Annotated in this window: 92 protein-coding genes and 2 pseudogenes (2 of these 94 cut by a window edge); 59 read left to right on the top strand and 35 right to left on the bottom strand. The window is 45.2% G+C overall.

The window, feature by feature from the left end; all coding sequences use genetic code 11:
* The 3 genes from F7Y48_RS10865 to moeA all read right to left on the bottom strand — a co-directional run.
* Nucleotides 1–91, bottom strand: the 5' portion of a protein-coding gene (locus tag F7Y48_RS10865) for an LruC domain-containing protein (protein ID WP_006741130.1). The gene continues 2,021 nt to the left of window position 1, outside the view; only the first 91 of its 2,112 coding nucleotides appear in the window; its start codon is at nucleotides 89–91; the stop codon falls past the left edge of the window.
* Between the two features lie 185 nt (nucleotides 92–276).
* Entirely contained in the window at nucleotides 277–1,026 is a 750-nt protein-coding gene (moeB, locus tag F7Y48_RS10860; RefSeq protein ID WP_316683963.1) for a molybdopterin-synthase adenylyltransferase MoeB, read from the bottom strand.
* 9 nt (nucleotides 1,027–1,035) lie between these two features.
* Nucleotides 1,036–2,271 carry a molybdopterin molybdotransferase MoeA gene (gene moeA / locus F7Y48_RS10855; RefSeq protein WP_316683962.1) on the bottom strand — a complete coding sequence of 412 codons (1,236 nt, stop codon included), beginning with the start codon at nucleotides 2,269–2,271 and terminating at the stop codon, nucleotides 1,036–1,038.
* A 287-nt stretch (nucleotides 2,272–2,558) separates the two neighbouring features.
* Between moeA and folE the strand changes: the two genes are divergently transcribed.
* The gene (gene folE / locus F7Y48_RS10850; protein ID WP_006741127.1) at nucleotides 2,559–3,212 is read left to right on the top strand and encodes a GTP cyclohydrolase I FolE; all 654 of its coding nucleotides are present in this window, start codon (nucleotides 2,559–2,561) and stop codon (nucleotides 3,210–3,212) included.
* A gap of 275 nt (nucleotides 3,213–3,487) precedes the next feature.
* Entirely contained in the window at nucleotides 3,488–4,726 is a 1,239-nt protein-coding gene (locus F7Y48_RS10845) for an NRAMP family divalent metal transporter (RefSeq protein ID WP_258508551.1), read from the top strand.
* Nucleotides 4,727–4,771: 45 nt separating this feature from the next.
* Here F7Y48_RS10845 and F7Y48_RS10840 read toward each other — a convergent pair whose 3' ends face one another.
* Nucleotides 4,772–5,719, bottom strand: coding sequence for a TDT family transporter (locus tag F7Y48_RS10840; protein WP_074190502.1), 948 nt, complete (start codon nucleotides 5,717–5,719; stop codon nucleotides 4,772–4,774).
* Between the two features lie 261 nt (nucleotides 5,720–5,980).
* Complete coding sequence (gene clcA, locus F7Y48_RS10835; protein WP_005396086.1) at nucleotides 5,981–7,384, bottom strand: H(+)/Cl(-) exchange transporter ClcA; 1,404 nt, start codon at nucleotides 7,382–7,384, stop codon at nucleotides 5,981–5,983.
* Nucleotides 7,385–7,875: 491 nt separating this feature from the next.
* Between clcA and F7Y48_RS10830 the strand changes: the two genes are divergently transcribed.
* Entirely contained in the window at nucleotides 7,876–8,454 is a 579-nt protein-coding gene (locus tag F7Y48_RS10830) for a hypothetical protein (protein ID WP_258508550.1), read from the top strand.
* On the opposite strand, the gene F7Y48_RS10825 is transcribed toward F7Y48_RS10830, so the two are convergent.
* The gene (locus F7Y48_RS10825; RefSeq protein ID WP_005396084.1) at nucleotides 8,435–8,848 is read right to left on the bottom strand and encodes a helix-turn-helix domain-containing protein; all 414 of its coding nucleotides are present in this window, start codon (nucleotides 8,846–8,848) and stop codon (nucleotides 8,435–8,437) included. The genes F7Y48_RS10830 and F7Y48_RS10825 overlap by 20 nt on opposite strands.
* 95 nt (nucleotides 8,849–8,943) lie before the next feature.
* Between F7Y48_RS10825 and F7Y48_RS10820 the strand changes: the two genes are divergently transcribed.
* The 5 genes from F7Y48_RS10820 (at nucleotide 8,944) to F7Y48_RS10800 (ending at nucleotide 14,767) form a co-directional block, all read left to right on the top strand.
* Nucleotides 8,944–9,852, top strand: coding sequence for an aldo/keto reductase family oxidoreductase (locus F7Y48_RS10820; protein WP_047008144.1), 909 nt, complete (start codon nucleotides 8,944–8,946; stop codon nucleotides 9,850–9,852).
* Nucleotides 9,853–10,218: 366 nt separating this feature from the next.
* Complete coding sequence (locus tag F7Y48_RS10815; protein ID WP_006741121.1) at nucleotides 10,219–11,223, top strand: response regulator; 1,005 nt, start codon at nucleotides 10,219–10,221, stop codon at nucleotides 11,221–11,223.
* The gene (locus F7Y48_RS10810; RefSeq protein ID WP_005396081.1) at nucleotides 11,223–11,660 is read left to right on the top strand and encodes a PAS domain-containing protein; all 438 of its coding nucleotides are present in this window, start codon (nucleotides 11,223–11,225) and stop codon (nucleotides 11,658–11,660) included. The genes F7Y48_RS10815 and F7Y48_RS10810 overlap by 1 nt, the downstream gene beginning before the upstream one ends.
* A gap of 86 nt (nucleotides 11,661–11,746) precedes the next feature.
* Nucleotides 11,747–13,288 (top strand): NAD(P)H-hydrate dehydratase, encoded by a 1,542-nt coding sequence (locus F7Y48_RS10805; protein ID WP_258508549.1) that lies wholly within the window; start codon nucleotides 11,747–11,749, stop codon nucleotides 13,286–13,288.
* A 435-nt stretch (nucleotides 13,289–13,723) separates the two neighbouring features.
* On the top strand, nucleotides 13,724–14,767 hold the full coding sequence (locus tag F7Y48_RS10800) for a GMP reductase (RefSeq protein ID WP_005396079.1): 1,044 nt from the start codon (nucleotides 13,724–13,726) through the stop codon (nucleotides 14,765–14,767).
* Nucleotides 14,768–14,914: 147 nt separating this feature from the next.
* On the opposite strand, the gene F7Y48_RS10795 is transcribed toward F7Y48_RS10800, so the two are convergent.
* From F7Y48_RS10795 to F7Y48_RS10785, 3 genes and pseudogenes are all read right to left on the bottom strand, one after another.
* Nucleotides 14,915–16,210 (bottom strand): linear amide C-N hydrolase, encoded by a 1,296-nt coding sequence (locus F7Y48_RS10795; RefSeq protein WP_316683955.1) that lies wholly within the window; start codon nucleotides 16,208–16,210, stop codon nucleotides 14,915–14,917.
* Between the two features lie 465 nt (nucleotides 16,211–16,675).
* Nucleotides 16,676–17,002, bottom strand: coding sequence for a hypothetical protein (locus tag F7Y48_RS10790; protein WP_047008149.1), 327 nt, complete (start codon nucleotides 17,000–17,002; stop codon nucleotides 16,676–16,678).
* Between the two features lie 87 nt (nucleotides 17,003–17,089).
* Nucleotides 17,090–18,504 (bottom strand): annotated as a pseudogene (locus tag F7Y48_RS10785) (FAD-binding oxidoreductase).
* A 559-nt stretch (nucleotides 18,505–19,063) separates the two neighbouring features.
* Between F7Y48_RS10785 and F7Y48_RS10780 the strand changes: the two are divergent.
* The gene (locus F7Y48_RS10780; protein ID WP_104970567.1) at nucleotides 19,064–19,537 is read left to right on the top strand and encodes a DUF1842 domain-containing protein; all 474 of its coding nucleotides are present in this window, start codon (nucleotides 19,064–19,066) and stop codon (nucleotides 19,535–19,537) included.
* Nucleotides 19,538–19,671: 134 nt separating this feature from the next.
* Here the strand turns inward: F7Y48_RS10780 and F7Y48_RS10775 are convergent, their stop codons facing one another.
* On the bottom strand, nucleotides 19,672–22,353 hold the full coding sequence (locus F7Y48_RS10775; protein WP_316683952.1) for an ATP-binding protein: 2,682 nt from the start codon (nucleotides 22,351–22,353) through the stop codon (nucleotides 19,672–19,674).
* A gap of 1,361 nt (nucleotides 22,354–23,714) precedes the next feature.
* Between F7Y48_RS10775 and F7Y48_RS10770 the strand changes: the two genes are divergently transcribed.
* The 4 genes from F7Y48_RS10770 (at nucleotide 23,715) to F7Y48_RS10755 (ending at nucleotide 35,270) form a co-directional block, all read left to right on the top strand.
* Nucleotides 23,715–25,013 (top strand): hypothetical protein, encoded by a 1,299-nt coding sequence (locus tag F7Y48_RS10770; RefSeq protein WP_316683951.1) that lies wholly within the window; start codon nucleotides 23,715–23,717, stop codon nucleotides 25,011–25,013.
* A 7-nt stretch (nucleotides 25,014–25,020) separates the two neighbouring features.
* Nucleotides 25,021–25,968, top strand: a complete 948-nt coding sequence (locus F7Y48_RS10765) for a formyltransferase family protein (protein ID WP_316683950.1) — start codon at nucleotides 25,021–25,023, stop codon at nucleotides 25,966–25,968.
* A gap of 146 nt (nucleotides 25,969–26,114) precedes the next feature.
* On the top strand, nucleotides 26,115–26,729 hold the full coding sequence (locus F7Y48_RS10760) for a phage tail protein (RefSeq protein ID WP_164665489.1): 615 nt from the start codon (nucleotides 26,115–26,117) through the stop codon (nucleotides 26,727–26,729).
* Between the two features lie 120 nt (nucleotides 26,730–26,849).
* Complete coding sequence (locus F7Y48_RS10755) at nucleotides 26,850–35,270, top strand: tandem-95 repeat protein (protein ID WP_316683947.1); 8,421 nt, start codon at nucleotides 26,850–26,852, stop codon at nucleotides 35,268–35,270.
* A 382-nt stretch (nucleotides 35,271–35,652) separates the two neighbouring features.
* Here the strand turns inward: F7Y48_RS10755 and F7Y48_RS10750 are convergent, their stop codons facing one another.
* Complete coding sequence (locus F7Y48_RS10750; RefSeq protein WP_316683946.1) at nucleotides 35,653–37,056, bottom strand: PLP-dependent aminotransferase family protein; 1,404 nt, start codon at nucleotides 37,054–37,056, stop codon at nucleotides 35,653–35,655.
* A 359-nt stretch (nucleotides 37,057–37,415) separates the two neighbouring features.
* On the opposite strand from F7Y48_RS10750, the gene ampC reads away from it, so the two are divergent.
* Nucleotides 37,416–38,567, top strand: a complete 1,152-nt coding sequence (gene ampC / locus F7Y48_RS10745; protein ID WP_316683945.1) for a class C beta-lactamase — start codon at nucleotides 37,416–37,418, stop codon at nucleotides 38,565–38,567.
* A gap of 94 nt (nucleotides 38,568–38,661) precedes the next feature.
* A complete protein-coding gene (locus tag F7Y48_RS10740) occupies nucleotides 38,662–39,306 on the top strand; it encodes a CatB-related O-acetyltransferase (RefSeq protein WP_258508534.1) in 645 nt (214 codons plus the stop codon).
* A gap of 183 nt (nucleotides 39,307–39,489) precedes the next feature.
* Here F7Y48_RS10740 and F7Y48_RS10735 read toward each other — a convergent pair whose 3' ends face one another.
* Both F7Y48_RS10735 and F7Y48_RS10730 read right to left on the bottom strand, forming a co-directional pair.
* Nucleotides 39,490–40,488, bottom strand: a complete 999-nt coding sequence (locus tag F7Y48_RS10735; protein ID WP_258508533.1) for a 2-oxoacid:ferredoxin oxidoreductase subunit beta — start codon at nucleotides 40,486–40,488, stop codon at nucleotides 39,490–39,492.
* On the bottom strand, nucleotides 40,478–42,319 hold the full coding sequence (locus tag F7Y48_RS10730; RefSeq protein WP_258508532.1) for a 2-oxoacid:acceptor oxidoreductase subunit alpha: 1,842 nt from the start codon (nucleotides 42,317–42,319) through the stop codon (nucleotides 40,478–40,480). Before F7Y48_RS10730 ends, F7Y48_RS10735 begins: the two co-directional genes overlap by 11 nt.
* A 266-nt stretch (nucleotides 42,320–42,585) precedes the next feature.
* On the opposite strand from F7Y48_RS10730, the gene F7Y48_RS10725 reads away from it, so the two are divergent.
* From F7Y48_RS10725 to F7Y48_RS10710, 4 genes are all read left to right on the top strand, one after another.
* A complete protein-coding gene (locus tag F7Y48_RS10725; RefSeq protein ID WP_258508531.1) occupies nucleotides 42,586–43,515 on the top strand; it encodes a LysR family transcriptional regulator in 930 nt (309 codons plus the stop codon).
* 285 nt (nucleotides 43,516–43,800) lie between these two features.
* On the top strand, nucleotides 43,801–44,373 hold the full coding sequence (locus F7Y48_RS10720; protein ID WP_264301655.1) for a hypothetical protein: 573 nt from the start codon (nucleotides 43,801–43,803) through the stop codon (nucleotides 44,371–44,373).
* 169 nt (nucleotides 44,374–44,542) lie between these two features.
* The gene (locus F7Y48_RS10715) at nucleotides 44,543–45,121 is read left to right on the top strand and encodes a hypothetical protein (RefSeq protein ID WP_308400518.1); all 579 of its coding nucleotides are present in this window, start codon (nucleotides 44,543–44,545) and stop codon (nucleotides 45,119–45,121) included.
* A gap of 613 nt (nucleotides 45,122–45,734) precedes the next feature.
* Nucleotides 45,735–46,838 carry an alpha/beta hydrolase gene (locus F7Y48_RS10710; RefSeq protein WP_258508530.1) on the top strand — a complete coding sequence of 368 codons (1,104 nt, stop codon included), beginning with the start codon at nucleotides 45,735–45,737 and terminating at the stop codon, nucleotides 46,836–46,838.
* Nucleotides 46,839–46,954: 116 nt separating this feature from the next.
* Here the strand turns inward: F7Y48_RS10710 and F7Y48_RS10705 are convergent, their stop codons facing one another.
* Nucleotides 46,955–48,091, bottom strand: coding sequence for a multidrug effflux MFS transporter (locus F7Y48_RS10705; protein WP_258508529.1), 1,137 nt, complete (start codon nucleotides 48,089–48,091; stop codon nucleotides 46,955–46,957).
* Nucleotides 48,092–48,190: 99 nt separating this feature from the next.
* Here F7Y48_RS10705 and F7Y48_RS10700 point away from each other — a divergent pair, with 99 nt between their 5' ends.
* Nucleotides 48,191–48,964 carry an AraC family transcriptional regulator gene (locus F7Y48_RS10700; RefSeq protein ID WP_170901826.1) on the top strand — a complete coding sequence of 258 codons (774 nt, stop codon included), beginning with the start codon at nucleotides 48,191–48,193 and terminating at the stop codon, nucleotides 48,962–48,964.
* A 93-nt stretch (nucleotides 48,965–49,057) separates the two neighbouring features.
* Here the strand turns inward: F7Y48_RS10700 and F7Y48_RS10695 are convergent, their stop codons facing one another.
* On the bottom strand, nucleotides 49,058–49,966 hold the full coding sequence (locus F7Y48_RS10695) for a LysR family transcriptional regulator (protein WP_316683937.1): 909 nt from the start codon (nucleotides 49,964–49,966) through the stop codon (nucleotides 49,058–49,060).
* Nucleotides 49,967–50,101: 135 nt separating this feature from the next.
* Here F7Y48_RS10695 and F7Y48_RS10690 point away from each other — a divergent pair, with 135 nt between their 5' ends.
* From F7Y48_RS10690 to mnhG, 9 genes are all read left to right on the top strand, one after another.
* On the top strand, nucleotides 50,102–50,821 hold the full coding sequence (locus tag F7Y48_RS10690) for an SDR family oxidoreductase (protein ID WP_316683935.1): 720 nt from the start codon (nucleotides 50,102–50,104) through the stop codon (nucleotides 50,819–50,821).
* A 396-nt stretch (nucleotides 50,822–51,217) separates the two neighbouring features.
* Nucleotides 51,218–52,153 (top strand): universal stress protein, encoded by a 936-nt coding sequence (locus F7Y48_RS10685; RefSeq protein ID WP_046875927.1) that lies wholly within the window; start codon nucleotides 51,218–51,220, stop codon nucleotides 52,151–52,153.
* A 110-nt stretch (nucleotides 52,154–52,263) separates the two neighbouring features.
* A complete protein-coding gene (locus F7Y48_RS10680; protein WP_005392611.1) occupies nucleotides 52,264–52,455 on the top strand; it encodes a hypothetical protein in 192 nt (63 codons plus the stop codon).
* Between the two features lie 166 nt (nucleotides 52,456–52,621).
* Nucleotides 52,622–55,291 carry a hydrogen gas-evolving membrane-bound hydrogenase subunit E gene (gene mbhE, locus F7Y48_RS10675; protein WP_258508526.1) on the top strand — a complete coding sequence of 890 codons (2,670 nt, stop codon included), beginning with the start codon at nucleotides 52,622–52,624 and terminating at the stop codon, nucleotides 55,289–55,291.
* Nucleotides 55,291–55,644 (top strand): Na+/H+ antiporter subunit C, encoded by a 354-nt coding sequence (locus tag F7Y48_RS10670; protein WP_167427378.1) that lies wholly within the window; start codon nucleotides 55,291–55,293, stop codon nucleotides 55,642–55,644. Before mbhE ends, F7Y48_RS10670 begins: the two co-directional genes overlap by 1 nt.
* Nucleotides 55,641–57,137: a Na+/H+ antiporter subunit D gene (locus F7Y48_RS10665; protein WP_258508525.1), complete on the top strand. Its 1,497-nt coding sequence runs from the start codon at nucleotides 55,641–55,643 to the stop codon at nucleotides 57,135–57,137. The genes F7Y48_RS10670 and F7Y48_RS10665 overlap by 4 nt, the downstream gene beginning before the upstream one ends.
* On the top strand, nucleotides 57,134–57,610 hold the full coding sequence (locus F7Y48_RS10660; RefSeq protein WP_046875929.1) for a Na+/H+ antiporter subunit E: 477 nt from the start codon (nucleotides 57,134–57,136) through the stop codon (nucleotides 57,608–57,610). The genes F7Y48_RS10665 and F7Y48_RS10660 overlap by 4 nt, the downstream gene beginning before the upstream one ends.
* Complete coding sequence (locus F7Y48_RS10655) at nucleotides 57,603–57,881, top strand: cation:proton antiporter (RefSeq protein ID WP_005392606.1); 279 nt, start codon at nucleotides 57,603–57,605, stop codon at nucleotides 57,879–57,881. Before F7Y48_RS10660 ends, F7Y48_RS10655 begins: the two co-directional genes overlap by 8 nt.
* Nucleotides 57,881–58,174, top strand: coding sequence for a monovalent cation/H(+) antiporter subunit G (mnhG, locus tag F7Y48_RS10650; RefSeq protein WP_054867462.1), 294 nt, complete (start codon nucleotides 57,881–57,883; stop codon nucleotides 58,172–58,174). Before F7Y48_RS10655 ends, mnhG begins: the two co-directional genes overlap by 1 nt.
* 26 nt (nucleotides 58,175–58,200) lie before the next feature.
* Here mnhG and F7Y48_RS10645 read toward each other — a convergent pair whose 3' ends face one another.
* From F7Y48_RS10645 to F7Y48_RS10635, 3 genes are all read right to left on the bottom strand, one after another.
* The gene (locus tag F7Y48_RS10645) at nucleotides 58,201–60,207 is read right to left on the bottom strand and encodes an acetoacetate--CoA ligase (protein WP_316683928.1); all 2,007 of its coding nucleotides are present in this window, start codon (nucleotides 60,205–60,207) and stop codon (nucleotides 58,201–58,203) included.
* A gap of 87 nt (nucleotides 60,208–60,294) precedes the next feature.
* Nucleotides 60,295–61,221, bottom strand: a complete 927-nt coding sequence (locus tag F7Y48_RS10640) for an electron transfer flavoprotein subunit alpha/FixB family protein (protein ID WP_176319299.1) — start codon at nucleotides 61,219–61,221, stop codon at nucleotides 60,295–60,297.
* Nucleotides 61,218–61,970: an electron transfer flavoprotein subunit beta/FixA family protein gene (locus F7Y48_RS10635; protein ID WP_258508523.1), complete on the bottom strand. Its 753-nt coding sequence runs from the start codon at nucleotides 61,968–61,970 to the stop codon at nucleotides 61,218–61,220. The genes F7Y48_RS10640 and F7Y48_RS10635 overlap by 4 nt, the downstream gene beginning before the upstream one ends.
* A gap of 156 nt (nucleotides 61,971–62,126) precedes the next feature.
* Here F7Y48_RS10635 and F7Y48_RS10630 point away from each other — a divergent pair, with 156 nt between their 5' ends.
* The 9 genes from F7Y48_RS10630 to F7Y48_RS10590 all read left to right on the top strand — a co-directional run bounded on the left by F7Y48_RS10630 (nucleotide 62,127) and on the right by F7Y48_RS10590 (nucleotide 72,852).
* On the top strand, nucleotides 62,127–63,764 hold the full coding sequence (locus tag F7Y48_RS10630; protein WP_258508522.1) for an electron transfer flavoprotein-ubiquinone oxidoreductase: 1,638 nt from the start codon (nucleotides 62,127–62,129) through the stop codon (nucleotides 63,762–63,764).
* 241 nt (nucleotides 63,765–64,005) lie between these two features.
* On the top strand, nucleotides 64,006–64,806 hold the full coding sequence (locus F7Y48_RS10625) for an ABC transporter ATP-binding protein (protein ID WP_005392600.1): 801 nt from the start codon (nucleotides 64,006–64,008) through the stop codon (nucleotides 64,804–64,806).
* A complete protein-coding gene (locus F7Y48_RS10620) occupies nucleotides 64,806–66,758 on the top strand; it encodes a long-chain fatty acid--CoA ligase (protein WP_258508521.1) in 1,953 nt (650 codons plus the stop codon). Before F7Y48_RS10625 ends, F7Y48_RS10620 begins: the two co-directional genes overlap by 1 nt.
* Nucleotides 66,758–67,651, top strand: a complete 894-nt coding sequence (locus F7Y48_RS10615; protein ID WP_005392598.1) for a branched-chain amino acid ABC transporter permease — start codon at nucleotides 66,758–66,760, stop codon at nucleotides 67,649–67,651. Before F7Y48_RS10620 ends, F7Y48_RS10615 begins: the two co-directional genes overlap by 1 nt.
* An 11-nt stretch (nucleotides 67,652–67,662) precedes the next feature.
* Nucleotides 67,663–68,730 carry a branched-chain amino acid ABC transporter permease gene (locus tag F7Y48_RS10610; protein ID WP_258508520.1) on the top strand — a complete coding sequence of 356 codons (1,068 nt, stop codon included), beginning with the start codon at nucleotides 67,663–67,665 and terminating at the stop codon, nucleotides 68,728–68,730.
* Between the two features lie 45 nt (nucleotides 68,731–68,775).
* Nucleotides 68,776–70,020, top strand: coding sequence for an ABC transporter substrate-binding protein (locus tag F7Y48_RS10605; protein ID WP_006741059.1), 1,245 nt, complete (start codon nucleotides 68,776–68,778; stop codon nucleotides 70,018–70,020).
* A gap of 68 nt (nucleotides 70,021–70,088) precedes the next feature.
* Nucleotides 70,089–70,910, top strand: a complete 822-nt coding sequence (locus F7Y48_RS10600) for an ABC transporter ATP-binding protein (protein ID WP_258508519.1) — start codon at nucleotides 70,089–70,091, stop codon at nucleotides 70,908–70,910.
* Between the two features lie 9 nt (nucleotides 70,911–70,919).
* Entirely contained in the window at nucleotides 70,920–72,122 is a 1,203-nt protein-coding gene (locus tag F7Y48_RS10595; protein WP_258508518.1) for a phenylacetate--CoA ligase family protein, read from the top strand.
* A 124-nt stretch (nucleotides 72,123–72,246) separates the two neighbouring features.
* On the top strand, nucleotides 72,247–72,852 hold the full coding sequence (locus tag F7Y48_RS10590; protein ID WP_258508517.1) for a TPMT family class I SAM-dependent methyltransferase: 606 nt from the start codon (nucleotides 72,247–72,249) through the stop codon (nucleotides 72,850–72,852).
* Here the strand turns inward: F7Y48_RS10590 and F7Y48_RS10585 are convergent.
* The 3 genes and pseudogenes from F7Y48_RS10585 to F7Y48_RS10575 all read right to left on the bottom strand — a co-directional run.
* A complete protein-coding gene (locus F7Y48_RS10585) occupies nucleotides 72,803–73,321 on the bottom strand; it encodes a hypothetical protein (RefSeq protein ID WP_258508516.1) in 519 nt (172 codons plus the stop codon). The two genes, F7Y48_RS10590 and F7Y48_RS10585, sit on opposite strands and share 50 nt — an antisense overlap.
* A 117-nt stretch (nucleotides 73,322–73,438) precedes the next feature.
* A complete protein-coding gene (locus F7Y48_RS10580) occupies nucleotides 73,439–74,113 on the bottom strand; it encodes a c-type cytochrome (protein WP_258508515.1) in 675 nt (224 codons plus the stop codon).
* Nucleotides 74,114–74,132: 19 nt separating this feature from the next.
* Nucleotides 74,133–74,357, bottom strand: a pseudogene (locus F7Y48_RS10575) (molybdopterin containing oxidoreductase); the annotation flags it as partial.
* On the opposite strand from F7Y48_RS10575, the gene F7Y48_RS10570 reads away from it, so the two are divergent.
* Together F7Y48_RS10570 and F7Y48_RS10565 are read left to right on the top strand one after the other, a co-directional pair.
* A complete protein-coding gene (locus F7Y48_RS10570) occupies nucleotides 74,342–74,632 on the top strand; it encodes a TPMT family class I SAM-dependent methyltransferase (protein WP_258508513.1) in 291 nt (96 codons plus the stop codon). The pseudogene F7Y48_RS10575 and the gene F7Y48_RS10570 overlap by 16 nt on opposite strands.
* A 150-nt stretch (nucleotides 74,633–74,782) precedes the next feature.
* Nucleotides 74,783–76,696, top strand: coding sequence for a BCCT family transporter (locus F7Y48_RS10565; RefSeq protein ID WP_065645851.1), 1,914 nt, complete (start codon nucleotides 74,783–74,785; stop codon nucleotides 76,694–76,696).
* Between the two features lie 90 nt (nucleotides 76,697–76,786).
* Here F7Y48_RS10565 and F7Y48_RS10560 read toward each other — a convergent pair whose 3' ends face one another.
* Genes F7Y48_RS10560 through budA form a run of 3 tightly spaced genes read right to left on the bottom strand, consistent with a single transcriptional unit; the run spans nucleotide 76,787 to nucleotide 80,060 of the window.
* Nucleotides 76,787–77,545: an SDR family NAD(P)-dependent oxidoreductase gene (locus F7Y48_RS10560; protein ID WP_069549253.1), complete on the bottom strand. Its 759-nt coding sequence runs from the start codon at nucleotides 77,543–77,545 to the stop codon at nucleotides 76,787–76,789.
* Entirely contained in the window at nucleotides 77,542–79,245 is a 1,704-nt protein-coding gene (gene alsS, locus F7Y48_RS10555) for an acetolactate synthase AlsS (protein ID WP_047008215.1), read from the bottom strand. Before alsS ends, F7Y48_RS10560 begins: the two co-directional genes overlap by 4 nt.
* A 29-nt stretch (nucleotides 79,246–79,274) precedes the next feature.
* Nucleotides 79,275–80,060 (bottom strand): acetolactate decarboxylase, encoded by a 786-nt coding sequence (gene budA / locus F7Y48_RS10550; protein ID WP_005373273.1) that lies wholly within the window; start codon nucleotides 80,058–80,060, stop codon nucleotides 79,275–79,277.
* 97 nt (nucleotides 80,061–80,157) lie between these two features.
* Between budA and F7Y48_RS10545 the strand changes: the two genes are divergently transcribed.
* From F7Y48_RS10545 to F7Y48_RS10535, 3 genes are all read left to right on the top strand, one after another.
* Nucleotides 80,158–81,039, top strand: coding sequence for a LysR family transcriptional regulator (locus tag F7Y48_RS10545; RefSeq protein WP_258508512.1), 882 nt, complete (start codon nucleotides 80,158–80,160; stop codon nucleotides 81,037–81,039).
* A 129-nt stretch (nucleotides 81,040–81,168) separates the two neighbouring features.
* On the top strand, nucleotides 81,169–81,870 hold the full coding sequence (gene hxpB, locus F7Y48_RS10540) for a hexitol phosphatase HxpB (RefSeq protein ID WP_316683906.1): 702 nt from the start codon (nucleotides 81,169–81,171) through the stop codon (nucleotides 81,868–81,870).
* Nucleotides 81,871–81,885: 15 nt separating this feature from the next.
* Nucleotides 81,886–82,392 carry a hypothetical protein gene (locus F7Y48_RS10535; protein WP_258508510.1) on the top strand — a complete coding sequence of 169 codons (507 nt, stop codon included), beginning with the start codon at nucleotides 81,886–81,888 and terminating at the stop codon, nucleotides 82,390–82,392.
* A 122-nt stretch (nucleotides 82,393–82,514) separates the two neighbouring features.
* Here F7Y48_RS10535 and F7Y48_RS10530 read toward each other — a convergent pair whose 3' ends face one another.
* The 3 genes from F7Y48_RS10530 to F7Y48_RS10520 are packed head-to-tail and all read right to left on the bottom strand — an operon-like array spanning nucleotide 82,515 to nucleotide 85,064.
* Nucleotides 82,515–82,643: a DUF2474 domain-containing protein gene (locus tag F7Y48_RS10530; RefSeq protein WP_124007763.1), complete on the bottom strand. Its 129-nt coding sequence runs from the start codon at nucleotides 82,641–82,643 to the stop codon at nucleotides 82,515–82,517.
* Nucleotides 82,644–82,663: 20 nt separating this feature from the next.
* Entirely contained in the window at nucleotides 82,664–83,671 is a 1,008-nt protein-coding gene (cydB, locus tag F7Y48_RS10525) for a cytochrome d ubiquinol oxidase subunit II (protein ID WP_104973568.1), read from the bottom strand.
* Between the two features lie 28 nt (nucleotides 83,672–83,699).
* On the bottom strand, nucleotides 83,700–85,064 hold the full coding sequence (locus F7Y48_RS10520; protein WP_005392580.1) for a cytochrome ubiquinol oxidase subunit I: 1,365 nt from the start codon (nucleotides 85,062–85,064) through the stop codon (nucleotides 83,700–83,702).
* A 136-nt stretch (nucleotides 85,065–85,200) separates the two neighbouring features.
* Between F7Y48_RS10520 and F7Y48_RS10515 the strand changes: the two genes are divergently transcribed.
* A complete protein-coding gene (locus F7Y48_RS10515; RefSeq protein ID WP_309303520.1) occupies nucleotides 85,201–86,634 on the top strand; it encodes a PLP-dependent aminotransferase family protein in 1,434 nt (477 codons plus the stop codon).
* Nucleotides 86,635–86,643: 9 nt separating this feature from the next.
* Here the strand turns inward: F7Y48_RS10515 and F7Y48_RS10510 are convergent, their stop codons facing one another.
* Complete coding sequence (locus F7Y48_RS10510; RefSeq protein WP_316683903.1) at nucleotides 86,644–87,192, bottom strand: sugar O-acetyltransferase; 549 nt, start codon at nucleotides 87,190–87,192, stop codon at nucleotides 86,644–86,646.
* A 249-nt stretch (nucleotides 87,193–87,441) separates the two neighbouring features.
* Nucleotides 87,442–87,762 carry a DUF1840 domain-containing protein gene (locus F7Y48_RS10505; RefSeq protein ID WP_005392576.1) on the bottom strand — a complete coding sequence of 107 codons (321 nt, stop codon included), beginning with the start codon at nucleotides 87,760–87,762 and terminating at the stop codon, nucleotides 87,442–87,444.
* 132 nt (nucleotides 87,763–87,894) lie between these two features.
* On the opposite strand from F7Y48_RS10505, the gene F7Y48_RS10500 reads away from it, so the two are divergent.
* Nucleotides 87,895–88,731: a phosphate/phosphite/phosphonate ABC transporter substrate-binding protein gene (locus F7Y48_RS10500; protein WP_308322569.1), complete on the top strand. Its 837-nt coding sequence runs from the start codon at nucleotides 87,895–87,897 to the stop codon at nucleotides 88,729–88,731.
* A gap of 11 nt (nucleotides 88,732–88,742) precedes the next feature.
* A complete protein-coding gene (locus F7Y48_RS10495) occupies nucleotides 88,743–91,364 on the top strand; it encodes an ATP-binding protein (RefSeq protein ID WP_316683896.1) in 2,622 nt (873 codons plus the stop codon).
* Nucleotides 91,365–91,458: 94 nt separating this feature from the next.
* On the opposite strand, the gene F7Y48_RS10490 is transcribed toward F7Y48_RS10495, so the two are convergent.
* The 6 genes from F7Y48_RS10490 to F7Y48_RS10465 all read right to left on the bottom strand — a co-directional run bounded on the left by F7Y48_RS10490 (nucleotide 91,459) and on the right by F7Y48_RS10465 (nucleotide 98,593).
* Nucleotides 91,459–92,361, bottom strand: a complete 903-nt coding sequence (locus F7Y48_RS10490; protein WP_316683894.1) for a hydroxymethylglutaryl-CoA lyase — start codon at nucleotides 92,359–92,361, stop codon at nucleotides 91,459–91,461.
* Nucleotides 92,342–94,390 (bottom strand): acetyl/propionyl/methylcrotonyl-CoA carboxylase subunit alpha, encoded by a 2,049-nt coding sequence (locus tag F7Y48_RS10485; RefSeq protein ID WP_316683893.1) that lies wholly within the window; start codon nucleotides 94,388–94,390, stop codon nucleotides 92,342–92,344. Before F7Y48_RS10485 ends, F7Y48_RS10490 begins: the two co-directional genes overlap by 20 nt.
* On the bottom strand, nucleotides 94,383–95,165 hold the full coding sequence (locus F7Y48_RS10480; RefSeq protein WP_316683891.1) for an enoyl-CoA hydratase-related protein: 783 nt from the start codon (nucleotides 95,163–95,165) through the stop codon (nucleotides 94,383–94,385). Before F7Y48_RS10480 ends, F7Y48_RS10485 begins: the two co-directional genes overlap by 8 nt.
* 104 nt (nucleotides 95,166–95,269) lie before the next feature.
* On the bottom strand, nucleotides 95,270–96,877 hold the full coding sequence (locus tag F7Y48_RS10475; RefSeq protein WP_316683889.1) for a carboxyl transferase domain-containing protein: 1,608 nt from the start codon (nucleotides 96,875–96,877) through the stop codon (nucleotides 95,270–95,272).
* 114 nt (nucleotides 96,878–96,991) lie between these two features.
* Nucleotides 96,992–98,161: an isovaleryl-CoA dehydrogenase gene (locus F7Y48_RS10470; protein ID WP_316683887.1), complete on the bottom strand. Its 1,170-nt coding sequence runs from the start codon at nucleotides 98,159–98,161 to the stop codon at nucleotides 96,992–96,994.
* A gap of 45 nt (nucleotides 98,162–98,206) precedes the next feature.
* On the bottom strand, nucleotides 98,207–98,593 hold the full coding sequence (locus tag F7Y48_RS10465) for a MerR family transcriptional regulator (protein ID WP_014233972.1): 387 nt from the start codon (nucleotides 98,591–98,593) through the stop codon (nucleotides 98,207–98,209).
* A 209-nt stretch (nucleotides 98,594–98,802) separates the two neighbouring features.
* Here F7Y48_RS10465 and F7Y48_RS10460 point away from each other — a divergent pair, with 209 nt between their 5' ends.
* From F7Y48_RS10460 to choW, 13 genes are all read left to right on the top strand, one after another.
* Nucleotides 98,803–99,981: a thiolase family protein gene (locus tag F7Y48_RS10460; protein ID WP_316683883.1), complete on the top strand. Its 1,179-nt coding sequence runs from the start codon at nucleotides 98,803–98,805 to the stop codon at nucleotides 99,979–99,981.
* A gap of 70 nt (nucleotides 99,982–100,051) precedes the next feature.
* Nucleotides 100,052–101,545, top strand: a complete 1,494-nt coding sequence (locus tag F7Y48_RS10455; protein ID WP_316683881.1) for a CoA-acylating methylmalonate-semialdehyde dehydrogenase — start codon at nucleotides 100,052–100,054, stop codon at nucleotides 101,543–101,545.
* Nucleotides 101,546–101,640: 95 nt separating this feature from the next.
* A complete protein-coding gene (locus tag F7Y48_RS10450) occupies nucleotides 101,641–102,795 on the top strand; it encodes an acyl-CoA dehydrogenase family protein (RefSeq protein WP_316683879.1) in 1,155 nt (384 codons plus the stop codon).
* Between the two features lie 49 nt (nucleotides 102,796–102,844).
* Nucleotides 102,845–103,621, top strand: coding sequence for an enoyl-CoA hydratase (locus F7Y48_RS10445; RefSeq protein ID WP_258508498.1), 777 nt, complete (start codon nucleotides 102,845–102,847; stop codon nucleotides 103,619–103,621).
* 10 nt (nucleotides 103,622–103,631) lie between these two features.
* A complete protein-coding gene (locus F7Y48_RS10440; RefSeq protein ID WP_316683878.1) occupies nucleotides 103,632–104,762 on the top strand; it encodes an enoyl-CoA hydratase/isomerase family protein in 1,131 nt (376 codons plus the stop codon).
* Nucleotides 104,763–104,780: 18 nt separating this feature from the next.
* Nucleotides 104,781–105,677, top strand: coding sequence for a 3-hydroxyisobutyrate dehydrogenase (mmsB, locus tag F7Y48_RS10435; protein WP_316683876.1), 897 nt, complete (start codon nucleotides 104,781–104,783; stop codon nucleotides 105,675–105,677).
* Nucleotides 105,678–105,686: 9 nt separating this feature from the next.
* Nucleotides 105,687–106,445, top strand: coding sequence for an SDR family oxidoreductase (locus F7Y48_RS10430; protein WP_005392559.1), 759 nt, complete (start codon nucleotides 105,687–105,689; stop codon nucleotides 106,443–106,445).
* A gap of 456 nt (nucleotides 106,446–106,901) precedes the next feature.
* Nucleotides 106,902–108,923, top strand: a complete 2,022-nt coding sequence (locus F7Y48_RS10425) for a diguanylate cyclase (protein WP_395205795.1) — start codon at nucleotides 106,902–106,904, stop codon at nucleotides 108,921–108,923.
* A 607-nt stretch (nucleotides 108,924–109,530) separates the two neighbouring features.
* Nucleotides 109,531–110,130 (top strand): transcriptional regulator BetI, encoded by a 600-nt coding sequence (gene betI / locus F7Y48_RS10420; RefSeq protein ID WP_005392557.1) that lies wholly within the window; start codon nucleotides 109,531–109,533, stop codon nucleotides 110,128–110,130.
* A gap of 18 nt (nucleotides 110,131–110,148) precedes the next feature.
* Nucleotides 110,149–111,609, top strand: coding sequence for a betaine-aldehyde dehydrogenase (betB, locus tag F7Y48_RS10415; protein WP_316683872.1), 1,461 nt, complete (start codon nucleotides 110,149–110,151; stop codon nucleotides 111,607–111,609).
* Between the two features lie 181 nt (nucleotides 111,610–111,790).
* On the top strand, nucleotides 111,791–113,506 hold the full coding sequence (betA, locus tag F7Y48_RS10410; protein ID WP_316683870.1) for a choline dehydrogenase: 1,716 nt from the start codon (nucleotides 111,791–111,793) through the stop codon (nucleotides 113,504–113,506).
* A gap of 38 nt (nucleotides 113,507–113,544) precedes the next feature.
* Nucleotides 113,545–114,483, top strand: a complete 939-nt coding sequence (locus tag F7Y48_RS10405; protein ID WP_005392553.1) for a choline ABC transporter substrate-binding protein — start codon at nucleotides 113,545–113,547, stop codon at nucleotides 114,481–114,483.
* A 78-nt stretch (nucleotides 114,484–114,561) separates the two neighbouring features.
* Nucleotides 114,562–115,343 carry the 5' portion of a choline ABC transporter permease subunit gene (gene choW, locus F7Y48_RS10400; protein ID WP_005392552.1) on the top strand. It continues 61 nt past the right edge of the window, so only the first 782 of its 843 coding nucleotides appear in the window; its start codon is at nucleotides 114,562–114,564; its stop codon lies off the right edge, out of view.

The raw sequence follows: 115,343 nt of genomic DNA, 5'->3' as shown, positions 1-115,343 counted from the left end.
AATATGCTTTGCTCGGACAAGTGTCGAATGGCGCTGCGCTTACGTATGCGCTTGCAAACAGAGATCCAAGTAATAGTGATGTCCTTTTCATGATTCGCCCTCTCATTGGTTTGTATGATATGCAATGAAAGGAATGTGCCAGTTTTTAACTTACTGTTTATAATGAATTTTATATCGGTAAGTTATTTGGTTCGAAATATGAATCTCAGAATAAGAAAAAGCTCAACGTTACGTTGAGCTTTTTGAGAATCTTCATTGATAAGCTGACAGCATTACTTAGCCACAAACAGGGCAGGTCGGCATTTTCATCAAATTCATTTCCCGCCAGGACATGCTAAACGCATCGAGAGTGAGGATCTTCCCTTTTTTGGGTTGGCCGTAATTTGCAATCACCTTGATGGTTTCCATCGCTTGTACAGCGCCTACAATACCCACAACAGGCGCCATGACGCCAGCTTCAACGCAACTTAATGCACTGCTGCCGAATAGCGCGCTCAAACACTGATAGCACGGTTGAGTTGGGTCGTCGTACGTAAACACACTCACTTGGCCTTCCATACGAATGGCTGCACCAGAAATAAGCGGTGTTTTTGTTGCAAAGCAGAGTCGGTTGAGTTGATTGCGAGTGTCGACGTTATCTGAAGCATCGACCACCACAGTGTGTTGTTCAATCAAAGCTTGAAGCTGAGTGTCGTCAAGGCGTTTAGCGACGGTGTTTACTTCGATATGAGGATTAAGTTCCCGCAATGCATCCGCCGCGGAGTCAACCTTTTTACTGCCAATATCGGCGTCGTGGTGCAATACTTGGCGTTGTAAATTGGAGAGCTCAACAATATCGTCATCGATAAAAGTAATATTGCCAACACCAGCCGTGGCAAGGTATTGGCTAGAAGCGCAACCTAAACCGCCAGCACCCAAAATAAGCACTGAGCTTTGTTTGAGCGCTTCTTGCCCTTCGAAATCGAACTGGCGAAGAATGATCTGGCGGTTATAGCGCAGCATCTCCTGATCGGAAAGAATATCCACGGTATGTTCCTAGTATAACGTTGAGTTAAACAGTTGGATTTGAACCGTTTCGCCAACTTCCACACGGCCACGTTCACGTTCCAACACAACAAAGCAGTTTGCCAAACTCATTGAGCGAAAGGCTCCTGAACTTTGGTTGCCAGTGGTTTCAACGACAAATTTACCGTTTTCTAGAGTATAGATACCGCGTTGGTAGTCTGTACGTCCCGGCGCTTTCTTAAATGCGGTTTTAGTCGTAGCAGGGATAGACTCAGGTGCTTTCCATTCAGTGTGGCCAGCCAATTTAGCCAACATTGGTTGAACAAGTACGTACATGGTTAGCACCGCAGATACAGGGTTACCTGGTAGCCCACAGAACCAAGCAGTACTTAACTTGCCAAATGCGAAAGGTTTACCCGGCTTGATTGCCAGTTTCCAGAAACCGATTTCTCCAAGTTCTTCAAGAATGTCTTTGGTGTAATCTGCTTCACCAACGCTGACGCCGCCAGACGTTACAACTACATCCGCGAGAGTTTGTGCTTTTTCGAATGTTGCTTTTAGTGTTTCTGGGCAGTCAGGGATAATGCCAAGATCAATCGCTTCACAGCCAAAGTTTTCGATTAGCGGCTTAATACCGTAACGATTACTGTCGTAGATTTGACCCGCCTTGAGTGGCTCACCCAATGGTTTAAGTTCATCACCTGTGGAGAAAAATGCCACCTTTGGCTTACGCACGACGGTGACATGGCTGACACCAAGAGAGGCAATCATTGGAATATCGCGCGGTGTCAGGCGCGCGCCTTTTGCCAATACAATATCCCCTTGCTTGATGTCGTCACCCGTAGGGCGGATGTTATTTTGCGGCTTCACATCCGTTTGGTTGAACTGAATACCAGAGTCGGTCACTTCCGTATTTTCTTGCATGATAATGGCATCACAGCCTTCCGGAATTTTCGCGCCAGTCATGATTCGAACACAAGTGCCTGCCGGCCATTCACCCTCAAAAGGCTGACCTGCGAAGGATTTTCCTGCCAGAGGCAACACTGTAGACACTTCTAGGTCTTGAATACGAATGGCATAACCGTCCATTGCTGAATTGTCGAAAGGGGGTACGTGAATTGGCGATAAAATATCTTCAGCCAGCACAAAACCCAGAGCGTCAGCAAGAGGAAGAGAAAGTGTCGTTTGGATAGGTTTGATTCGCGATAGCATCTTATCCATCGCTTCTTCAATTGGCATCAAGCCAGGTGCGTCGCAGCAGCCCATTGAGATAATCCTATGTTCTTTTGTTTTGTGGCAACTCTACCATAAAAGGGGACCGAGTAAGAATGTCCACCTATAAAATATGGGTGTAATTATTCAAAAATCCGAGTATCCTTGTCACCCATCCGAAAGGGGTAAAGTTCCTACGGAGCATGAGAAAATAGCTCAGTGTATTCTTGTTATGTGCCTTGGCGTTATAAACATCGGACTGAGCGACTTTAACGCTACGGGATGAAAACACGGCAATTGTATTTCACACCGAGAGTGGTAGTTACAAAAGAGGAAGTGAAATGTCAGGTCTTAGCGAGTCAGCAAAGTTAGTGAAAGAAGCGCTAGAGCAACGCGGGTTAGAAACACCAATGCGCCCTAATGCCGTTAGCCGTGAAGAGAAGAAGGAAAAGATTGAATACCACATGCGTGAGATTCTTGGTCTGCTTCAGCTCGACCTTACGGATGATAGCTTAGAGGAAACGCCACACCGCATTGCAAAAATGTACGTGGACGAGATTTTCTCTGGTTTGGATTACTCCAACTTCCCCAAGATCACAGTTATCGAAAACAAGATGAACGTGAGCGAAATGGTTCGCGTGAAAGACATTACTGTGACCAGTACGTGCGAACACCACCTTGTGACAATCGACGGTAAAGCCGCTGTTGCTTATATTCCTCGCGGTAAGATCATTGGCCTGTCTAAGATCAACCGTATTGTTCGTTTCTTTGCGCAACGCCCTCAAGTCCAAGAGCGTATGACCCAGCAAATCCTTGTTGCTTTGCAAACATTGCTTGAGTCTGATGATGTAGCGGTGACTATCGACGCGACGCATTACTGTGTGAAATCACGCGGTGTGATGGATGCCACCAGTGAAACCACGACTACAGCGTTAGGTGGTATTTTTAAGAGCAACCCAGCGACCCGGGCTGAATTTCTGCATGGCCTGCGTTAATCAAATCGACAAATAAAATTGAGAGAGGATGGCGAGTTGCCATCCTTTTTTATATCTTTTATATCCAAATCATCGTCAAGTGAGTCGCAATAAATAGTAATTATGCAATTGTGTATTGACAGTCACATTCGTTGCTCTTAATATATGCGCCCAATGAACGGCTACAACTTGTAATCGTTTGTTTTAAAAAGAAATATTTCTCTAAGTTCAGCTGATCTCGGTCAGTTGTCTTTCTATTTTCTAATAATAGAAAGACAACAAATTTGGGACTCGGCATGACTACACAAAGCACTATCAGCACCTCCTCTATTTCAGCTCCAGTTACAGAAAGCAGTTGGCAAAAGAAAGCCATGCTCAGTGTCGCTTTTTTGATGGCGACAACCTCTGTGGGTCCCGGCTTTTTAACTCAAACCGCAGTCTTCACAAATATCTACAAAGTCGACATGGCATTTCCAGTTTTGGCTTCCATTTTTATCACGTTTGGTATTGTGATGAACTTGTGGCGTATTGTCGGCGTTTCTGGCATGCGAATCCAAGACATTGCGAACAAAGTGGCACCCGGCATGGGTTATGGTGTTGGTATTCTCCTTGCGCTTGGTGCAGTGGCGTTTAACTTTGGCAACGTGAGTGGCGCAGCGTTAGGCATCAATGTGCTAACGGGCGTGGACACAACATGGGGCGCACTGTTTACCGGTGTCGTTGGCTGTTTGCTGTTTGTGGTTCATAACGCCTCCAAACGAATGGACCAAATGGCTCGCTACCTTGGCTTGTTCATGATTGTTCTGATCGCATACGTGGCAATGACGAGCTTACCTCCGATGGGAGAGACACTAAGTGCAGCGGTGATGCCTATGGATGTTGGAAGCTTGCTTCTGCCTACATTGACTATCGTTGGCGGCGCAGTTGGCGGTTACTACACGGGTGCACAACGTCTAGTGGACATTGGCTTGAAAGGTAAAGAGAACGTACCTTCCATCACTTCAACGGCGTGGGCTGGTATCTCTATTGCGGTGGTTATTCGCGTCCTACTGTTTTTAGCTGTATTTGGTGTTATCGCGACAGGCGCAACGTTGGATTCAGCTAACCCGGCAGCCGACGCTTTCCGTCAAGGTGCTGGCCAGCTTGGTTACTTCATCTTTGGCTTAGTACTGTTTGTGGCTTCCATCACGTCTGTGGTGGGTAACTCTTACATGGCTATCTCATTAATTAAGACGCTTTTCCCAGTTGTGGCGCGAAACGAGAAAGCGTGGTGTGTTGGTTTCATTATCCTAACCTCGCTAGGCACGGTAACCATGGACATGCCAATTCTTCTTTTGATGCTAGCGGGCCTAGTGAACAGCATTATTCTTCCTATCGTTTTGGGCACTGTATTGGTTGCGACAAAGCGCAAAGATATTGTCGGTGACTACCAACACCCAATGTACTTAACGCTAACTGGAGCAGCGATTGTTATCGTAATGGCGGCATCGAGTTTGACTAACATTGGGAACTTCATGGCGAAGTTTGTGGGTTGATGTCTTATTGATGAGATGAACAGCGGCCTCAGATGAGGCCGTTTTTTATGCTTGTTTAGAGGGCGACTTAACGATTTCTGGCCAATACATTTTGACGTAACCTGCCGATACCCAAACCACCAACACAGTCGCAATGCTGAGCTCTAAAAAGCCAAAATCGTGTAGCCAGTGCCAATGTGGATGCGATTCGGCAAAAAAGGAGGTTAAGCGGTGCATCGCAATGGCACTGATCACGGAAGGAAAGGTTACCGCCGCGATAGAAGGTTGAAACTTCAATCGAAGTAAGCGGAAGTAACACAGGTAGATCAATAACGTCATTGTGATAGCAATCCCTGCTAATGCGCCCGTCAGTATCGGATCGGGCAGGGGAAAGTTCACCAAGTATGCCGCCAATGACAAGTTTACCGGTGCGGCCATAATTGCGAGGGTCGGCCTGGCTCGTCTCGGTAGAGATCCGAAAAACACCAAACGATAGAGCACCAGCGGTAACATAAAGAAATAAATGCCAATGCACATCATCGCTAAGGTTTCAGAGAATAGGTTGTGACCCAATTGGGAGCCTGCTAATGAGCTGCTGATCAGTCCCACTGGATAGAGAAACCAGCTAGGTACAATATTCGACATTTTGAAGTTCATTAGCTGAAAGCTAAAAAACAGTACCATCATAGTAAAATGCAGCAAAAGTGCCATAAACCAGAGTGGATAAGCAATGATTGGCGCTACAGAAGCAAGATAATCTGCAAGGATCAGTAACGCCATACTCATGGGGGCCATTAAGCTACCGCTCAATGGGTGACGAATGTCGACCATAAATAATCGTGGATTCGTGGCATATTTTATCAGCACAGGGGCGAGTAAAAGCGCGCCGAGTGACGCTAAAAATGGGCGTATTGGTTCACCAATTTCAGGGACATAGAGTGCCCAAGCTTGTCCTAAACCTATCATACCTAGCGCTAACGCGGCTTGAGACGGCGGAACGCTATAAAACTGCACAAGTCTTCTCCAGTTCAAATCTACTCCATTTGATTTTTGCCTGAATGAAACGAAACGTGATGATTTGGATGAAATGCTCTATTTGAGTAGCGAATACTAGCAAGTTTAGAGAGTGCTTACTCATGAAAGGTGGTGAGGAAATATCAGAGAATGGTGTTTTTGTGAGTTTGGTATCGAATATTTTGGAAAAGATGTAAAAATGTAGAGTTTATCGCTCCAAACCCTTCGATAGTTTGGAGCGAAATAATAACAAAGCGAGAATTATGTCGATTGGTTTTCAGGAAGATCCTGCTGACGTAACTTATCGTTTTTGATTGTACGATGTAGCAACTGGCTGTAAATCGGTTGTCCGCCAAACAACTGAGCAATAATCACGGCACCTAAACAAGTAATGATAAGTGGTAGAATTAAGTAGTAGTTATTGGTCATTTCAATCACCAACAAAATGCCCGTGATCGGTGCGCGTACCGTTGCAGCAAACAGGGCCCCCATGCCCGCAATAGCAAATACGCCAGGTTCGATATCAAGCGTAGGAAGCAACACATCAGCACTCGCTCCGAATGCATAGCCAAACAAGGTCCCCAGAGCAAGCATCGGTGCAAAGATACCGCCCGGCGCACCAGAGCCAAAGCATAGCAACGTCGTGATGACGCGACCAAAGAAAAGCAGAACTAAAACGGATACCGAGTAGTTGCCATTGGTAATATCAGGAATAAGGCCGATGCCACCGCCAGTTAGCTGTGGCACGTATAAGAGAAGCAGACCAAAAATGCCACCAAGTAGTGAACCCACGATTAAATAGCGTTTACGATCGTTTTTGTGAATTGCGACAAAACTGTCTTGTGCCACGGTAATCAATTTATTGAAGATCACTCCGAATACGCCAAACAATGCGCCAAGCAATAAAAATAACCAAAGGGACTGAAGCTCTGGAGAGTGATATTGCGGCATTGTGATGACAGCGTCTTGCCCGTTGATGGCACGAAACACAATATTGGCCATAATAGCAGAGATGATCACCGCGCGAATTGAGATCAGAGAATAGCGAAACTGAGGTCGCATTTCCTCCACAACGAACATAATGCCAGCGAGTGGGGCATTAAAGGCGGCAGCCAAACCACCAGCGGCACCTGAAGCGAGTAGGGAATGACGAGTATCGTCATCTTTCACACGGAAAATATCGGTCACCATTCGACCGACAGCACCGCCCATTTGCACCGTTGGGCCTTCACGACCGAGCACCATTCCGGAGCCAAGTGCGCCCATGCCGCCGAAGAATTTTACTGGCAGGACTCGCCACCAACGCACTGGACGAATGTTGTCCATCGCGCCTTCTATTTCTGGGATGCCTGATCCCGCAGCCTCTGGAGCAAAGCGGTGAACAAGAAAGTAACCAACAAAAGCAAGCAGAGCACTGATCAGTACAGCAGCAAGCCAAAGAGGAAGTACGCTACCGATTTCGCTTCTTAGCCATTCGGTACGAGTTTCAGAAACAAAATGAACCGCAAGTTCGAAGTAAGTGCCGACAAAACCAGCTAGTGTGCCAACGATTGCGGCCATAATCAGGACAGAAAATGGTGTGGACCCTCGAGAGACAAACTGGTTAATCGCATCTTTCGGTACGTGCGCTAACACAGATTTTACAATTCTCTCTCGTTTGGTCATTAACAAGTTCTCCTGTTGCTGGTGGAAGGGACGCGAGAAAGTATACGCTTCGCAGAGTCTAGACCTAATCAATAAAGATGCAATTTAGCTTTTCACTATTGAGTGTTCGAAGTGTCGCGATGTCATTCATTCACCAAGACTGTGCTATTGCTCTCATAATTTGGGATAAAAAACTTGTTTTTTGAGCAAAATGAACCATGCTTTAGGTGTAAAGCAACATGACTGCTTCAGAAGGAGGGATGTGAGGTTTTACACACAATTTGGATGGATTCAAACCCTACGGTAAGTCCTCGTTTTATGTTCGGGATGCATCAATAGACATCTCCGATTCGCACACTCACGATTGAGTAACGAGGTAGAGGCGCACGCAAATGTGCGCCTTCTTAATTTCTGCTCTACAACTTTCCGCACTACCTGCCACTATTTTTATCTTGAACAATTTCTACTAGTCGGTAATGTCTGGGTTCGATGTTAATCAACCAGAGTAATTCATGCGCTTTTATCCTCGAGTCCTGTTTTCTTTATGTTGTTTTTCGGTAACGTTTCCAGCATTTTCGACGCCGAGTTGGTGGCAGGACACGTTGTCTTCAATGCCGTACTCCAATTTAAAAGAGCGTATAGAGACAAGGGGAAGCTGGTATCGCTGTGACGTGCAGCAGCAAGATGTTTCAACGTATATCAGCACATTTTGTTTGGACGATTTTTCGTACTATCAGCAGCATCTGTATGGTGAAGTGGTTTTGGGAAAGGACAGTGCTCAGTTCTCTTTTTTGACCGAATATCAATGGCAAAGTCTCAATGGCTTAATCCTCAATTTAAGAAAAGACGGATTAGTTTTACGCAACATAACTATCGGACAAGAACACTATGACGTCGTTGAAGCGCTGGAAAAGAAATCTTCTGAGCTTGTCGATAAAGAAGTGATCTTGTTGATAAACCGCTATCCGCAAGAAACGATTCGAAGCTTACTTTGGGTAAAGCCGGACGAGTTTGCGACGCCATCACCGTCTTTAAATGTGGAATTGCACAGCGATGGCGAAATTATCGATGTTAAAGTGACTCGTTTTTAGATTCTTTATGGAGAGATAGGAAGGTCGCCATCGCAGACTCGTCCAAAAATCCATCCGATTTTTTGTGCGCGCGCAGGTATTGATAGCCAGCGATGAGCTTACGGTGCTGTTCTTCTGCCTCATCTGGCAACGGCTGATTCATAACGTGTTGAAATGCAAGTTTGTACGCATCCATATCTACGACTTCAGCGCGGCGATATAAATAACCACATCCGGTCGCTAACCATTCAAGAGAGCAGTTGGCTCGCATCGCAATTTGATTTGCTTTCGTTAGGCTCGGTTCACTGCCTTTTAAATATTTGCGTATTAAAGCTTCAGACACATCAACGCGTCGTGCAAATCCGCTGATGCTTTCTTCTCCGATCAAGGTGGCTAGGCGTTGGGCAAAAGACATATTTCGTACTCCAGTTCGAATTGCCAAAGTTTACCCGTTGAGCCGATGTGAAAACAAGACTACGATGGATGCAGATCAATTGAAGGAGAAAAACCATGGTTGCAAAAGTTGTGACTGCACCAAAAGGCCCTGAGTTCTCAGAGCTGGTCCAAGGATATTGGCGTGCAGTTGATTGGGGTATGACTGCTCAAGAGCGTTTGTCATTCCTCAAGCAACATATTGAGTTAGGCATTACCACGGTCGATCACGCAGACATATACGGTAATTACGAGTGTGAGAAGTTGTTTGGTGAAGCACTTGCTCTCGATAAGAGCGTGCGAGAGCAGATTCAGATCGTCACAAAGTGTGATATCAATCTGTGCGGAGATAAAACACCAGAGCGTAAGATTAATCACTATGATACGAGTTCCGCTCACATCTACCAATCGGTGAATAACTCGCTTGAGCGTTTGAATGTGGACGAAATCGATGTGCTTTTAATCCATCGCCCTGACGTGTTAATGGATGCCGATGAAGTGGCTGAAGCATTCTCAGAGCTACACAAAGTGGGTAAAGTGAAGCACTTTGGTGTATCTAACTTTACTCCACGTCAGTTTGAATTGTTGCAATCCCGTTTAGGTAAGCCTCTTGTGACTAACCAAGTGGAAATCAACCCGCTTAATTTTGAAGTTGCACATGATGGAACGCTTGATCAAATGCAAATGCTGCGTACGCGCCCAATGGCTTGGTCTTGCCTCGGTGGAGGCTCTATCTTCAGTGGTGACAGTGAGCAAGCCGTTCGTGTTCGCAACGAATTAGAAGCGATTCGCGAAGAAGTGGGGGCGACTAGCATTGACCAAGTGATTTACGCTTGGGTACGCCGTTTGCCATCTAACCCAATTCCAATCATTGGCTCTGGTAAGATTGAGCGTGTGCAAACGGCAGTAAATGCGCTGAATATCGAATTGACTCGTGAGCAATGGTATCGCGTATGGGTGGCTTCTAAAGGTCACGGTGTGCCATAGAAGTGACACTTTATTGATGAATACATTATTCAAGGCACCCTATGAAAGGGTGCTTTTTTATTGCTACGCGATACCGATTTACCCAGTACTCATACTGAGCGGATAGAGTGGAAGTAAAAACGGATTTTTAATTTAAAATGCAAATTTGTGCTTATTTTTAATGGAGGCGTTTTATCCATGTTTGTTTCATGTCACTAAACAGCGAATGGGATGTTTGCTTTTTCGCCATTTTGTTCACTCATCCATTCATATTGCGTATGCTTATTGAATAAAAAATAAATAAAAACTCGTCAGTTTTCTCGTATTACATGCTGTAACAATCTGTTAGACTCCGGCGCAGATTGTGGAATATAAAAAGGTGATTGAATGTCTTTTCCCGTACTCATCTGTGATGATTCAGCGTTAGCACGCAAACAGATGGCGAGATCACTACCAGCCACATTGAATGCCGATATTACGTTTGCTATCCACGGAAAAAATGCGCTAGAAGAACTCGAAAAGAACGAGTTTAAATTGATGTTTCTTGATTTGACCATGCCAGAAATGGATGGCTTTGAAACACTAGAAAACATGCAGCGGTTAGGGAATACAACTCCGGTGGTTGTGGTGTCGGGGGATATCCAACCTAAAGCGAAAGAGCGCGTGTTCGCACTGGGTGCAAAAGCGTTTATTCAAAAACCGATCGCCAAAGATGAACTCAAGAATGCGCTTAAAGAGTTGGTTGAGCCAGAGCCTCGTCCTCAAATTATCACGCCTGTTTCTATTGAGTTACCGATTTTACGTCGTCGCGATATTTATATGGAAGTGGCGAACGTCTCTATTGGTCGAGCCGCAGATGCATTGGCGCGTCATTTTGATGTGTTTGTGCAATTACCGCTCCCGAACGTTAATATCTTCGAAGTGAGCGAACTACACATGGCACTCCGTGACTTAGCGTCGCATGATAACGTATCGGGCGTTTGTCAGGGCTTTTGTGGCGAAGGTATTGCGGGTGAAGCGCTGGTGATTTTGAGCGATTCGAGCGTATCGGATCTCAAGAAGTTGATGAAAGTGCCAGCTGACAGCGACGAACTGGAAGAGCTTGAGCTGCTCATGGATATTTCCAATATCTTGGTGGGGTCATTCTTAAATGGCTTAGGCGAACAATCTGAAGTGCGATTCTTCCAAAGCCCTCCAGTGCTTCTTGGTCAGCATATATCAATTGATTCGATCATTGAGTCTACGACGGGCGCATTCAGCCGCACCATGACATTCGAGGTGAGCTACAACATTGAGGGAACGTCAATCCGTTGTGATTTATTGTTTATGTTCGTCGATGAATCTTTGCCGCTGCTCGATAACAAACTGTCATATCTAATGGAGGAGTTCTAATGTTGAATATGCCAGCAGAGTTTGAACAATTCCATTGGATGGTCGACATGGTGCAAAACGTCGACATGGGGCTCGTCGTCATTGACCGAGATTATAATGTGCAAGTGTGGAATGGGTTTATGACTCATCACAGTGGTTTGCAATCTCATGATGCAATTGGTCGTTCTATCTTTGATATCTTCCCTGAAATCCCGCAGGAATGGTTTAAGTTAAAAACAAAGCCCGTGTATGATTTAGGTTGCCGCAGCTTTATTACGTGGCGCCAGCGTCCTTACTTGTTCCGTTGCCGTAACGTACGCCCTGTTACTCAGCAAGCGGAGTTTATGTACCAGAACGTTACGCTGAACCCCATGCGTACCCCGACTGGGAAAATCAATTCGTTGTTTTTATCTATACAAGACGCGACGGCTGAAGCATTGATGTCTCAGAGTCAGTAGCGATAAAAAACTTTCTCAAAAGCCAAGGTTCGCCTTGGCTTTTTTGTATACTTATAACTGTGTTTCCTAATGCGCAGAACGTGAAGATGGACTTTAATCTCGCCCTAAAACTCTACACCGCAGAACAAGTAAAAAACGGTGAAACGCTGGCAGCGCAAATGGCTGGTGTTTCTATGTATAGCCTAATGCAACGCGCAGGTATGGCTGTGTATGAGCGTTTTTTACACTTATATCCCAAATCAAAAAATATCTTAGTCATTTGTGGCAAAGGGAATAATGGTGGTGACGGATACGTATTTGCCTCGCTTGCTAAACAAGCGCAACTCAATGTACAGGTTTTCCAACTTGGTGATGTGACTGCGCTCAAAGGTGATGCTTTACGCGCATATCAAGATTGGCAGTCCATCGATGGTGTTAACAATGATTGGGATGAGTGGAATACCGCATTGCTAGAAGCCGATGTGATCATTGATGCCATGTTAGGCACTGGTTTAAGTGGTGAGGTTCGTTCGGAGTACCGTCGCTACATTGAGCAAATCAATCAAATTCACACCCCAGTGATTGCAGTCGATATTCCTTCCGGGTTGTGTGCAAATACAGGTGCTATTTTAGGCGATGCCATTCATGCTGAGCATACTGTAACCTTCATTGGTGTTAAGCAAGGCTTGTGCACCGGACAAGCGAGAGATCGAGTTGGTGAACTCCACTTTTGTGGATTGGGTGTAAATATTGAGTTTGATTCTATCGAAGTAGAAAGTGCACTAGGTATTGATCGTCAGGTTGTTTCAAGGTTAATGCCCAAGCCAAATCCGACAGCACACAAAGGTGACAATGGCAAACTACTTTGTGTCGGTGGTAACCAAGGTATGTCAGGAGCGATTCGCTTATGTTCCTCCGCTGCGGTTAGATCCGGAGCGGGTTTAACTGCCGCAATTACTCACCCGAGTAGCCTTATTCCGCTACAGATTGGCTGCCCAGAAGTAATGAGCCAAAGTATCACCGCCGACTTACTCAGGGATACTGAGAACGACTTAACCAAACGCATTCGCTGGGCTGAAGTATTGGTGTTTGGTCCAGGTTTTGGTGATGATGAGTGGGCTTATCAAGCCTATCAATATCTGGTTCAAGAACAGAAACCTAAAGTTGTTGATGCTGATGGGCTCAATATTCTAGCGATGCTAAGCCAACGATGTGATGGCACTTTGGTGTGCGACAACCAGCGAGTGATCACGCCGCATCCTGGAGAGGCAGCTCGACTATTAAATGTGACCACTCAACAAATAGAAAGTGACCGATATTCTGCTGCAAGACAACTGCAAGAGCGTTATGGCGGTGTGGTGGTTTTAAAAGGTGCGGGAACGCTTATTTACGATGGAACGAGAATGTACGTCTGCCTAGCGGGCAACGCAGGAATGGCGACGGGCGGAATGGGAGATGTGCTATCAGGTGTTATTGGTGCATTGCTAGCTAAAGGGTTACCCATTTCCATCGCGGCACGTTTAGGTGTGGTACTCCACAGTCATGCTGCCGATATAAACGTGAGTCAGCATGGTCAAATTGGTCTTTTGGCAAGTGATGTCGTTAGCACTCTTCGTACCGCTATCACCCAAGAGCTCTATCGAACTTAATTATATTTCATGCATTGTTGAGAAAATTGGTCGATTTTTTTGAGTACTTTTTACGAATTAGCAGGGCATCTTAGTATTAGGTGATTGAGTTTTAGGCAGATTTGAGAGGTTGTGCGTTTTCATTTTAAAGGTATGACGCAAAGGTTTGCGCAATAGGTTAACTTGAACGTTTTCTTAAGTTGTTGATAATTATAAATAATGAGAAAAAATAACGACTTGAGGAGTGTTTTTGATATGCGATTATCAAGATGGTATCACAAAAAAAATTCAAATATCAGACTTGTAGGAAATAAATCACAGCCTATAATGCTGAAAACCGGAGCGTCTGCCAACGCTCCGGTTTTTTTGTGTCCGAAGAACAGTGAACTCGTCTGCCAACGAAATCACTACGCACTCTGAGATGACACATATACATATGAATCAAGGAATTACACAATGCGTATCGAACAAGAACTTAAGTTAGGTTTTAAAGATGTACTGTTTCGCCCGAAACGTTCTACCCTTAAGAGCCGTTCTCAAGTAAATTTAACCCGCGATTTTACATTCAAGCATAGTGGTCGTCAATGGTCTGGTGTGCCTGTAATCGCAGCAAACATGGATTCGGTTGGTAGCTTTGCAATGGCTAAAGCGCTAGCTGAGCATGGTGTAATGACTGCTGTTCACAAACATTACACGGTAGAAGATTGGGCTGAGTTTGCTAAATCAGCTGATAAAGCAACCCTGAATAACGTAATGGTGTCTACGGGAACATCTGACGCAGACTTCCAAAAAACCAAAGATATTATGGCGCTTTCAGATGAATTTATTTTCATCTGTATCGATATTGCAAATGGTTACTCAGAGCATTTAGTCGAGTATGTTGAACGCGTGCGAGCAGAGTTCCCAGACAAGGTGATTTCTGCGGGTAACGTGGTTACTGGTGATATGTGTGAAGAGTTGATCCTCGCTGGTGCAGACATCGTGAAAGTAGGCATTGGCCCTGGCTCAGTTTGTACAACTCGTGTAAAAACGGGTGTTGGTTACCCGCAGCTTTCTGCAATAATCGAGTGTGGCGATGCAGCGCACGGCCTTGGTGGCATGATCATCGGTGACGGCGGTTGCTCATGCGCAGGTGATGTATCCAAAGCATTCGGCGGCGGTGCGGACTTTGTTATGCTAGGCGGCATGTTAGCGGGCCACGAAGAGTCAGGCGGCGAAGTTATCGAGAAAGACGGCGAGAAGTTCATGAAATTCTACGGCATGTCTTCTAAGAGCGCGATGGAGAAGCACTCAGGTGGTGTTGCTGGCTACCGTGCGGCCGAAGGTAAAACCGTATTATTGCCATACCGTGGTAGCGTTCACGGCACTATTCAAGACATCCTTGGCGGCGTTCGCTCAACTTGTACATACGTGGGTGCAGCAAAGCTTAAAGAGCTAACCAAGCGTACTACATTCATCCGTGTTCAAGAACAAGAGAACAACGTGTTCGGTAAAGAGTAAATCGACTGAATGTAACAAGTGTAAAAGCAACCATACGTTATATCTATAGCAGATAAAACTATACTATATGCAGCTATGAGCCAGAGTGAGATTGATTTCTTACTCTGGCTTTTTTGCTTCTCATTTGTTTGCGCTTCAAAATTAACTCTAAGCGATTTTAATAGTTGGTCGAGATTCGACTTGTTCAAACGGTAATGATGTTGTAACTGGCATGAGCTGTAAAACGTTTGAAATCTGACAGTCTCTATTTAATCCAATATAGTCTTTGACATTAGCGACTCGCCAAGTCATGTCTCCGTAAGTACGCAGATAGAACGCGGGTGACTGATGACTGTTATGTCTAATAACGCTCCATTGGGTGATATCACTAAAAAAGACTTCAGGGTTATCGGATGTCTCAAACTCATTCGCCATGATGCCCAAAGGTATATCAACGCGATTAAGTAGCTTTTGTCCGAGTGAGAAGGCTTCGTCGAAGTTAGTTGGTTGTTCGCTTAACTGCTTAATTGCATAGGTTTGTACAAATCGAGACGGCGGTGTTGGGTCGGCGGGTAGGCCCATCAAGCCAGCGCCATTGATTGATTGAAGTGGACCAGGCACTTGGACATGACGTTGCATGGTTACTTCATTGTTCGGTTCTGGGTTGTAGTTGCGCAAATTGGAAAAATAAGAGAGGTGATTGACATGCCAATGGTAATTTGGGCAGTTAGTCATTACTCCTACGTAGGAGTGGTCCACAACCACTTTATAATCATCAAAGTCATATTCGGTACATTGATAGCGTGCTTGCTGATTTTCCTCTTTGCTGAACATATCGCTTTCTTTAAATGCTCGATAGATATGCATATTACCGTTAAGAAACTCAATGACTGCACTGTCATTATTTGCATCGTGAATCACGAAATGCTGATCCAACGTCATATTGTCACTCTCTGTTTCACCAGTTGAAATAGTCGAGTTAAACACGTAAACGGGGTGAGTAGTGAAGTACGTCACCATCTCGTCCACAGTATTAAACGTAGACAAGATAAAAGTACCAAACAGGCCGCTGCCTAATGCAAAGGCATCATCAGGGATGTGAGAGGTCGATACATTTTGATTGAGAATGGGCAAGTACAGTGACCCAACAGAAAGGCCGGATTCATTAATGCCATCAGCTGTTAAAAGAGGGTTATTATATCGGGTAATGCCGTTGCAGTGGATGAAGCTTAATTTTCCCTTCCAACTTGCTTTAAACTCACATTCTTTACTGTGACGTTGTGGCGGCTGACCATTAAAAACACGGTCGGCTTTTTCGTCGGAAGTAAAGGTCGTAATTTGGTAAGTTTGTTGGGCTCTAAACCAAATCTCGGTCTGAAGGTTAACTGCAAACTCCATGGTTCTAGCGGATAAGGTTTGGTTGTTGCAACCATAATTGATATTCACATCTGTACACATAGCCATGCTTTCCGTTGTTTATTTTGAATGATGCATATCCAAGAAACTCTCTGAATCAAATGCTTAGAGATTACGTGGATATAGAAGAATTGCGCTTTAATAATGGTTTTAGCCATTGAGATAAGCGCATGCTATTAAGTTAAGCATTCAATCAAAAAACGTCAGTAGCAGTTTAGTATCAGTTGATAGAGTTAAAATAAAAAGTGATGTATTAAGTAAAACTCTTTGATCTTAGAACTCAATAATATATTTATTTTTTCAATCTTGGTTACTCTAGATTTAAAGTTGGTTTTAAAAGTGATTTTTATTGATTCGATTATCTTGCAGTGGTGATATAAAGTGAGAACATAAAGTTAACAATTTCAGATTATGATTGAAAATAGGGAGAGTCTTCAATCCAAATACCGAGAAATGAAACTGCCCGAGAAGTTGTGCAACTGTCTCGGGCGAAGTAATGAATCGGGTAAGCGGCTATAAAGTTTTCTCACAAGAACCGCTAAGTGGTGGAGATATTTTTAAATTATCATTAAAGATTTCCACAGCGACGGGGCCTTTATTTTCGTCTTTTGCATAGTATGCACAGGACTTGTCCCCAGTATAGGTTTCACCTGCCTTTTTGAAACTGTAGTACCAGGAGTCATGGGTAGCGGCACCGGATTCAAAACTAGCAGATTCAGATTGTTCGCCAGTATTCAAGTCGAAACGGACCTCCATTTCCGGAGAGTCTTTAAATCTCACATATCCGGTGATTTTATCGCTGGAGTTATTTTTAACGTAAAATGAACCCTTAGTTGTCATAATTTTTCCTCTTTTTTAATTTCTATACGTGATAGAACGGCCAAATGACGGTCTGTTAATATATGCTTCTTAAGATGCATATTGATGTTAAATGATGGTCTTATTAGTTCTAAGATGATTAAACTTATCCTTAGCGTATTTCTCTTTTATACCGATTAAGTCGCGGTAGCTTCGATCAAAATAAACGCTTGTCGGAATTGCCGGATCTTTAAAGCTGATGAAGGCACCATAGGTTCCCGGTATATCAGCTTCTCTGGCTTTATCAATCCAATCCATGGCTCTGTTTACATCAACAAGTACTGGGTTATTTTGTAGTTCTAGTTTTTGCTTTATCTCTTCATTCCACCAAGTTTGGTATTGGACTGTATATTGACACTGGCGGTAGGGGAAAGATATGTCTTCAAGGTCGTCTGAGTGATGATAAAAGACACCAGTGATCGCACCTAAGGTTACGTAACTAAATAGCCCTTGATCGCGGTTTTCTGGCTTTATCAAAGGCGAAGTTAAGCTTTGCAAAAGTGCAGTATAGCCTTCTGCTTTAAGACCTCGCTCTGACACCAATCGCGAAGTGATTTTGTGAGGTGCTGGGGCGTCATAATCTGGAGGGAAAGGAGAACCGCTTTGACACAAAGAATCGCGCCCCCATGTGCTCATCAGAGAGTGATCGTATTTCTTCCCGTCAAAATCAGTACCATGTGCTTCATAGACTTGAACTAAATCAGGGGAGCAGGCGCTAAATTGAACGGCTATAAATTGGTCAAGATCTTGCACTGTTCCTTCCCAGTAACCGTACATAGTGCAGTGATGGCTGATGGTTTCGAGATCACAGTGGTTAGATGATTCAGGCAGAGCATCAATTTGCAAGTTGGTGCCAAGAAGTTTAGGCGTATCGAGGCTTTTTATAGCCTGCTCCCAATTTTTTAGCACATCTATGGTAGGGTGCGTTGGTATTGGCTGAAGCATACCGTTGATTTTTGGATAGAGGTTCCACTGAAGCTCGAAGCGGTGGATCTCTTTGGGTAAAGGGAATGTTTTTACGCGTAGCTCGGTAACAATGCCATAACTCATGCCTCCGCCGCCTCTTAGTGCCCAAAATAGGTGAGGGTTGGACTCTGCTGAGACTTCTGTGATCGTACCATCACCCAATACCACGGTTGCACTCACTAGGTGCTCACAACACATGCCGTATTTTCGCGTCCAAGGGCCCCATCCTCCGCCTTGAATATAGCCAGTCAACCCAACTGTGGCACAGGTTCCATGTGCAATCATTCGATCATGCTCTGCAAGTTTTGGTGTCAGTTGATAGAAGCGATAGCCTGCACCAATGGTGGCAATATTGTCACACAGTTGGAAGGTCTTAATTCTGCCACGTCAATCAAAATGACGTTGTCACCACTGCATTCACCTGCGTGATCATGCCCTCCTGAGCGAACACGAATCGGGAGACTGAATCGAGTTGCTGTTAGATAGGCTTGTTGAACTTCTTGCGTACTTTCGCACATGACAATGACAAAGGGTTGGTGTTGATAGCGAGTATTGAAGATGAGTGACTCGACTTGATATTGGTTCAAACCGGGAACCGGTGAAACCGTGTTTTCAAGAGGTGTCAGTAATCGCTCTTTAGGAAAACCGCATTTATCCATTTTCTGAATAAACAGTTTGGCATTATTGATTAAGATTGAGTACGCGTTAAGTACAGCGAGGCGTTGTATTTGAGGGTTAGGGTGCTGTTCTACCACTTGGTTTTCTTTCGTTCCCTGCATCCATTCTTGTTCCATTATTTTTTCCATTTGGCTTATGTATTGAATAGTTGTTTTAATATTAACCCGCATGCATATTTTCGCCATATCAGTTTGGTATCAGTTGTTCTGTACAAATCGCCAAAAGCATCAGCGAGAGAGCAATAATATCTGGTTGATGAAAAGAACGAGCGGCATCTGCGTGACCGTAGATAATTTATGTAGTCAAGTAGATCTGAGCCTAAAGTGATACTGAACTTGAATGACGTGTTATCTACATTGAATGGGTCACTAACGACAATAAATTCAGTTGGAGAACACAATGAAAATGGAATCAAAAGAATCACAAGCAATTTTTACTGCTCATTATCAAATTGGCAACGGCTTACCTGGAGGAGTGAACTTCGATGTTAATCTACTCGTGGCCAGCGAAGACAAATCAATAGTGGGTAAAGGACATATCTTTCAGGCCATTAACCCACCGTTAAATGTGGTGTCTGATCTCAATGGCAGTTTCAACTATCAATGCACGATGCGTGATTGTCATATCATGGTGACGTTGCAGGGCTACCAGCCTTACCTAGGTATTGCTCCTCTAGGAGCAGATCTTCACAACGTAACGCTCAACATCCTACTTAATGATGATTGGAAGTCAGGCGTGGCATTTTATCGATATAAAAATAGTTCAGGTAAATGGATTGAAGTAGCAAATCAACGCGTTACTCTACTTTTACCTGAGCATGTTCCTAGCATCGAAAACTTTAAGGTGGAGCAAAGTGATCTTGCTCCAGCATAAATCTAATCAGCGATGACACTGTGCCAAAACACAGATATTCGATGGTTTCGAATATCTGTGTTTGACGAGGTAAATCGAGCAAACAAGATGATTTGACGGTGCAATTAGTCGACTTTCTTCGTTTATTGAATATTTCATGGTTGAGTAGATGTGAAGAGCCAATGGTCGAGCTCATCAACACTTATTTGAGCCTGGTTCAGTTGATGCTTACGCGCGGCCTGATTGAAGTTTAACAACTCAGAGACGGAGCTGGACTGGTCGAGTAAGGCAAGCATCAGATTCGCTTGTTCAATATAAAAATCACCCCATGGATGCGGATCTTCTCGGGTGAAGTTAGCAAGCTTATCGCGATATTTTCGAAGTAGCGTAGGCTGCTTATACTGCCACGCTACTTGGATTCCTTGTTGGTAAAAGCGTAAATAGTTATGACCAACACAGGTAGATTCTAGCCAAGCCTCACCAGTGCGCAAAGCGGAGAGGGCCGTTGATTCATCGCCACAAATAAGTGCCTTGGTAGATACGAGCCAAGGACCAATAAAATTGTGTAGCTTATTGATATGAACAAGCTCTAGAGCCGTGTCGATGTCCGAAAGGGCTTTCTCCTCTTTTCCCTGATACCAGTGCAATCTTGCACTGGACTCCAAAAGAAAAGCGACAAATCGATGAGCATTAAGCTGTTTTGAAATTTGTAGAGCGGTCGATATTTCGTTTTCAGCTTGCACCAAGACATTACGGTCGAGAAAGATCCATGCTGCCGTAAGTCTGGAAACAATTTCTGCTCGGCGGTTTGCCGTGAGATAGGCAAGATTCGAGGCATGCTGAGCCTGTTTTAGTGCTTCGTCAGATTGCAGTTGATAGATCATCACTGTTGCCAGCATGTAGCGATTGGCAGTTTCAATCGAAAGCAACTGATGCTCTTCACACAGCTGCAAACACTCGGTTAAGTGCTCGTATGAGCGGGCCATTTTTCCTTGTGCGTAGGCACAATCACCGAGGCCGCCAAGCGATTTCGCTTTCGCGCGAAAACAGTTTGCTCGTTGACTGTAATCTAATGCAAGTAAATGTTCTTTCTCACATTCGTCTAGCTGCCCAGTAGGGAACAGCATATTACCTCTCATCGAATGAATTTCACACAAAGATTTATTTAACGTCAGCTTTTCACACAGGGCTTGGGCTTGGTCTAAAATCGACATCGCTTGTACAAAGTTGTCGGTTAAGCGATAGGGGTTAATGAGGTCTAAATAGTATTGAACACGTTCAGGAGCATTTTCTGTGTGATGAACCGCTTGCTCAAGAACCTCAATACTCTCTTTGATGCGTCCCATCGAATACAGGCAGTTTCCTTTCATATTTAGTGCATACGCCATCTGTTCTTTAGGTGACTCTTTAATAGCGTACTCAATAAGTGTCAGTGCTTTTTCAAACTGATAATTACTCAGGTAATGTTTGGCGGTCTGTTCAAGAACAGTAAATACACCTTTGCCCTTGGCATGATTGATATGGACGGCATATAAGAATCGATCTCGGTTCTCATACCATTTTGCGCAGGCCATGTGTATTTTTGAACACTGTGACTTGTCTATTTGACGGAAAACAGCATTGCAAATCAAATCATGATGGAAAAGGTATTGATCGCCATTGAGTTTTACTAAGCCAGCGTCGACTAACTTATCTGGTACGTAGCCGGGAATTCGAGTGATTTCACGCAGTTGCTCCAGTTGAAAGCACTGCCCCAACACAGAGGCAGTACAGAGTGCTTGGCGATCTTGGGCTGGAAGTTGAGCTAATTGTATCGAAACTAAATGTTCCAATGACTCCGGAACGTCTTTATCAAACTGAGAGCAAAGCAGTGTTTGGCGCAAGTATAGAGGATGGCCTTTCGCAAGCTTTATACAGTCATTGATATGTTTATTCTGTTGGCATGTGATTGAGCAAGCTAACTCGTAAGACTCTTCAGATGATAACTCCTTAAGTTCGATTAGATTCACGTTGGCAAACCAAGATTGTTTGGAACTAAGTCGTTTTTGCTGCCTAAACGTCAGAAAGAGTAAAATATTGGTTTTTGTGATATGAGGTAGCAGTGTCTCAAGAAATGCCAACATTACTTCGTCGGCCCAATGGACATCTTCAACAATAATCAAATGCGGTTTGCTGGTCTGCCGTTGTTGAATTAAGAAAGGGATAGATTGCTCTATCGTTTGTTTCAGCGTTTGGAACTCCATTAAGTTCAGCAACTGCTTTTCTGATTCGTTGAGTGCTACCCCCATTAACCAATAAAGGCAGAGGTGGAAAGAAGAGGGAATTGATGACTCGACAGTTTGCTGACGAATAGAATCATCGGTATCTTCACGAGTAAATGAACAAATTGCCCGAGTGAATATATTTTGAGGGGACAAGAGATCAGCACTACCATGATTCAGGATTTGAATCTCTGTGGTTAAACACGAAGATCGATTCAAAGACGCAATGACCTGGTTGAGTAGGCTGGTCTTTCCTATCCCTGCGGTACCAGTAATACAATACGTTTGGCCTGCTTCTTGTTTTTGCCATCGCTTGATTCCGCTATTCAATGTTTCTAGTTCAAGTTTACGCCCTACAAAACAGTCAGTATGGCTTTGGTGTAAGGATACAAGATGCCAGTTGTTGAAGTCTGGCTCTCCTGTTAGAAACGGTTTTATTGGTCTGGCACAATTGGACGAGATAAAGCAAGGGCAAGCAGCTATTTCTCCCCAAGGGATTTTAACTAGGATTTCATTGATTGGGGTTATCGCATTCGGATGTTCCGATAGCTCAGTGACTCGATGCTTGTATTTCACATTGATAAAAGACCGAATCGAAGCCGAAAGAGCAACCTGTAATTGAAGGGCTAGTTGTCGAATTCGTTCAAAAACATATTCGTCCGATTCCTGTATAGACCAAGTAAGAACAAACGTCCGGTTTTTTATTATGGGTGTAGTGTTTTGGCTGAAAAGTAATGTTTGCAGAGTCTTTACGGTCAAATCACACTTTGCTTCGATTGCAAAAATAAAAAAATATGGTGGTGATGAAGACACATTTGTAAGTAATGGTTCTGAGGCGCGATCTATTAAGAGGTCCTCTACGGGGACAGAAAAGTATTCCGCGAGATTGGATGCGGTACGATACAGCACATTCGCCCCAGACTCTGCTCGCTTTATGGAAGCAATAGATACGACTAAACCCTGTTGAAAGCATTCTTCCGCCAGTCTTTCTTGGCTCAGTCCTAATTTCTTTCTCAGTTCTTTGAGTCGTAATACGTTGAGTGGAATTCTTCCATCCCTATTTGCCATATTTCACTCCGTTGTAACGTATAGCTTTTCCCAGTAAACCTGAATCGATTGGATATGTTGAGTGAATAAGTTTATCTTATTTCACCACATATAATACTAGTAGTTAAAATGTTACATACGAAAATGAAATGGGCATTTTAATCTTCAAACTACCTTAATTCATTGTTGTATTAGTGGTGTTTTTGTTATTAATAATTTTGATAATTATTGTTGTGAATTCATGTTTTTCTTAATAAGTTTTTTGAAATATCTTTAAATGTATATCTTTTAAAAGATTGCACACCTTCAACTTATATTGGACTGCATTAAACTTTAACCATTAAACTCTTTAATTTTAGAGATATAAATTGATAATCTTATTTTTAGTGTTTTTTTTATTCCTATTCTGGCGAGTTAAGTTTTTCTAGTCTATAAATTAAACATCGGTACTTTCTAAATAACTGCCGATAAAAATAATTTTAATTTCAATATTATAAATAGTTGGCTTTATACAATGGATATTGGCTTTTTCTGCCTGTTAAAAGGATTTCATATTACACCACACTTGAATGCCGCGCTTACCTCTATCAAGGAGACTGCGTGGCTGCCACATGTCAAACGATCTTGTTATCGAGGGGATTGGCAAGCGCTTGCTTTAGAAGAATCCTATCGAAAGGCCTATTACCCTAACTATTTACTACTCTCTGAATTTCCAGAATTGGAACTGTTTTTATCTCAATTTTTCTGCCCAATTTTGTCAGTACGGTTTATGAAATTAGATCCGTGAGCTCAGATATTATAACGCCGAGCTTATGGCGTATGTTTTTCTCAAGTACAGGCTTGTTTACATCATTAACAACTGCTACAGCGGCAATTGAGGTTCATGAATTATGCAAAAGGGCTCACCTATAGAATTCTACCAGCAACGTCCTCAATCTCGTGAGACGGTCGGTGTTGAAGAAGTGCAGCAACAAACTCAACAGTTTGGTTTTGCTGAACCCGAAATGGATGAGCTGCTTAAGTACTCATTACGGACTCAACTTGAGGCTATGCTCCAAAACCAACTCAGCACGGCTGAACGCCAACGGCAACTGAAAGAGAGTTTCGCTGCGGCAGTTGAGCTCGTATTGAAGGAGACAAAAGTTGAGCACCAAACACTGGTGCAAGCCTTTCAGACCATGTATGGCAACGCTTGCCAATCTCTTTCTCTGGCTAAACTCACTCAAGAGGAACTGACCCGACAGTACATTTCCACGTCTGGGCTGGTGATGTCTCCACTTAACTGTAAACACACCATCAAAGATGTGTACCGAATTAAAGGCTTTGCGTGTGGTACAAACAAAGCTATCCAACAAATGCTTGCCAACAAGCCACAGGTTAAAGTGCTTTATCCAGCTTGCGGCCCCTTTGCACCATTGCTGCTGCCTTTACTTGCTCACTACAAACAAAGTGATCGGATTAGCGCAGAGCAGCTTCAGGTGACACTAGTAGATATTCACCCCGGAGCGATTAAAGCACTCAATCAATTGATCGCTGATCTCGATATCGCAGACTACATTGAAGCCTTAGTGGAAGAAGATGCTACCCAATTTTCGTCAACTCAAACGTTTGATCTCCTGATACTTGAAGCGATGCAGCATGGCTTTAGTCGGGAAGGGTTCCTAAGCATCGCGAAACATTTGGTTCAATATTTACATATTCAAGGCGAAATGATCCCCAAGCAGGTATCTGTGCGCGCCATGATGGTCATCGGGGAGACGGAATTTAATCGACAATGGGAAAAAGCAGAGTATGCACATTCCAACCATTGCCAACCGGAAGCGATAGATGATCGAATTGATCTGGGAGAAATTCTTAACGTCAATAAAGCCATGTTGCTCAAAAGCGAGATTTTTGAGCTAGATGGTGGAATAAAAATGCTGCAAGGCAACACCGTTGAGCTGCCGAAAGATGTGCCAGATATGGCAAAACGTATCCTGGCCATTTACAGCCATATCGATACTTACGGAGATGCCATGGTCGGACAATACGACTCCGGCATTACCCATCCTAAACCCGACATGACTTTTTATGTGGATGCCAAGCCCAAAGCTGTTGAACACCATTACTTCGAAGCGAGGGGAGGGGATAAGGTCAGTTTCTATTATCAGTTAACCGGATTGCCAGGTTTTGTCGCCACCCATGGATGATTTCTATATGCAGCAAAAATACGTCGTTTTTACAGGAAGTTGTTACGCCTTGCCCATCATTCAGTTGTTGGCACAACAGCATAAATTGGCGGGCGTGGTAGTACCGGAAGGAGAACTAAATCCTGACTTACAGCAGCTACAGAGCTATCTGAGCGCTCAATCGATTCATATTGCTCAGTATACCGCCAATGACAGCAGTGCTTTGATGGCGCAACTCGATGCTTGGCGAGTCACGGATGGCGTCATCTATTTGTTCAGGCACATAGTTCATTCCTCGCTGTGTCAGTTTTTCAACGGAAACTTGTACAACATTCATCCGGGAAAGCTGCCCGAGTATCGAGGCCCGATGCCTCTCTATTGGCAATTAAGAGACGGTTTAGACACCTTTAGCCTCACCCTGCATCGTCTTGAGGCATCGGCTGATTCTGGTGCTATAGGAATGGAGTTAGAGGTACCATTTCACCCGTTTGAGACCTTAACCAGTGCTCAGCAAAAAGCGTCACAAATGACGGCTAAGCTGATGTATGACTTCCTCATCGCGCAACAAAAGCAAGGGCTGGTTTGGCATAAGCAAGTATCAAACCCCAACGAAGTGGCACGAGCAGTAAACCAACATGATCTGCACATTCGTTGGAACGTGCAAACGAGTCGCGAAATCGTCAACTTAGTGCGAGCAGGCAATCATGACTTCGGAGGTGCGATGTTGAGCTTGCCAAATGGTGTCGCCAATGTTTTGCAAGCAAGCGCAATGGAGACTTCTTTAGCCGGTGTTGAGGCGGGGAGCATTCTCGAGATCAGCCCACAACATGGGTTACAAGTGAAAACGTTAGATAGCGCAATATCAATAGATGTTATTGCTACACAGCAAGGCGTGTTTTCGGGTTATCGCTACGCGCAAATGGCCGGGCTGGACGCTGGGATGTCATTGCTTCAGCACGCTTCAGCCTGCGAGTAAAGAAATATCTCAATACGGCTCTTTGCGGCATTAATGAAGCCCGCAACGGTATTTAGTAATGCGAGATTGGAAAGTTTTACCCAACCACACCAATTACGTTATGGGTTGGTTTTAACTTAAGTGTATACGTTAACAGGAAGAACAGTATGGCTACAGAACCGTATCTTGGGACACTAACCGCATTTGGCGGCAATTTTGCAATTAGAAATTGGGCAATGTGCTCGGGGCAAATGCAGGCAATTGAAGATAATCCAGCACTCTTCTCTCTAGTTAGCACTCTATACGGAGGTGACGCCCGAACTACCTTTGGTTTACCTGATTTGCGTGGCCGCAGTCCAGTTGGTGTAGGCACACGACCTGGGGGGATGGATTATCATCAGGGAGAAAGATTGGGTACTGAACTGGTAACTATTGATATAACCCAAATGCCAGCACACTTACATACGGCAATTTTTACCCCTCTTGGCACTTCTGCACCTGTAACAGGCAGGATGCAGGTTGCTACCAATGCTGCAAATACGCAGGTACCCGAAAGTAATTCGTATATAGCGCAAAACTCTACCCCCGGGTTCTATAAACCGACGTTTCAGCAACCAGATTTGACTGAGATCGAAGGCTTAAGTGTGTCTGGTGGTGGCTCGGAAGGAGGTACTGTAACTGTGACTGAAACAGGCGGTTCAGAGCCACTTAATATTTTGAGCCCGGTATTGCCGATTAATTGGTTAATTGCCACTGCGGGAGTATACCCACCGCGTAGCTAATCAACCAAGAAAGAATTGGCTGAAACTTTCGCTAATCCTTTCCTATAAAAAAATTAAATATTTAAGTTGATTATGATAACCCGGCTATGTTGATAAGGCCGTCATCTTCAGGAGAGGAAAATGAGATTACGTCGTCAGGTAGCGATCGCAATTACAACAGCATGGGTGTCCTCAGCGTTTTTTTCCGGTGAAGCCTGGGCCGCACAGCAAACGATTAACTACTCTAATGGTTCAGGTTCCAATTTTAGTGAGGTGGAGACAGGCGTCACTGGGGGTATGCCCTCGGTCACTCTTACCAATACAGGTGCTGTGTCTATGGTATTAGATGCTGGCAATAGCACTGATAGCACTCCGTTTACTGGCCTAAATGACCTCGGGTTTGTAGCTGGTGTTTTTTTCTCAAATACCATGATTAATGAGTTCAACAATCGTGGCTTCCGCTTTTTTGAGAGATCAAGTACTAACTTCAGTTTCGACGAAATTACCTTTATGCAGGGGTCGGCCCGAGACTCAGATAAAACGTATCAACTTGTGTTAACTGGCTTCTCTAATAATACTCAAACAGTGACCGAAACTGTCACCTTGCCAAAAGGTGGTGAAGCAAACTCAGGGTTACAGGATTTGTTTACCCTGACCCGTGGTACAGACTTTACTGATCCGGCATGGCAGGACGTTGATACAGTGACTATGGCGTTTACCCGAAGTCCAGGTGCTGACTCTCGTTATCTTATCAGAAGTATCAAGATTGATGACGCTGCGGTTTCAGACTCAACCGCGCCTACTTTTGTCAGTGCGAGCTCAACCCCCACTGATGATGCAACCAATGTTTCTGTTAGCAACAACATCGAGATTGCCTTTGATGAGAATATTGAGCTGAAGAGCGGCAATATTACCATTCGTAATGTTACAGACAGTCGCGATTTTGAAGTATTTAATGTTGCCACCGAAAGCGATGGCACAACAACTTCACCAGGCGCTGGCCGCATCAGTGTTACCAACGATAAAGTTTATTTAAACCCAACCAGTGATCTGATAGGAAACCGGACTTACGCCATTCATATTGAATCCAGTGCCGTGGCTGACACCGCAAATAATAGCTTTGCTGGGATCAGCGATGATGCCACATTTAACTTTACTACAGTCGATACCACGCCAAATACGCCATCTACACCCGATTTAGATGCTAGTTCGGATACCGGATCATTAAATACTGATAATATTACCAGTGACGCTACTCCAACGTTTAGTGGGATTTCTGAGAGTGGATCGATCGTTACTTTATACAGTGATCAAGTCGGTGGAGGTGCAACGGTTATTGGCACAGGCACTGCTACTGGAGGAAACTGGAAGATAACAACCAATGAGTTGGCGTCTGGTATTACACATGCAATAAGTGCTAAAGCGTCTGATAGCGATGATAATGTTAGCTCGGCATCCAACGCGTTAAGTGTCACCATTGATACAGTAGCACCATCCGTAGTGAGCATTACCACGCCGATTGAGGCTGATAGTATCGTCAACGCTGCAGAAGACAACGATGTGCTGATCGCTGGCTCCGGCGCGGAAGCAGGTAACAGTGTGACCGTGACTATCACAGACAATAACAGCTCTGTCAGTCGTACGGTGACGGCCGACAACTCAGGCAACTGGACGTTGAGCGGCAGCGAGCTGGATATCAGTGGCCTGAACAATGGTACCCTGACTGTGTCTGCAACCCAAGCTGATATAGCAGGTAATATCTCCACCGCAGCCACACAGAGCATTACCCTGGACAATGCTGGCCCATCAGCAGTGACCATCACCACGCCGATTGAAACCGATGGTATTGTCAATGCAGTGGAAGATAACGATGTGTTGATCGCTGGCTCCGGCGCGGAAGCAGGCAACAGCGTGACCGTGACCATCACGGACAATAACAGCTTTGTCAGTCGTATGGTGACGGCCGACAACTCAGGCAACTGGACGTTGAGCGGCAGCGAGCTTGATGTCAGTGGCCTGAACAATGGCACCCTGACGGTGTCTGCAACCCAAGCAGATATAGCAGGTAATACTTCCACCGCCGCCACCCAGAGCATTACCCTGGATAACGCCGCACCATCAGCTGTGACCATCACCACGCCGATTGAAACTGATGGCATCGTCAATGCGGCAGAAGACAACGACGTGCTGATTGCTGGCTCCGGCGCGGAAGCAGGCAATAGCGTGACCGTGACCATCACGGACTACAGCAATTATGCCAGTCGTACGGTGACGGCCGACAACTCAGGCAACTGGACGTTGAGCGGCAGTGAGCTTGATGTAAGTGCGTTTAACAACGGCACCCTGACGGTCGCGGCTAGCCAGAGCGATACTGCAGGCAACACCTCCAGTGCAGCTAGCAAAACATTTACGTTAGATAACGTGCAGCCAACTGTTTCTTTGAGCAGCTCAGACCTCGATTTGATCTCTGGCGAAACGGCGAGTATCACGTTCACCTTAAGTGAGTCATCAAGTGACTTTGCTGAGTCAGATGTCACCGTTACTGGCGGCAGTTTGTCCAACTTTGCGGGCAGTGGCGCCAGTTACACGGCTACCTTTACACCTGCAGAAGAAAGCACTGAGGATGCAACTATTGATGTTGCAGCAGAGCAATTTAGCGACGCTGCAGGCAACCTCAATACTGCAGCGACTCAGTTGTTGATTTCAGTGGATACGGGGATCCCGACTGGACATAGCATCAGCATTGATCAGGAGAGCATTAACAAAACCAACGAACAAGCGATGAGCTTTACCTTCGCAGCAGCTGAAGTGAACGCAATGTTCACTTATCGCGTGACCGACGGTACCACGACCATTGACGGCGCTAGTCAAACAATCTCCTCGGAGACCATGCAAGTAACGGGCATTGACGTCACTGGTTTGCAAGAGGGGACGTTGACAGTAAGCGTGGTGGTAACCGATGCCGCAGGCAACGCATCTGATGCAGTGACGGATACGGTGACTAAACGCTATGATGTCGCGCCAACGGCAGTTGATGATAGCTTCTCGACTGAGGAAGATACGGCGAAACAATTTGATCTGTTAGCCAACGATTCCGATATTAATGATGACATGGTCGCTTCTTCTGCAACGATTAAAACGCAACCAATTAAAGGTCAGGTGTCGATCAGCAACGGCGTTGTTACCTATACGCCAAATAGTAATGAGACAGGCACGGATAGCTTTACCTATACCGTGAAAGATGCCCTGTTACAGGAGTCACAAGACGCGACAGTAACCGTAACTATCAAGGCTATAAATGATGCGCCAGTCGCGAAAGCGCTGACCATTAACACTGACGAAGATACCGCAAGCGCAGCAGTCACCGCGCGCAGTCAAGCGAAGGATGTTGAAGATGGCATCCCAACGGGTGATTTAGCGTTAGTTAGTTTGCCTCAAAAAGGACAAGTCGCCATTGATCAAGCTGTAGGCACTTTTGTATATACGCCGAATGCGAATGAAAATGGTAGCGACAGTTTTACTTACACGATCGCAGATAGTGAAGGCGGCGTTTCTCTTGCGGCCACGGTCAACGTCAATATCGGTTCCGTCAATGACTCACCAGTGGCGGAGGCAGACAGTTTTACCTTTGATGAAGATGTCATATCGACACTCGATGTTTTAAGTAACGACAGTGATATCGAAGATGGGTCATTCACCGCGAGTAGTATTACCCTACAAGATCTTGGTCAAGGAGAGGGGGGATACAGTTTTGCCACGGTCAGGGTCAATACCGATGGGACCTTAAAGATTGTGCCAACAGCGAACGTTAATGGTCAACATAGCTTTACCTACACGTTAACCGATAGTGGTCAAGCAGTCTCCGTGCCAGCAACCGTCACGCTCAATATTACGCCAGTGAATGATGCCCCCGTTGCTGTTGATAACAGTGCACAACTACTAGAGGGAGGCTCCTTCGAGGTCAACGTATTAGGCAATGATAGTGATGCCGATGTTGGAGACAGTTTTGAACTCACTAGTGTCACTGTCGTCGATACGCCAGCATATGGCAGTGTGAACGTGACGGCGTCAGGAGCGATTGTTTACAGCCCCAATGAGAACTACTTCGGTGAAGACAGCTTCACCTATACGGTGGCAGACTTAGCAGGTGCTGTATCTAACGTCGCAACAGTGACCATGACGGTAACACCAGTCAACGACGCACCAATGGCGCAAGCACAGTCACAAACGCTTGATGAAGACAAGAGTTTGGTGATCACGCTGGTTGGTTCAGATATTGATAACGATGATGACACTCTGCAGTATTTTATCACTGAGCAAGTCAGTCATGGCGTGCTAGAGCAGTTGACCAATAATAGTTGGCGCTATACACCAGAAGCGAACTTCAATGGCTCCGACTTCTTCTTGTTCAAGGTCAACGATGGTGATCTCGACTCGACAGAGGTTCGTGTCGATTTGACGGTTAATCCAGTCAACGATACACCAACCGCGACCGATATCAGTGTTACGGGAGAGGAAGAGATACCGCTGACCATTACTTTAAATGGTAACGATGCAGAAGGCTCATCTTTGAGCTATCAAATTGTAACATCACCAGTCAACGGTAATGTTACCGTCACAGGCAATCACGCGGTTTATACGGGTAACAGTAACTTCTTTGGTCAGGACAGTTTCACTTACAGCGTAAGTGACGGAGAACTTACCTCTGGAGTGGCGTTAGTGACCATCACGGTGAATAATGTTAATGACTCGCCAGTGATTACGGGTACCCCATCGACGCAAGTGGATGAAGATAGTGTGTATCAGTTTGTGCCCGCCGCATTGGACGATGACCCAGCGGATACTCTGACCTACTTGATAGCTAACAAGCCACCTTGGGCTAAATTTGACAAGACAACAGGAGCACTTTCTGGCACGCCAAGTAACAGTTATGTGGGGACTTATTCAGATATCGTGATTAGCGTATCCGATGGCAAAATTTCTTCCTCATTGTCAGCGTTTTCGATTACTGTGAATAACGTGAATGATGCCCCCGTTATATCTGGCTCACCAGCAACACAAGTGAATGAAGACAGCACCTATCTGTTCACGCCACAAGTGTCAGATGTTGACAGCCAAGCCTTCACCTTCAGTATCGTGAACAAGCCATCTTGGGCTAGCTTTGATGCATCAACAGGCACGCTTAGTGGTACACCAGATAATGGTGATGTTGGCAAATATCAGGGCATTGTTATCTCGGTTTCTGATGGTCTCACGACCACAATGCTCAATAGATTCAGTATTGTTGTTAACAATATCAATGACGCTCCAGTGATCAGTGGCACTCCTGCTCTTACTGTCAACGAAGGCAGTACGTATCGCTTTGCGCTGCAGGCATCGGATGTTGATAGTAGTAGCTTGAGCTTTTCAATCCGCAATAAACCATCATGGGCAACCTTTGATAGAGCTACTGGGTTGCTAAGTGGTACGCCGGAAAATGAGCATGTTGGCAGCACCAATAATATTGTTATTAGTGTCTCTGACGGTGAGTTAAGCGCGTCTCTAGCAGCGTTTAGCATCACGGTAATCAACGTCAATGATGAACCAATGGCAGTTAATGATACCTATGTCTTTACCGAGAGTAACGATGGTAGCTACTTATTGGATGTACTCAGCAACGACAGCGATATTGATCTAGACACATTACAACTGGAATGGGTTAAACCTACATCTGGAACGGCAACGATTGTGGGCAGTCAAATCCAATTGGCAACGACCTCAATTGGTACAGTGACAGTGCAATACAGTGTGAAAGATGGTAATGGTGGAAAGGCCACCGCGAAAGCAATCGTGACAATTAAAAGTGCGAAATTGGACGTACCAACAATAACCGCACCTTCAGATATCGAAGTGAACGCAAGTTCGCTCTTTACTAAAGTTGCATTAGGCTCTGCCGTGGCCCGAGATAGTACAGGCAAGCTATTACCTGTTTCATTGGTCGACAGCACGACCTTCTTCCGACCTGGAACTAATACGGTCTATTGGCGTACTCAAGACTCTGATGGAAACGTCGCTGAGGCTAGTCAAACGGTAACAGTGTATCCACTGATAAGTATCTCCAAAGATGCGCAAACCACGGAAGGCACCAACCATAGCGTAACGATACACCTTAACGGCCCTTCGCCGAGTTACCCAGTAGTCGTACCTTACACGGTTTCAGGAAGCACAGACAGTGATGACCACACACTCACCTCTGGCGAAGTGGTGATAACTAGTGGTACCGAAGGCAAACTTTCGTTCGAACTACTTAATGATGGACAAAGTGAAGGCGTTGAAACCTTAGTGATTGATTTGGACAGTACCCTTAATCTAGGTAGTAAGCGTCGTTACACCTTGACAATCTTTGAAGAGAATGTGGCTCCGAAGGTCTCGGTAAGTGTATCTCAGGCGGGGGAGCAGCGGAGCCAAATTGAAAATGGTGTTGAACCGGTCACAATCACAAGCAGTGTTAATGATGCCAATATGTCCGATATACACAGTTTCAGATGGACTAGTGATAGCGATGTACTTAACCAAGCGATTGCGGGGCAGATGTACAGCGAAACATTGACTTTCTCTCCGCAATTACTGAGTTCAGCAATTTACAATTTGCAATTGACAGTTACTGACAATGGCACTCCACCATTATCAGTGACACGGAATGTCTATTTAGAAGTGGTACAAACATTGGCGGAGCTCGGAAGTGAAGATAGTGATGGCGACTTAATCCCGGATGATCAAGAAGGTCATAATGATAGTGATGGTGATGGCATTCCTGACTATCTTGATGCAATTTCTGACTGTAACGTAATTCAACAGGTTGTGTCAGAAAAAGATCGCTTCCTCATTGAGGGACAGCCAGGTGTCTGTTTACGCAAAGGAATAACCATTCTGACTAACACAACAGGAGGAGCTTTATTGCTAGATGAGGAGCTTCCTAAAGATATCAACATGAAGAGCATAGGTGGAATCTTTGATTTTGTAGTAACTAATTTGCCGCTGCCCGGTCAAAGCTATCAATTAGTTTTGCCTCAGCGTTTACCTGTTCCAGCAAATGCAGTGTACCGAAAGTATAACGCTGAACAGGGGTGGATAGACTTTATTGAGGATGCTCAAAACACAGTTTCTTCTAGTGCTGGCGAGGCTGGTTATTGTCCGCCACCAGGGCACAGTTCATGGTCACAGGGTCTGACTGAAGGTGACTGGTGTGTACAACTTACCATTGAAGACGGTGGTCCGAACGATGATGACGGATTGGCTAATGGCAGTGTCGTTGACCCTGGCGTCGTTGCCGCTCGTGTAAACAATAATGCACTCCCTCAAGCGATTGACGACAATGCGTTTGTTAGTCTCAATGGTACGGTGACGCTCGATGTATTGAGCAATGATACCGATGCTGATGGTGATGGGCTGAAGGTAAGTCGCGCTTCTGTAGATATTGGTAGTGTTAGTGTGGTTGATAACAAACTAAGTTATGTCACTCAACCACAGTACTACGGGGAGGCTTTGATCACTTATAGCGTAACGGATGGTAATGGTGGAACGGGATCGGCGAAGGTGACGGTGAATGTGGTAAACAGTCAGAATCCGAATGCGGTGGACGATAATATTACCACCGATGATCGTACCCCTGTCACGGTTTATGTCCTTGCTAACGATACCGATCCGGATAACGACACATTGAAGTTGGTTTCAGTCCAAGCGCAGTATGGGCAGGTGGTCATGAATGCAGATCAGAGCGTGACCTATACCCCTACCTCAGGGTTTGAAGGCAATGATGTGTTGACATATATCATTCAAGATAGCCAAGGCCTGCAAGACACAGGGAAAGTTATAGTGACAGTTAAGTTGGTAAGAGATGTAAAGGTTGAAAATACTTCAGCAGGATCATTGGGTGGCATGGTGTTGATGCTTTTGATTTTGTTAGGAGCCATGAAACGTTATGGAAGAAACAGTGCTCTAGCACTAATTGCTGTGTTTAGTTTTAGTAGTCAAGCGGGTTGGTATGTTGATGTTCAAATGGGGTCAAGCCATGCAGATGAGCGTGATGCTGTTAAAGGTGATAACGTAATCTCTACTGACAACACCGGGCTCTACCGTTCTATCGGGTTTGGATATGCTTTTTCTGAGCAATGGTCAGGAACTATCCGTTATATTGATATGGGTGAAGGTAGTGCAACATTGCGTAGTGCTACTACTTCACCAGAAGACTATCACGTTAGTGTCGCATCTATAGCACCACTCCTTGTTAAGGGCATAGGCTTCGACATCGGTTATAAGTTCTGGCAATACAATTCATGGTCCGCAAAACTGAGTTTGGGGGGCTTGTTCTGGGATACCGATATTGAAAGTACGTATCAAGGCAGCAAGATAACGACGGAAGTGGATGGTTTTGATGGATATATTGGTGCAGAAGTTGGTTACAACCTCTCAGATAATTGGGAGATCGGTGTCCAAGGCGCTCGTTATTTTTTACATGAAAATGATGTTGATATAATTGCGCTACAACTTCGTTATTTTTTTGAGCCGTTATCAGTGTATTAATTTATGGTTTGGTATTTTTCGATAATTTGTATCCCAAGTGATCATGAAGCGGTATGGTAAATTACTGGAGATTAATGCGTGATACGTCGCTTTACTTTGAACCTAGTACGTTTATAGTCGAAGAAATATAGTGTTGGGGCTGAAGCAAAACAAGCGGGTTAGAGCGACACAATTCGTAGTGAACCCTTATTGAGTTGAAAAGCGTTCCAAGCTCGCAGTTGCTCTGACTCTGCTGGTGATAACACGACGATAAATTGATACCTATCAAGACGATAGTTTGATATTGCCTCTTCATAAATCTATTGCTTTTTAAGTTTATGACATTTTTTGAAGAGGCAATTTTATATCTGCTTTAGGATGAGATGCTTGCTACTATCTCGGTTTAATCTAATACTGATTGAATAATATTAAACGCTTTTTCTATTTTTGGGGTAGGGATAATACCAAATCCAAATAAGAGGGCATTAGAATGATTGTTGATAGAAAAATGTGATGATGGATAAACCGCTACATTGGATGAAGCAAGCTTATTCGCCATTTTTGTCGCGCACCCCGATACTTCAGCTGCTATATGCAATCCACCTTGACTTGGAATACGTTGTAAGCAATCTATGTTGTCAATTAATTGAGTGAGTTTATGATACCTTTCGCTATAGATTTTATTCATATTAAGTAAATGGTGAGAGAAATGACCGTCACGCATGAATTCGTCAAGTAGGATTTGAGACACTACAGATGTACTTCTTCCCAAGTGCCATAACATATTTGAAATTGGCTCCATTAAAGACTTTGGTGGAATCATATAGCCAATGCGTATGCCGGGAAATAGTATTTTAGAGAAACTGCCTACCATAATGACGCAGTCATTTTTGTCTTGTGACTTGAGAGCTTGCTTACTGGTATTTAGATAGTGATATTCCGCATCATAATCATCTTCGATAATGATTGCGTTATTAACTTCTGCCCATCTCAGCAGTTCTAACTTCCTTTCAACGGAGTAGCTAAAGCCTAAAGGGAACTGATGACTAGGCGTTGTATAAATAATTTTGGTATTAGAAGGGATTGATTCAACGACAACGCCTTGGTCGTCCATCGGCACGGTGCCTATTTGCGCGCCAAGTAATCGAGCTTGATTTCGAAAAACAGGATATCCTGGATCTTCCGTCGACACGAGATCCCCCGGAGAGAGTAATGTAAGGAGAGTCATCATTATTGCCTGCTGGCACCCTTGCGTAATGATGATGTCTTCAGGGTCACAGATTACGCCTCTCGAATGTCTTACATACTCGCAGATAGACTCTCGTAAACAAGCTAGTCCTTGCAAATCACCACCATGTGCAAACTCTGGAGTTAATGCATTGAGCCTACTCAGTCTTGAGTGTCGCCAAATATGCTTTGCTATTCTCTGATGATCAGGAACGCCTAAAGTGAAGTCATAGTCTAGGTTTTTTGGTGCGATGATCTCTGGCTTCTTCGCTGCGTTAGTGCCAAACATCCCTAGTTGGTAGTGTTTTATTGGTCTCTTATCTTGATTCACCGTTTGTTCTAGAGCATTACTTACGTACGTGCCAGACCCTGCTTTTTTTACTATCCACCCCTCGAACTGAAGTCGCTCATACACCGAAATGACAGTGTTTCTTGCTATGCCTAACTTTTTTGACAACATGCGAGTCGACGGTAATCTCTCATTTGAGCGTAATCTGCCTTCTAATATCCCTTGGTATATCTCGGAATAAAGCTGTTGGCTGGTGACTTTTCCAGTTTCGAAGTGTAGTGAAAATGGCATCGTTTTCTCTGTAGACGTTGAAAAATGGTTCTAAAGCGTTGTGAGGATGTGGATCTGTATATACCAAGTATATCTACCTAGTATACCGTTATCTTGGTATGGAGAAAGCGCATTTGCGTACACTATTTCCTCATTTTGCAAACGGATGTTACTTACATTCGTATCTAATCGGCCTACCTATCAACGGTGATCAGGTTTAAACCTGTTTATATCGCACTAAAAATTTGAAGACACAGTGTTATTCATCGGGGGTTAACGATTGGAGTTATTCAAGTCAGGATTACTTTTATATAAAAAGCTAAAAGCCTTGGAATAAACTAGAAATTAATTATAAGTGAAAATTAAAAATTGAGGGTTCAATGAAATTAAACAATGCCTTGGTGGCTATTTTATCGCTCACGTCTTTCGTCACGTTTGCGAAAACGGAGTTAACGGTTAGCAGTCAATTAAAGAGCGTAGTTGATGAATGTGCTAAAGGATTAATGAACGAATACGACATTCCGGGGTTGGCTGTTGCAGTAACGATTGATGGTAAGCGTTATTTTTACAATTACGGTTTCGCTGACGAAAGTACGGGGAGTTTAGTCACCAACGACACAATTTTTGAACTCGGCTCTATCAGTAAAACTTTTGCTGCTACTTTGACTGGGTACGCCCAAGAAAAAGGTAAGTTGAACATGGATGACAAGGTCAAAGATTATATTCCAGAATTAGAAAATAGTGTCCTGGGTAATACCAAGCTAGTTCATGTCGCAACCTACACTGCAGGTGGTCTACCATTGCAATTCCCTAGCGAAGTAACGAACGACGCTGAAATGATGCAGTACTACAAAACGTGGAAACCGGAGTACGAAGCCGGTACTAAGAGGAAGTACTCAAACCCTAGTATTGGTCTATTTGGCTACATCGGTGCCTTGAGTATGAAGTCAGACTATACGGAAATGATGGAGACCCTCATCCTACCTGAGCTCGGTATGACCAATACGTTTGTCGATGTACCAAAGGATAAGCTTAACAACTATGCTTTTGGTTATAGTTCTGAGGGAAAACCCGTTAGAGTTAATCCAGGTATTCTTGATGCACAAGCCTATGGTATTAAATCAACAAGCTTAGATATGCTTCAATATATCGAAGCAAATATGGGTCAAGCGCAACTTAATACTGATATAGAAAACGCGCTAGAGCGAGCTCATACTAAGTATTTTGATACCGACACGTTTACACAAGCCGTAGGGTGGGAAGGTTATGATTATCCCGTTTCACTTTCGCAATTATTGAAGGGTAACTCCAGCGACGTAATTCTCAACGCTAAACCGGTTCAAGCAAGTGAACCCGGTACTCTCGGTCGTGACGTTTGGTATAACAAAACGGGCTCAACAGGTGGCTTTGGGGCATATGTCGCGTATGTACCCTCTGAAAAAATAGGCATAGTGATTCTGGCGAATAAAAACTACCCTAATGCAGAAAGAGTAGAGGCTGCTTACAATATTATTAGCTCGGTGGTGAAATAAATTTTAGTGGTAATAGGCACTACGTAATTATTAGAGCTTATTTAGATACATACTATCTGCAGTGTTTTATTCGATAGTATTTATAGGAGTATTCATGAAAACTAAGCATTGGTCTAAGGTGACTTTGCTACATGAAGTTGTTACGAACCCAAATATAACGATTAAAGGTAAACATAGTTATTACAGTGATTGTTGGGACGCCGGTTTTGAGGAGTCCGTTGTAAGATATCTACAAGGCGATGAGTTCAGCCGAGATTGGGAACCAAAATGGAAGATTGATAAGTTACATATAGGTGACTTTGTCTGCATTGCAGCGGAAGTTGTGATTGTTATGGGGGGAAATAGTACACATAGAGCTGATTGGTTCTCCTTGTACCCATTTATGGACTTTATTGAAGAAGCGTACGTCGGGAAAGGAGATACTCACATTGGCGATGGTGCCTGGCTCGGTATGCGATCCATGATAATGCCGGGTGTGACTATCGGAGAAGGAGCAATCGTTGCGGCAAACAGCGTGGTGACGAAAGATGTTGAGCCTTACAGCATGGTTGCAGGCTCACCAGCTAAGCATATCAAATATCGCTTTTCTCGCGAGACGATAGACGAACTGCTCGCCCTTAGGATATATGATTGGCCTGATAAGAAAATCGACAGCCTAAAGAGATTGTTATGTTCAGACGATTTAGAAGGGCTGAAAACGGCAAGTGCTGAATACGATAGAAACCATTCAGTAGAGTGACGATGTCACTATTTTAAAAAACAGAAGAGGCTCATTATAGAGCCTCTTTTTAGTGTGATGGATATCTGCAACCACCACACTTCCTTATCAACTCATCATTCAGCAAGTCGCCAACTAGAATCGGAAACCTTTTAGTTTCATCCTTGTAGGGAAGATTGCCTCAATAGCTGGCTCTTTCAATTGTTAGCAGAGACGCTCATAACTGTTTTGTTTGAGCAATTCGGTTAAGTCGCCTTGACCATATTTTAGAGTTGCTTGGTGTTTTTGATGTTGAATGACCTGATCAAAAGTAGGTCGAGTCACTGAACGAAAAACGCCCACGGGTACGGGAAAGTCTGGATAGATCAAGTTAGCAAGCGCATAAGCATAGTATGACTCCTCGCATTGACTGGAGTGGAGCAAAAGGTTCGGGGCCTCTGATTCGACAATCTCGAAACCAAACCCTCTATTGATCAACGCTTTTGAGTGTGTTTTACCAAACAATAACGGTTCATTATCTGAGAGATAAAGTAGATGTTCGCTTCTATTAGCAGGGCCGTTGTAAGGTTCGTGCACTTTATCGTTAAAAATGACGCAGTTTTGTAGGATTTCAACCACAGCAGTGCCCGAATGCGCGGCGGCAGCCTCTAACACCATCGTCATGTGTGCAGGATCATTGTCTGATGTTCGTGCTATGAACGTAGCACCTGCGGATGCTGCCAATGCCAAAGGTTTAAGCGCTTGATCGGGAGAGCCTTCAGGACTCGACTTAGAAATGAAGCCCTGTTCGCTTGTCGGGGAAAATTGGCCTTTGGTCAGTCCATAGACAGCATTATTAAAAAGCAAAATTTTAATGTCTTGGTTGCGTCGAATCGCGTGAATAAAGTGATTTCCGCCAATACTCAGTGCGTCACCATCGCCGGTTACGACCCAAACATCTAACTCTGGATTGCTCGCTTTTACACCAGTAGCGATGGCAGGGGCACGGCCGTGAATCGTATGAAATCCATAAGTATCGAGATAATAAGGAAAACGAGATGAGCAGCCAATCCCTGAGATGAATACGGTGTTCTCTTTAGTTCGACCTAATCGTGCTAGAACGGATTGCATCGTTTTTAATACGTTAAAATCACCACAGCCTCGACACCATTTGACTTCAACATCAGATGCGAAATCTTTGCGGTTGAGTACCTTAGTCGTCATTTTTAATATCCTTCAGGTGGTGGTTAATAGACTCAATGACCTCGTGAACTTTGAATGGTAACCCCTTAACTTGGGTTACGGAGCGTGCAGAAATGGCATATTGTGAGCGAATCACTTTAACGAGTTGCTGGTTATTCAACTCAAAAACAAGCACATGCTTGAATTGGCTAATGATCTCTTCCAAATTGATTGGAAACGGGTTTAGATACTTAATATGGGCGTGGGCAACCGATGCGCCTTGCTTTCTCAGATGCTCAATTGCGGTCGACACAGAACCTTGCGTGCCTCCCCAACTTAGCACTAGCAGTGAGTCTTGAGTACTGCCTGTTAGTGTTTGTTTAGGGATGAAATGGCAGATGTTATTTATTTTTTTTGCTCTTTCATCAGTCATGCGCTGGTGGTTTTCAGGATCATGAGAAGGGTTGCCTGTAATCGCTTGCTTTTCCAACCCTCCAATGCGGTGCATTTTCTCTTTTGTTCCAGGCGTGACCCACTCTCTGCTGTAATACACGTCATCACGGGCATAGGGATAAAACGGGCTCATGTTTGCTTTTGTTGCCTCGGCAGTGAGCTTAATCTCATCAGGGGTGGGCACGAGCCAAGATTCGGAGCCGTTTGCTAAGTAGCCGTCACTCAATAAGATCACTGGCGTCATAAATGTAGTAGCAATTCGACAGGCCTCGATTGCCATGTCAAAGCAGTCTGCGGGAGAAGCAGGAGCCAACACTGGGAGTGGTGAATCCCCATTTCTACCATACAAAGACAAAAGCAAGTCTGATTGCTCTGTTTTAGTCGGTAGGCCAGTGGAGGGGCCTCCACGTTGTACGTTGATAACAACCATTGGCAACTCCGCCATTACGGCAAGGTTAATGGTCTCTGCTTTCAAACATAATCCAGGGCCAGACGTTGATGTGACTCCTAAACCGCCAGCATAAGATGCGCCTAAAGCTGAACAAGCAGCTGCAATCTCATCTTCTGCTTGGAATGTCGTGACCCCAAAGTGTTGATAGGTTGATAGCGTGTGTAGAATATCTGAGGCGGGTGTTATGGGGTACGAGCCCAAAAATAGCTGGCGTTGGAGTTTTTCTGCTGCGCATATTAACCCAAGCGATAATGCTTCGTTCCCTGAAACAGTACGATACAAGCCAGTTTTATCTGCTACGGGAGCAATCTGAAAACAGTCGCTGAATATTTCGGTTGTTTCAGCATAATTAAATCCCGACTTTATGGCTAAAGTGTTTGCCTCTCTCACTTGCGAATTGTCAGCGAATTTATTATTTAGCCATTCAATGGTCGGTTCTAGCGGACGGCTGTAAATCCATAAAACAATACCAAGCATAAAAAAGTTTTTGCTTCGCTTCACTACTTTAGGCGCTATGTTTAACTCAGAAAGAGATTGAACGGTTAAACGCGTAAAACTGTCACTAATCACTCGGTAATTTGCGAGGCTACCATCGCTCAATGGGTTAGATTCATAGCCAGCAAGCTCAAGGTTTTTTTTATTAAAACCATCGAGATCAATAAGCACCAAACCGCCTTCAACGAGTTGTGAGATTTTGGTTTTTAATGCAGCGGCATTCAGAGCGATTAAGACTGAAAAATCGTCGCCAGGAGTATAAATCTCTGTTGAGGCAAATTGCATCTGAAAAGCCGATACTCCAGATGTGGTTCCTGCTGGAGCCCGTATCTCAGCTGGATAATCAGGTAACGTCATGACATCGTTTCCTTGTTTCGACGAGTTGTCTGAAAAGCGTTCTCCAAGTAATTGGATACCATCTCCAGAATCGCCAGCAAAACAGATCACTTCGCGTTTAAGTTGAATTATTGTCATTAAAACCTCTTACCGTGTTAGAGCAAGTTCAGTATGTTTCATTGCACTTAATGAGATGCAATGGAATTAAAGGTTGGAGAAAATGCCGTAAGCCCGAGCATTCTGAGTGTAGAGTTAATGGTGTTGGCTTTATTTGTTGTCTCTGAGGTCAGTAGAAATATCCATAGCTAGGTATGCTTTTCCGAAATACTAGAAAAGTTTGCATGACACAAAAATACTTTTTCTGTCATATTAGATGTGATTATTTTTCATTAATTGTGAGCGTTATGGATAAGCTGTCATTAATAAAGTTGTTTGTATCTGTTGTGGACTTAGGGAACTTTACAGCAGTCGCGAATCAATTAGGGCAGTCGCCTTCTACTGTTAGTAAAGCGATTGCTCGCCTAGAACAGGATTTGGGTGTTCGGTTAGTTCACCGTACTACACGTCAACTCCAGCTCACTGAAGCGGGGTTTAACTACCTTGAGACGGCAAGAGAAGTGCTCAACTTGCTCAAAAGTAGTGAAGAGCAGCTTCATCAAAGTATTGCCTCTCCGTTTGGTACACTTCGTGTCAGCCTTCCTTTATCGTTTGGGCAAAACTATATAACTCCGCTGATTCCAGAGTTTTGCGAACGTTACCCTGAAGTGAAGTTGGATCTTAGCTTTTCCGATGAATACACCAGTATATTGGAGAGTGGGATGGACGTTGCTATTCGAAGCGGGAGACTAAATGACAGCAACCTGATTGCGAGGCGATTATGTCCTATTGATATGGGTATGTTTGCCAGTCCGGAGTACATAAAGAAGTTTGGTCGGCCTCAGAGTGTTGAAGCACTTAACCAGCACAAATGGATAATGTACCGCTATAAACAATCGGGGCGCTTGCTTACCTTGACGATGCCTTTAGATGGGCAATTAGTAGAATTTAGTCCTACACATCAAGTGACAGTAGACAATGGTTATGCGATGGCCTCTTTAGCGAGTTTAGGAGCAGGGATTGCTCTGATGCCCCAATATCTTGCTCGAGACTTAGTGCAGCAAGGTAAGCTGATGTTGGTTTCTGAACCTCAAAGAACCGATGGTCAAGGTGTCTATATATACTATCCAAGTCGTAAGTTTGTGCCCGCGAAAGTAAAAGTGTTTATCGACTATATTATTCATAAACTTGATGAGCAGGGAGAGGCGATCAACAACAGTTGGATGCTGAACCATTAAAGCTCTTCTTTGTTCTGAAACTGGAAAGTGGTGACAGGTCGAAATGTAATATGACCATGGCTAATTGACAAGCTTAAATACGGAATTGAAGTCGTAACGGAGTTGAGAAGTTACGCTTCACCATCAGCACCGTTGGAATCCCAGCCTCATTAAGGTAGAGAGACTCTTTTATTTTGTTATCTTGTCCTTTATAGCTTCTTTCCTTCGAGTAAAAAATCATTTGAAAAAATGAATATATCCTAAGACCATACCTGAAAGGATAAATGAGTACTGAAGAGGCCTATAATGATTTATAAAATTTCCGACTGTCACAATGAATATAAAATTGTGAGCACTACGCCTAGTTCTGTCGCTAGGCAGTTAGGTGATATAGATTTAATAGAAAAAATCGTTGTGCAGCCATTAGAAAACTTTTCTTTAAAAAGTATATGGGGTGAAGTGGATATTGAGTTTGAAGATGTTCTCAAGAAAGACTCATTACTTCCAGATATCAGTTTATGGCTACGAGTTTTCTTAGTGCTTTCCCCTAAATCTTATGCATATTTAAAAGAACCACTGAGCAAAGTAGGTGAGTTCTTATCGATTCGTTATCAAGGAGAAGAGTGGTACTTATATACACCATTGGAGTTTGGGCCAGAAGATAAAGACAAGTGTGTCCAAAAACTTGAATATGGTAGCTTAGCAGGTTTAGAGGTGTTAGTGTTTAATGGAAACGGTGTTACGGAAAAGGCCGTTTTTAAGTCAAAGATGCTAGGACCGACCTTTCTGTATTGTACGGAATCGTTTAAGAGTTTGTGCGAGAGAAATGATCTAGGTGGAGTTGTGTTCTCATCTAGTTTGACAGACCCATTTAGTTAACTAATCGGTCGGCAAGAAATTGACTTATCAAAAATGACCTCTTGTATTAACGCCAATTTTATAATGCAATTCTTCGTAATCAGCACTTTGAAGTGAACTTATTTCGAGTCAAAATAGACTTAAAGGATAACATTTACTTATTGGAAGGTAAGAGTGAAGCTTGGAAAAGATGATGACGGTTTATAAGATTAACGATAATTTACATGTGTTTCAGACGATATGCACTTGTCCCGATGAAGTCGCTACCCAGCTAGGGGATTTCAATTATTTTGAGAAGATCTTATTACAGGGTGTTGAAAATAAATCTCTGAAAGGTATTTGGAAGCCTGCGGTAGTCGAGTTTGAAGACGTGTTAACAAAAAATTCTGAATTACCTGATATTAGCTTATGGTTGCGTACATATCTTGTTTTATCTCCGAGGGCATATGAAATCTTGAATACTTATCTATCAGAGGGCGGGGAGTTTTTACCTGTTAACTATCAAGGCGAGAAATGGTATTTATATACATCGCTGACTTTTGGAAAAGAAGATAGACAAAAATGTATAGAAAAGATCTCATATGGAAGCCCGGACGGGTTAGAGGTCCTTGTGTTCATTGATGACGATGTAAAAGATAAAGTGATCTTTAAATCGAGATTAGAAGGGGCCGGCAACTTATACTGTACTGAGAAGTTCAAGGTTATATGTGAACAAAATCAGCTTAATGGGCTTGTATTCTCTTCTAATTTGACAGAATCATTTAATTAACGTCGCTATCACCAATCATTTTAACTATTAGTGCACGCTGGTGCATAATTTATGTGCTCTCTCTGGAATGCGATAGCTATAGGTGGTATTCGGAGCCATTCGCCGTTGGTTAGAGTACTTCGCACGTAGAACAGGATTATTAACCCCCATACACTTTGCAGATTTCAATAGCTGGTTTTGAAAATAAAGTGATATTTGAATTTTTGGCATAACGAGCGAGCCACTTTATTATTTAGTAAGTACTTTGCTAGTTTTATCAGTACCCCTTAGCATTTAGTTAACATATGGTTTGAAAATGTCATAGCTTTGTCGGAGGAACGATTTTGGGGCGAAAGTTTTTGATAGATGGTTTCACAACGATTATCAAGCTTTAGGTAAATTTCATAGTTTTGCGATGAGAGTGGCTCATGTGAGCCCCTGAGACTAATTGACTTAGGCACTTACCGTTATGGCAGGTTTAGACCAATCTTCGGAAGATTAGGCAAGCAATGCGTAGTATCTGGTTAACGAAAAAATACGAAAGTTGCAACAATGTACGTGTCAGTAAAGTAGGAGCGATAAAGCATCCGCGTACTGTACTCATCGTGTGTTACGTTAATTAGGAGTGTCTACCATGAAAAGCCAGAACGACAATCAAGCAAGTTACCAAGATGAACCTGATGAAGGTCGTCGCAATATGATGAAAATGACGGGTGCCAGCGTGGTTGCTATGGGAGTCGGATCGCTCTCAACGAGTTCCGTTCAAGCTGAGACGCAAATAAATCTTGGTGACACCTGGGATAAAACATTTACGAAAAGTAACCAAGTTCAACATCGCAAAGTGAGTTTTAAAAACCGTTATGGCATCACGTTGGCAGCGGATCTTTATCAACCTAAAAATAAAAGTGGCAAGCTTGCGGCTATCGTCATTAGTGGTCCATTTGGCGCTGTGAAAGAGCAGTCTTCAGGGTTATATGCTCAAACATTAGCCGAGCGAGGCTTCATTACTTTAGCGTTTGATCCGTCGTATACCGGAGAGAGTGGTGGTGAACCAAGAAACGTTGCATCACCTGATATCAATACAGAGGACTTTAGCGCAGCTGTGGACTTTATTGGCCTACAGAAAGACGTTGATCGTCAGAAAATTGGTGTGATAGGCATATGTGGTTGGGGCGGCATGGCGTTAAACGCAGTTGCTACAGATAAACGCGTCAAAGCAGTCGCAACCAGTACGATGTATGATATGACCCGTGTAATGTCTAAAGGCTATAACGACAGTACGACGTTTGAGCAGCGCACGCAAACGTTAGAGCAGCTAAGCCTACAACGATGGGAAGATGCCGAAAATGGAACACCTACTTACGGGCCAGTATCGCTTGAGTTAGTTGGAGGTGAGCCCCAATTTGTTATTGAGTATGCAGCCTATTACAAGTCTCCTGAACGTGGCTTTCATCCACGAGCGATTAACTCAAATGCTGCATGGACACTCACAACGCCGCTGTCGTTTATGAATATGCCAATTCTGACCTACATTGAAGAGATATCTCCACGCCCAGTGTTGTTCATTCATGGCGAAAAGGCGCACTCTCGCTATTTCAGTGAAACGGCGTATGAAGCGGCGGCAGAGCCTAAAGAATTGATGATCATTCCAAATGCGAATCATACCGATCTCTACGATCAATTGGATGTGATCCCATTTGATAAATTAGAGAGCTTCTTTAAGGTTAATTTAGTTTAGATCGCCCTCTAGAAGACAACTGAGGAGCGGTTACTATTGTGCTCCTCAGTTCCTATTGATTGAAAAATTCTCTAGATTCTCGGTTAACCATTACGGAGAGTATTTCATTATTATACTCACAAGTCGGTATGAACTTGTTTTGTAGAAAACGCTAATAAAATCGCTAAACAGCTACATGCTAATAGAACGACACCTAAGTTTTGTACTGTTCCAGCCATCGCTAATCCCGTCCCGATCATGATGTAGTACATGAGCCCAAATAAAGCACCTGCGCTACCTACCTGTTGTTTATAATCAACGAGTGCATCACTGAGTATGTTGGGTATCGCAATCCCATACGACATGACGACTAACATCATTGGAGCAACAAACCAGATTGATTGGCTCAGAATCAACACACCGACTGATCCCAAACTAAGCAATACTGCTGAGAGCCAAAGTAGTTGGCTTTTTCGAACATTTTTAGACACTAGGGATTTGTTTAAATAACTCCCAAGCAGAGTGCCTAACCCCAGTACCATGCCACTGTATCCAAATTGTTCGGAGCTATACCCAAGTGCTGAGAAAGTAAATGCGCCAAGCTGGTAATAAGAAAATAGAGCAATGTTATACAAAGCAACCAGTAATCCTGAGCGCCAAATTCGCGCGTCTCTTACCATTTTCCAGCTAAGTTGACGCAACCGTACTGGTGTCTGTTCTTTCTGTGTTTCAGGAAGCTTAATAACGTTATAAGCGAGCAATAATAACGCGATTAAAAACAAGGCAAAAAACACATAACGGTATCCACCAAGCGCTGTAAGCTGCCCGCCTAATAGCATGCCAACTACCGGGCTGATTGATAGACCCATCCCCATTAAGCTGAAGACTTTACTCAGTTCTTGACCATCAAATGCGTCACGAAGCATGGTCTGTGTGACAACGGAACCTACCGCGATACCAAATGCGCTCAGGGCTCGCGCAGCCATGACAACAGCAAAACTCTCGGTTTGAGTTGCGAGTAAAGACGCACAACTATAGATAAAGAGCCCAATAAGCATGGTAGGCCTTCTTCCCAGTTTATCTGCGAGCACTCCCCAAACTACAACGCCAATGGCAAAAGCTAGGAAGTAAATCGACAATGTTTGGGCTGCTTGTGCGTGGTTTACATCAAATGATAGAGCGATTGAGCTCAACGCTGGGCTATAGATGGTTTCTACAATTTGTGGAAACATCAACATAACCAGCATGAGCCATAAAGAGGGCTTAGTATTCATATTGTTACCCATCGTTAATGAAGTTGGCGGGCAGTATAAATGAGGCTATGATTGATCTAATAACAACATAAAAACCAAATACATCAACATTCGGACAAAATGGCACTTATTGACGAAGAAACACAATTTGACGCAGACAAAATTTCTAATTGTGTAGTGGGAATTGCTGCGGATATTGGCAAGCACGACTCAGGTATGCATCAGCACAAGAAAGGGCAATTGTTGTACGCATCTCAAGGTTGTATGAGTTTTGCTCTGAAAGATTCGATTTGTATTCTGCCCCCGACAAAGGCGGTTTGGATCCCACCTAATACGCCGCATCGCGCACTGATGACGAATGTGGTTGCGTATCGATCTTTGTATTTTGATTGTGAGGTGTTTGCGTGTCCGAGTAAGATCACGATGATAGAAGTGAATAATTTACTCCAAGCCCTCATTGATAAAATGTCATTTTGGGAGTGGGATAAGCCTAACAGCGAGATGCTAAATACGACAGCACTCTTCTGGGAGGAGTTTTATGCTGCGAAACGTTATTCGTTTCAGTTGCCTTTGCCATCACATCGGCGCTTAACAACATTTCGCCGGGAGTTGGTTGAACCTTCATTTCTCGCTCCTTCGCTTACTACTCTTGCAAGCAAAGTGGGGGCAAGTACCAAGACGGTAACACGATTATTTAAGTCGGAAACGGGTATGAATTATCAAGATTGGCGTCAACAGTGGAGGCTCTTAAAAGCAGTTGAATTGTTATCAACGGGAATGCAAGTTAGCGCCGTTGCTGATTGGCTGGAGTTTTCTTCAGACAGTGCTTTTATTGCATTTTTCAAAAAGCAAACTGGGCAAACACCGCTAATGTTTATGAAAACTAGACCTTAAAACATCACGATGCTTACGTATTTCTTTAGTACAAATTTGGGCTTTATAGATTCCGTATATATTGGTTCACATAGTGAAATGCTATCGAGCACGTTACTTGTGTTTACTCGGCAGCTGACGAAAATATTGAGTAGCAAAGTCAATAAAGGCTCGGATGCGTTTTGGTTGATGTCGGTCGTGATGGTAAAGGAGTGAAAACTCCACACTCGGAATGCTCCAGTCGGTAAACGCTTCTTTTAGCTTGCCTGTCTGGAGTTCTTGTTGGCAATAAAGTGCTGGCACACGGATGATACCATTTCCCGCCAACGCTGCTTTTATCATTACTCTGCCACTCTTACATCGTAACTGTCCACGTATCTGGTGTTCCGTTGACTGCTTTGTATTTGTGTTCTCGAATGCCCAGCGTGTCACACTACCTGTCAAACAAATGTGTTTTTCTAAGTCTTTTGGATGCGAAGGATAGCCATGTGTTTCTAAATAACTTGGGCTTGCGTACGTCCCCATTTCCACATCAATCAGTTTGCGAGCGATAAAGTTGGAGTCGTCTAACTTTCCCATTCGAAAAGCGATGTCGAATTCATCCGCGATTAAATCGACACGATGGCTGCTAAAATCTAAGTTAATGTTCACTTGTGGGTGTTGGATTAGAAACTGAGCAACGATATCTGCGACAACGTCTTCCCCTAAATAACCCCCCACGCAGTTGATACGAATTTCGCCTCTTAATTCTTCTACATCATCAACCACTGCCATAACAGCTTGATCAATATTGTGAAGGGCGGTTTCACACTGTTTATACAGAACCTTGCCTGCTTCGGTGAGCTTCAGTGTTCGAGTGGTTCTTTGTAGCAAAGTGGCACCAATCTGTTGTTCCAGATTTGTTATTTGACGTGAAACGTGTGAGCGAGAAACGCCAAGTTGCTCTGCTGCTTTCGTGAAGTTTCCTAGTTGAGCGATTAGGACGAAAGAGCGGATATCCGCAAGGTTGATGTGTGTTTGCATGATGACTTCTGCGTAATTCAAAAAAGTATTGTTGCAGTATAACAACAGTGTTTCAACTAAGTCGGTATATATCAACAAACAAAGTTTTCTTAAACTTATCGCCATTGAGGTAAACCGTTCTATTAAGGATTCAAAATGAAAAAGTTAATTGTTATTACAGGCGCTAGTTCAGGCATTGGTGAAGCGATTGCACGTCATTTCAGCGAACAGGGCCATGCTCTTCTTTTGTTAGCAAGACGTGTAGAACGTTTAGAAGCATTAAACTTACCAAATACGCTTTGTGAAAAGGCAGATGTGACCGATAAAGCTTCTTTTGAAGCGGCAATTGAGAAAGCAGAAGCGTTGTATGGTCCGGTAGATGCACTTGTAAATAACGCAGGCGTTATGCTTCTAGGCCAGATAGATACTCAGGACGCATCGGAGTGGAAGCGCATGTTTGATGTGAACGTACTTGGCTTGCTAAATGGCATGCAGTCCGTTTTAGCACCGATGAAAGCGCGTAACAGTGGTACGATCATTAATATCAGCTCTATTGCGGGCAAGAAAACATTTCCTGATCATGCCGCTTACTGTGGTACCAAATTTGCGGTTCATGCGATTTCTGAAAACGTACGTGAAGAAGTCGCATCATCGAATGTTCGTGTTACGACTATTGCACCTGGCGCAGTGGAAACTGAATTACTTTCACATACTACGTCTCAAGATATTAAAGATGGCTATGATGCTTGGAAAGAGGATATGGGGGGCGTGTTGGCAGCCGACGATATTGCACGAGCAGTGCTGTTTGCTTATCAGCAACCGCAAGGTGTATGTGTTCGCGAAATTGCTTTGGCACCAACAAAACAGCAACCTTAACATTAATTTACAGCGACTTCTGGATCATTAGGGCTGTGAATATTTGCACACTGATTCGTGATTGATATGGCATCTTTCAACTAAGTCGTATGAAAATTTAGGTTACCCATTTAAGTCCGTAGCCTAAGTGTGTTATTGCTTATACCCAAGTTACTCAAGGTGAGAAAAAGCTTTGAGTAATTTGGGTTTTTATTTGGTCTCAATTTTTAGTATGTAGCTCTATTGGGGTCAGCGGGCCACAGTCGTAAAGAAAAGGAGAAGGTGACGTAAAGCAAAATGAAGCAATATCCATAGCTTAATGAGAATTGATTTCATCAACGTCACAAGCCGTTACAATTATCCGTTAGGTATTATACTTTGTGGGTGGTTAATATTTAACCAAACAAGGAGGTGTGTATGAAACGATTCGCGAACATACTTTTTGCAACACAAGGATTGCCTGGTCATAGTGAGGCGCTCGAACAAGCGATGAGGATCGCATCCAGCAACAAAGTACCTGTTTCAGGGCTAATTGCGTGCCCCGACTTCCCCGCGGATATGCTCCAGTATCAGCAAAGTTATGAGCAATCGCTACAAGACTCCCTCAAACAAAGCATTCAGGAATACAGACAGAAGCTCGATCTTTCTGAAGATGATCTGGCATTTCCTCTTACTGTGAAAAGCAGTGAAAAACCCGCTGTCTGTATCATTAAAGAAGCATTAGCTGACAACAAAGATCTTATCATCAAAGAAGCTGAACCACTCGGTGAAGGCGCTGAAGGCTTCAAAGCCATTGATATGACACTGTTACGCAAATGTCCTTGTCCATTATGGTTACACCGACCGATTGATAAGCCGAGAGACAAACGCCGTGTGGCTGTTGCGATAGATCCGTTAACGGCGAGCGATGAACAGCACTCATTAGCGGTGCGTTTGCTTGAATTATCTCGTTCAATAGCCGACACCTGTGACAGTCGTTTACATGTGATTTCTTGCTGGGAATATTACTTAGAGAACTACCTACATGACAATGCTTGGATTCAAGTCGACGATGCTGAGTTGAAACATGAACTCGACAAAGCAAAAGCCGATCATAAACAAGCTCTACAACAACTGCTGGAAGAGTCGGGGATTACGGGTGAAATTGTGATTCATCATTTACACGGAAAGCCTGATGAAAAAATCCCGGATTACGTAGAAAGCATAGAAGTGGACGTTCTAGTCATGGGTACCTTAGCGAGAACTGGGATATCTGGCTACGTCATTGGTAATACGGCTGAAAATATTTTGCAATCTATAAACTGTAGTTTGGTCGCTCTTAAGCCCGATGGTTTTGTATCGCCGATTCAGTAATTGGTGTGTAACAAACCTAGGTTTAAGTGGTTGTTTTAGGTAAAGGAGGGAGACGGAGTTCTAGAACATGGAATTATCAGTGTATCAATAAGTTATCAGAGGAGAGTGACATGAAAAACCTATGCCCGAAATGCCACACAGAAATGATAGAACGTTCGAACGTTTATGTTTGTCCGAGAAATGATATCGGTGACTGCACCTACGATGCGTTCGAGTTAACTGATGACGATAATCCATACACATTCAGTCGAGAACACGTAAGTAGTGATCTACGTTCTTACACCGTAGCGGACAGCAAGTAGCTGTTTGTATTAACGTTCCTTTAAGTAGCATTCAGTGATTGCTGTTTGCTACTTATCCCTTGGTTTTATGATCTTTTTTGAAATACTTGGGCTAAAACAATCAAGTGGAGCTTTTTATCTTTGCGCCAAACAGGGCGAACTTTCTTATAAAAATGAATGGGCTGCGATGTTGAATAGCATAACGGGTAAAGAAAACCTGCCGAAAAATCCCGATAATCAGTTGGTCTTACTGATTTTCCCTGTGCTGCCAATTTTAATCTTCTCTTTTCTTTTTTACATCTACACACCCACAGGCGTAAGCTGGAATGCGGAATGGATACCTGGCCTCGATATTAACTTCAGCTTTAGGTTAGATGGTCTGTCATTCCTTTTTGCCGGGCTGATCAGCGGGATTGGCGCACTGATCCAAATATACGCTTTGGCTTACTTACGAGAGAGTGATAGCCGATTTTCCTTTCATTTATACCTAACCCTATTCATGCTTGCCATGCTAGGGATTGTGATGAGCGATAACATCCTATTGTTGTTCGTTTTCTGGGAACTCACCACCATCACCTCTTACTTGCTGATTGGTTTTAATCACGAAAACAAAACGTCACGAAAAAATGCACTGCAGTCGTTGATCGTTACCGGTGCTGGTGGGCTAGCGTTGCTAGCTGGTCTTATCTTGCTGGGAGCAATGGCAGGGAGTTATGAGCTAAATACCATTATCGAGCAGGCAGACACTATTGCGCAGCATGAATGGTTTATCCCATCTCTCGTGCTCATACTACTTGGTGCATTTACTAAATCTGCGCAGTTCCCGTTTCATTTTTGGCTACCTAACGCGATGGCAGCGCCCACTCCAGTCAGTGCGTATTTACACTCGGCAACAATGGTAAAGGCGGGCATTTACTTGTTAGCACGTTTATCGCCAGTTTATGCTCATAGCGAGGTTTGGTTTTATGCCTTAGTGATCACAGGGAGTATCACCGCCGTTTGGTGCACGTTTGTCGCATTAAAACAAACTGACTTGAAGCTGATGCTAGCCTACAGCACGAACGTGGCTTTGGGGAAACTAACATTATTGTTAGGTATGGGCACAGATTTGGCCGTGAGCGCAGTATTGATGTTTATTCTCGCTCACTCTTTCTATAAAGCAGCGCTGTTTATGGTGGTGGGCAATATCGACAAAGCGACAGGAACACGAGATATCGATCAACTGTACGGCTTGAAGTCAGTGCTCGTCATCAGCATGGTTGCGGGGAGTTTGGCTGCATTGTCTAAAGCGGGATTCCCGCCGTTGTTAGGCTTTTTGAGCAAAGAATACATGTACAAATCCGCCGTAGAGCTCAATAACTGGATCGCCTTTGTACTTTTAATCGTGAATATACTGATGGTTGCGCTAACTATTATGCTTATTGCGAGACCATTCTTTGCTCACCGTGCTCTCGTGCCAATTGAAACGAAGCCGATTGAGGCCCAAAAGGCTATGTGGGTTCCACCTTTACTCTTGGCACTTGGCAGTCTCATCGTTCCTTTAGTCGGTTTAAATTGGTTAGATCGCAATATCATTTTTCCGGGCTCTGCTGACATTCTGCCCACAGCTGCTCTTAAAGCGACATCATTATGGCATGGTGTGAATGTACCGCTGGTCCTAAGCGTTATCACGCTAGTATTGGGGTATGTGGTGTACCGTGTTTATCCTACTGTGTCTGCATTTTTTCAGCGGTTACATCTGTTCGTACCTAAAGCGGAGAACGCTTTTGAACGACTATTAGATGGCATGATGACACTGGCGAAGTGGCAAACGGCGCTGTTGCAGCAAAAGAAGTTGAGTCGTTATGTCCTGCTATTTTTCACGGTACTCGCCGTCGCTTTGCTTGGTCAGGTAGCATTTATTCCTCTGCCTTTGTTTGAACAGCTTTCAAACGTGGCTTTCTATGAGATTGGCATTGCCTTATTGCTGGTTGGTGCAGCGATCGTATGTACGTTGTCTCACTCAAGGCTTCTTGCGATTTCTGCGCTAGGCATGATTGGTTTTATGACCACGCTTGTTTTTATGATCTACAGTGCTCCGGACGTCGCGAAGACTCTACTGTTAGTGGAAACATTAATGGTGGTCTTTTTAGCATTGTTAATGCGTCATATGCCGCGTTTAACCACCGTGCCCAAGCATTCAATAAAACGTAAATTGGCGAATGTTTGTATAGCGGGCGTGATAGGTGTTTCGATTACTTTCCTCTTGTTAGGAATCACGTCCCAGCCGATGGATTCATCGGTGTCGGAATTCTTTGCGGAAAATAGTGTCCCAGGCGGGCATGGGCGCAATATTGTCAACGTCATTCTCGTCGACTTTCGTGCGTTTGATACATTGGGAGAGGTTGTCGTCGTTGTCATTGCTGGGATTGCAGCAGTGAGCTTGCTTAAGACAAGAGCGAAAAAGCAAAACCGTATTCAATCATTAATTTTTGCAACCACGGCACATATCGTCGCGGCGCTCATGCTCGTGTTCTCAGTGTATCTGTTATTACGTGGTCATAACGAACCGGGTGGTGGCTTCATTGGTGCATTGATTGCCGTTATTGGCTTATCGCTTCTCATGTTCGCGGAATCACCGAAATACGTTCGTTCTAGATTGTATTTCAAGCCGTTTTTCATTGCGTTATCTGGCATTGCATTGAGCTTGATATCAGGAGCTTTGAGCTTTGCGTTTGATAAACCGTTTTTAACCGGGTTGTGGTGGAAAGATGTGATACCACTGGGTACGCCGTTGGTTTTTGATGTTGGTGTTTATCTTGCCGTTATAGGTGGCGTGATGGGGATGCTGCTTCGTATTAATGAGGAGCTAGAGTGATGGAAATTGTCTGGAGTGTTGTCGTTGGAGTATTTGTCGCCGCAGGTGTTTATTTAATGCTTGAAAAACATATCTTGCGTCTTTTGTTCGGTATCATGTTACTCAGTAGTGCGGTTAACCTTGCTATTTTTACCGCGGGAAGGCTGACTCCTGGAGAGCCGCCATTGATTGGCGATAATGCACTTTTGCCACCAGATGGCGCGGCAAACCCATTACCTCAAGCACTGATTTTAACCGCGATAGTCATCGGTTTTGGGCTACTTATTTTTGCTTTAATGTTGTTCTATCGAGCTTATAAAGATTCTGGAACCGCAGACGTCGACGAAATGCAACGTTCTGAGGAGGGTCAATGAGTTCGATTTTGCTGACGTTACCTGTTGTTCTTTCATTGAGTACGGCGCTGACCATTTTCTTTGTACGTCGCTCAACAAAAAGTGCTGAGTGGTTAAGTGGCGCGAGTGCGATTTTGAACCTTGTTGTCGCAGGCTTTCTCACAGAAAACATCATAAGTAATGGTATTCAAGCCGTTGCTTTTGGCCAGTGGCAAGCACCGTTTGGTATCGTTTTTGTCGCAGATTACTTCAGCGTTGCCATGGTGATGATTACGGCGGTGATTGGTGCGATATGTGTTTTCTATGCCATGGCGGACCTTCACCGAAAACCTTCCTATAGCAATTACCATGCGTTGACGCACGTGTTGCTTGCTGGTGTTTATGGCGCGTTCCTCACCGGAGATATTTTTAATCTGTATGTTTGGTTCGAGGTCATGCTCATCGCGTCATTTGGTTTAATGGTATTAGATGCAACGAAAACTCAAATTGATGGGGCAGTGAAGTATGTGATGTTGAACCTGATTTCGACGCTAGTGTTCTTACTTGCCATCGGTTTGTTGTATGGTGCAACTGGCACCTTGAACTTGGCCGATCTCTATACCAAAGCGGGAGAGAGCGAACTGAGCATCAACATGATGTTGTCCGCCTTGTTTTTGTTTGCCTTTTCTATCAAAGCGGCACTATTTCCTTTATTTGCTTGGTTGCCAGCTTCTTATCACACCTTACCAAGTGGTGTGGTTGCGCTGTTTGCTGCGTTGCTTACTAAAGTCGGCGTATACGCGTTAATACGAGTCTTCACATTAGTATTTCCGCTCGCCGAGAGTGGTTGGCAGCCGACGTTGATTTGGATTGCTGGCCTCACCATGTTAACGGGCGTTTTGGGGGCGGCAAGTCAATTCGACATTAAGAAAATTCTTTCTTTTCACATCATTAGCCAAATAGGTTACATGATAATGGGATTAGCGATTTACACTCCTTTAGCTTTGGCTGGCGCTATTTTCTACATTGTTCATCACATCATTGTAAAAGCGAATTTGTTCTTAATCGGTGGCTTTATTGAGCGCAAATATGGGTCTAGTCAACTTGAACATTTGGGCGGGGTATATAAAGCAATGCCTTGGTTAGCGTTCTTGTTTCTTGTCCCTGCGTTTTCTCTGGCAGGATTTCCGCCGCTCTCTGGTTTCTGGGGCAAATTCTTGGTCATCAAATCGAGCATACAGGCTGAATATTACTGGTTAGCCGGTACCGCGCTATTGGTGGGGCTGCTTACCGTCTACTCGATGACGAAAATTTGGAGTGAGGCATTCTGGAAAAAGCCGGTTAGGGAGAAAACAGAACAGACTCTGCAAGTCAAAGTACATTGGTTGTATTGCGTTCCAATTGCCGTATTGACCATGTTCACGTTGATCATAGGCTTGGTGGCGGAGCCTTTTTATCAGTTTTCTGTTCAAGCCGCTGAACAACTGTTAAATCCGAATGAATACATTCGAGCGGTATTGGGAGGAAATTTATGATCTATCTATTCCTCAATCTTTTCTTAGCATTAGCATGGATGATGTTAAACGGCAGTTATTCGAGTTTGAATTTTATTGTCGGATTTACGGTCGGTTTTTTTGCCTTACGGTTGAGCCAACCATTTGGATTAAAAACCAGCTACTTTCGACGTTTTGCGTCGGCATTAAAGTTACTGGTGTACTTCGCTTATGAAATGATCATATCGGTTGCAAGAGTCGTGTGGGATGTTGTGACGCCAACGCATTTGAGCCAGCCAGATATCGTCTATGTCCCTTTGGACGTCGATTCCGACCTTGAAATCACCTTACTTGCGAATATGGTTTCGTTAACACCGGGCACACTCAGTTTGGACGTTACGCCTGATAAAAAGCATCTTATCGTTCATGCCATGTTTGCTCCTGAGCATGAAGCAGTTATCCGTGGAATTAAAAACGGATTAGAGCATCGAATTTTGGAGGTGACGCGTGGATAGTTGGCTGCAAATAAGTGTCACTTTTGCCTATGCAGGGCTATTACTCAGTTTCGTTATGGCTTTCTTCCGTTTAATTTTAGGACCAACGCTGGCTGACCGAGTTGTGGCGTTAGATTTGATTTCATTTATCACCATCGGTTTTATTACGGTTTACACCTTAGACAGTGGTGAGGATGCCTTGTTAGATATCGCCATTACATTAGGTTTGGTCGCATTTCTTGGCACAATCGCATTTGCGCGTTTGATCGTTAAAAGGAAGGAGAAAGAATAATGGATGTGTTGATTGGGCTGTTTTTATGTTTAGGGACGTTATTGATCCTAAGCGCTAGTTTAGGTGTGTTGCGGTTGCCAGATCTATATACCCGAATGCATGCCGCAACCAAAGCCGGTACCGTCGGAGTTAGTTGCTTACTACTAGCGGTTGCCCTCTCAATTCCTGAAGTCACCGTGATCTCCAGAGTTATCGGTACGATGTTGTTTATCGTTCTCACGGCGCCAGTCGCCTCCCACTTGCTCGGCAGAGCAATGCGAGAGGTCGGATATAAGATTTGGCGCAATGATTAAGTTTTTTCTTGTTTAACCAATTGTCACTATTGATTAAGCTGGCTAATTTCTTCCAGCACTTCTGGGTTGGCAATGGCACCAATGTTTTTTACAGGTTGTCCATTAACCAATTGTTTCACTGCTAGTTCAACCAGTTTTCCTGAGCGCGTTTTAGGAATATCACTGATAGCAAAAATTTGGCGTGGTACATGGCGCGGTGAACATTTTGTTTTTAATGTTTGGCGAATTGAATCGGTGAGTTGTTGGGTTAACTCGACCTCGTGAGCGAGTTTTACTAGTAACCAGATTTCTTCAGACTGCTGGTTTAACTTGCCGACGGCGATGGAGTCCTCGACCTCGGGTAACGCGTTCACTTGCTGATAGATCTCAGCGGTGCCGATTCGTACGCCGCCTGGATTCAATGTCGCATCGCTACGGCCATAAAAAATAAAGCCGCCATGTTCGGTTTGCATCACATCGTCGCCGTGGTGCCAGATATCGGTAAACTTGCTCCAATAAGCGTTGTGATAGCGTTCGCCGTCGTCGTGCCAAAAACCGATAGGGAAATTAGGTAGCGAGTTATTGCACGTTAGTTCGCCGCGTTGCTTTGTAATCGCATTTCCCTCGTCGTTCAAAACACGCACGTCGATTCCCAGCCCTGAACCTTGGCATTCGCCTTTGTACACCGGTGAAATAGGGTTCCCAAGTACAAAACACCCACAAATATCCGTGCCGCCAGCGATAGAAGCGAGATGCAAGTCCTGCTTGATGTGCTGATAGACATAATTAAATTGTTCTGGGTAAAGCACCGAACCAGTTGAGCACAGAGTTTTGAGTGATTTCAGGTTATGTTCTAGTTTTGGAGAGCAGTTCGCATGCTCCAGTGCTTCTAAGTATTTCGCTGACGTACCAAACAGTGACACGCTATGTTCTTCCGCTAATCGCCATAAGACCGAGTGATCAGGGTAAACCGGACTACCGTCGTAAATCACTAAGGTTGCACCACTCGCAAGAGCGGAAACATGCCAGTTCCACATCATCCAACCACATGTTGTGTAGTAGAAAACCTTGTCTTGTGGTTTGGTATCGCAATGTAGTTGGTGTTCTTTGAGGTGATTGAGCAGGGTTCCGCCCACGGAATGGACAATACACTTTGGTTGCCCCGTTGTGCCAGAAGAATGCAAAATGAATAATGGGTCATTAAACAGTGTTGATTGATATTGAACTGGTTTTGGAGAAAAGTGGTGAGTAATATCAGACCAATACACAAAGTCAGAAGTGCTAGCACTCTTAGCGTTTTGTATATATTCGATTTGGCATACGCTAATAGTGGCGTATTCGGAGACACTGCTTAGCTTACTACTAAGAGTCGTGTTTTTGTCCGTCATATCGAAAGCTTTGCCTCCGAACTGGTAGCCATCACAGCAAAAAAGAACTTTCGGCTTGACCTGGCCAAAACGCTCTACGACGCTATCGATACCAAAATCAGGCGAGGTTGAAGTCCAAATGGCACCAAGACTGGTGGTGGCCAGCATGGCAATAACGGTTTCAGGAAGGTAGGGCAAATAACCCGCAACGACATCGCCTTTGCCAACACCACAATTGAGTAGCCATTGCTGAACGACAGACACTTGTTCGAGCAACTGTGTACCAGTGAGTTGCTTGTGTTCACCGCTTTCATTAGTAAAAACGATAAACTCACGCTCTGGTGATTGTTCAGCCTGAGATAGGAGGTTCTCTGCGTAGTTCAGCGTGGCGTCAGCAAACCATACTGTGTCTCTATTTACATGGTGATGATTAGAACCTGTTTGTGTCCATTTGGGACTGCCAAGGCTCTTGATTTGCGAACCCATATCTCCGATTACGTTGCAAAACTGCCAAGTATGTCGCCAAAATTCATCATTGTGCTCAATGGACCACTGGTGTAGAGACGTGTAATTGTTGATTACGGTACCTTCGGCTTTGTCTTTATTAACCTTTTCGATGAACCGTAATAAGTTGCTATTGCTGACGCGCTCAGCAGATGGTGACCAAATAGGTGCAGAATTTGGCATAGGTCCCTCTAATTTCAATTCTTTTGAATATGACCAAAAACAAAATAAAGGGGCGAACATAGCAGTGTTCGCCCCTTATCTGATCGTTTAAAGTTGTTCGGCAAGCTGAGGTAGTACCTCAAATAAATCACCAACCAATCCATAGTCGGCAACTTCAAAGATAGGAGATTCAGGATCTTTGTTGATCGCGACAATCACTTTGGACTCTTTCATTCCTGCAAGGTGTTGGATTGCTCCGGAGATCCCGACCGCAATATAAAGCTTAGGCGCAACGATTTTACCGGTTTGACCCACTTGTAAATCGTTGGCAACAAACCCTGCATCAACCGCCGCGCGAGAAGCGCCAATGGCAGCACCTAGTTTATCGGCAACTTGTTCGATCAACGCGAAGTTCTCTTTGCTACCGACCCCGCGTCCACCTGACACAACCACCTCTGCCGCGCTTAATTCAGGACGCTCTGACACGGTTTTATCGACAGAAACCAATTCAACCAATGGCTCTGAGATAGTGACCTGCTGATGCTCGATATCAGCTTGGTTGTGACAAGTAACCGGCTCAAACGCAGACGCGCGCACTGTGACGACGCGAACCTTGTCGCTGGTGGTCACTTTGGCAAATGCGTTTCCTGCGTAAATAGGGCGGATAAAAGTGTTTTCATCGATAACTTGGACAATATCGGAAACTTGCCCAACGCCGAACTTCGCGGCTATTCGCGGTGCAAGATCTTTCCCTTTTGATGATGAGCTAGCCCAGATTGCGTCAAAACCTTCAGCAATACTCACCACAATAGGTGCGATACTCTCGGCAAATTGATGCTTAAGTTGCTCATCATCGACACAAATTACATTTGATATACCATCAACGCGACAGGCTTGCTGAGCGACTTCTTCACACTGGTGGCCCACTACGATCAAAACATTGTCTTGGCTGACTTGTTTTGCTGCATTAACCACTTTGAGTGTGTCCGCATGCAATTGGTTATTGTCATGTTCCGCTATGATTAAGTTCTTCATGAAATCACCTTCGCTTCGTTACGCAGCTTATCGAGAAGCTCTGAGACAGATTCAACCTTGATGCCACCTTTTCTTTGCGCTGGAGGTGTGACTTCTTGAATGGTTTGGCTAAATACCACTTCAACACCCAGACTGTCAGGTGTGATTGTATCTAACGGCTTGCGCTTAGCTTTCATGATATTAGGCAAAGAGGCAAAACGCGGTTCATTCAGGCGTAAGTCAGTACTGATCACAGCAGGTAGGTTCATCGCGACCGTCATCAAGCCGCCATCCACTTCTCTCATGACCTGAACTTTTTGATCTTCTATCTTAACGTCGGAAGCGAAAGTTGCTTGAGGCCAGTCAAGTAGGGCTGCCAGCATCTGAGCCACTTGGTTGTTGTCAGTATCAATGGATTGTTTACCCGTAATCACAAGCTGTGCTTGTTCTTGCTCAACCAGAGCTTTGAGCAGCTTAGCTACAACTAATGGCTCTATTTTGTCTTCAGTATCGACATGAATAGCGCGATCGGCACCTAAAGCAAGCGCAGTACGTAGTTGCTCCTGACATTGGCTACCGCCGGCACTGACAACGATGACTTCATCTGCAATACCTTGCTCTTTTAGTCGTACGGCTTCTTCAACGGCTATTTCGCAAAATGGATTAATCGTCATCTTGACGTTATTGGTTTCAACATCGCTATGGTCCGCTTTCACGCGAACTTTAATGTAGGGATCAATGACCCTTTTGATTGGCACTAGTATTTTCACGTTAGATTCCTTTTTACAGTGAAGACTATGTGTTTACAGTGAAGACGATGTGATGACGTCTTTAAAATGATGTTAATTTACCTTTACGTTTGCGTCAACTTTAAATATATTGTTGCTTAACAAGTTGGCAACATGTAAAGAAAAAGGAATGCAATCATGGAAAGAGACTGCATGGAATTTGATGTTCTGATTGTAGGCGCTGGTCCCGCAGGTTTGTCTGCGGCATGCCGAATCAAACAATTAGCAGCAGAAAAAGAACAAGACCTCACTGTTTGCGTGGTAGAAAAAGGCTCTGAAGTTGGAGCGCATATTTTATCGGGTGCGGTGTTTGAAACGCGCAGTTTGGATGAGCTGTTTCCAGGTTGGCAGGAGAAAGGCGCACCACTCAATACCAAAGTAAACCAAGATAAAACCTATTATCTGGGCAACGAAATCAATGGTCATGAACTGCCTTCTTGGGCAGTGCCTAATACGTTACATAACGACGGTAATTACATTATAAGTTTGGGCAGTCTATGCCGATGGATGGCGTTGCAGGCTGAGAACTTAGGGGTGGAGATCTACCCAGGTTTTACCGCCAGTCAAGCCATCATCGATGAAGACAACCGCGTTTGTGGCGTGATCACGGGCGATATGGGATTAGACAAAAATGGTGAACAAAAAGGAAATTTCGAACCTGGTATTGAACTGCGAGCGAAGTTTACTTTATTTGCTGAAGGCGCGCGGGGTCATATTGGTAAGCAGTTGATTAATCGATTTAATCTCGCTGAAGATAAAACGCCTCAACATTACGCTATCGGCTTTAAAGAGCTGTGGGAAATACCACCAGAGCAGCATCAACAAGGGTTAGTGGTTCACGGCTTAGGCTGGCCGTTAGCGAACGAAGCCACAGGTGGCAGCTACCTCTACCATTTAGAGGGAAACCAAGTTGCCGTTGGGTTGATAGTTGACTTGAATTATAAGAACCCGCACTTGAGTCCATTCGATGAATTTCAGCGTTTTAAACATCACCCGATGATTGAGCAATACCTCAAAAATGGTAAACGAATTAGTTATGGCGCAAGAGCGATCACCAAGGGCGGTTTCCATTCGCTTCCCACGCAACAGTTTGCTGGTGGCTTGTTGATTGGCTGTGATGCAGGAACGCTTAACGGCGCTAAAATCAAAGGCACGCACACCGCAATGAAATCTGGCATGCTTGCCGCCGAAGCAGTATGTGAAACCCTTGAGAGTCAGTCAGTTATTGCTGATTATCAAAAGCATTTCAAACAGTCTTGGCTGTATGAAGAGCTTTATCAAGCACGTAACTTCTCAAGTGGAATCCACCGCTTTGGATCGTGGCTGGGCGGTGGCTTAGCGCTGCTGGAACATAACGTGTTAAAAGGTAAAGCTAAGTGGCATATCCGCTGTGATAAGCCTGATCATCAGTCTCTGTTATTGGCGGAAAACAGCAATAAAATTGTCTATCCGAAGCCTGATGGCGTGTTAAGTTTCGATCGCCTCTCTTCTGTTTATCTATCCAATATCTTCCATGAGGAAGATCAACCATGCCACTTACGACTGGCGAACCAACGGATTCCTATTGAGCAGAACCTTGAATTATATGCAGAGCCAGCACAGCGCTATTGTCCGGCTGGCGTGTATGAAATCGTACAGGGGGAGGAGCAGCCAGAGCTGCAAATAAATGCGGCGAACTGTATCCACTGTAAGACCTGCGACATCAAAGATCCAAGTCAAAATATTACCTGGACACCGCCGGAAGGTGGTGGTGGCCCTAACTATCCGAATATGTAGTCGTCTGAGAATAATTTTTATTAACAATTTATTTACTTAAAGTTTGCGTTAGTTCAAATCTTTCTCGATGAACTCGATTGCAACTTAATCTTTCAAGCACTATTCTGATTTTAAATTGACGTTTACGTAAACTGAACACAAAGTTGATGCATAGGTGTAAAAGCGGTTACCAGTATCAAAGTTAGGTTTGATCAAATAGTGCTCAATGGAACGCACTTAAATAACGAAAGGGAGATCAACTATGGTATCGGAATCGCCTCTATTGCAGGTAAACGATATTTCATTGGCTTTTGGTGGGGTGAAAGCTCTAACTGACGTGAGCTTCCATGTGAATGAAAAGGAAATTTTTTCAATCATTGGTCCAAACGGTGCAGGTAAAACCTCAATGCTCAATTGCATCTCTGGTCGATACACACCAAACAAAGGCTCTGTAATCTTCGCTGGAGATGATGTAACCAAACGAACGCCTAGCCAACGAGCTGAGTTAGGGCTGGGAAGAACCTTCCAGAACTTAGCACTCTTTTCTCATATGTCGGTACTCGACAACATTATGGTTGGTCGACATCACCTACTGAAAAACAACTTCGTCACAGGGCCACTTTACTGGTTCTCTAACGCGCAGAAAGAAGAAATGGCGCACCGTAAATACGTAGAAGACGTAATCGATTTTCTTGAAATCCAGCACATCCGTAAAGCAACCGCAGGCACGCTATCTTACGGTTTACGTAAACGTGTAGAGCTTGCTCGTGCCATTGCCTTAAAACCTAAGTTACTGCTGCTTGATGAACCAATGGCAGGCATGAACTTGGAAGAAAAGGAAGACATGGCGCGTTACATCATGGATCTGAATGAAGAGTTAGACATCACCATCATCATGATCGAGCACGATATGGGCGTGGTGATGGATATCTCTAATCGCGTATTGGTGTTGGATTTTGGTAAACACATTGCGATGGGCGAGCCAGAAGAAGTGATGGCCAACCCACATGTGAAACAAGCGTACTTAGGCGAAGAGCTACCGACATTAGAGGAGAGTGCATAATGGCACAGCAACATAATGATTGGGCAGATATAACCCGCTTAGATACCTTTCCAAAAGTATTGCAGCACAACGCCAAGCACTGGCCCGAGCAAGTCGCAATGCGTGAAAAGGAGTTTGGTATTTGGCGAGAGTTCACTTGGCAAGATTATGAAAACCGAGTGAAGTGGATGTCTCTGGCACTGCAAGATTTAGGTGTTGGTGAGCAAGACGTTGTTGGTTTGCTGGGTGATAACCGCCCGGAATGGGTATGGGGCGAGTTGGCCGCACATGCGATCAAAGGTTTCTCGCTGGGCATCTATCAAGATTCCATGCACGAAGAAGTGGCGTACCTCATCAACTATGCCAAAGCAAAAGTCGTGGTTGCCGAAGATGAAGAGCAATGCGATAAGCTACTTGAGCTCGGTGATGAGATCCCAAGCGTAGAATTCATTATCTATTGTGACCCGCGTGGAATGCGCAAGTACGACGATCCACGACTGATTGATGTTGAGCAGGTCTATAAAAAAGGTCAACTGATCGACAAAGCGGATCCGGATAAATATCTCAATATGGTTGAGGCAACCAAAGGCAGCGATCTTTCGATTCTTTGTACCACGTCGGGTACGACTTCCAAACCAAAGTTGGCTCAGCTACACAGCGGCACTTTCTTAGATCACTGTGCGGCTTATCTGCGTGCCGACCCGCGCTCCCCAGGCGACAATTATGTTTCCGTTCTGCCTTTGCCTTGGATTATGGAGCAGGTGTATGTGGTTGGTCAGGCGTTGATTTCGCGTCAAATCGTCAACTTCGTGGAAGAACAAGAAACCATGATGTCTGACTTGCGCGAAATTGGCCCGAACTTCGTGCTGCTTGCGCCGCGAGTGTGGGAAAACATTGTGGCAGACGTGTCTGCACGAATGATGGATTCCACACCGTTTAAGCAGAAGATGTACAAACTGGGCATGAGCTTAGCGAATAAAGCGTTGGAGCAGGGTAAACGTTCAAAACTCGCTGAATGGATTTTGCTACGTGCTCTGCGTGACCGCTTAGGTTTCTCGAATCTAGCATCTGCTGCGACGGGTGGTGCGGCGATGGGACCGGATACTTTCCGTTACTTGCAAGCGATCGGCGTACCACTCAAGCAGCTTTACGGTCAAACCGAAATGTGTGGTGCGTACACCGTCCACCAAGCCGATGACGTGGATTACGATTCCGTCGGCGTCGCGTTTGACAATGCAGAAGTGAAAGTCATCAACCCAGACAGCAATGGCGTGGGTGAGATCATCGCGAAAAGTACGGGCATGTTTACTGGCTACCTGAACAACCAGGAAGCGTATGACGAAGACGTACAAGACGGATGGATGCACACAGGCGATGCGGGCTATTTTAAAGACTCTGGTCACTTGGTGGTGATTGATCGTCTGAAAGATATGTCGGAAACCAGCCATGGCGACCGCTACTCTCCGCAGTTCATTGAAAACAAACTCAAGTTCTCGCCGTTTATTGCAGAAGCCGTAGTGGTGGGCAAAGGTCGACCTTGGCTGTCTGCCATCATCTGTATTCGCTACGCGATCGTCGCGAAGTGGGCAGAGCAGCGCGGTTTGGCATTTACTAACTACACCAACTTATCCGCTCAACCAGAAGTGTATCAAGCCATTCGTGAAGAAGTTCTGAAAGTGAATGAATCCCTACCGGATGCACAGAAGATCAGCAAATTCATTCTACTTTACAAAGAGCTAGATGCCGACGATGGCGAGCTAACTCGTACGCGTAAAGTGCGTCGTGGTGTGGTTGCGGAGAAATACGGAGACATCATCGAGACCATCTACAGCGACGATCCAAAAGTCGATGTGGATACGGTGATCACTTATCAGGATGGCACCAAAACACGCATTCAAACGTCGCTAGTGATTGAAACGCTTATTGAACGTGAGCCAACACTGGTGGATAGCGAACAACGGAGGATCGCATAGTGAATACGGATTTATTACTGCAACTCGTCATTAATGGCGTGATCGTTGGCATGTTGTATGGCGTGGTCGCCATGTGCTTTGTACTGATATACAAATCGACCCAGGTGGTCAACTTCGCTCAGGGTGAGTTCTTGCTGATTGGCGCGTGGGTATGTTGGGCGGCGCTTGTTCATCTGCAACTGCCATTTTTTATCGGCTTTTTACTCACGCTCGCGTTCATGATGGTGTTCGGTATCGCCGTGCAAACCATTGTGCTCAGGCCGTTAATTGGTGAGCCGATTATCTCGGTGATCATGGTGACCATCGGTCTGTCTATGTTCTTCCAAGCGCTGATGAAGTGGATATTTGGTGTCTCGGCTGTGTCGTATCCGCAAGTGTTCGAAACAAATGTGGTGAATATCGGTGGTTTGAACGTTGAGTTTGCTTACATTCTGAGTTTGATCTTCTCGATGCTCATCATGGGCGCGTTCTACTGGTTCTTCAAATTCAGCAAAATGGGTCTGGCAATGCGCGCAACGGCATTTAACCAGCAAGTCGCGCAGAGTCTTGGCATTTCCATCAAGAAAGTGTTCGCCATCAGTTGGGCTATTTCGGCCATGGTATCTGCAACAGCAGGGATTGTTATTGGGATCGTTAACGGCGTCTCTGACGCGCTATCCATTATTGGTATCAAAGTTTTCCCAGCCGTTATTTTAGGTGGCTTAGATTCTGTAGTCGGCGCAATTGTCGGTGGCATCACCATCGGGGTGCTAGAGAACTTAGCTGAGTTTTTTGATAGCCAATACCTGCAAGTGGGTAACCTTTATAACATCGCACCGTTCTATGTGCTGTTAATCATTCTTGCCTTCAAGCCATACGGCCTGTTTGGTACCAAAGATATCGAGCGTATTTAAGGAGAAATAACATGGCTCAACTTAGCATGCGCCCATGTGGGGATTTTCGAACCACATACAAAAGCGATACGCCAATTTTTGAAACCAAAACCATTAGAAGCCTAGCGATTGCAAGTGTGATCGCCATGTTGGCTGCGCCTTTGGTATTGGATATCTATTTTCTTAACCTGTTTATTCAGATTGCGTATCTCGGTATCGCGGCGCTGGGCTTAAACATTCTGGTTGGTTTTACCGGACAAATTTCCCTAGGTCATGGCGCGTTCTTTGGCTTTGGTGCCTTTGCATCGGCTTGGCTGAATAACCAGTTCAATATTCCAGTCGTGTTTGCGATTCCGCTTGCGGGTTACTTAACCATGATTGTGGGGATGCTGTTTGGTCTGCCGGCTGCGCGAATTAAAGGCTTATATCTCGCGATTGCGACTTTGGCTGCGCAGTTTATTTTAGAGGACTTCTTTGCTCGCGCAGACTGGTTCAGTGGCGGCTCATATGGTGCTGGTGCAAACCCTATCAATCTGTTTGGCTTTGAGTTTACGACCGATGAAAGCTTCTTCTACATTGCTCTGTTTGCGTTGATCTTTATGTACATGTGGGCATCGAACTTGATCCGTTCTCGTGATGGTCGCGCGTTTGTCTCGGTACGAGATCACTACCTGTCGGCAGAAATCATGGGTATCAACCTAACCAAGTATCGTCTGCTCTCATTTGGAGTGTGCGCATTCTATGCGGGCATCGGGGGCGCACTCTACGGACATTATCTAGGTTTTGTATCAGCAGAAGGTTTCACCATCATGATGTCTATCCAGTTCTTGGCAATGATCATCATTGGTGGTTTGGGTTCAGTCAAAGGCACACTGATGGGTACGATATTTATCGTATTGCTGCCTGAAGTTTTGGAGTTTGGCGTGACGGGGCTGGCTGCGTTTAGCAATAACACTTCGTTCGTTGATGGGCTTGCTTACTTCAAAGAAATGGCGATCGGCTTGGTCATCATGCTGTTCCTGATTTTCGAACCTCAAGGGTTATCGCATCGCTGGCAACAGATTCGAGCATATTGGAAACACTATCCGTTCTCATATTAACGTGGAATTAAGTGGAATATACCTCAATAACAAGGACAACGAGTTATGAACAAAGGACATTTAGCGACAACGTTGGTGCTATCTTCGGCACTGTTTACTACCGCAACTTGGGCAAAAGATTCTGTGTTTGTCGGGCAATTGGTCGACTTTTCTGGGCCAACAGCCTATGTGAGCAAGCCCTATGGTTCTGGCGTACGAGACGCATTGCGTTGGATCAACCAAAACGGTGGCATTAACGGTACTGAGCTCGAATTTGAAACGGTAGACATGGCGTATAAAGTGCCAGTAGCCATTTCCAACTACAAACGTTGGGTGGCGCGTAAAGACATGGTTGCGCTACAAGGTTGGGGCACGGCAGATACCGAAGCACTCATCTCGTTTGTGACCAAAGACAAAGTGCCAGTGTTCTCTGCCTCTTATTCAGGTCACTTAACGGACCCAACCGGCAAGAACCCAAAAACCGCGAAACCAGCGCCTTATAACTTCTTCTATGGTGCGTCGTACTCAGATGCGTGTCGTGCACTAGTGAAGTGGGCGAAAGAAGATTGGGAATCAAAGGGCAACCAAGGTGCGCCGAAATTTACCCACATTGGCGATAACCACCCATTCCCGAATGCGCCAAAAGAAGCGTGTGCAGAATATGCTGAAGAGCTTGGTTTTGAGGTGCAAAACCCAGTCGTTGTGTCACTAAAACCAGGGGACTTCAAAGCACAATGTCTGTCACTCAAAGAGTCTGGCACTAACTACGGTTACATTGCCAATATCGGTAGCTCGGTAATCTCACTCGTGAAGTCTTGTAATACGGTTGGTACAGAGTTCCAGTACATGGCGAACATTTGGGGCGGTGACAAACCAGTACTTGAAGCGGCGGGCGATGGCCTTAAAGATTACGTTTTTCCTGGCATGACGGCGTTTTGGGGAGACGATAACGAAGGCATGAAACTGGTTCGTGAGATTTCTAAGCAGTCTGAATCAGAGCCGGGCGAGTTTAGAACTCACCACTACATTCGCGGCATTTGTTCTGCGTTCTACATGAAAGAAGCGATGGAGTGGGCGAAAGACAACGGTGGCATAACGGGTGAAAACATCAAGAAGGGCATGTATGTCCATGACAACTGGGTCCCACAAGGCTTAGAAGGTGTTTGTGTACCTGCGAACTGGAAGCCGGAAGATCACCGTGGCACAACAACCGTGAACGTGTTTATGGGTAACAACAACGGCGGCGCAGTCGATATTAAGAAAGTGTCACAAGTGACATTGTCACGTCGTGACGATTGGCTAGGTTACTAACAACAAAACAAGAACAGGTGAGGGGATGCGATATACATCATCCCTTCTCCTGAACAAGGAGTGGCTTGATGAGTGAATTAGCAAGGGATATAGAACCAGCGGAGATTTTACTCTCGGTAAACAACATCGAAGTGGTCTACGACGAAGTTATTTTGGTTCTGCGTGGCGTGAGCCTTGAAGTACCTAAAGGTCAAATCGTGACGCTGTTAGGCGCGAACGGGGCAGGTAAATCGACCACACTAAAAGCCATTTCGGGTTTGTTAAAAACCGAAGATGGTGAAGTGACCCGTGGGGAAATTAACTTCATGGGCGAGCGCATAGACAACAAAAGCCCGGAAGAGATCGTCCGTTCGGGTATCTTCCAAGTGATGGAAGGGCGCCGAATTGTTGAAGATATGACGGTGATAGAGAACCTGCGCTTGGGGGCTTATACACGTACGGACAACGAAGTCGAGCAAGACATCGAAATGGTGTTTGATTATTTCCCTCGCCTTAAAGAGCGCACCGGTCTAGCGGGTTATTTGTCAGGTGGTGAGCAGCAAATGCTAGCGATTGGTCGAGCACTGATGGCTCGCCCGAAAATGATCTTGTTGGATGAGCCGTCGATGGGGCTTTCGCCGCTGTTGGTGAAGGAGGTGTTCAGCATTATTAACAAGATTAATAAAGATCAAGGCATTACCATGCTTTTGGTTGAGCAGAATGCCAACTTTGCCCTTCAAGCGGCCGATTACGGTTACATCATGGAATCAGGCAAAATCGTACTGGATGGCAGCAAGCACGAACTGCTAAACAATGAAGATGTGAAAGAGTTCTACCTTGGCGGCGGCGATGAAGATCGCAAGAGCTTCAAGAATCTGAAATCTTACAAACGTCGTAAGCGTTGGTTATAAGGAGCAAGGATGAACGAACTATTTGATGCGAAAGAATCGTTGTCTCCGCAGGCACGAGAAGAATCGCTGTTTCAACGTCTGCCGACACTGATTGAAAATGCAAAAGCCAACAGCGAACATTATGCGGCGCATTTTGCTGAGTTAGAGCCTACGTTGGCAAATAATCGTGAAGGGCTTACCCAGTTTCCGGTTACGCGCAAATTCAATATGCCAAACCAACAGCAACTTAAACCGCCGTTTGGTGGTTTAAATAGTGTTGCGATTGGTCAGATGGCGCGCGTATTCCAATCACCGGGGCCGTTGTATGAGGCACAAACGGATGAGATGGATTTCTGGCGTATGGGGCGCGCGTTTCACGCGGCTGGATTTAGTGCGGGCGATTTAGTGCATAACACGCTCTCTTATCATTTCTCGCCTGGTGGATTTATTATGGATGGTGGCGCAAGAGCTTGTGGCTGCGCGGTATTTCCGGCGGGTGTCGGGAATACCGAAGCACAAATTGAAGCGATTAAACAGCTGCAGCCAACGGGTTATACGGGCACGCCTTCTTACTTGCTGACGTTGCTACAAAAGTACCAAGAACAATACGATGAGTCGCCGAGTTTTACCAAAGCGCTGGTCTCTGGTGAAGCGGTCACCGCAGACATGCAACAGATGTTTGAGGACAAAGGCATTGCAGTCTCTCAAGCCTACGCAAGTGCAGAGCTTGGTTTGATTGCTTATCAAGTGTCTGGCGAGCAAGGCTTGGTGATTGCCGAAGATATCATCGTGGAAATCGTTAATCCTGATGGCATTCCTGTACAACCGGGAGAAGTCGGCGAAGTGGTCGTGACATCGCTCGATGAGAAGTTTCCGCTGATTCGCTACGCAACGGGAGATTTATCGGCATACCTAGAAACGGGCTCGGATTCGCCACGCACGAATGCGCGAATTAAAGGCTGGATGGGGCGTGCGGACTCAGCGGTGAAAGTGAAAGGCCTGTTTGTTTATCCGCATCAGATCCAAGAAGTCTGTCGTCGCCACGATATTAAAGGCTCCTTGAAAATTGAGCGTGATGGCTTCAACGATACCATTACTTTCTGCTGCAATGATGTCCATGTCTCGGCAGAGGACATTCAAGCGACACTCCAGTCTGTTACCAAACTGAAAGGCAATATCCAGTTCGTGTCCAATCAGACCGAACAGCCGTTAATCAATGACTTGCGCAGTTAATCCGTCATTGTAAACCGCAGTTATAAAAAGCTAACAACGTAAAAATCAAAGGCTAGGAGAGGGGATACCACATTGTGCTGCGTATCCCTTTCTTTTTGTGCCAGTACAATCAGGAGGGCGATAAATGAAGCAGGCACCGACCATCAATCAACAGTTTTGGGATAATTTGTTTACCCAAGGCACTATGCCATGGGATGCCAAAACTACACCTCAAGAGCTAAAAGCTTACCTAGAAAAAGCGCTTAATAGCGGTCAGTCTGTATTTATCCCTGGCTGTGGCGCTGCTTATGAACTCAGCTCTTTTATTCAATATGGGCATGACGTGATCGCGATGGATTACAGTGAACAAGCGGTGAAAATGGCGCAATCGACATTAGGTAAGCACAAAGATAAAGTCGTGCTGGGGGATGTATTTAACGCTGACTCTACGCACGCATTTGATGTGATTTACGAGCGTGCCTTTCTTGCTGCACTACCGAGAGACCAGTGGCCAGATTACTTTGCTATGGTGGATAAATTGCTGCCAAGAGGCGGTTTGTTAATTGGTTATTTCGTTATAGATGATGATTACCACTCTCGCTTCCCTCCATTTTGTTTGCGAAGTGGGGAGTTGGCGCAATATTTTGAACCAACGTTTACACTTATTGAATCTTCAACCGTTACAAATAGTGTGGATGTATTTAAAGGTAAGGAGTATTGGATGGTGTGGCAGAAGTGTTATCGCTTTTAATCTTTTTGAAGAAGTATTCGCGGAAACTTTCTGGCTCTTTTTTAATCGCTGAAAAGTAAGTCACAAATGTATGATATTTGGTCGATGCCATGAGCCAGAGAGCGATAATAGGAAAAAGTACAAAACTAACAAAAAAAAGTTTATGTTCATCTTCAAGAAGGAATAGGCCAAGAGCGTAAACAAGGAACTGAAAGTAAATATTGATTAAGTTGATTTTTGCCGCTTTAGGTTTGCCTCTAACAATCATCATGTTTGGGATAACAAGCAGTAGAGTCATGATCCCAGCAAAAGAAAAGTTTAGAGCCAAGAAAGCATCAGTTGTTAAGTGCTCAGACGACTGGTCAATCAATATTGCCAGCAACGTTACTGCCATGCCGCCTCCCATCATAATCAAGGTAATGACTGCCACGCCAACAAGAAAAACCCAAATAGAAAGGTAATGGTTGTCAAAAAACTCTTCTGCCTTCAATCTCTTAAACCTCATCGATACGTACTGTGAAATAACAGAGGTTACTTCACTCTATTTCTGTAGAGGGGATGCTCACATAGAAAGAATACGTATGTAAAATATCAATAAGCGTTAGTTTTAAAGGCGGGAGTTACCCCCATAATAGGTCGAAAGGTATTTCAGAATGGCTTCGCGATCATCACCCGGCAGTTCATCCATCCCTTGCTCTTCAATCATCCAGTCTAAGGTTTCATCCCATCGTTGGCGGCTTAGTCCTTGTTGTGTGACCATGTGTAACGAATGACAGGCTGAGCAGACTGCCGCGACGAGCTCCATATTCTCTCCCGGCCTTAATATCCCATCACCTGGCGATTTAACCTCCATTTCAGATGAAGTAGTATTCCAATCTGGTGGCGTAGGGTTTTTGGTCGCTAGCCATGCAATGATCGCGGCTCGAGCACCCGGGTCTTTTACGCCGGCAAAGACCATGTTTGTGCCCGGAGCAAACCCCGATGGTGACGCCAAAAAAGCATCCAGTTTTTCTGCGTCCCATTGACCTTGATGCTGTTTGATGGCTTCGCTGTAATTGAAGCTTGCAAAGCTGGCAATATCACGCTCTGCTAACCCCCAAAGAGGTGGCCCCACAACACTTACTCCATTGGGTTCAAACTGGTGACAAGCTTTACACACCATCGCTTGCTGTTCGCCTGCGGCTATTAACTCGTCATTGTTTGCTAAGGCAGAGCAACTTAACAGCGCGAGAAAAGTAAACGAGAGCGGGAAACCCCGCTCATTTAAGAATGTTGCTTTCACTGTTATTCCCCCTTCATGTTTAACCCTTAACAATCAGCGCGATGCGGTGGAAGGTGTTGTTGAGGTAACCTTTCGGGTTCCATGCGATAGCAAAAGGTTGGCTCACCTCTTGGTCATCAGTCGCTTTTGCCCAAACTTCGTAGTAGCCCGCTTGGGGGAATGTCACTTTGGCGTTGAACGTCTGTCAAGCGCCGTCATTTGCTGGGGCTGCGAGTTCGGCATCCATCCATGTTGCGCCAAAATCAATCCTTTCTCGCTGCACTACCGAGAGACCAGTGGCCAGATTACTTTGCTATGGTGGATAAATTGCTGCCAAGAGGCGGTTTGTTAATTGGTTATTTCGTTATAGATGATGATTACCACTCTCGCTTCCCTCCATTTTGTTTGCGAAGTGGGGAGTTGGAGGGTTATCTAGAACCGGCATTTAAGCTTGTGGAATCCTCAGTGGTGGCAAACAGTGTTGAGGTTTTTAAAGGTAGGGAGCACTGGATGGTGTGGCAGAAAAGCTGCCGTATTTAAACGCTATGGCATCAAATAATGAATACAAAATCAGCGTCACATAATGCATATTTTAAAGACAATTATTCTTGTGGTAACGATAAGTGTTGTGAATTGGCGAAGTTGTGAGAAATGTAGATCATGTCCTTTGAAAACATAAGGATATATAATATGGACAAATCATTTTCTCTCATCGATAAGCCTACCTTCTTAGGCTCACTCTTTCTTTTACTCAGCGTCGTTATACCTTTAATTTTATTTCCCACACAAGGTGCGGATTGGATAGCTTCGGCCAAATTTTTCATGACCGATAAGCTTGGTGTGTTATACCTCGCACTGGGTATCGCAGCAATGTGTTTTATGATTTACACGGTGTTCAGCGATCTTGGCCAAATCAAACTTGGTGAAGCCGACGAGCAACCAGAATTTGGTAACGCCTCATGGGCTGCAATGCTATTTTGTGGAGGTATTGGCGCAAGTATTCTGTATTGGGGGTGTATCGAGTGGGCATACTACTATCAATCACCACCATTTCAGTTGGAAGCAGGCAGTGAAGAAGCCATTCGCTGGGCCGCGACTTATGGTCTGTTTCACTGGGGACCGATCGCTTGGTCAATTTACCTTATTCCTGCTCTGCCTATCGCTTACTTCTTTTATGTACGCAAACAACCTGTTTTGAAAATCTCTAGTGCGTTAATGCCTGTATTAGGAGAAAAGCGCGCAAACGGTGGTATTGGCAAGTTTATTGATGTGCTATTTATTTTTGGTATGTTGGGTGGCGCGGCGACTACGCTTGGCTTAGCAGCGCCTCTTATCAACGGTGGTCTACATCATATCTTCGGTCTTCCAAACAATACCTTCAGCCAAGTGGCTGTATTACTTCTCTGTACTGCGATTTTTGGTTACTCCGCGTATGCAGGGCTTGAGAAGGGGATCAAATTCCTTAGTAACATTAACTTCTGGGGTGCGATGGGCTTGTTACTCTTTGTACTCGCCGTTGGGCCAACCGTGTTTATGTTAGAAACAGGCTTAGATTCTATTGGTCGTATGTTGTCTAACTTCTTTGTTATGGCTACCTGGGCGGAGCCGTTTGGTGGTTATGGTGAGTTTACAGATACACACTTCCCGCAAGACTGGACTATTTTCTACTGGGCATGGTGGTTGGTCTTTGCTCCTTGTATGGGATTGTTTGTTGCGCGTATCTCGCGTGGAAGAACGATCAAACAGATGGTCGTAGGTTCTATATTTTACGGTTCTTTAGGTTGTTTCTTATTCTTCATTGTTTTAGGTAACTATGGTTTATCGTTGCAATTGACGGGTGAGCTTGATGTCATCGCAATCCTCAACGAATCGGGCGCACCGGCGGCAATTTTTGAAACGTTAGATACACTGCCGTTAGGGCCAATCGTTATTGGTGTTTTTACACTGTTGTGTATCATTTTTACGGCGACTTCGTTTGACTCTATTTCGTACATTCTTGCGTCAGTGGTTCAAAATGATGTGACGGAAGAACCGATGCGCTGGAACCGTTTGTTCTGGGCGTTTACTTTGTCTTTTCTGCCAACCGTCCTAATGTTCATGGGAGGTTTATCGACATTACAAACCGCTGCGATCGTGGGCGGTTTACCGTTGTTAGTTATCTCGGTGATGTTGATGGTGTCCTTTGTTCGCGCGGCGAGCCTAGATATTAAACATCAAGCAGAATACGAAGAGCCAACCATTAACATTGAAGAACTGCCGGAAATTGACCCTTGGTCAACAGAGGGAATGGCTTTGGCGAAATTTGAGCGCTTTAAAGACTTAGCTCAACAGGCGGCTGAAGAAGAGCGCGAAGCAATGGCGGCCCTGATGAGCATGCGTAAGAGAATTCGCGCATTCGCCTTAGAACACAGCTGTGAATCTGGGTTTTCGGACCATCATTTACCAGAAGAGATGCAAACAGAGCTACAGCAACTAACCGAAGCGCTTGAGTTGGCTCAACAGAAGAAGCAAGAACTGTCTGAACAAGCCCAAGAATCTCGAATGGAGTTTAATCATGTGTTATTAGGCGGCGCGTCGGCAGGTTTAGCAACGTCGCAGGCTTAAGAACAGACACACAAGAGCCGAGTACAAACTCGGCTCTTTTTTTATGTGGATATCTTACAGTTAAAGATTCTGCTCAGTCAGTGTTAATGCTTATACTATTTTAGGTTGACCATCTGATGCGGTGGCACCGCCGTCTACAGGTAGGTTTACGCCATTAATGAAAGATGCGTCATCACTTGCCAAGAAAGTCACGACAGACGCAATTTCTTCAGGTTCGGCTGCTCGGCCGAGCGCAATGCGCTCATTGAATTTATCGCGGATTTCCTGCGGCCAGCCGTTCGTCATGTTGGTTTTTACTAAGCTTGGGCATACTGCGTTAATTCTTACGCCCTCCGCACCATGGTCCAATGCCATCGCTCTAGTAAGGTTGACCACAGCGCCTTTACTCGCGCAATAGAATGCGGCACCCCAGTCACCACCCAAACCAGAAACGGACGCGGTATTCACCATACAACCTTTCGTTTTTAAGAGTTCAGGTAACGCAAACTTCGCGCAATAAACGACGCCGTCAATGTTTACACCAGAGATCTTCTTCCAGTCTTCCACACTACCTTCAATCACTGAACCAGGGACATGTACGCCAGCATTGTTTACTAAAATATCCAGTTTACCGAAACGGGTAACAACATCAGAAATCAGGGCTGCGACTTTATCTGGATCAGAAACATCAATGGAATGCGCAGACACGCGCTGTTTATCAAAGCTCTCAACGGCGTTTGCCAACTGCTCTTCATTCCAATCGGCAAGAGCGACGTTTGCGCCTTCTTCATACAAACGTTTTGCGATGGCCAAACCAATACCATTGGCAGAACCAGTCACGAGTGCGACTTTATTTTTTAATCCTCTCATGCGATTTCTCCTTCGAAACTTACAAAAACGGGATCTTGATTTTTCTCTGTGCGCGGCAACATCAGTTTGTCGTTGTCGCTGTAATCTACGGGGATAGCCACCACTGCTGGTCCTTCAACGTCCATGGCTTTATTCAATGTCGGTAGCAATTCGTGTTGACTAGTCACTGCGAAGCCTTTCGCGCCAAATGATTCGGCGTACGCCTTGAAATCAATTGGTCCAAATTTCACACCAGAGCAGCGCTGATATTTGTTGATCTCTTGCATTTCTACCATGTTGTAGGCGTTATCAACCCACACAATATGGACGATATTGCAGTTCAGTCTAACCGCGGTTTCTAACTCCATGCTCGATTGCATAAAACCGCCGTCTCCCGATATCGATACCACTTTGCTGCCAGGTTTCAGTAGGCTGGCACCAATGGCCCATGGCAGTGCAACGCCCATCGTTTGTTGGCCGTTAGACACCAGCATTTGGCGAGCTCGAAAACAACTTAAGTAACGAGCGATCCAGATGTGGAAGCTCCCCATATCAAGACATAACGTGGTATCTGGTGTGATGATAGATTGCATGGCTTTAATCAGTGCCAGTGGATGAAATCCTTGCTTGTTATAGACATTGGGATAGGTTTTGATCACTTGCCGTTGCAGTGCTACCTCTTCCAGTACTGAAAGTGCCGTTGGGGAAAGGCGAGCATATTCAGAGATGTAGCTGCCCATTTTGTCTAATGACTGCGCAATGTTTCCGACGATTTCAACACAAGGCTGATAATTAAGTTGGTACTCTGCAGGTTCAATATCGAGATGAATCACTGGGTTGCGGTGGCTGTTCCAAAGCTCAGGGTCATACTCTATTGGGCTAAAGCCGATGGTGAGAATTAAATCGGCGTCCCGCAGTAAAACATCGCCAGGTTGGTTATTAAATAAACCGACACGCCCAGCAAAGTGGTGATAGTAATTGATGTCTACCGTGCCGGCGGCCTGGTAAGTGCCGACAACGGGTAGCTGCGTATTTTGAAGAAATCGGGCGATAGCAGCAGCGTTTTGGCTGCGGCTCGCGTGAAGGCCAAGTAAAACCACACAACGCTTTGCTTTGCTGATTCGACTGACCGCTTCTTCGATTGCTGCGATGTCTGCGCAACCAGGCTGTGTGTAAGGCGAGGGGACAATAATGTCCGTTTGGGTTTGCTCGGATAAAACATCTTGAGGGAGACTCAAAAAGCAAGCCCCCGGACGACCTGACTCTGCGATACGAAATGCGTTCGCCATGATCTCGCTTGCGGCGTCCACATGCTGCACTTCAGCACTGAACTTGGTTATAGAGCGAAAAATACTGACGGTATCCATGCTCTGGTGTGTTTGTTTTTGCTGGTCAGTTCGTTTCACAGCACCACCGATAGCAATCAGCGGATCGCCTTCGGAGTTTGCTGTTGCCACCCCTGTAACTAGGTTTCCACAGCCTGGACCTGACGTAACCATTGTGACGCCTGCTTTGCCGGTTAGTCTTCCCATAACGCCCGCCATAAACGCGCCGTTAGCCTCGTGACGTACCGGAATCATTTGGATGTTAGTGTCTTCAATCGCATCGAACAGTCGATCGATTTTTGCACCGGGAATACCGAAAATGTACTTAATGCCGAGAGACTCTAGCTGTTGAGCGATCAACTGAGCTCCATTTTTATTTGAAGGTTTGGATTGCATTTGTTGTCCTTATTATTTGCCTGACTTTGTTACTTTTCCGCCTTTTCTATGGCGGTATTTATATCTTCCGGAGCCAAATTGGCGTTGAGGAAGTCTGTCGATACTGGGGTATCAATCACTAGCCGTGAGACTTTGCCAATCTGGAGAAATCCTGACGAAATGCTGTAATCCTGGATATGACCACCTCCTTGGCGGTCATCGGTAATAAAATGTTCGTGATAGCCGGGTACATTGATGCCAGTCGTATATTTAGGACTGCGAAAGCCGGCGACCACGCCTTGCTTATGCGTGAAGCGGAATGTCGGTTGTTCTTTGACCACTTCAAGCATTGGCCGATAAGGGCGTGTTTGTTTAGGTACGGTGCGAGTACGAACTGAATCGAAAACGCCATCAATGCGCACTGCGCAAAATAGGTTGTCACTTGGAACCATGTCGTCTATGAGGCTATGGACTTCATGACGTGACATGCGCGATGTCAGTGGCAGCTCGATATCAGGCTTAAAAAAAGTCATGACAGCAAAGGGTGTTTTTTGCGCTAGGTCTGCCGGGTTTGCGGAGCCATCCGACTTGAGTTGAAAAACTTCCTTATCAAAAGCAATCAACTCACCATCCAATTCATTGAACGTACCTAAACCAAAATCCCCATGTTTCAGCAGTTCTTCTATGGTTGTTGAGCCTTCGTAAACACCAGCGATCAAAGCACTCATTAACGAAGTCTGATAAATCTCACCATCTCCGGTAACGTGATGGTATTCAGAAAATTCTTTCGCTACTTCAAGCGAACAAGCACATAGAGGGTTATAAAATCCACGCATGAGTAAGACCAGTTATGCAATGAAGAGTATATTTAGATTGACTTCTACACGGTGCTAAATCCAATATAAAAAAGATTTATTTTGATATGGAAAATATATGGAATTTCGCTACCTGAAGTATTTTGTCGCGGTCGCCGAGACTCGTCACTTTACCCGAGCCGCTGAACAGTTAGGGATTGCGCAACCTCCTTTAAGTCAACAAATCAAAAAGTTAGAGCACGAGCTTGGTGTGGACCTATTTAAGCGCTTGTCTAGAGGGGTAGAACTGACCCATGCTGGGCAAGTCTTCTATACGGATGCGGTAAATATTCTTGCTGATGTGGAACGCGCTAAAGCAAAAGCCCGACAGATTGCCCGTGGTGAAAATACGCAGGTTAAAATCGGGTTCGCAACGTCAACATCAACCTGCATTAAGGTATTAGAGAGGGTGGGGCGTATTCAAGAGAATGGGGTTCATTTACAGACGGCGGAACTGTCAATGCCAGAGCTTGCCGCTCAGTTAAAAAGCAAACAACTTGATCTCGCAATCATGCGGCTACCCTGCTACGCCAGTGAGCCTTTTGAGCACAAGGTGTTGTTTAACGACCCGTTTGTCGCGGTGATTCCGGCGGGGCACGAGCTGGCAAAGTATCCCTGTATCCAGATGAAACAGTTGAGAGACCATAAAATTTTACTGTTTCCACGAGAGACTGGACCTGCATTGTTTGATGGCATGAGCACACTTTTTGCCGACGCAGGAGTAAGACTCGAACCACAGTTCGCAGCACCGCAACTTCGTACGACGATTGCCATGGCGCAGGCTGGGTTAGGTATAGCTCTCGTTCCGCGTTCACTGGCTGAACATCTCGATGATTCTGCGACAGTCGCCGAGATTGATGATATCCCTCTCACTAGTCGTGTTGTTGTTGCTTGGGAGGCATCTAATCTCAATAAACAAGCGTTGAAAGTAGCCATGAACATCGGTCATGTTGAGGTTTAAAGATGAGTCATCGAACTGGCTCTGATAACCACAGGCAAATGTGATACTCTCCCTCGTTATATGCAAAGCTATGCTTTGGTTGAATAGACAAATCTTACTCAACGAATAGAACTTACTGAGGATGTACCAATGATATACGCTGCGGTCTTTGATATGGACGGGTTGCTGATTGATTCAGAACCTTTGTGGAAGGAAGCGGAAAAGCAGGTGTTTTCATCAGTTGGCGTCCAGGTGACCGAAGTACTGTCAAAGCAGACTGCAACGATGACGACAGATGAAGTAACAAGGTTTTGGTATGAACGTAATCCTTGGCAAGAAAAGAGCCTAGAAGAAGTAGAGAATGCTGTTGTGGATAAAGTGGAGGCATTAATAATTGAAAAAGGATGCGAATTAGAGGGTGTTACAGAAACACTCAAATTGCTTAAGGAAAAAGGGTTTAAGATAGGGCTGTCTACTAATTCACCTTATCAACTCATTCCCACCATTTTGAACAAACTCGGTATTGCCAGTTACTTTGACGCGATATCATCGTCAGACGATGTAGAACAGGGCAAGCCAGAGCCAGATGTCTACCTTTCAACAATCAATAAACTAGGTGTAGATTCAAGTAACTGTATTGCCTTTGAAGACTCTTATTCGGGTATGCTTGCGGCAACACGAGCAAACATAAAAACAGTCGTGATACCTCAACCTGATAAGTTCTACCAAGAGTTTAATGAAGCCAGTCTAAAGCTGCAAAAGCTATCAGAGTTTAATGAAAGCCATTTGGCGAGTTTAATGGACTTGAGTTTGAGAGCAACAATTGCACCAACACCGTATGAAAGTTTTTAGAAGAAGGACTTGATTGTGAACAGTCGGTCGCTGAAAAAATACCTACTGCCAATGTTCTTATTGGTTTTACCTATAGAATCATTCGCAAAAGATACGACTATGTTGGACGAGCTCAATAATCGATTTGTTACATTTGAAAGGCGATTTGATGATTGTATCAACTCTTCTTCTCAAAATGATGTGAGTGAAAACATTGTCGATAAGATTCAAGCGCTTAATATTGATTTTGAAATTTCTGTTGGCTATTTATACAAACAATCACTTTATTTATGCTCTGATAATGAATTCAGTGAGTTAGCAAGGATGATCATGATAATTGAAACCTCCGATAATGATGGATTGCAATTATCAAAGGCAAAAGCTAGTCAAATTAGAAAGCTACTTTTTAGCAAAGTGGATTTACGTTTAGAGTCGAAGTTTCAAAGTTTACCGCAAGATAAAAAGGAAGCATTACTGAACCTTGCGAAAAAGCTTGAACCTTTTGAACTCGTAAGCATGCATGAACGACTGCAGGCAATGTAGACTTATGAAAGAGTGTTTTGAGTAGATTCTTAACACTTGGCTTTATCATTAAGATTGAGTATTAGGTTCAACGCCTCTAGCTCTTACACAAGATCTAGAGGCATCCATTTAAAAGTGCCGAGCTAAGATTTTAATCCTGCAGCGGTCATCATGACGCGAAATAACATAGACACTAACCCTAATGCAGCGACGCTAGCGACCCAAATTCCAACCATCCACGCCCATTGGCGGCACCAATTTTTGACTTTCATACTCACTCCTTATCAACTCGTTAATGGTACGCTTCGTCTTCTTTCACTTTTCCAGAGAAGACGTAGTAACTCCAAAAGGTGTAAGCCAGAATTATCGGGATGATGATCACTGCTCCAACGAGCATAAAGCGCTGACTGCTTGCAGGAGCGGCTGCTTCCCATATTGATATGCTAGGAGGAATGATATTTGGCCAGATACTGATGCCAAGCCCAGCGAACCCGAGAATCACGATCACCAATGCCATCACGAAAGGGCTGTGCTCTTTTCGCTTTTTTACGGAGTCGGCAATCTTCAAACATACCAGCCCAGTAATGACAGGTACGGGCAATAAGTAGAACAAATTAGGCAGAGAAAACCATCTTTCCGCAATGGCAGGGTAAGCAAGTGGGGTCCAAGCGCTCACAATGACTAATGCGGAGATCATCGCCAGTAGTGTTTTGTTAGTGAAGCGGTACATCGTGTTTTGCAGTGCACCTTCCGTCTTCATGATGAGCCATGTGCTACCGAGCAGCGCGTACGTTGCGACTAAACCCAAACCGCAAAAGATGGGAAAAGGGGTAAGCCAGTCGAGTTGACTACCTACGAAGACGCGGTTTTCCACCGCAAAGCCTTGAATTACCGCGCCAACAACGATGCCTTGGAAAAACGTGGTTAAAATCGAGCCGACCATAAAAGAGCGATCCCAGAACTTTAAGTGGTTTTCCAATGCTTTAAAGCGAAACTCAAATGCTACGCCACGAAAGATCAAAGCAATCAACATCAACGTTAAAGGGATGGTTAGTGCTTCAATAATCACCGCGTAAGCCATGGGAAAAGCGCCAAATAGAGATGCGCCTCCAAGCACAATCCAAGTTTCGTTGCCGTCCCAAACTGGCGCGACACTGTTGACCATGACGTCTTTTTGTTTTTCATCCTTGATGAAGGGCATCAGTATTCCAATACCCAAATCGAAGCCGTCCATGATGATGTACATCAAAGTGGCAAAAACGATGATCGCGAACCAAATCACGGATAAATCAAAATGCATATCTTCTACCTTCACTTTGTGACAAATTCTAGATGCGGCCTGAAACGGTCGTCATGTCGTGCTCATCGTGCTCGATTGCATCGGGGCCTTTCTTGATTTGGTGGATCATGTAGTAATAACCAAAACCAAATACCAAGCTGTATACAACAAGGAAACACAGCAGGCTGATGCTCATTTGTAGGTCTCCGTGTGCAGAAACCGCATCACGCGTTTTTTGTACGCCATACACGACCCAAGGTTGCCGACCAACCTCTGTCGTAAACCAGCCAGCGAGTATCGCGATAAGACCAGATGGCCCCATAAATAATGAAAACTTGAGGAACCAACGCGAGGTATAAAGCGTGTTCTTTTTTCGTAACCACATGCTGTAGAAGCTCTGAAAAATCATCAGAAGTCCTAGCCCGACCATGATTCGAAATGACCAAAAGACGATAGGTGAGTTCGGTCGTTCCTCTTTCGGGAAGTCTTTCAGCGCCGGGATTGGCTCAGTTAAACTGTGGCGTAGGATCAAACTTCCTAGAACAGGAATTTCTAAGGCATAGTCTGTGCGTTCTTGTTCCATGTTTGGCATGCCGAACAATATCAATGGGGTTGGTTTGCCATCGCTGTTATCCCAATGTCCTTCGATGGCGGCGATTTTGGCGGGCTGGTGTTCCAAGGTGTTTAGCCCGTGCACATCGCCAATCACGGCTTGGAGTGGCGCAAGGAACACTAAGATCCCGAGCGACATCGAAAACATGGTTTTTACCGCAGTCGATTGATTGCCTCTCAATAAATGCCAAGCGGCTGACGCGCCTACAAAGAGTGCTGAACTGACAAAAGCTGCGACGCTCATGTGCGCCAAACGATAAGGAAATGAAGGATTGAAAACGATAGCAAACCAGTCGGTTGGCACCACATGTCCGTCGACAATTTCATAGCCTTGTGGTGTTTGCATCCAACTGTTGGAGGCGAGAATCCAGAACGTCGAAATGATCGTGCCTAACGCCACCATCGAGGTTGCAAAAAAGTGCAGCTTTTCGCCGACGCGACGCCACCCAAACAGCATTACGCCAAGAAATCCGGCTTCGAGAAAGAAAGCCGTTAACACTTCATAAGTCAGTAATGGGCCAGTGATAGAACCAGCGAAGTCGGAGAAACCACTCCAGTTGGTGCCGAATTGATAGGCCATGACAAGACCAGATACAACACCCATTCCAAAGTTAACCGCAAAAATTTTCGACCAGAAGTGATAGAGCTTTTGGTAATCGGGATTACGTGTTTTTAGCCATAAGCCTTCCAGCACGGCGAGATAGGTGGCCAAACCTATGGTGATAGCGGGGAAAATAATATGAAAGGATACCGTAAAGGCGAACTGTATCCGTGCAAGCATAAATGCGTCGAGGCCAAACATTAAACTTCCTTTGATCTTTTAAGTTTTATGAGAGAGCTATTTTAAAAGGAGCGGAATGAGGGAAGTAGGTACAGACAGTGACTATAAACCTATAACAGATTAAATATTGAAGTGTTATTATTTTGCATTCGGCTTTATGGAAGGGGATTTGCGTTTGGCGAAGTATCAAGAGTTAGTGGAACAGCTTAAAAGGCAGATAAAATCGGGGATATGGCACCCGGGTGACAAACTGCCTTCTCTGCGTCGCCAATCTGAACACTCGGGTTTGAGCTTGATGACGGTATTGCACGCTTATCAAATTCTGGAATCTCAAGGCTGGGTCACCTCACAGCCGCGCTCTGGTTATCGAGTCGCGCCCAATATTAAGAGTTCAAATGAACCCCAAGCGCCAGCCGCGGTTTCGTGGACAGAGCAGGTAGACATCAATGAGTTTATCTTTGATGTTCTGCAGGCGAGTAAAAATCCATCCATGATCAATTTTGGCTTTGCCTATCCAGACCCAAGTTTGTACCCACGATATCACGTGAATCGGGCGATGAGCGCAGCCGCTCGCAATATGCCGATTTCCACCACCTTTGATAACTTACCGCCGGGAAACGAACAATTACGCACCATCATCGCGAAGCGTTATGCTGCGAAAGGCATTGAAATTTCACCCGATGAAATTGTCATTACGGCAGGCGCGCTGGAGGCGTTAACGCTCAGTTTGCAAGCTTGTACAAGACCGGGAGATTGGGTGGTTGTGGAGTCGCCTGCATTCTATGGCGCATTGCAATCCTTAGAGCGGTTAGGTTTGAAAGCGCTCTCAGTAAGAACAGACCCAGTCACGGGTATTGACCTAGATTCATTGGAACGAGCGCTGCAAACACACGATGTGAAAGCATGTTGGCTGATGTCGAACTTCCAAAATCCTCTGGGTTTTACGCTCTCCAACGAGAAAAAACAAAAGCTGATTGAACTGACACAGCGATATAACGTGCCAGTGATTGAAGATGATGTGTACAGCGAACTGCATGCCGAGAATGACTCGGTTTACCCACTAAGAATGTTTGATGACACGGGCAATACCATGTTGTGCTCCTCGTTTTCAAAATCGTTAATCGCAGGGCTACGTATTGGTTGGGTTGCGGCGGGAAAGCGGGCGCTAGAGGTACAAAAGTTACAGTTAATGAGTACATTAGCGACGAGTGCACCAGTGCAAATGACATTGGTGCACTATTTAACAAGCCGCAATTATGAATCGCATTTGAAGCAGTTACGAAAAAAGTTGTTTGAACGTAAAAGTAAGATGACGGATCTGCTTAGTGAGCTGTTACCTGAAGAAGTCAAAGTGTTAAGCCAAAGCGGCGGGTACTTTATTTGGTTAGAGCTTCCCAAGCATATCGATGCCTTGCCGATATATCGAAAAGCGCTAAAAGACAATATCAGTATCGCACCGGGAAAGATGTTCAGCCTGACAGAACAATACGATCACTGTATTCGTCTTAACGCTTCTTTTGAGCTCAAGGACAAATACGTTCATGCTCTCAATCTGCTTACCAACATTATTCGCGAACATTTGGCGAAATAGCGACTTTCTTCAGTTTTTTGGTCTAATGGATCGCGCCGGATTTCCAGCAACTCGATCGCCCGGCGCAACGTCTTTGGTTACGACAGAGCCAGCGCCGACGACGGCCTCATCGCCAATGGTCACGCCTGGCAGTATGATAGCGCCCCCACCAATCCAAACGTTATTGCCGATTTTTACCGGTTTGGCGATCTCATCTCCGGCTAAGCGTCTTTGTGTATCGAGTGAATGAGCGGCTGTGTAAATTTGCACTCTAGGCCCAATCATGACGTTCGCGCCAATCTCAACCTGCCCATTGTCCAGAATAATGGCATCCCAGTTGATGTAGGTGTTTTCCCCGATGGACAAGTGGCAACCGTAGGTAAGCTGAAGCGGGGGCTCTATACAGGCGCTGTTTTCTAATTGGACGCCCATCTCCGCCAATAGTTGTCTACGGATACCTGGGTTTGGCTCGTGGTTAAATTGGAAGACAAGCTGCGCAGTTTTGGCGCGCATTAGCTTTAGTTCTTCATCCAGACAATTATAGGTTTTTCCAGAGCGCATCCGAGTCAGTTCTGACATAACAATCATTCCATTAATGGTTTTGCAGTTGAGGCCACAATGATAAGTGAGTGTTTCAGTCAATAGGAGATTTTTATTATTAAATCAGATGTTTATCACTGATTTATATTCAATAGGTTAGTTTTGAGTAAGCACTCGTTAAGAGTCATTCAAATAGAGAAGTGAAGTGAATTGGGTAAGTTCCTTTTAGCAGGGGAGGAAAGTATAGATTGGATGTTGCTTTCCTCTCCATAGCTTGATTTGGAGCATTTATTGGCTGTCCCACATCACTTCGCACTCTTCTTTAATAGCCGATTTTAAAAGCTCAATAAGTGGAAATGCTCTGCGTCCTAAACTGACCGTTTGTTCCTCTTGCTCCTCATCTTCTTCCATTGCTTGACTGTTGTTCTTCTCTATCGCTTCTTGTGCTGCGAGAGCGGAGGTCAATCTAGATAGAGCATCAGGGATATCTTGAGCGGAAATTGACCCTGGTACTGAGCCACTATGCCCCATCATTTTGATCATCTTTATTGCAATATCGCCAAACATAGTGACGTTCGAGTGGCTATGGCAACGAAATGTAATAAGCATTTACCTGCTCCTGTTTTAGGTGTTCATTTGAGTATAAATGGTATCTGAGACACGAGGCAATTTAATCCGATAATTCGCAATCTTTCAGATAGCTATCTATCTTTAACGAAAGACAAACCTAAGGAGATGATTTTGTTGAACTCCCAATTAAAGACGTTGATTTGGCGGCTTCACAAGCGAATATTTACGTTGCTTATGGTGTTATGCACATGTTCACCTTCTGTCGTTGCTCAACCTTCCATTGTTTTTGGTGTCGTACCGCAGCAGTCGGCGACCAAACTAGTGCAACAATGGCAGCCATTACTGCAACGCTGGGGAGATCTTGCTGGCGTTGAGATTAAGTTTGCCACGGCACGTGATATTCCCACATTCGAAGCTCGCTTGATGGCTGGAGCCTACGACATTGCATACATGAACCCATATCACTTTACGTTGGTGAATCAAAACCCAGGTTATACCGCTTTAGCAAGAGCGAAAAATAAGCGCATCACAGGCATTATTGTAGCAAGGCGAGGGAAGTCGGTTTCCCTTGATGAGCTGCAAGAAAAGACCATCGCTTTTCCTGCTCCACGAGCATTTGCTGCTTCTATCATCACACAATCAGAGTTGGCGCAGAAAGGCATCAAGTTTACGCCTAAATATGTTGGTTCGCACGACTCAGTCTATTTGGGGGTACTTAAAGGTTTGTACATTGCTGGTGGTGGCGTGAAGCGTACCTTTGAGAGCTTACCGAGTGAAATAAAAGACCAACTTAGCATCATTTATACAACTGCTGGTTATACGCCTCATGCTATTGCGGTTTCAAATAATGTCGATGAAGAGATTACTCTTGCCTTACGAAAGGCAATTTCGCAACTTAATGATGATCCAAAAGCACAGGAGAGTTTTACTTTACTCAACATTGACGGGTTACAGCTTGCACAAGACCAAGATTGGCAAGATGTTGTTCAATTGGGAATCTCAAGATAAATGGTTGTCCTATGACGCTGCGTTCGAAAACGATACTTGGCATTGCTCTTATTGAGGCCCTTGCGCTCGGTGTACTCATCATTAGTGGGCTTAATTGGTTGGAAAGTTCCAACGAGACTAGCCTCGAGGTTGGGAGCCAACACTTGGTGAGTGTATTTGCTCAGGCGTCGAGAGATGCGGTGATTGCGACGGACTTAGCCTATCTAGACAGTTTTGCTCGTTCTGTCGTGAGTGAGCACGAGCTGGCTTACATTCGTATTGTTAATCAAGATGGCGTCGAGCTGACGCTACAGGGGGATTACAGCGGTGTTGATACTGGTGTGAGACCGTTTGATGTGACCGATGGAGTTTACGATGTTGCGCAAGAGATTACTCTTGGAAAGCAGACTTTCGGTAAGGTTGAAATGGGTGTGAATGTTGAACATGTACATCAAGTACTTTCATTTGCGACTCATGCAAGTTTGGTTATCGCCTTTATTGAAATGTCGCTGGTGGCCATGTTTTCGTATGCTCTCGGTAGCTATTTGATGAAGCGGCTTGATCTTCTTCGTACTGGGGTAATCAAGGTTTCACAGCAAGGTCCGGGTTCGCAAATTTCGATTTCAGGCAATGACGAAGTTACACGTGTTGGCGAAGCGTTTAACCAAATGTCACGCTCTTTAGCACAAGCGCAAACTAAACTTCAGCAAGAGCATCAAACCCAGCAACAGTTATCGGCCAAAATATCGCAGCTTGCTGAGGTTGCTGAACATGCGCGTGATACCATCATCATTACTCACCCTGACGGCACTATTGCATGGGTAAACCCTGCGTTTGAACAGCTAACCGAATATACGTTGGAAGAAGTTATTGGCAAATCGCCGGGCGAGTTACTCCAAGGGCCAGACACAGACCCAAATACGGTGGCATTGCTCTCAAAAAGTGTCCGTAAGCACTCTCCTATTAGGGTTGAAATACTCAACTATACCAAGTCGAAGCACCCGTATTGGGTCGAGTTGGAGCTATCTCCTGTGTTTGATGAAGATGGCGGGCTGTTACGTTTTATTGCGGTAGAGCGTGACATCACCGACAGGCGCAGGATGGAGAGGCGTCTGTCGTCTGCTTTAGATAAATCGAAAAAGGCGATGCAAGCCAAATCGGAATTTTTGGCGAACATGAGCCATGAGATTCGCACCCCAATGAACGCGATCATGGGGATCAGCGAGATATTGCTTGAGAACGAAAACCGTCGAGAGCCAAGGGAGTTATTACTCTTGCTGCACAAATCTGCCAACAACCTTGTGACGATCATTAACGACATCCTCGACTACAGCAAAGTAGAGGCGGGCAAGTTGACGTTAGTTGAAGAGGAGTTTGACTTGCGTTCACTCGTCGAGAGTTGCACCGCTTTGTGTGCCTATCAGGCGGATAAAAAGAACCTTAAGTTGTTGGTTGATATGCCATTGTCTATGAATACGGTCGTGGTCGGCGATAAAGGTCGGATTAATCAAATCTTACTTAACTTGATCGGCAATGCAGTGAAATTCACGGATGAAGGTCATGTGCAGCTGAAAGTAAGAGAAAGTGAGCTCGGTTTTGATTTTTCAGTGAGCGATACTGGCATTGGAATTCCTAAAGACAGGCTAACTCATATTATGGGTAAATTTGAGCAGGTCGATACCTCCGCGACAAGGCGACATGAAGGAACGGGCTTAGGGTTGGCAATCTCAAAACGTTTGATCAGCATGTACAACGGTGAGCTTTGTGTGCACTCGGATTTTGGCAAAGGATCGTGTTTTAGCTTTAGTTTGCAGTTGCCTAAACGAAGTCAGCCTCATTCTGAGCCGGTGGAACTGAATGCAAATCGACTATTGTTGATTGATGATTATCTACCGCGCGTGGAACACTTGATTCGCTTAGCTAAAGAGATTGGCATCGAGGTGACTCATCGCAACGATTGGTCTGCGGCGCAGTCTTTGGGCAGAGATTTGGACGGTTTTGACCGCATCATCGCGAGCGTGAACAATGCTCAGGATAGAGATGCGCTCTATGAGCTTGATGCGACAGAATCATCCGCCAAACGGGTACTGTTTCTCGCCCCTTGCGTGATGGAGGAAGGGCAGGCATGGTCGTGCGAGCGGGATCGTTTACTGCCGCAACCTGTCACGCAGCATAAACTGCAAACCCTGTTCTCTAGCAAAATACAAAAGCGTCGAGCGCTTTCCTCACAAGACAATCCAGATTTTTCTAATTTGCACCTTTTGGTTGCAGAAGACAGCCATATCAACCGAATCTTGATTGAAAAAATGTTGCAAGACACCGGTGTGAAACTGACGTTGGCGGAAGATGGTGTCGAGGCCGTTGAACTCTACAAGCAGCTTTCCCCTGATTTGGTGATTACCGATATTTCTATGCCAAACAAAGATGGTTTTGGTGTGACAAAAGACATTCGTGAGTTACAGGAAAACGGTGAGTTTCCTTGGTGTCCAATCGTGGCGTTTTCTGCTCACGCGATGCAAGAAGAGCAGCAAAAGAGTATTGCACTAGGGATGAATGATTACCTGACGAAGCCAGTTCAGAAAAGCGATTTACTCGATATGATTGCGAAGTGGGGACGGCATACTCAAATGGCAGAAAAGCACGCCTCTGGTTAGTGCTTTTGTGAATCGTATTTGGCCCTAATAAAACGGGCATGTTGTTACGCATGCCCGTTTGTATTTATTGGTTGCCTATCGCGGATTGAGTCTTTTACAAGCAGTGCGGATCACCCAAAGCGAGTGCTACTTTGGAAGACGGACGTTTACCTAACGCACGGCAAATTTGCCAACCCGCTTCATTGATAATGTTGAGATCAATCCCCGTTTCAATGCCAAGCTGTTCACACAGATAAAGCACATCTTCCGTTGCGACATTACCACTGGCTCCTTTCGCGTAAGGGCAGCCGCCCAAACCAGCAACAGCACTATCAATGGTGTTGATGCCCATTAACAAGGCTTGGTAAATATTGGCCAACGCTTGTCCATAGGTGTCATGAAAATGTACCGCGAGCGCGTCTTTTGGCAGTTGCGTTAACAGCGAATCCAGCATGGCGATAACGCGATTAGGCGTTGCTTTACCGACAGTATCGCCCAGAGATATTTCATAGCATCCCATATTAAACAGCGCATTCGCGACCTTGGTAGTTTGCTCTGGTTTTATTTCTCCCTCGTAGGGACAAACCATAGTGCAAGACAAGTACCCGCGCACAGGAATGTTGTGCTGCTGTGCTAACGCGATCACAGGTTCAAACCGCGCGAGGCTTTCCGCAATACTACAGTTAATGTTCTTCTGGCTGAACGCTTCAGAAGCGGAGCCAAATACCGCAATTTGCTTTACGCCACTTTCTAGTGCTCGTTCTAAACCTGCTAAGTTTGGTGTGAGCGCACTGTAAACCACGCCTGGTTGTTGAGTTATTCCCGCAAATACCTGATCGGAATCGGCCATTTGTGGTACCCACTTTGGAGAGACAAAAGAGCCTGCTTCAATGTGCTTTAAGCCACTGTTGCTCAGCAGATTAATCAAACGGATTTTATCAACCAGCGTCACTGACGTTTCATTTTGCAGGCCGTCGCGAGCACCAACTTCGACGATATTAACCTTCGCTGGTAGCATACTCACGCTCCTTATCGACAGAGACATTTTCGGGTATCGAAGCTAAATGCAGCAGTATCGAACCATGCTGTACTTGGTCTCCATGCTGATAAAAAATCTCATCAACAGTTGCAGCTACCGGAGCTGTGATGGTGTACTCCATCTTCATCGCTTCGAGCACTAACAACGGATCGCCCGCCGCCACTTTGTCACCTTTATTCACCATGACCGCCGAGATCACGCCGTTCAGTGGTGCGGTTGGACTTAGTTTATCGTCTGCATCTTTTGCAGAGTCAAAGTTAGGTTGATGAGCAAACGTGCGCTGCTGACCAAGATAAAACAGCGTTGTCTGTTGCTCGTCGCTAAGTACATTAAAGGTGTAACGCACATTATCAATATCGACGATAAACTGGTTGCCACTTTCAAGCAGGATGACCTGATGCAACTCCTCGCCGCATCGGATAGTGAAGTGAGAACCTGTATCCTGCGATGATTGTTGCAAACGTACCTGATGGTTGGCATTGGCATCCGTGAAGTTAAATCGATAAACGTTGTCAACCGACAGTCTAAAACCTTGTTTGGTTGGCGCGGGTAACGTTGAGCTGTCTGATTTTGAAATGAGATCATTCCAGCGAGCGACCGCTGCCAACGTTAGCCAGATAGAATCTGACACATTTTGCTGCGCGCTAATGCCTTGCTGATGTTTAACCAGGAAGTCGGTATCAAGTTCGATATTGGCAAAGGCTGGCTGCGAAATAATGCTGTGCAGATAACCAATGTTTGTCGTTACTCCACGTACGTGATATTGAGTTAACGCCTGTTTAAGCTGTTTGAGCGCGATATCACGTGTTTGGCCCCAGACGATCAGTTTGCTGATCATCGGATCGTAGTATTCGCTGATGGTATCGCCTTGAGCAACACCACTATCAACACGTACACAAGCTAGGCGCACATCCTTGTCTGATAATGGTTCTTTTAAGTAATCAATGCGGCCCGTCGACGGCATAAAGTCGTTGTCTGCATCTTCGGCGTAAATTCGTAGCTCGATTGAATGACCGTTGTGGGTGATTTCAGATTGAGAGATCGGTAAATGCTCACCTGCTGCGACTTTTAATTGCCACTCCACCAAATCAACGCCGGTGATCAATTCAGTGACAGGGTGTTCAACTTGCAGACGGGTATTCATCTCCATGAAGTAGAATTGACCTCGGCTATCGAGTAAGAACTCCACCGTGCCAGCGCCAACATAGTCGATCGCTTGAGCGGCCTGAACCGCGGCTTTACCCATTTGTTTACGCAGTTCATCACTGAGTCCCGGCGCGGGTGCTTCTTCGACCACCTTTTGGTGACGACGCTGAATGGAACAGTCACGATCAGACAGGTAAACACAGTTGCCATGTTGGTCAGCAAATACTTGAACTTCCACGTGGCGAGGCTGCAATATGCATTTTTCGATTAGAAGCTGCTTATCGCCAAAGCTTGAAAGCGCTTCACGCTGCGCACCGTCGATGGCCAAGGGCATTTCGGCGGCGCTGTTGACCACTCGCATGCCTTTACCGCCGCCCCCTTGGGTTGCTTTGAGCATCACTGGATAACCGATTTTCTCTGCTTCAGCCAATAAGTGCTCAACGCTGTTGTCTGTGCCGTGATAGCCGGGAACCAAAGGCACGTTCGCCTCTGACATGATGGCTTTGGCTTGCGACTTCGAACCCATTGCCTCGATTGCGCTGGTAGGTGGGCCAATAAATACAATGCCATTTTCGCTGCACGCTTTGGCTAGTTTTGGGTTCTCGGAGAGAAAACCATACCCAGGGTGGATAGCATCAGCTTGCCATTTTTTCGCAGCACCGATAATCGCATCGATATCGAGGTACGACTCACTCGCCGGAGCAGGGCCGATAAATTCAGCGAAATCTGCTTGTTTAACATGTAAGCTGCTGCGATCCGCTTCGGAATAGACGGCAACTGTCTCGATGGCCATGCTTTTTGCGGTTTTAATAATTCGGCATGCAATTTCACCGCGGTTTGCGATCAGTATTCTTTTAAACATGATTCCTCCAATTGGCGGCGCGCTTTTCAAAAAATGCACTCAGTCCTTCCTGTCCTTCGCTGGACACGCGGGCGGTTGCAATCGCTTGGCTGGTGTATTCAATTAATGAGTGATCGATAGGTTGGCTATCACAACGTAAGCAGAGCGTTTTTGCTGCCTGCATGGCTTGTGGACCGTTGTTGAGCAGGTGATCAATGGTGCGATTGACAGCTTCACGTGGTTGAGAGTCGATCTGATGAAGAATATTCATCGATAGCGCGGTTTCGGCATCGATCAGTTCCGCGGTTAAAAAGTAGCGTCGGCTTTGTCGTTGTCCAATCGCTCGGATTACGTAAGGTCCGATGGTAGCGGGTAATAAACCGAGCTTCACTTCACTCAAACAGAAGCGACTTTCAGGTGTACCGATTGCGATATCGCAGCAGCAGATAAGCCCAAGTGCGCCGCCAAATGCAGCGCCGTGCACCATAGCAATGGTTGGTTTGCTAAAGGTATCCAGCGTATGCAAAAGTTTTGCTAGTTGCTGTGCATCTTGCAGGTTTTCACCCTCGGTTTTGGTTGCCATTGACTGCATCCAGCCCAGATCTGCTCCCGCAGAAAAGTGTTTTCCCTGTGCAGTTAACACCAGTGCACGGAGAGAATCGTCCTTTTCGAGCTGTTCTAGTGTCTCAATTAGTGAGGCAATCAATGCGTCATTAAACGCGTTGTGTTTTTCTGGCCGATTCAGGCTCAACCAGGCAACGCCATTGCTGTCTTTTTCAAGCAGTAGTCCGGTCATGTGACTTCCTTTGTCTGACATTTCAGTCTGTATTTCAATGCTCGCTAACCATTACTTGTTAAACATCGGTATTCGCGAGGAGTTAAGGTTTGCCTTGCATCCGACTACATACGGAAGATGCCAAATTTACTGTCTGATATCGGCGCATTAAGCGCAGCAGACAGAGCAATGCCGACAACATCACGGGTTTTCGCAGGGTCAATAATGCCGTCGTCCCACAGGCGTGCACTGGCGTAGTATGCATGGCTTTGAGTCTGATATTGCTCCGCAATTGGACGTTTGAACGCTTCTTCTTCCTCCGCGCTCCAGCTTTCGCCTTTGCGAGTTTTGATATCGCGGGTCACTTGCGCCATCACGCCAGCCGCTTGCTCTCCACCCATGACGGAGATGCGCGCGTTTGGCCACATCCACATCATGGTTGGATCATAAGCGCGGCCACACATGCCGTAGTTCCCTGCGCCATACGAGCCACCAATCACTACGGTAAACTTCGGCACGTCTGCACACGCAACAGCAGTTACCATTTTCGCACCATGTTTGGCGATGCCTTCGGCTTCGTACTTCTGACCGACCATAAAGCCCGTTATGTTCTGCAAGAAAAGTAGAGGAATTTTGCGTTGTGCGCACAGCTCAATAAAATGCGCACCTTTCTGCGCCGATTCCGAGAATAGAATGCCGTTGTTAGCGACAATGCCAATCGGCATTCCGTGAATATGAGCAAAGCCACAGACCAAGGTTTCACCGAACAAGGCTTTAAATTCATCAAATTGTGAATCATCAACAATTCGGGCAATGACCTCTTTGACATCAAACGGCTTTTTAAGATCGGTTCCGACGATGCCGTACAGCTCTTGCGCAGTAAAGCGTGGTTCCTGTGGCGCTTTTTGCTTGAGTTGGACGGGTTTCAAGTGGTTGATTTGTGAAACCGCTTGTCTTGCCAGTTCTAACGCGTGGTGATCATTTTCTGCATAATAGTCGGCTACGCCAGACGTTCGGCAGTGAACGTCTGCGCCACCAAGATCTTCCGCGCTGACTTCTTCGCCTGTTGCTGCTTTTACCAGAGGAGGGCCAGCTAAGAAGATCGTACCTTGTTCTTTGACAATGATGGAAACGTCACACATGGCAGGAACGTAAGCACCGCCAGCGGTACATAGCCCCATGACCACCGCAATTTGCGGGATACCCTTGGCTGACATTCGGGCTTGGTTGTAGAAAATGCGGCCAAAATGGTCTTTGTCTGGGAAGACCTCATCTTGGCGGGGGAGGTTAGCGCCGCCAGAGTCGACTAAGTAAACACAAGGCAACTGACACTTCTCTGCGATTTCCTGTGCGCGTAAGTGCTTTTTCACCGTGAGCGGGTAGTAACTGCCGCCTTTTACCGTCACGTCGTTGGCAACGATCATACACTCGGTGCCGTCAATCACACCAACACCCGCTACTACGCCCGCGCATGGAACGTAATCTGGATACACATCCCAGCCAGCAAACTGACCGATTTCTAAAAAAGATGAACCGGGGTCGAGTAGGGCAAGAATGCGCTCACGTACCGGAAGTTTGCCTTTCTTCTGCTGATGCTCGCGTGCTTTCTCACCGCCACCATCTTCGATTTGCGCGGTCACGGTATAGAGTTGATCCACAAGCGACGCCATAGAGCGGTAGTTTTCCTGATACTGCTCTGAATGGGTATTAATATTGGTCGTCAAACAAGCCATAAATAGCCGATCTCCATTCGGTAAACGGGTGACACCACCCGTCTTTATCTATGTTGAATAAGATTTAGGTTGAATAAGGAAGTTATTTAGAGTCAGAGCGCCTAGGTATGATGATTAGGCGCTTTCGTTAAACAATTCGCGACCAATAAGCATGCGGCGAATTTCTGAAGTGCCCGCACCAATTTCATATAGCTTGGCATCACGCAACAAACGACCAGTATCAAACTCGTTGATGTAGCCGTTACCGCCAAGTAGTTGAATCGCATCCAGTGCCATCTTGGTTGCCAGCTCTGCGCTGTAGAGGATCGCACCAGCAGAATCTTTACGTGTGGTTTCACCGCGATCACAAGCAGCAGCAACGGCGTAAACATACGCTTTAGCGGCATTCATTTGCGTGTACATATCAGCGATTTTTGCTTGAACTAGCTGGAATTCACCGATGGATTTACCGAACTGTTTGCGGTCGTGAATGTAAGGCACAACGATATCCATACACGCCTGCATGATGCCAAGTGGACCACCGGCAAGTACCACGCGCTCGTAGTCGAGGCCGCTCATCAATACTTTCACGCCTTGGTTTTCTTCACCGAGAATGTTTTCAGCAGGGACTTCGCAGTTTTGGAATACCAATTCACAAGTGTTCGAACCGCGCATACCTAATTTGTCGAGCTTTTGCGCTTGAGTGAATCCCGGGCATCCACGTTCTACGATAAAGGCCGTGATGCCTTTAGAATTCTGGCTTGGATCGGTTTTGGCGTAGACAACATAGGTGTGTGCATCCGGGCCGTTAGTGATCCACATTTTGTTGCCATTTAGCAGGAATATATCGCCTTTACGTTCCGCTTTAAGTTGCATAGAGACTACATCAGAACCTGCTCCGGGCTCACTCATTGCTAGTGCACCAATATGTTCGCCAGAGATGAGCTTAGGTAGGTATTTCTCTTTTTGCGCTTGTGTGCCGTTGCGGTGGATTTGGTTGACACAAAGATTGGAGTGAGCACCGTAACTTAACGCAACCGAAGCGGATGCTCGACTGATTTCTTCCATAGCGATAACGTGGGCGAGATAACCCATGCCTGCTCCACCAAACTCTTCGCTGGTGGTCACACCTAAAAGACCCATGTCACCCAGTTTGGACCAAAGATGGTTTGGAAAGTCGTTAGATTGGTCGATAGATTGCGCTAGCGGCGCAATTTCTCTTGCAGCAAAACTATTGATTTGCTCGCGAAGCAAATCGGTATTTTCGTCATAAACAAAGTTCAGGGAAGAGTAGGTAGATTTCATTGCGTGTCCTTGCCTTTACGTCACCTACATCCCAGAGTTGAGGTGTTAGGTGACTTTTTCGCCTTTCATGGTTCTCAGTGTGTTTTGGCATCGCAACTGCGCAGCATTTAACTCCATCATTACCGCTTGAATGTCGTTTGCTTGCTGTTGCAATGCTGCCTTCTTCTCTTCGATCAACCGAATCATATAGTTCAACTGCTCAGTACTTTGATCGGTATCGTAGAGTTCAAATAACTCTTTGATATCTGCAAGAGAAAAGCCCAATCGCTTACCTCGCAAAATCAGTTTTAGTCGAATTCGATCGCGACCATTGTAGATTCGTGTGTTGCCTTTACGTTCCGGAGTTAGGAGACCTAAATCTTCGTAGAAGCGAATACTTCGGGTAGTAATGTCGAACTCTTTCGCGAGCTCGCTGATCTTAAATGTGTTCATTCCTTAACCTTACGACTTTCGTATAACATTCATACGAATATACAATTCGTTAACGTTAAAGTAAACAAACAACATCCACTCTTGAGCCTTGATATCACTCGCATTTACTCGAAATAAAATAATCACTCGAACAAACAATAACCTCAAACTTGACGTTAACGTAAATGTTAGTATAGTTATGACGTAAACGTCAATAAAAGGTTAATGGAATGAAAAATGAAACATGGATTGTTGCCGCCAAGCGAACGCCTATCGGCTCTTTTCAAGGTGCATTAGCTTCAACAGATGTCACAGAACTCGGTGCGAAAGCCATCCAAGGGGCACTAGCCGAAAGCCAACTCGATGTGCAAAAAATAGACGAAGTGTTGATGGGATGCGTTTTACCCGCCGGCGTGGGGCAAGCGCCAGCAAGACAAGCAAGTCTTAAAGCAGAAATGCCACAATCGATCGGTTGTACGACACTGAATAAAGTCTGTGGTTCGGGTATGAAAACCGTCATGCTGGCACATGATCTTATTCAATCTGGTAACGCGCACGCGGTTATCGCTGGCGGTATGGAAAACATGTCCTCTTCTCCTTATCTACTTAAGAAAGCGCGTGATGGTTTCCGCTTAGGCCATGAGCAAGTGCTTGATCATATGTTTTATGACGGTTTGCAGGATGCCTACCAAGGCGAATTGATGGGTGTCTTTGCCGAACAAACCGCGCAAAAGTATCAGTTCAGCCGTGAAAGTATGGATATCTGGGCGCAGCAGTCTGTGACTCGTGCGCAGCAAGCGATTGAGCAAGGTTTGTTCAAAGAAGAGATCGTGCCTGTTAACGTAAAAAGTCGACGCGACGAAACCTTGGTGGTAGACGATGAGCAACCGAGCAAACTCGATGTCAATAAAATTCCCACCTTACGACCTGCGTTTGCCAAAGGTGGCGGCGTAACGGCAGCAAATTCCAGTTCTATTTCTGATGGTGCATCGGCAATGGTATTGGTTGATAGTGAATTTGGCCGTCAGGAAAACCTTCAACCTCTAGCCAAAATTGTCGCGTACAGCACGCATGCAAGACAGCCTGATGAGTTCACCATCGCACCCGTATTCGCGATTGAAACGCTGCTGGAAAAAACGGGCTGGGACAAATCAGACGTGGACCTTTGGGAAATCAATGAAGCCTTTGCCGTTGTTGCTCAATACGCGGTGAAAGCACTCGAATTGGACGAGAGCAAAGTGAACCCTCGCGGCGGCGCTTGTGCGTTGGGGCATCCAATTGGTGCGAGTGGTAACCGAATCCTCGTGACTTTGATTCACGCTCTTAAACAAACAGGCGGCAAACGTGGCGTTGCATCGCTTTGTATTGGCGGCGGCGAGGCAACCGCTATCGCGATTGAAATCTGCTAAATCACTCTCAACAAAGTTTCACTTACATAACAGTAGTCAGTAACAAGCTGAAAAATACAAGGATGTCATCATGACAGAACAAGTAAAGCAGTATATCGGTGGTGAATTTGCCATCTCCGATTCAAAACAATGGCTAGATGTAACCAACCCGGCAACCAACGAAGTGATTGCACAAGTACCTTGTGCCACGGAATCGGAAATGAATGCGGCGATTGCCAGCGCAACAGAAACGTTCAAGCGTTGGAAAGAAGTCGCTGCGCCGGAGCGTGCGAGATTGATGCTACGCTACCAACACTTGCTAAAAGAGCAACACGATGAGTTGGCGATACTGCTTTCAAGTGAGACAGGCAAAACTCTTGCGGATGCAAAGGGTGACATTTGGCGCGGGATTGAAGTGGTAGAACAAGCGGCGAACATTTGTAGCTCAATGATGGGCGAAACGGTTGAGAGTGTCGCAACCAATATTGATGGTTACTCTTACATTCAACCGCTTGGTGTTTGTGCGGGTATTACTCCGTTTAACTTCCCTGCGATGATCCCTCTATGGATGTTCCCAATGGCGATCGCTTGTGGCAACACCTTTATTTTGAAGCCGTCAGAGCAAGTGCCACTAACGGCAATGAAACTGGCGGAGCTGTTTGAACAAGCAGGTGCACCAAAAGGTGTTTTGCAAATTGTTCACGGCACCAAAGAGCAAGTCGACCGTATTCTGACTGATCCAGTCGTTCGTGCGATCTCTTTTGTCGGCTCAGTGCCAGTTGGTGAGTACATCTACAAAACGGGTACGGACAACCTAAAGCGCGTGCAGTCATTTGCGGGTGCGAAGAACCACATGGTCATCATGCCAGATGCAAACAAGCAGCAAGTGATTAATAACTTGGTTGGCGCGTCCGTCGGTGCCGCAGGTCAGCGTTGTATGGCGATTTCGGTGGCAGTATTTGTCGGCGAAACCAAAGAATGGATTCCAGAGCTTAAAGAGGCGTTAGCTCAGGTTCAACCTGGCGCGTGGGATGATAAAACCGCCGGTTATGGTCCGCTGATTAGCCCTCAAGCGAAGCAGCGAGTGGTGAATCTGATTAATGAAGGCAAAGCGTCAGGCGCGAATTGTGTTCTGGATGGGACAGATTGCGAAGTATCTGGCTTCCCGAACGGTAACTGGGTCGGTCCAACACTGTTTACCAATGTGACGACAGACATGTCGATTTATCAGGAAGAGATTTTCGGGCCTGTACTGTTAACTATGGAAGTGGATGACCTAGATGAAGCTATTGAACTGATCAATGCAAACCGCTTTGGTAATGGTACGTCTATTTTCACGGCGAACGGCGCAGCAGCGAGAAAGTATCAGCACAACATCGAAGTGGGTAACGTAGGCGTCAACGTGCCGATTCCAGTGCCTTTGCCGTTCTTCTCGTTTACGGGTTGGAAAGGCAGCTTCTACGGTGATCTGCATGCTTACGGCAAACAAGCGGTTCGCTTCTACACCGAAACGAAAACTGTCACTGCGCGTTGGTTTGAAGATGATATTCCAAGTGGTCCAAACATGACTATTCAACTTAGCTAATTACTGGATTAGCGATACCTCTAGCCAAGCCCTTCAACCCTTTAGAGGGCTTGGGTCGGATAAAAATGCAACGAATTAGACCTTAGGACTTCAAGATGGATTTTGAATTAAACGAAGATCAACTCGCGTTTGCCGAAGTAGCAAAGCAGTTTGCAGACCAAATGTTAGCGCCGCACGCGGCCGAGTGGGATGAAAACCATCATTTCCCTAAAGATGTACTGCGTCAAGCAGGTGAACTTGGTTTTCTGAGCATCTATACGCCGCCAGAGCATGGTGGTTTGGGATTGTCTCGTTTGGATGCGGCGATCATTTTCGAGCAGTTGGCTATGGGTTGTACCGCGACTACTGCGTTTATGACCATTCACAACATGGCGACGTGGATGATCACCAGCTTTGCCAAAGCCGAAGTGGCGCAGCAATTTAGCGCGGATCTAATTTCGGGTGAAAAGCTCGCTTCCTACTGTTTAACCGAACCTAACGCCGGCTCTGACGCCGCTTCTCTAACTACTAGCGCAGTGCGTGATGGTGAGGAGTTTGTCTTGAATGGCGCAAAAGTGTTTATCTCGGGCGCGGGTGATACAGATGTTCTCGTCGTGATGGCGCGTTCGTGTGGTGAAGGAGCGGGTGGCGTTTCTGCATTCGTTGTTCCTGCTGATTGCGAAGGCATTAGCTACGGTAAAAAAGAAGCCAAAATGGGTTGGAACTGCCAGCCAACTCGCATGATTACCTTCGAAAATGTCCGCATTCCGGCTGACTATCTGTTGGGTGAAGAGGGAGAAGGCTTTAAGTTCGCCATGCTTGGCCTTGATGGTGGTCGAATCAATATCGCTACTTGTTCCGTCGGTACTGCGCAACAAGCACTGAACGAAGCAAAGCAATACATGAACGAACGCAAACAGTTCGGCCGTTCACTGGCGCAATTTCAAGCGTTGCAGTTCAAGCTTGCTGATATGGCGACTGAGCTGGTCGCTGCGCGTCAAATGGTGCGACTCGCTGCCGCTAAACTCGATGCCCAGCACGCAGAAAAGAGTGCCTACTGTGCCATGGCAAAACGCTTTGCTACTGATGTGGGCTTTAAGGTCTGTGACCAGGCACTGCAAATTCACGGTGGGTATGGCTACATCAAAGAATATCCAGTCGAGCGCCATTTCCGAGACGTTCGTGTTCACCAAATTCTTGAAGGTACCAACGAAATCATGCGTCTGATCGTCGCAAGACGATTACTAACGGAAGGCGTTGAGCTGCTTTAGTCAGCGAGACACAGCCTTACCTAAAGAAATTAAAAAGGACTGAGAGATTATGACGGCACAAATCAAATTAGAGCGCGAAGCGCACATTGCCAAGCTCACGATTAGTAATCCGCCAGCGAACACTTGGACGCTTGAATCTTTGAATCAGCTTAAAGAGTTGGCAATTGAACTTAGTAATGATCGCTCTATTTATGCGTTGGTTTTAACAGGCGAAGGCGAGAAATTCTTTTCTGCTGGAGCAGATCTTAATAACTTTGCATCGGGTGATAAATCACAAGCAGCAGACATGGCGTTCGCATTTGGTGAAGCGTTTGAAGCGCTGTCTGCATTCGATGGGGTTTCTATCGCAGCGATTAATGGCTATGCGATGGGCGGCGGTCTGGAAGTGGCGATGGCGTGTGACCTTCGTATCGCAGAAGAACAAGTACAAATGGCACTTCCTGAAGCATCGGTAGGTTTGTTGCCGTGTGCGGGAGGGACACAAAACCTGACCGCGTTGGTAGGTGAAGGTTGGGCGAAGCGCATGATTCTGTGTGGCGAACGAGTGACGGCCGAGCGAGCGGAAAAAATTGGTTTAGTCGAAGAAGTGGTGGCGAAAGGCCAAGCACTGGATGCTGCGATGGCACTTGCACAGCGCGTTGCTGGCCAATCGCCGAAATCCGTGTCTGCGTGCAAAACGCTCATTCAAGGTCGACGCAGCCAAACTCACGCTTCTGGATTGGTTTTGGAGCGTGAACTGTTTTTACAGCTGTTCAATACACAAGATCAGACTGAGGGTGTGAATGCCTTCTTGCAAAAGCGCAAGCCACAATGGACAAACAGCTAGCGGAGGCCAAATGACAGGTACAGTAAATGTTTCAAAACTTGAGTGCGCTGATGGTTCTGTTATTGGTGTGCTGGAACTTGATAATCCAGCTGCTCTCAACGCGTTGAGTTACGTGATGATTGAGAAGTTGTACAAACAGCTTAATGAATGGCAAATGGACGACAGTATCGTCGCGGTCTTTTTGCATGCCAAGGGTGAAAAAGCGTTTTGTGCTGGCGGCGATATTCAAGCGATCTACCGTGCACTTGAAAACAAAGAGCAAGATTTTGATTCTGCGTTTTCAGCCATGGAGACCTTCTTTGACCTCGAATATCGCTGTGATCATCTTATTCACACTTATCCAAAACCGATCATCGCGTGGGGGCATGGTTATCTGATGGGCGGCGGTGTGGGCTTATTTATGGGCGCAAGTCATCGCGTAGCAGAAACCACCACACGCTTTGCGATGCCAGAGATTAAAATCGGCCTTTACCCAGACGTAGGCGCGACGTACTTCCTAAATCAGTTACCAAAACATTTGGCACTTTTCTTAAGTTTGACGGCTTGCCAAATTAACGCGACAGACATGAAAGCGTTGGGATTAAGCCAATGGATTGCAAAGCCAGAAAGCAAACAAGCACTGTTGGATCTGCTTACATCCATAAGTTGGAAAGGTGAAGCGAACATCAACGAAAAAATCGCCAATACGCTGCGTTCGGTACAAGTGGACGAGCCAAGCGAAGGGATGTTGATGCCATATGCGGGATTGATTGATCAGCTTTGTTCGGGGGATTTAGATTCGATTGTCCGCGCAATCAGCAGTGCTGACGTTGATGACAAGTGGTTCGTCAATGCGCAAAAAGCATTGAACTATGGCAGTCCGTTGTCGCTCAATATCACCTATCAGCAGTTAACGCAGTATCAAAATCTCTCTTTAAAAGAGTGTTTTGATATGGAATTTAACCTGACGCTACGTTGCGGCTTAGAAGGTGATTTTAGAGAAGGGGTTCGTGCGCTGATTATCGATAAAACCAATCAACCGACTTGGCAACATCGCACGGTTTCTGACGTAACGCCACAAGTTTTGGAACGCTTCTTCGCGCCAATTGATTCAGCAGAATACCCACTGACCGCATCCTCGGTTGCCACTGTGGTACTTTAGACAAGGAAGAAATACGACATGGATAAAATTGCATTTATTGGCCTTGGCAACATGGGCGCGCCTATGGCTAAGAACCTACTTACAGCGGGCTTGAACGTCGAAGTGTTTGATTTGAATCCAAACGCTGTGGCAGAACTTACCGCACTTGGTGCGTCGAGTGCAGATTCGGTAAAACAAGCCGTTCAAGGTGCGAGCGTGGTGTTCACCATGCTACCTGCTAGCCAACACGTTCAAAGTGTTTATCTTGGTCAAGACGGGATCTTAGATAGCGTAGATTCTGGAACGTTGCTAATCGACTCTTCGACCATCGATCCAGCGACCGCTCGTTTGGTTGGCGAAAAGGCGCTGCAGCTTGGCTTCAGCTTTGTTGATGCACCGGTATCTGGTGGCGTTGCGGGCGCAGCGGCAGGTACGTTGACTTTCATTGTTGGCGGCTCACAAGAGAACTTTGTTCAAGCCAAGGTGGTGCTTAGCCACATGGGCAAAAAAATTTTCCATGCAGGTGATGCCGGAGCCGGTCAGGTGGCGAAGATCTGCAATAACATGATGTTGGGCATTTTGATGAGCGGCACTTGTGAAGCACTCAATTTAGGCATGGAAAACGGACTCGATCCCAAAGTGCTGTCTGACATCATGCTGCAAAGTTCAGGCCGTAACTGGGCGCTAGAGCTTTACAACCCGTGCCCAGGTGTGATGGAAAACACGCCTGCAAGCAATGGTTATCAGGGCGGCTTTATGAGTCAGTTAATGGCGAAAGATCTCGGTCTTGCGATGGAAGCGGCGGTTGCCAGTCAAACATCAACACCAATGGGCAGCTTGGCTCGTAACCTGTTTAATTTTCACAACGGTCAGGGCAACGGACAAAAAGATTTTTCAAGCTTGTTTGAGTTCTACCAAAAGCAAAATCAGGCCTAAGGAGTGCTTATGGATCTAGCAAATAAGGTTATTGCGATCACGGGGGCCGGGCAGGGGCTTGGTAAACAAATGGCGCTGTCGCTAGCGGAAAGCGGTGTTCACCTTGCGCTTATCGACCTCAATTCAGACCAACTGGCTGAAACGAAAGCGGAGTGTGAATCTTTCGGCGTCACCACTCGTTTTTATGTAGCGAACGTGACGGAAGAACAAGAAGTGTGCGCTGCTTTTACGCAAATTGAAGCGGATTTCAAACAGCTCAATGGCGTGATCAATAACGCAGGCATTATGCGCGATGGCATGTTCATCAAAGTTAAAGATGGTCAGGTTAACGCGATGTCGCTGGAACAATTTCAGTCTGTTATGGATGTGAATGTGACAGGCACTTTTCTGTGTGGCCGCGAAGCAAGCAAGGTAATGCTGAACACCGACAGCAAAGGCGTTCTGATCAACATATCTAGCGTCGCGCGTGCGGGGAATATTGGTCAAACTAACTATTCTGCATCCAAAGCGGCGGTAGCCACCATGGCGACGGTGTGGGCGAAAGAGTTAGGGCGTTTCGGAATTCGCTCAGTAGCGATTGCTCCGGGTGTCATCAAGACTGCCATGACGGACCAAATAAAACCTGAAGCGATGGAGCGTTTAGTTAAAATGATTCCTGTCGGACGCTTAGGTCTTGCTGATGAAATTTCTTCGACCATCAAATACGTGTTAACCAATGAGTTCGTGACTGGAAGAGTATTCGAAGTCGATGGCGGAATGCGAATGTAGCCCCTCCTCATATTAAAAAGGGGAGCGAGCTTGATTGTCCGCTTCCTTCCTCCTTTCTTATATTGTTTCTATCGATAATTTTTAATGGATGTTTTAGCAACGGCTGCTGTACCGATTACATTTACAACTCTTTTGTATTTTTGGTATGAATAAGTGCTCTCGTGTTAATTTTTATGTAAATACATTAATTCACAATCAAGACAATTATTTGTCTCATTGATGAGATTTTGCTTCTTGGGGTATGAAAAACACTCTTATTGATTATATTGTGACCGAAAACCATTTCGACATCTAAAGATGGTGATTTATTATTCAGCGCAAAATACATGGGAATATGAGGCTGGCTGAATAACCTTCAGCTACCTTAATAATAAAATAACCAGAATTCTCTATTACACTGAAGTAACTACCCATTAGGGAAGAGCAATAATGTCACTATTTCATTCGCTTAGGACGATGCCACTACTATTGGGGTGTCTGTGTCTTTCTATTCAGGCATCCGCAGAAAAGGTTGAACAAGAAGGTAAGTTTTTACAGTCGCTAGAAGGCATTGAAAATCAAATTTACGCATTACCTCAGAGCTCTTTGGCTTTGATTGAGGCGTTAGAAGAAGACTCTCTACTACAAAATCAACCAACAGAGCTACTGGTACGTTATTGGCTTGCAAAGTCCACGGTTCTAGAGCTACTTGGGCGCGCGGAAGAGAGCCAAAACGTCGCACAAAAAGGGTTGGAACTTGTGCGTCCACAAAGCCATGAGCATCTCTTATTTAAGTTGATTCAGATGCGAACTATGGTCGGAAAGAGCGATATCGATACCGCGCTTTCTTCGTTGGATAGTTTGTTGGAAACATCGCGTGAAAATGGCGATAAGCAGCTCGAGTCGGAGATCCTGTTGCTAAAAGGACGTTACTACGATGAACAGGGCGAGTTTAAAAAATCCTATGCCGCAATTATGTCGTCAATGGATGCGGCTGAGTCCTCTGGCGTTCAAGGATTGGTCGAACGGGCGGCGCTAGAGCTTGGTGACGTACTGGTCAAAATTCAGGGCTATGACCGTTCAGAAGCATTGTTGGAACAAGCGTACCGTTATTTTAGGGATAGACGCATGTCGTTCAATGAGCTGCTGAGCGTCTTAACGATAGCAAAGCTTCATAAGGCACAGTTCCAATACGAAGAGGCGATTGTATCGTATCAGAGAGCGCTAAAGCTCGCGCAAATCATTGGTGACGGGCGCTTTAGGTTTCGAGTTAATCTCGAGCTTGCTGCGTTATACCGTGAGACGAACCAAGAAAATAAGATGGTTCACCACTTAAAGTTGGCGGAGAACTTACAGTATAGAGAAACCTCTAGCGCCTACTTAGCTACATTTAAGCTGTTGCAAGCCGAATATATGCTAGAACAGAAGCAGTTTGAGACACTTCTAGCGATGATCGCGCCTATGTTGCCGGAAATTATCGAGAGCCGATATGTTAAGCAACAGCAAATGGAACTACTAAAAGTGGCTGCCATGGCCTACGCGGGAAGCAATGACTTTAAATTAGCGTATAAAACTTACGGCAACTATCACGATAAATTCATCCAATTTAGCAACCAAAGAGAAGTTGAAAATCTTGAGCGCCAGCAGACGTTATTTGAGTTGGAACGACTTGAATATGAGAACGAAGATCTCAACTGGAACAACGTGTTGCAGCGTATGGAACTGGAAAATAACCGTCGTACCTTTTATCTATTGGGTGAAGCGCTACTAGCACTCATTGGTGTTCTCTTTATGATGGCAGTGGTATTCCTTGTTGTGAATCGATCACGTTTAAGAATGCGCCGCCTAGCAAAGACAGATACGTTGACAGGGTTATTCAATCGCCGTTTTTTAGAAGATTGGTTCACTAAACCCGTAGAGACGAAACGTGAACGCAAAGAAAAGCCGACGCCTCAATCTAAGCAAGAAAAGGTGCAGCATTTTGTGTCTGAGCAAGTCGAGCAAGTTAAGTACGGCTACCTAGCTTTAAACAAATGGGTGGATAGCAAACTCGATAAACAGAAAATGGTGCCAAAGAAGCCGCAGTCGGGGCCGGTAAGTTTAGCGCTAATCGATGTAGATTATTTTAAACAGGTAAATGATACCTATGGGCATGTGTTCGGTGATGCCGTACTAACAGGCGTTGCCAAAGTGCTAGAAGAGACGGTGCGTGAAAATGACATTGTTGCACGCTTTGGTGGTGAGGAGTTTGTTGTTGTGATGCCCAATACCGATCATGAAGACTCTCTCATTACCGCTGAACGATTACGTAGCGCTTTATCCTTACATGGGTTCGTCACGGAACAGAATGAAGAAGTGAGAGTGACCTGTAGTTTTGGTGTTGTGACGACTGAAGATAGTGAGATGAATTTTAAATCACTCTGTGATCAGGCAGATAAATTACTTTATCAAGCTAAAGCGGATGGACGTAACTGCGTGAAAGGGCGCAAGCTGACCTAATAAAATCAAGAATGCAGGCTCATCAAACGGTGAGCCTGAACTTATCCCTCCCATTTACTTTGATAGCCAAGTAACTTTGAGATCCTTGCTTCGAATACAAAACGCTGAATCTAACATCTTAAAGTCACTTGGCGATATCACTTAAAAATGGCTTAAGGATATCGAATCGCATATTCATGGCGTTCAATATAACCTCTCTTTTTGCCTCCTTCACCTTCAAAGTGCGAATGCCACTTGTGTCTACAAAACTATAACAAACTACTAGTGTGTCTATTCTTTGTACAAACAAACCGTGTACAGGTGAAATGATTAGTGGTCGATATAAATTTTTTGTGGCACAGATTTTTGTTGTTCAAAAATCAACTCGTTCATCATCGTTCTAAAAACGGAGTAAGGTTTAAGTCGTTGATTTTATTTGTCTTATTTGTTTGTTCTTAAATTAAAATCTAGTTATCCCGACAAGTTCTTGCCGAGCAATTTTGCGTACACCATCAACTTTCCTTCCTTTGTTAATAACCTTTTTCTTAAAAAATGATTTGAGTTCGAACTAATTTTCAGGCATTTTATATTTAACTAACCGTTCAATTAAAAATAACAAGGACGCAAAATGCCAAAGGTGGGGATGCCTGAAATCAGAAAACCACAGCTGGTGAAAGCGACAATGTCAGTGATTGATAGAGTCGGTTTACACGCTGCGAGTATTTCGTTAATCAGCAAAGAAGCCGGAGTATCAACGGGGATTATCAACCACTATTTCGGTGGTAAGCACGGATTGCTGGAGGAAACGATGCGCGAAATCTTGCGTCAGCTTTCGTCTACTATCACACAGAAGTTACGTGAGCTGCCAAGTGATGCTCATCACCAAAGAATTAATGCCATCATTGACGGTAACTTTGTCGGCTATCAGGCAGAAAACCAAGTTGCTAAGACTTGGCTAGCGTTCTGGTCGTACTCAATGCATGACGAGCAGCTTAAGCGTTTGCAGCGTGTCAATGAACGACGTTTATTGTCCCACCTAAGAAAAGAACTCAAAGCATTATTAAATGCAGAGCAGGCCGAACTGGTTGCTCATGGTATTGCGTCACTTATTGATGGTATTTGGCTGCGCGGAACGCTCAACCCGCAAGGCATTGATGCAGAAAGAGCGAGAATCATCATCAACGACTATCTCGACAAACAACTTACGTTTTATTCTGAAAAAATATAAAAGTCACAGGTCTTCAAAATGGAAATGAAAGCACACTATATCAATGGTGCGATGTACAACGGGTGTTCAGATGAGCACTTCACCACTTACAATCCGGCGAATGGTGAGCCATTGGCCAACATTAAACAAGCGAACCAAGACGATCTCGAAGCGGCGATTGAGTCGGCAAAGAAAGGTTTTGCTGCATGGTCAGCAATGACTGCGATCGAGCGTAGCCGTATTTTACACAAAGCCGTTGCCATTTTACGTGAGCGTAATGACGAGCTGGCTGCATTAGAAGTGGCAGATACTGGTAAGCCAATTCAAGAAGCTATCGCGGTTGATATAACAACAGGTGCCGATGTTCTTGAGTACTATGCGGGTCTTGCTCCAAGCTTGCAAGGTGAACAGCAGCCACTCAGCGAAGACCAGTTTTTCTACACACGTCGCGAGCCATTGGGCATTTGCGCAGGTATTGGCGCTTGGAATTATCCAATTCAAATTGCGATGTGGAAATCGGCGCCAGCGCTGGCTGCGGGCAACGCTATGATCTTCAAACCATCAGAAGAAACACCATTAACAGCGCTCAAGCTAGCAGAAATTTATTCAGAAGCGGGCATGCCAGATGGCGTATTTAATGTCGTACAAGGGGATTACCGAGTAGGGCAGAAGCTAACGGCGCATCCTGAAATCGCAAAAGTATCGTTCACGGGCGAATCAGGCACCGGTAAAGTCGTCATGAGTGACAGCGCTAAGACACTAAAACAAGTAACGATGGAGCTGGGTGGTAAGTCTCCACTGATTATTTTTGATGATGCAAAGTTAAACGATGCCGTTTCTGCGGCCATGGTGGCGAACTTCTACACGCAAGGTGAAGTTTGTACGCACGGTACACGCGTGTTTGTTCATGAAGGTATTTATGATGACTTTATCGCACAACTTAAAGCTCGAACTGAATTGTTAGTTGTCGGCGATCCGCTTGATGAGAACACGCAAATTGGCGCGCTGATCTCTAAAGATCATGAATCGAAAGTACTAGGAGCGATTGAAGCCGCGAAAGCGAGTGGCGCGACGTTACTGACTGGTGGCTACAAAGTAACAGAGAATGGCTTAGCCAATGGTAACTTTGTTGCTCCAACCGTATTTGTCGATTGCGATGATGACATGAGCCACGTTCAGCAAGAAATCTTTGGTCCGGTAATGTCAGTGCTGAAATTCCGTGATGAGTCGGAAGTGATTGCGCGTGCAAATGGCACCGATTATGGCTTGGCTGCAGGCGTATTTACTCAAAACCTATCTCGTGCCCACCGCGTGATTCATCAAATTCAAGCTGGTATTTGTTGGGTGAATACATGGGGCGACTCACCTGCGGAAATGCCAGTTGGTGGCTACAAACAATCAGGTGTTGGCCGTGAAAACGGTGTCGAAACCCTTAAACATTACACGCAAACGAAGAGTGTTCTGGTTCAGCTAAGCGACTTCGAAAGCCCTTACAAATGATACCAATCGTAGTAGATAACTGACCACTTTAGCTTGTTAAAATGCTCGATAACTGCGTTGTCAATTTTGATTGTAGGCTAACTACTTATCGAAAATTTCCGCCTTGTTCTCAAGCATTTTTCCTACGCTAATTTCGTTCACTTATCTACTGTGATTGGTATTAACTCCTAGGAGAATCAAAATGCAACAACACTACGATTATATCATCGTCGGTGCGGGTTCGGCCGGCTGTGTGTTAGCGGATCGCTTAAGTGAAAGTGGTCAATATTCGGTCCTATTACTCGAAGCGGGTGGGTCGGATAAAAGTATTTTTATCCAAATGCCAACGGCGCTTTCTTACCCTATGAACACTGAAAAATACGCGTGGCAGTTTGAGACAGTTGAAGAGCAAGGGTTGGATGGCCGTCAACTTCATTGTCCTCGCGGGAAAGTTCTGGGCGGTAGTTCGTCGATCAACGGCATGGTTTACGTTCGTGGACACGCTTGTGACTTTGACCAGTGGGAAGAGGAAGGCGCGAAAGGCTGGAATTATCAATCGTGTTTGCCTTATTTCCGTAAGGCAGAGTCTTGGATTGGTGGTGCTGATGAATACCGAGGCGATAACGGTCCAGTCGGCACATGTAACGGCAACGATATGAAGATCAATCCGCTGTATCAAGCTTTTATTGATGCAGGCAAAGAAGCGGGCTACCCAGAAACAAAAGATTACAACGGTTATCAGCAAGAAGGCTTTGGCCCAATGCACATGACCGTTGACAAAGGCGTACGCGCTTCAACCTCTAATGCATACTTAAGCCGTGCTAAAAAACGCAAAAACTTCACCCTAATGAAGCGAGTGACAGTTCATCGCGTATTACTAGAAGAAACAGGCGCAGAAGGCAAGAAAGCGGTTGGTGTTGAATTCGAAAAGTCAGGTTCAGTTCAGCAATGTTTTGCGAATCATGAAGTGATTTCGAGTGCTGGTTCGGTTGGCTCAGTTCAGCTGTTGCAGCTTTCAGGCATTGGCCCTAAAGAAGTATTAGAAAAAGCAGGCATTGAGGTGAAACATCCGTTGGAAGGGGTAGGTAAAAACCTGCAAGATCACTTAGAAGTGTACTTCCAATATCACTGTAAGCAACCTATCACACTCAACAGCAAATTAGGTTTGGTGAGCAAGGGCTTGATTGGCACTGAGTGGATATTAACTCGCAAAGGCCTTGGGGCTACTAACCACTTTGAATCATGTGCGTTTATCCGGTCTCGTGAGGGACTAAAGTGGCCAAATATTCAATATCACTTTTTGCCAGCGGCAATGCGTTATGACGGACAAGCTGCTTTTGACGGTCATGGTTTCCAAGTACATGTTGGACCTAACAAGCCCGAAAGTCGCGGTTCGGTCGAAGTTGTCTCTGCGAATCCGAATGATAAGCCGAAGATTGAGTTTAACTATATTTCCACTGAACAAGATAAGCAGGATTGGCGTGATTGTATTCGCCTTACTCGCGAGATCCTCAATCAGCCAGCCATGGATGAGTTTCGTGGTGATGAGATCCAGCCGGGTCTGAATATCACAACGGATGAGCAAATTGATGAATGGGTGAAGCAGAATGTCGAGAGTGCTTACCATCCATCTTGTACCTGCAAAATGGGCGCAGACAATGACCCATTAGCGGTTTTGAATGAGCGATGCCAAGTACGCGGTATTCAAGGCTTACGTGTGGTGGACTCTTCTATTTTCCCAACCATTCCGAACGGTAATTTAAATGCGCCAACTATTATGGTGGCAGAACGCGCCGCGGACATGATTTTGGATAACGCCCTGGAAACGTCGAACAACGCACCAGTTTGGATTGCACCGAACTGGCAAGAGATGCAACGAATGCATCCGCCAAAAAGAGATCTCGATTCGATCTCATAAAAACGAAAAAAGTCAGTAATCATTACAAGGAATTCAATATGTCTAAGATGACAAAAATCTTCTCAACAATCGCACTAAGTACTTTAGCAACAGGCGCTTATGCCAACCAATGTGAAACGGTACGTTTTGCAGATGTAGGTTGGACCGACATTACGGCGACCACCGCCGTGACATCTGAGCTGCTAAAAGGGTTGGGGTACAAAACGAAGACCGATCTACTATCGGTACCTGTTACTTACTCTTCTATGGCCAATGGCGATATCGACATTTTCCTAGGTAACTGGATGCCAACAATGGAAGGTGACATCGCGAAATACCGTGATGCAGGTACCGTTGAAACCGTACGAGCGAACCTCGTCGGCGCAAAATACACACTCGCGGTTCCAAAATACGTTTATGACGCAGGCGTGACCAACTTCGCTGATCTAGTAAAACATGCCGACAAATTTAAAGACCGCATTTACGGCATTGAACCAGGTAACGATGGTAACCGCTTAATTCAGTCAATGATTGATAGCAACGCATTCGGCCTAAAAGACTTCAGCCTAGTTGAATCCAGTGAAGCAGGCATGGTGTCTCAAGTATCACGTGCTGCGCGCCGCAACCAATGGATTGTGTACCTAGGTTGGGCCCCGCACCCAATGAACAGCAACGTTGAAATGGAATACCTAGCGGGTGGTGACGACTTCTTCGGCCCTAACTACGGCGGCGCGAATGTGTACACAAACGTACGTAAAAACTACCTTGCTGAGTGTCCAAATGTAGGTCAGCTAGTGAAAAACCTAGAATTCAACCTAGAAATGGAAAACGAATTGATGGAAGCGATTCTCAACCAGAAGCAGAAACCGTCGAAAGCAGCGCAAGCATGGTTGAACGCAAACCAAGAACAAATTGAAGCGTGGCTAGAAGGCGTTAAGACGGTGGATGGTCAAGACGCAGTAACAGCGATTACAAACTATTTAAAAACCAACGCTTAATTTAGCAGTTTTTAAGCGCGTTTTTTTGAAAAAGAAAGTGGGCAGTCATGCCCGCTTCATTAACACAAAGGTTTTATTTTGAATTTTATTACGGACAACAAACTACCGTTGGGCCAATGGATGGAAACTGGCGTCGATTGGTTAACCATCAATGCATCGGGTTTCTTCGATGCAATCTCTATTACACTTGAAACGATCATTCTTTTCGTGGTGGACATTTTTAAATGGATGCCACCTGCAGCGCCAATCATTATGACGGCGGCAATTGCTTGGTTCTTACACCGCAGCATTCCGCTTGTCGTATTCATCGTGTTGGCCTTGCTCGCAATTCTCAACCTTGGTTACTGGCAAGAAATGCTGGAAACCTTTGTCCTTGTGTTTGCAGCGACAACGATTTCCGTATTAATTGGCGTGCCGTTGGGCATTATGGCGGCACACCGTCCTTGGTTATACACCTTGTTGCGACCAATCCTCGATTTGATGCAGACCGTACCGACATTCGTTTACCTAATTCCAACCTTGGTTCTGTTTGGCTTAGGTATTGTCCCTGGTCTAATCTCGACCATCATTTTCGCTATCGCTGCGCCAATTCGATTGACGTACCTCGGTATTATTAAAGTGCCGGAGGAGCTACTTGAAGCGGGCAAAGCATTTGGTGCAAGCCGCATGAAGCTGCTGTTTAAGGTAGAGTTACCTGCGGCATTACCAAGTATTATGGCCGGTGTTACGCAATGTATTATGTTGTCTCTCTCTATGGTGGTCATTGCGGCACTTGTTGGTGCTGATGGACTTGGTAAGCCAGTCGTACGTGCACTGAATACCGTAAACATCTCGCAAGGTTTTGAAGCGGGTTTAGCGAT

This window comes from Vibrio sp. 2-1-2a, from assembly GCF_032648565.1.
In the GTDB taxonomy this organism is placed as follows: Bacteria; Pseudomonadota; Gammaproteobacteria; order Enterobacterales; family Vibrionaceae; genus Vibrio; species Vibrio diabolicus.
The sequence above is the reverse complement of the archived record's forward strand: the minus strand, read 5'-3'. Positions and strand labels throughout refer to the sequence as shown.

Bases quoted from the DNA above. Each gene is read 5' to 3' on its own strand.
- moeA (WP_316683962.1), bottom strand. From the start codon at position 2,271: ATGGGCTGCTGCGACGCACCTGGCTTGATGCCAATTGAAGAAGCGATG.
- folE (WP_006741127.1), top strand. From the start codon at position 2,559: ATGTCAGGTCTTAGCGAGTCAGCAAAGTTAGTGAAAGAAGCGCTAGAG.
- F7Y48_RS10845 (WP_258508551.1), top strand. From the start codon at position 3,488: ATGACTACACAAAGCACTATCAGCACCTCCTCTATTTCAGCTCCAGTT.
- clcA (WP_005396086.1), bottom strand. From the start codon at position 7,384: ATGACCAAACGAGAGAGAATTGTAAAATCTGTGTTAGCGCACGTACCG.
- F7Y48_RS10830 (WP_258508550.1), top strand. From the start codon at position 7,876: ATGCGCTTTTATCCTCGAGTCCTGTTTTCTTTATGTTGTTTTTCGGTA.
- F7Y48_RS10825 (WP_005396084.1), bottom strand. From the start codon at position 8,848: ATGTCTTTTGCCCAACGCCTAGCCACCTTGATCGGAGAAGAAAGCATC.
- F7Y48_RS10820 (WP_047008144.1), top strand. From the start codon at position 8,944: ATGGTTGCAAAAGTTGTGACTGCACCAAAAGGCCCTGAGTTCTCAGAG.
- F7Y48_RS10815 (WP_006741121.1), top strand. From the start codon at position 10,219: ATGTCTTTTCCCGTACTCATCTGTGATGATTCAGCGTTAGCACGCAAA.
- F7Y48_RS10810 (WP_005396081.1), top strand. From the start codon at position 11,223: ATGTTGAATATGCCAGCAGAGTTTGAACAATTCCATTGGATGGTCGAC.
- F7Y48_RS10805 (WP_258508549.1), top strand. From the start codon at position 11,747: ATGGACTTTAATCTCGCCCTAAAACTCTACACCGCAGAACAAGTAAAA.
- F7Y48_RS10800 (WP_005396079.1), top strand. From the start codon at position 13,724: ATGCGTATCGAACAAGAACTTAAGTTAGGTTTTAAAGATGTACTGTTT.
- F7Y48_RS10795 (WP_316683955.1), bottom strand. From the start codon at position 16,210: ATGGCTATGTGTACAGATGTGAATATCAATTATGGTTGCAACAACCAA.
- F7Y48_RS10790 (WP_047008149.1), bottom strand. From the start codon at position 17,002: ATGACAACTAAGGGTTCATTTTACGTTAAAAATAACTCCAGCGATAAA.
- F7Y48_RS10780 (WP_104970567.1), top strand. From the start codon at position 19,064: ATGAAAATGGAATCAAAAGAATCACAAGCAATTTTTACTGCTCATTAT.
- F7Y48_RS10770 (WP_316683951.1), top strand. From the start codon at position 23,715: ATGCAAAAGGGCTCACCTATAGAATTCTACCAGCAACGTCCTCAATCT.
- F7Y48_RS10765 (WP_316683950.1), top strand. From the start codon at position 25,021: ATGCAGCAAAAATACGTCGTTTTTACAGGAAGTTGTTACGCCTTGCCC.
- F7Y48_RS10760 (WP_164665489.1), top strand. From the start codon at position 26,115: ATGGCTACAGAACCGTATCTTGGGACACTAACCGCATTTGGCGGCAAT.
- F7Y48_RS10755 (WP_316683947.1), top strand. From the start codon at position 26,850: ATGAGATTACGTCGTCAGGTAGCGATCGCAATTACAACAGCATGGGTG.
- F7Y48_RS10750 (WP_316683946.1), bottom strand. From the start codon at position 37,056: ATGCCATTTTCACTACACTTCGAAACTGGAAAAGTCACCAGCCAACAG.
- ampC (WP_316683945.1), top strand. From the start codon at position 37,416: ATGAAATTAAACAATGCCTTGGTGGCTATTTTATCGCTCACGTCTTTC.
- F7Y48_RS10740 (WP_258508534.1), top strand. From the start codon at position 38,662: ATGAAAACTAAGCATTGGTCTAAGGTGACTTTGCTACATGAAGTTGTT.
- F7Y48_RS10735 (WP_258508533.1), bottom strand. From the start codon at position 40,488: ATGACGACTAAGGTACTCAACCGCAAAGATTTCGCATCTGATGTTGAA.
- F7Y48_RS10730 (WP_258508532.1), bottom strand. From the start codon at position 42,319: ATGACAATAATTCAACTTAAACGCGAAGTGATCTGTTTTGCTGGCGAT.
- F7Y48_RS10725 (WP_258508531.1), top strand. From the start codon at position 42,586: ATGGATAAGCTGTCATTAATAAAGTTGTTTGTATCTGTTGTGGACTTA.
- F7Y48_RS10720 (WP_264301655.1), top strand. From the start codon at position 43,801: ATGATTTATAAAATTTCCGACTGTCACAATGAATATAAAATTGTGAGC.
- F7Y48_RS10715 (WP_308400518.1), top strand. From the start codon at position 44,543: ATGATGACGGTTTATAAGATTAACGATAATTTACATGTGTTTCAGACG.
- F7Y48_RS10710 (WP_258508530.1), top strand. From the start codon at position 45,735: ATGAAAAGCCAGAACGACAATCAAGCAAGTTACCAAGATGAACCTGAT.
- F7Y48_RS10705 (WP_258508529.1), bottom strand. From the start codon at position 48,091: ATGAATACTAAGCCCTCTTTATGGCTCATGCTGGTTATGTTGATGTTT.
- F7Y48_RS10700 (WP_170901826.1), top strand. From the start codon at position 48,191: ATGGCACTTATTGACGAAGAAACACAATTTGACGCAGACAAAATTTCT.
- F7Y48_RS10695 (WP_316683937.1), bottom strand. From the start codon at position 49,966: ATGCAAACACACATCAACCTTGCGGATATCCGCTCTTTCGTCCTAATC.
- F7Y48_RS10690 (WP_316683935.1), top strand. From the start codon at position 50,102: ATGAAAAAGTTAATTGTTATTACAGGCGCTAGTTCAGGCATTGGTGAA.
- F7Y48_RS10685 (WP_046875927.1), top strand. From the start codon at position 51,218: ATGAAACGATTCGCGAACATACTTTTTGCAACACAAGGATTGCCTGGT.
- F7Y48_RS10680 (WP_005392611.1), top strand. From the start codon at position 52,264: ATGAAAAACCTATGCCCGAAATGCCACACAGAAATGATAGAACGTTCG.
- mbhE (WP_258508526.1), top strand. From the start codon at position 52,622: ATGTTGAATAGCATAACGGGTAAAGAAAACCTGCCGAAAAATCCCGAT.
- F7Y48_RS10670 (WP_167427378.1), top strand. From the start codon at position 55,291: ATGGAAATTGTCTGGAGTGTTGTCGTTGGAGTATTTGTCGCCGCAGGT.
- F7Y48_RS10665 (WP_258508525.1), top strand. From the start codon at position 55,641: ATGAGTTCGATTTTGCTGACGTTACCTGTTGTTCTTTCATTGAGTACG.
- F7Y48_RS10660 (WP_046875929.1), top strand. From the start codon at position 57,134: ATGATCTATCTATTCCTCAATCTTTTCTTAGCATTAGCATGGATGATG.
- mnhG (WP_054867462.1), top strand. From the start codon at position 57,881: ATGGATGTGTTGATTGGGCTGTTTTTATGTTTAGGGACGTTATTGATC.
- F7Y48_RS10645 (WP_316683928.1), bottom strand. From the start codon at position 60,207: ATGCCAAATTCTGCACCTATTTGGTCACCATCTGCTGAGCGCGTCAGC.
- F7Y48_RS10640 (WP_176319299.1), bottom strand. From the start codon at position 61,221: ATGAAGAACTTAATCATAGCGGAACATGACAATAACCAATTGCATGCG.
- F7Y48_RS10630 (WP_258508522.1), top strand. From the start codon at position 62,127: ATGGAAAGAGACTGCATGGAATTTGATGTTCTGATTGTAGGCGCTGGT.
- F7Y48_RS10625 (WP_005392600.1), top strand. From the start codon at position 64,006: ATGGTATCGGAATCGCCTCTATTGCAGGTAAACGATATTTCATTGGCT.
- F7Y48_RS10620 (WP_258508521.1), top strand. From the start codon at position 64,806: ATGGCACAGCAACATAATGATTGGGCAGATATAACCCGCTTAGATACC.
- F7Y48_RS10610 (WP_258508520.1), top strand. From the start codon at position 67,663: ATGGCTCAACTTAGCATGCGCCCATGTGGGGATTTTCGAACCACATAC.
- F7Y48_RS10605 (WP_006741059.1), top strand. From the start codon at position 68,776: ATGAACAAAGGACATTTAGCGACAACGTTGGTGCTATCTTCGGCACTG.
- F7Y48_RS10600 (WP_258508519.1), top strand. From the start codon at position 70,089: ATGAGTGAATTAGCAAGGGATATAGAACCAGCGGAGATTTTACTCTCG.
- F7Y48_RS10595 (WP_258508518.1), top strand. From the start codon at position 70,920: ATGAACGAACTATTTGATGCGAAAGAATCGTTGTCTCCGCAGGCACGA.
- F7Y48_RS10590 (WP_258508517.1), top strand. From the start codon at position 72,247: ATGAAGCAGGCACCGACCATCAATCAACAGTTTTGGGATAATTTGTTT.
- F7Y48_RS10570 (WP_258508513.1), top strand. From the start codon at position 74,342: ATGTTGCGCCAAAATCAATCCTTTCTCGCTGCACTACCGAGAGACCAG.
- F7Y48_RS10565 (WP_065645851.1), top strand. From the start codon at position 74,783: ATGGACAAATCATTTTCTCTCATCGATAAGCCTACCTTCTTAGGCTCA.
- F7Y48_RS10560 (WP_069549253.1), bottom strand. From the start codon at position 77,545: ATGAGAGGATTAAAAAATAAAGTCGCACTCGTGACTGGTTCTGCCAAT.
- alsS (WP_047008215.1), bottom strand. From the start codon at position 79,245: ATGCAATCCAAACCTTCAAATAAAAATGGAGCTCAGTTGATCGCTCAA.
- budA (WP_005373273.1), bottom strand. From the start codon at position 80,060: ATGCGTGGATTTTATAACCCTCTATGTGCTTGTTCGCTTGAAGTAGCG.
- F7Y48_RS10545 (WP_258508512.1), top strand. From the start codon at position 80,158: ATGGAATTTCGCTACCTGAAGTATTTTGTCGCGGTCGCCGAGACTCGT.
- hxpB (WP_316683906.1), top strand. From the start codon at position 81,169: ATGATATACGCTGCGGTCTTTGATATGGACGGGTTGCTGATTGATTCA.
- F7Y48_RS10530 (WP_124007763.1), bottom strand. From the start codon at position 82,643: ATGAAAGTCAAAAATTGGTGCCGCCAATGGGCGTGGATGGTTGGAATT.
- cydB (WP_104973568.1), bottom strand. From the start codon at position 83,671: ATGCATTTTGATTTATCCGTGATTTGGTTCGCGATCATCGTTTTTGCC.
- F7Y48_RS10520 (WP_005392580.1), bottom strand. From the start codon at position 85,064: ATGTTTGGCCTCGACGCATTTATGCTTGCACGGATACAGTTCGCCTTT.
- F7Y48_RS10515 (WP_309303520.1), top strand. From the start codon at position 85,201: ATGGAAGGGGATTTGCGTTTGGCGAAGTATCAAGAGTTAGTGGAACAG.
- F7Y48_RS10510 (WP_316683903.1), bottom strand. From the start codon at position 87,192: ATGTCAGAACTGACTCGGATGCGCTCTGGAAAAACCTATAATTGTCTG.
- F7Y48_RS10505 (WP_005392576.1), bottom strand. From the start codon at position 87,762: ATGCTTATTACATTTCGTTGCCATAGCCACTCGAACGTCACTATGTTT.
- F7Y48_RS10495 (WP_316683896.1), top strand. From the start codon at position 88,743: ATGACGCTGCGTTCGAAAACGATACTTGGCATTGCTCTTATTGAGGCC.
- F7Y48_RS10490 (WP_316683894.1), bottom strand. From the start codon at position 92,361: ATGCTACCAGCGAAGGTTAATATCGTCGAAGTTGGTGCTCGCGACGGC.
- F7Y48_RS10485 (WP_316683893.1), bottom strand. From the start codon at position 94,390: ATGTTTAAAAGAATACTGATCGCAAACCGCGGTGAAATTGCATGCCGA.
- F7Y48_RS10480 (WP_316683891.1), bottom strand. From the start codon at position 95,165: ATGACCGGACTACTGCTTGAAAAAGACAGCAATGGCGTTGCCTGGTTG.
- F7Y48_RS10475 (WP_316683889.1), bottom strand. From the start codon at position 96,877: ATGGCTTGTTTGACGACCAATATTAATACCCATTCAGAGCAGTATCAG.
- F7Y48_RS10470 (WP_316683887.1), bottom strand. From the start codon at position 98,161: ATGAAATCTACCTACTCTTCCCTGAACTTTGTTTATGACGAAAATACC.
- F7Y48_RS10465 (WP_014233972.1), bottom strand. From the start codon at position 98,593: ATGAACACATTTAAGATCAGCGAGCTCGCGAAAGAGTTCGACATTACT.
- F7Y48_RS10460 (WP_316683883.1), top strand. From the start codon at position 98,803: ATGAAAAATGAAACATGGATTGTTGCCGCCAAGCGAACGCCTATCGGC.
- F7Y48_RS10455 (WP_316683881.1), top strand. From the start codon at position 100,052: ATGACAGAACAAGTAAAGCAGTATATCGGTGGTGAATTTGCCATCTCC.
- F7Y48_RS10450 (WP_316683879.1), top strand. From the start codon at position 101,641: ATGGATTTTGAATTAAACGAAGATCAACTCGCGTTTGCCGAAGTAGCA.
- F7Y48_RS10445 (WP_258508498.1), top strand. From the start codon at position 102,845: ATGACGGCACAAATCAAATTAGAGCGCGAAGCGCACATTGCCAAGCTC.
- F7Y48_RS10440 (WP_316683878.1), top strand. From the start codon at position 103,632: ATGACAGGTACAGTAAATGTTTCAAAACTTGAGTGCGCTGATGGTTCT.
- mmsB (WP_316683876.1), top strand. From the start codon at position 104,781: ATGGATAAAATTGCATTTATTGGCCTTGGCAACATGGGCGCGCCTATG.
- F7Y48_RS10430 (WP_005392559.1), top strand. From the start codon at position 105,687: ATGGATCTAGCAAATAAGGTTATTGCGATCACGGGGGCCGGGCAGGGG.
- F7Y48_RS10425 (WP_395205795.1), top strand. From the start codon at position 106,902: ATGCCACTACTATTGGGGTGTCTGTGTCTTTCTATTCAGGCATCCGCA.
- betI (WP_005392557.1), top strand. From the start codon at position 109,531: ATGCCAAAGGTGGGGATGCCTGAAATCAGAAAACCACAGCTGGTGAAA.
- betB (WP_316683872.1), top strand. From the start codon at position 110,149: ATGGAAATGAAAGCACACTATATCAATGGTGCGATGTACAACGGGTGT.
- betA (WP_316683870.1), top strand. From the start codon at position 111,791: ATGCAACAACACTACGATTATATCATCGTCGGTGCGGGTTCGGCCGGC.
- F7Y48_RS10405 (WP_005392553.1), top strand. From the start codon at position 113,545: ATGTCTAAGATGACAAAAATCTTCTCAACAATCGCACTAAGTACTTTA.